The following is a 110,020-nucleotide window of genomic DNA, read 5'->3' as shown; positions in this document are numbered from 1 at the left end:
CGCTCCGCGCGAAATCCTCGAAGTCGCGCGCTTCGGCGAAGTCGCGGTAGACGCTGGCGAAGCGGATATAGGCGACGGGATCGAGCGCCTGGAGCGCATCCATCGCGAGTTCCCCTACGCGGGCAGCCGGCACCTCATTCTCGCCGCTCGTCTCCAGCTGGCGCTGGATGCCCGTGACCAGCCGTTCGATCTTTGCCGGTTCGATCCCGCGCTTGCGGCAGGCGATGCTGATTGCGCGCTCCAGCTTGGCGCGCTCGAACGGCTGGCGCTCGCCATCCTTCTTGAGGACGGTCAATTCGCGCAGCTGGACGCGCTCGAACGTGGTGAAGCGCGCGCCGCAGCCTTCGCACTGGCGGCGGCGGCGGATGGAGGCGCCGTCCTCGGAAGGACGGCTATCCTTCACCTGGCTGTCCTCATGCGCACAGAACGGGCAGCGCATCAGACCTTCTTCTTGTACTTCCCGTAAGCCCAGGCCGCGCCGACGGCGGCCCCGATGATCGGGCCGACAAAGGGCACGGGGATGGCGACCACCGCGCCGATCGCGGCGGCCTTGGCCATCTTGTTGCCGAGTTTGGGATCCTGGTCAGCCATGGCTCAGAGCTCCGGATAGATGGGGAAGCGATCGCACAGCGCCTCGACGCGGGTGCGGACGGCGGCTTCGACCTGCGCATCGCCATGCTCGCCCTTTTCGCGCAGGCCGTCGAGCACGTCGGCGATCATGTCGGCGATGTCGCGGAACTCGGCGGGGCCGAAGCCCCGCGTGGTGCCCGCGGGCGAGCCGACGCGGATGCCGCTGGTCTTGACCGGGGGCAGCGGATCGAAGGGGATGCCGTTCTTGTTGCAGGTGATGCCCGCACGCTCCAGCGCCTCGTCCGCGTCGCGGCCGGTGACGCCGAGCGGGGTGAGGTCGACCAGTGCGAGATGCGTGTCAGTGCCGCCCGAGACGATCTCGGCGCCACGCTCCTTCAGCCGGGCGGCGAGCGCCTTGGCATTCTCGATCACCGCGGCGGCATAGGCCTTGAACTCGGGCTGGAGCGCCTCGCCGAACGCGACCGCCTTCGCCGCGATGACGTGCATCAGCGGACCGCCCTGCAGGCCGGGGAAGACGGCCGAGTTGATCTTCTTCGCGATCGCCTCGTCATCCGTCATCACCATGCCGCCGCGCGGGCCACGCAGTGTCTTGTGCGTCGTCGTGGTGACGACATGCGCATGGCCGAACGGCGTCGGATGAACGCCGCCCGCAACCAGGCCGGCGAAGTGCGCCATGTCGACCATGAACAGCGCACCGACCTTGTCCGCGATGGCGCGGAAGCGGGCGAAATCGATGTGGCGCGGATAGGCCGAGCCACCGGTGATGAGCAGCTTCGGCTTCGTCTCGATCGCCAGCCGTTCGACCTCGTCATAGTCGATCAGGTGGGTGTCACGGGTGACGCCATACTGGACGGCGTTGAACCACTTGCCGCTCATCGCCGCCTTGGCACCGTGGGTGAGATGGCCGCCGGCATCGAGGCTGAGGCCCATGATCGTGTCGCCGGGCTTGGTCAGCGCGAGCATCACGGCGCCGTTCGCCTGCGCGCCCGAATGCGGCTGAACGTTGGCGAAGCCGCAGCCGAACAGCTGCTTGGCACGATCAATGGCGAGCTGCTCGACCTCGTCGGACGGCGCGCAGCCCTGATAGTAGCGCTTGCCGGGATAGCCTTCGGCATATTTGTTGGTGAAGACCGAGCCTTGCGCCTCCAGCACCGCCTTGGAGACGATGTTCTCCGACGCGATCAGTTCGATCTGCTTCTGCTCGCGCGCCAGTTCGTGCCGGACACCGCCGAACACCGCGGGATCGGCATCCGCCAGGCCGCGCGTGAAGAAGCCGTCGGGCTGCACCTCGGAGACGGATTGCGGGTTGCTGCTCATGCGGGCTCCTTTGCGAATGCGGGCGCGCCGAGCTTGTCGACCCGGCCCTGATGGCGGCCGCCGGCGAACTCGCCAGCGAGGAAAGACTGGAGGCACGCCTCGGCCATGTCCGGCCCGATCAGCCGCGCACCCATGGCAATGACGTTCGCGTCGTTATGCTCGCGTGCGAGCGCGGCCGCATAAGGATCGGAGACGAGCGCGCAGCGACAGGCGGGGTGGCGATTGACCGCGATCGAGATGCCGATACCCGAGCCGCAGACAACAACGCCGCGTTCCGCCCGCCCGTCGGCGATCGCCTCGGCCAGGCGGTAGCCGAAATCCGGATAGTCGACGCGTGAATCATCGGCGGGGCCGAGGTCGAGCACGTCGTGCCCCCACCCGCGAAGCGTTTCGGCGAGCCGCTGCTTCAGATCGAAGGCGGCGTGATCGGAAGCGATGGCGATGCGTGTCATGAGGCGCGGCGATCTAGGCTGAGTCGGGATGCGCGCTATCTAGGGGCGAGCCCGGGCGAACGCCACCGGCGTTTGCCGTCGATAGTGAGGAGACGAGGATGCGACCGAACGCGATGCTGCCGCTGCTGGTCCTGGCTGCGTGTTCGGGACCGGCCCCGACGCCGAGCCAGACGGATCCGGCGGCGACGACGATGACGAGCCGCGGCTCAGCCGGCGGGCGCGCGCCAGCCGATGGCACCGCGCAGCCGCTGCCGACGGATGCGTGGATCGGCCGCTGGACCGGGCCCGAAGGCTTGTTCGTCGACATCGCCCAAGGTGGCGAGCGTGGCCGCTATCGCCTGACGATCAAGGGCGATCTCGACAGCAAGGGCGACGCGGTGACCGGCGTAGCGGAAGATGGCACCATCCGCTTCGAGCGGAACGGCGTGGCCGAAACGCTGCGCGCAGGTGAGGGCGCGGCGACCGGGCTGAAGTGGCTTGAGGGCAAGAAGCACTGTCTAGTGGTGAAGCCGGGCGAGGGCTTCTGTCGCGATTGAGCGCTGTGTTGAGTGACGAAGCGTTGCCGCGTCGTGAACGGGTGAGGAACGCTGTTGCCGCGATGCAACACACGCAGTTCGTTCTCCGTGATCATGGATCGGACAGCGTAACGACGTGTTAGGGGCGGGAACCCAATCTAACGAGGAACTGTGTCGATGCGTATCTCTTTCCTGCGCCTGAGCGCTGCCGCCCTGCTTGCTACGACCGTTGCAGCGCCCGCCTTCGCGCAGGATGCCGGCGTCGAGCCGTTCAGCGGGCTCTATGTCGCGGGCACGATCGGCAAGATCGCTCAGTCGAACGACGGCCCGTCCGCGATCAAGTTCGACCGCAATGGCGACGGCACGTTCGGTGATCCGGTGTTTACCGCGACCGGCGGCGACGCCTTCAACAACAGCACCGGCCAGGCCTATTGCGGCGGTCGTGCGCTCGGCGCGACGTTCGGCGCAGGTTGCGCCCGCGACAAGGATGGGTTCGACTATTCGGCGCGTGTCGGCTTCGACCGTCAAATGGGCCCGTTCGTCGTCGGCGTCGTGGGTGAGTTCGGCAAGGCCACGCTGAAGGATTACGTTACCGCTTACTCGACGACCCCCGCCAGCTACACGATGGAGCGTCGCATCGGTTGGGAAGCGTCGGCGCGTCTGCGTGCAGGCTATGCTGCGAACACGACGCTGTTCTACGCGACGGGCGGCGCGGGCTATGCCCAGATCAAGAACCGCTTCTTCACGACCAACACCGCCAACGCCTTCACCGACAACGGCAACAGCAAGGAATGGGGCTTCGTCGTCGGCGGCGGCATCGAGCAGAAGATCACGCAGAACATCTCGCTCGGCGTCGAATATGGCTATCACGACTATAAGGACGACGGTTACCGCGTGCTCGCGACGCGCGGCACCGCGGCTGCGACCAACCCCTTTGTGCTGGCCCCGAACACGGCGGGAACCACGTTCGCCCGCGCCGACGATAACTTCCGTTGGCACAGCGTGAAGGCGGTCGCAGCTTTCCGCTTCTGATCCTTCGACTGCCGGCGCCGCATGGCGCCGGTAGGTTCAGTTGCAAGGCGCCGGTGCCCTATAGGGTGCCGGCGTTTTCGTGTGCAGGCGGTCAGGGACCGAGCAAGGTTTCCAGTGCGGCGCGGATGTCGGCAGCACGATAGGGTTTTTCGAGCACCAGCGCGTTCCGGTCACGTAGCGCCGCGGCGCCATAGCCGGTGGCGAAGAGATGCGGGATGCGGCGCGCGTCGAGCGCCTCCGCGATCGGAAAACTCTCCCGCCCGTTGAGATTGACGTCGAGCACAGCCGCATCGAGTGCACAGGCCGCTGCCGCCGCCAACCCCTGTTCGAGCGTCCCAGCCACCTCGACCTCGCAGCCGAGATCGGCGAGCAGATCCTCGAGCGTCATGGCGACGATCGGCTCATCCTCCACTACCAGCACGCGCAGACCTGCGAGCGAGACGCTCATCAGGCGGGCTCCGGCAGCGGCGCGTCGATGCGGCATTCGACGCCGGCAGGTGCAAAGGTGAGCGTCACGCTGCCGCCCAGTTCGGCGGCGAGCGCGCGCTCGATCAGGCGGCTGCCGAAGCCGCGCCGATCGGGCAGGGCCACGGGCGGGCCGCCGCGCTCGATCCAGCTGAGCTGGAGGCGAGGAGCGGTATCGGCGGCGTCGGACGTGATCTGCCACGCCAGCCGGACGGTGCCGGCAGGCGTCCCGAGGGCACCATGCTTCAATGCGTTGGTCGCCAGTTCGTGCAAGGCGAGGGCAAGCGAGATGGCGGTCTTCGGGGCGATCCGCACTTCGGGGCCGTCGATCGTAATGCGGCTGCGGTCGGGATCGTGTGCGGCCAGCGCCTCCGCGGCCACCGCGTCGATGGTGGTCGCGCCCCAGACTTCGCGGGTGAGCAGATTGTGCGCATCGGACAGCGCCCGCAGGCGATCGGCGAAGGCGGCGCGGGCAGCGGCGGGATCGTCGCTCTTGAACGTCTGCACGGCAATGCCCTGAACGATTGCCAGCGTGTTCTTCACGCGGTGATTGAGTTCGTTGATCAGCAGCTGCTGCATCTCCTGCGCGCGCTGCGCATCGGTGACGTCGCGGGCGATGGCGTGCAGGCCCACAGGCTGGCCATCCGGGCCGGTGTTGAGGCGGGAGCTTACTTCCCACAGCCGGACCTCACCGCTCGATGTGCGGACCCGGATCGTGTGGCGCGTGGTGCCGCCATCCTTCAGCTTGCGGCGCAGCATCTCGTCCGCCTGACCCACGTCGCCGTCAGCAAGGAAATCGGAAAAGGGGCGGCCGACTGCCTCCTCCTCGGTGTAGCCGAGCGCGGCACAGACGGCGGGGTTGCAGGAGGTGACGACCTTGTCGAGGCCGGTCGTGAAGATGAAGTCGTTCGCCTGTTCGAAGATGGTGCGGAACTGCCACTCACTGCGGCGCACCTCATCCTCGATGGCACGGCGGCGGGTGACATCGAAGGAGACGCCGACAAAGCGCGGAGCGCGGCCATCGCTGCGCTCCACCCGGCGGCCATGGCTGTGCAGCCAGCGTTCGCTGCCATCGTCTGCGCGGAGGATGCGATATTCCAGCTCGACCGGCGTACCTTCCTTGAAGCAGCGGCGCATGGCGGCGGCGACCCAGGCGGCATCATCGGGATGGATCACCGCCAGCCAGTCCGCCAGCGTGCCGCGGCCGTTCGGGTCGCGCGGCAGGCCCAGCAGGTCGAAGCGATTATCCGACCACGGACCATCGAACGTGGCGAGATCGATCTCCCACGTCGCCATGCCCGCGCCCTCCGTGGCGAGGCGCAGCCGTTCCTCGCTGCGGCGGAGCGCTGAATCGGCGGCGCGCCGCTCACTCACGTCGAGGCAGGCGGCGAGCACGCCATAGGGCGTGCCATCGGCGCGGCGGATCACCGCGACGGAATTGTTCACCCAGACCGTGGTGCCGTCCGGGCGGACGAAGCGCTTCTCATGCGTGTAGGACGTGCCATCGCGCACTGCCCGTTCGAATTTCTCGACATTGCCCGCAAGATCCTGCGGGTGCGTGATCGCCTGCATCGTCAGGCCGAGCAGGTCCTCACGACTGCGACCCGCAATGGCGCAGAAGCGATCGTTGACAAGCGTGAACCGCCCAGTGAGATCGACCTGCGCGAAGCCGGCGGTGGTCTGGCCGATGAAGGCGGAGAGCTGCGCTTCCTTGTCCGCGATGGCCTGTGCGGCCTCGCGTGCTTCGGTCACGTCGTGGGCGACGCCGATGAAGCCGATATGAGTGCCCGTCACGTCCCAGATCGGCTGGGAGGTGGATTGCAGCCAGCGCCACGCGCCATCGCCGCGGCAGAAGCGCCCTTCCAGCACGAAGCGTTCCAGCCTGGCTTCACCCGCCTCGGATTCGGCCTGGAGGCGGGCACGATCGTCGGGGTGGATCAGCATCCGCCAGTCGAAGGCGAGCGCCTCCTCCCGGCGAAGGCCGACGAAATCGGCATAGAATTGATTGACGTAGAGGCGGGTGCGTGCGGGGCCGGTGACCCACATCGCGACGGGTGCGAAATCCGCGATCTGCGCGAAATCGGACAGCCCCTCCCACGCACGCACGCGTGCCGCCGGCGGCTGAGCCGCGGGGGCCGGCGGGGCAGGGGACAGAACAGGCTCCATGAACGCGACCTCGGCCTAGTGTTGGCAGATTAGGCCGCGTCCGGAAAGAGACGCTTGATCATGGCTCAGAAGGATCCCGGCACTTCGCGCTGCACCGTTGTGGGACGATCGGGCGTCAACAGCATGCGCGGCGCCGGACCCGCGGTGATCGCCGCCTCGGTGCCGGCGGCGGTCCGCGCACTCTGCGCGGTGCCGATCCGCGTGCAGCCGCGGCCGGCGAGGAAATCCAGCGCGCGGGCCAGCGAAGCCTCCTGCGGATCGCCGAGCGGACGGGTGATGTCGTCGTCGGCGGCGCAGGTCGCCTCCATGCGGGTGGCGAGCCCTTCGAAATAATCGCCCTGGCGCGCGCTGTTCTGCGTGGCGAAGGCGACGACGCGCAGGCGATCGTCGCAGCTGCTGCGATCGAGCGCGATCTGGCCCACCGGCTTGCCGAACGTGTTGCTGCCGACCAGCGCCGCGGCGCTGCGCAGATAGGGGATGAAGGTGTTGGCGACGAGCTCGCTGGCGGACGCGGTGCCGCCGGTGCCGATGAACGCCACCCGCGTCGTCGCGACGGATTGCGGCTGGGGCGAGAAGAACCGCGTCTCGTTCTGCGAGGATTTCTCCGGCCGGTAGGCGGTGTAGTCGAGCACGTCCGCGCTGGAGCGGCCGCCGCCGATCAGGTCAGCCAGCAACTCGGCCGTGTCGACCAGCCCGCCGCCATTGTAGCGCAGGTCGATCACCAGCTGGGTGACGCCGGCATCCTTGAACGCCTGGAAGGCGGTGCGCAGCGCCGGATCGGCGGTGGAGATGAAGGTGCGCAGGTTGAGATAGCCGACGCGCCGCCCGCCATCGTCGATGATGCGGTATCCATAGCGGCTGGATACGGGGGTGAGCGTGAAATCCGCCTTGGTCAGGCTGACATCGCGTGAGCCGCCCGTGCCGGCGACGCGAAGGACGCGCGTGGTGCCGACGGTGGAGGGGCCGAGTGCGTCGCTGATCCCGCCCGTACCTTGCGCGGCGATGATGTCCGACACCGAGCGCAGATTCGCCTGCGTTGTCCCGATGGCGAGGATCTCGGTGCCGCGATCGATACCGGCGGCGAGGCCGGGTGCACCCTCGAACGCTTCGCTGACGAACAGGCGGCGGGCGGCGCTGTCGGTGACGAAGCGCAGGCCGAAGCCGGCGCTGGAGCCCGAATTGAAGAAGGCCTCTTCCTCGCGGATCGAGGTGAGGTAGGTGAAGTAGCGATCCCGCCGCTGCGCTCGGGCGGTGGCGGTGAGCGCGTCGATATAGTCGTCGACCGTGGCATAGCCCGCAGGAGCGAGCGAGGCCGGCAGCGTTTCGGGGAACAGATACCATTCGCGGATCTGCGCCGCGGCCCAATTCTGCCGTTCGGTCAGCGAACAGGCGGTGCTGACCGGCGGGGTGGGCGTAGGGCCTCCGTTCAGCGAGGTGCCACCACCGCCGCCACCACCACCGCAGCCGGACAGCAGCAGCGCACTTCCCGAGAGCGCGCCGATGGCGGCACGCCGAACCGAATACAGCTTCATGGCAGCGATCCTCGGCAACGAAGCCACTGGGGGCAAGCGGAAAAACGTGCCGGCGGCGGATCAGCCGCGGCGCGCGGCGTCCGCGGCGGCGCTGGCGAGCCGATCCGCCCGCTCATTATCCGGATGGCCGGCATGGCCCTTGACCCATTGCCACTCGATCCGGTGCGGGGCCGAGGCGGCGAGGAGCGCCTGCCACAACTCCGCATTCTTGACCGGCTTCTTGTCGGCCGTCTTCCAGCCGTTCTTGCGCCAGCCATGGATCCACTTGGTCAGCCCATCCATGACGTAGCGGCTGTCCGTCATCAGCTTGACCCGGCACGGCTTCTTCAATGCCTCAAGCCCCTGGATGGCGGCCATCAGCTCCATGCGATTGTTGGTGGTGTTCGCCTCGCCGCCGGACAGTTCGCGTTCCTTGCCGCCGGAGCGCAGCACCGCGCCCCAGCCGCCGGGCCCGGGATTGCCCTTGCACGCGCCGTCGGTCGCGATCTCGACCAGCGGCAGCTCCGCGGCTTCCGCACTCATGCGAAGGGAGCGGCGCCGGCGGCGCGATAGAAAGCGAGGCGGCGGGTGTAGGCGAGCGGATCCTTGCGCGTGACCAGCGCATTGGCCGGCGTGTTCAGCCAATCCCACGCGCGGGTGAGCGCGAAGCGGAGGCAGGCGCCCATGCACAGGATCGGCAACAGCTGGCGCTCCGCCGGGGACAGGCCGTAGCTGGCGGCATAGCCCTCGAGCAGCGCGGACCCCACGGCGAGGTCGCAGGTGGTGCCGGTGGCATCGAAGCTCCAGCTCGTATGCGTGACGGCAAGGTCGTAGAGCCGGAGATCGGTGCAGGCAAAGTAGAAGTCGATCACGCCCGCCACCGCGTCGCCAAGCATCAGGACATTGTCGGGGAACAGATCGGCGTGGATGGTGCATCGGTCGCCATCCGTGGGCCAAGCGGGCAGCGTGGCGTCGAGCCCTTCGGCCAGCATGTCGTGCAGCGCGGGGTCGATCGCGTCGAGATCGCGGCCGCAGCGGGTGAACAGCGGCGCCCAGCTGTCCGCGCCCAGCGTGTTGGGGCGGGTGGGAGCGAAATCGGCGACCGCCTTGTGCATCTGGCCGAGCGCCAGGCCGGCCGAGCGCGCCTGTGCCGGCGTCGGATGGCTGAGCGAGACGCCCGGCAGATATTCGATCAGGCAGGCCGGGCGGCCCGCCACCTGCTGCACCTGCGTGCCATCCCGCGCGCGCAGAGCCCGTGGCACGGGCAGGCGGCGATCGGCGAGGTGATCGAGCAGGGCAAGGAAGAAGGGCAGATCGCCCGCATCGACGCGCTTTTCATAGAGCGTCAGGATGAAGCGGGCGCGATCCGTGTCGACGAGGTAGTTGGAATTCTCCACCCCCTCGGCAATGCCCTTGGACGAGACGAGATCGCCGACATCGTAGCGCGCGAGCAGTTGGCCGAGCGCCTCGGCCGAGACATGGGTGTAGACGGCCATAGTCAGGCGATCAGGCGGCGACGAGCGCGCGAGGCAGCTTGAAGATCATCCGCTCGACCACGCCGTCCTGCTGGCGCTCCTCGATGGTGAAGCGGGTGGCGAGGCGATCCACCACCTCGCGCACCAGCACCTCGGGTGCGGAAGCGCCGGCGGTGATGCCGAGCGTGTGCAGGCCGCCCGCATCGATCCCGGCAAGCCAGGCGAAATCGATCTCGTCGGCCCGCTGGATGAGGCGGGCCGGCACGCCCTCGCGCTCCGCCACCTCGACCAGCCGCAGCGAGTTGGACGAATTGGGCGCGCCGATCACCAGCATGGCCTGGCATTCGGCCGCGATCGCCTTCACCGCCGCCTGCCGGTTGGACGTGGCGTAGCAGATGTCCTCGCCGCGGGGCGCCTGGATCGCCGGGAAACGGCGCTGCAGCGTGGCGACGATGGCGGCGGTGTCGTCCACCGACAGGGTGGTCTGCGTCAGGAAGGCGAGCGAAGTCGGATCGGCGGGCATCAGCGCCTCGGCCTGCGCCACATCCTCGACCAGGGTCATCGCGCCCTCGGGCACCTGGCCGAACGTGCCGATCACCTCCGGATGGCCGCGGTGGCCGATGAACAGGATGTGCCGCCCGGCCTCGACCAGCCGTTCGGCCTGGCGGTGGACCTTGGAGACGAGCGGGCAGGTGGCGTCGAGATAGTCGAGCCCGCGCGACTCGGCATCGGCCGGCACCGACTTGGGCACGCCGTGCGCGGAGAAGACCACCGGCGCGCCGTCGGGCACCTGATCCAGCTCCTCGACGAACACGGCGCCCTGCGCACGCAGCGTATCCACGACATATTTGTTGTGAACGATCTCATGCCGGACATAGACCGGCGCGCCATGCTTCTGGATCGCCAGCTCGACGATCTGGATGGCGCGGTCGACCCCGGCACAGAAACCGCGCGGGGCGGCGACGAGCAGGGTCAACGGTGGCTTGGGGGCGGCGGCGTCCGGCATGGAGCCGCGCTTACGCGATTGCTTGCCTGACCGGAAGGCGGTTCCTAGAGAGGGGCATGGTCCGGAGGGAGTGCCCGTGCGTTCGATGATCCTGTTGGCCGCGGCGGCGGCGCTGCTCGGCGGCTGCGCACGCAATGGCGATTTCGACGAGACGGGGGGCATCCGCCTGACCCGCTCCGCCTGCCCGGCGGTGGCGATCCCCGCCTTCACCGGCGACGTGACGAGCTTCGATCCGCCGCAGAGCCGCGAGGCACGGGCGATCGACGTGGTCGCCACGATCACCAACCTGCGCAACACGTGCAACAGCGCGACCGACCCGATGACGGTCACCGCCACCTTCGAGGTGCAGGCAAGGCGCGCGGCGGCAGGCCCGGCGCGTGAGGTGGTGCTCCCGTATTTCGCGACGGTGATGCGCGGCGGCACGCAGATCGTCTCCAAGCAGGTCGGCCGCATCGCGGTGCGCTTCGCCGACGGACAGCTGCGCGCCTCGGCGCCCGGTCAGGCGAGCGCGACGGTCAGCCTGGCGGCCGCCACGCTGCCTGCCGACGTGCAGGCGACGCTGAGCCGCAAGCGCAAGGCCGGCGACGAGGATGCGGCGGTCGATCCGATGACCGATCCGGCGGTGCGTGCGGCGGTTCAGAAGGCGTCGTTCGAGCTGCTGGTCGGCTTCCAGCTGACGCAGGATCAGCTCGCCTATAATGCGACGCGCTGATCCGCGATTGACTCAAGGTCCGCGCCGGGCCAAGCCTGCCGTCGTCGCTCCCGGTCCTGCCGGGAGGCGGACGCGCGGGAGAAGGGGAGGTCAGCCTCCCTACCGAAGGAGCAACCGCCCCGGAATCTCTCAGGTGCCCCAGACAAGGGGTGTGGACCGCGCGGGCGCAGCGACGCTCTGGAAAGCGGGCAGCGCCTGTCATGGCACTGCCCCACCGAAGGGGTAATCCCGGGGTCAAGCCCCCGGGGGAAAGCTCTCAGGTTCCGTGACAGAGGGGGCAGCGGATGCGAACGGGGCGGGTGCCCCGGCCGCGTCGCTGTGGACCGACACGGGAGACCTTCGAGTGAGCGAGCAGGACGACGCGCCGATCGAACTGGAGCCGCTGCCGCTGGATGCGTGGCATCGCGCCCGCGGCGGCCGCATGGTGCCGTTCGCCGGATATCACATGCCGGTGCAATATGAGGGCGTGATGGCCGAGCATCTTTGGACGCGTTCGTCCGCAGGGCTGTTCGACGTCAGCCACATGGGCCAGCTTTCGTTGAGCGGGGAGGGCGTGGCGCAGGCGCTTGAGGCGCTGCTGCCGGGCGACATGGCCGGGCTGGCGCCGGGCCGAATGCGCTATTCGCTGCTGCTCGGCGAGGATGGCGGCATCCTCGACGATCTGATGGCGACCAACCGGGGCGAGGATTATTACGTCGTCGTCAACGGCGCGACCAAGTGGGACGACATCGCCCACATCCACGAGCATCTGCCCGAGAGCGTGACGCTCAACCACATGGACGACAAGGCATTGCTGGCGCTGCAGGGGCCGAAGGCGGTGGACGCGCTGGCACGGCTGGTGCCGGGCGTCGAGAGCCTTGTGTTCATGACGGCGGGCGCCTTCACCATCGACGGCGTCGAAGCGTGGATCAGCCGCTCGGGCTATACGGGCGAGGACGGGTTCGAGATCTCGATCCCCGCGGATGCGGCGGAGCGGGTGGCTGAGCTCCTGACGGCACAGCCCGAGGTCAAGCCGATCGGCCTTGGTGCCCGCGATTCGCTGCGGCTGGAGGCGGGCCTGCCGCTCTACGGGCACGATCTCGATCCCGCGACGACGCCGGTCATGGCGGACCTCGGCTTCGCTTTGTCGAAGCGGCGGCGCGAGGAGGGCGGCTTCCCCGGCCATGCGCGGATCATGGCGGAGCGGGCGGACGGCGCGCCGCTGAAGCGCGTCGGCTTGATGGTGGACGGGCGCCAGCCGGTGCGCGAGGGCGCGCGCGTGGTGGACAAGGCGGGGCGCGAGATTGGCCGGGTCACATCGGGCGGCTTTTCGCCGACGCTCGGGCGCAACATCGCGATGGCCTATCTGCCGCCTGCGCAAGGCGATCTCTACGCCGAGGTGAGGCTGGAACAGCGCGGCAAGCCGTTCCAGGCGACTGTCACCGCCATGCCGTTCGTCCCCCATCGCTATGTTCGCAAGGGAGTTTGAGATGCCGACCTACTTCACCAAGGAGCATGAGTGGATCGCGGTGGAGGGTGACACCGCCACCGTCGGCATCACCGATTATGCGCAGGCGCAGCTGGGCGATGTCGTGTTCGTCGAGGTGCCGCCCGCCGGCACGCAGGTGGAGAAAGGCAAGGAAGCCGCCGTCGTCGAGAGCGTGAAGGCGGCATCCGACGTCTATGCGCCCGTCTCCGGTGAGGTGACCGAGCCGAACGGCGCGCTGGAGGGGGATCCGAGCCTTGTCAACACCGCGCCCGAAGGCGAGGGCTGGTTCTTCAAGCTGACGCTGAGCGATCCGACGCAGGTCGACGGCCTGATGGATGCCGCCGCCTACAAGGACTTTGTGGCGGGGCTCTGATCGCCGCGTTCGCGTCCCCGAACGGGAGCATGACATGACGAACGCCTCATCGCTGTGGGACCCGGCGGATTATGCCGCCAATGCCGGCTTCGTGCCGGCGCTGGGCGCGCCGGTGCTGGCGCTGCTCGATCCGAAGGCGGGTGAGCGGGTGCTGGATCTCGGCTGCGGCGACGGGGTGCTGACCCGGCAGATCGCCGAGGCGGGCGCCGCCGTGGTGGGCGTCGATGCGTCGCTGGCGATGGTCGAGGCGGCGGTCGGCCGTGGGCTGGACGCGCGCGTGATCGACGGCGAGCGGCTGGCGTTCGATGCGGAGTTCGATGCCGTCTTCTCCAACGCTGCCCTGCACTGGATGCTCGATCCCGCGGCGGTGGCGGCGGGCGTGTCTCGCGCGCTGAAGCCCGGTGGCCGCTTCGTCGGGGAGATGGGGGGCGACGGCAACATCGCCCGGCTTCGCGCCGGTCTGCGCGAGGAGCTGGTCGCGCGTGGCTATCCGGTGCCGTCGGCCGACCCGCAATGGTATCCGAGCGTCGCGGATTTCACCGCCGTCTACGAGGCGGCCGGCTTCGACGGCATCGAGGCGCAGCTGATCCAGCGGCCGACGCCGCTGCCGACCGGTGTCACTGGCTGGCTGCGGACCTTCCGCTCCGGCTTCCTCGATGCGGCCGGGGTGCCTGCGGCGGAGCAGGAGGCGGTTGCCCGCGCGGTCGAGGAACGGCTGGTGCCGGTGCTGCGCCAGCCCGACGGCGCGTGGGTCGCGGATTATGTGCGGTTGCGCTTTACGATGAGGAAACCCGGCTAGATGCGCTATCTTCCCCTCACCCCCGACGACCGGCAGGCGATGCTCGCCGCGGTGGGCGCGGGCTCGATCGACGAGCTGTTCTGTGACGTGCCCGAAGCGGCGCGGCTGTCCGGCCCGATCGAAGGCCTGCCGAACCATGCCTCCGAACTGTCGGTGGAGCGGCAGCTCGGCCGGCTCGCCTCGCAGAACCTCGTCGCGGGCGAGGGGCCGTTCTTCCTCGGCTGCGGCGCCTATCGCCATCATGTGCCCGCCAGCGTCGATCACCTGATCCAGCGCGGCGAGTTCCTGACCAGCTACACGCCCTACCAGCCCGAGATCGCGCAGGGCACGGTGCAGGCGCTGTTCGAGTTCCAGACGCAGGTGGCGCGGCTCTATGGCTGCGATGTCGCCAATGCGTCGATGTATGACGGATCGACTGCCTGCTGGGAGGCGATCGGCATGGCGCGGCGGATCACGCGGCGCGGCAAGGCGGTGCTCTCCGCCGGGCTGCACCCGCATTATGTGAGCGTCTGCCGCACGATGGCGAAGTTCACGGGCGATGCGCTCGACATCGCCATGCCCGAGCTGACCGACGGGCGTCCCGGTGACGACATGGCGCGGCTGCTGGGTGCGATCGACAAGGACACGTCCTGCGTCGTCGTGCAGAATCCGAACATCCTCGGCCATGTCGCCGACCTCTCCGAACTGGCGGAGGCGTGCCACAAGGCGGGTGCGCTGCTGATCGTCGTCGTGACCGAGCCGGTCAGCCTCGGCCTCGTCCGCTCGCCGGGCGAGATGGGGGCGGACATCGTCGTCGGCGAGGGGCAGTCGCTGGGCGTCGGGCTCAATTTCGGCGGGCCCTATGTGGGCCTGTTCGCGACGCGCGACAAATATGTCCGCCAGATGCCGGGCCGCCTGGCGGGCGAGACGGTGGATGCGGACGGCAAGCGCGGCTTCGTGCTGACGCTCTCCACGCGCGAGCAGCATATCCGGCGCGAGAAGGCGACGAGCAATATCTGCACCAACAGCGGCCTCTGCGCGCTGGCCTTCTCGATCCACCTGACGCTGCTGGGCGAGACGGGGCTGAGGAAGCTGGCGGCGATCAACCATGCCGGTGCCGTCGCGGCGGCGGAGCGGCTGGCCAAGGTGCCGGGCGTCGAGCTGGTCAACGGTGCCTTCTTCAACGAATTCACGCTGCGCCTGCCCAAGGAAGCGCGGCCGGTGGTGCATGCGCTGGCGGAGGACGGGATCCTTGGCGGCGTGTCGCTCGGGCGGCTCTATCCAAGGGCGGCGGACCTCGCCAACGGGCTGGTCGTCGCGGTGACGGAGACGACCTCGACGGACGATGTCGAGGAACTTGCGGACGCGCTTGAGGAGGCGCTGGCATGAGCATCAATTCGAGCGGGTGGAAGCCCGAGATGAGCCAGGGCGGCGCGCCCACGGCAGAGACGTTCACCGGCAATCGCGCGCTGATGCTGGAAGAGCCGTTGCTGTTCGAGATCGGATCGATCGGCAAGACAGGCGTCGATTTCGCCGAGGTGCCCGAGGCGGCGTCGCGGCTGGGTGGACTGACGCGCGAGGCGCCGATCGGTCTGCCGGGCCTGTCCGAGCCGGAAACGGTGCGGCACTATACCCGGCTCAGCCGGCAGAATTATGCGATCGACCTCGGCCTATTCCCGCTGGGCAGCTGCACGATGAAGCATAATCCGCGGCTGAACGAGCGGATGGCGCGGCTGCCGGGCTTTGCCGACGTGCATCCGCTGCAGCCGCAGGAGACGGTGCAGGGCGCCTATGCGGTCATCAACCTTGTCGGCGAGTGGCTGTGCAAGCTGACCGGCATGCCGGCGGTGGCGATGAGCCCCAAGGCGGGCGCGCATGGTGAGCTGTGCGGCCTGCTGGCGATCCGTGCGGCGTTGGAAGCACGCGGCGACGCGCGCGAGGTGATCCTGGTGCCGGAGAGCGCGCACGGGACGAACCCGGCGACGGCGGCCTTCTGCGGCTACCGCGTCGAGGACATTCCGGCGACGAAAGATGGCCGCGTCAACCTGGAGGCGCTGAAGGCGCGGCTGGGGCCGGACGTGGCGGGCGTGATGATCACCAACCCGAACACCTGCGGCCTGTTCGAGCGCGACATGATTGCCATAGGCGAGGCGGTGCATGCGGCGGGCGGGCTCGTCTATTGCGACGGCGCGAACTTCAACGCCATCGTCGGCCGCGTGCGGCCGGGTGACCTCGGCATCGATGCGATGCACATCAACCTGCACAAGACCTTCTCGACCCCGCATGGCGGCGGCGGGCCGGGTGCCGGGCCGGTGGTGTTCTCCGATGCGCTGGCGCCGTTTGCGCCACTGCCCTTCGTCGAGAAGCGTGAGGATGGCAGCTTCCACCTCGTCGAGGAGGAGACGGCGGGCGAGCATCATGCCGACACGTTCGGCCGCATGGTCGCCTTTCACGGGCAGATGGGCATGTTCACGCGGGCGGCCGCCTACATGCTCAGCCACGGCGCGGATGGCTTGCGGCAGGTGTCCGAGGATGCGGTGCTGAACGCGAACTATGTGCTCCGTCAGCTGGAGGACGTGCTGGATGCGCCGTTCGCCGCCAGCGGTCCGTGCATGCACGAGGCCTTGTTCTCGGACGAGGGCTTCCCCGAGGGTTTCACCACGCTGGACGTGGCCAAGGGGCTGATCGACGAGGGCTTCCATCCGATGACGATGTACTTCCCGCTGGTCGTCCACGGCGCGATGCTGATCGAGCCGACCGAGACCGAGGGCAAGGCGGCGCTGGACCAGTTCATCGGCGCGCTGCGGCACGTGGCGGAACGCGCCAAGGCGGGCGATGCCGCGCTGAAGGCGGCGCCGGTGCATGCGCCGCGGCGGCGGCTGGACGAGACGGCGGCGGCGCGCAAGCCCGTGCTGACCTATCGCGAGCTGGTGACGGCGGCCGCGGCGGAGTAAACGGTTCCGTTCGACCACGCTCTGTCAGGTCCTGTCGAGGCGCGCTTCATCCAGCGATGGAACAGAAGTGTGCTTCGACAAGCTCTGTTCGAGTGGAAGCGGAGACGGGAGAGTGAACGTAAGGAAGTGTGAGCCGCGATCTCCTGAACCGCGCGGTAACGATTCCTACAGGCTTGGCTGGCAATCGGAGGCGAACCAATTACCGGGGCGCGGTGCCGATGACCGTTCATTTTCAGTGGAGCTCGGCGGCGGTGGATGCCGCACGCGTGCCGGTGCGTGACGTGCTGCCGCACATCGTCGTGGTGGGCGTCGGCTATGTCGGCCTGCCTGCGGCGGTGATGTGGGCCAAGGCGGGGCTGAGCGTGACGGGGGTCGATATCGACCCGTCGATCGTGGAGGGCATCAATAACGGCCGCCATCATGTGACGGGCGGCGAGCTCGACCGGATGCTGAGCGATCCGGCGGTGCGCGACCATCTCGTCGGATCGGCGACGCCGGTGGCCGGCGACGCCTTCATCGTCGCGGTGCCGACGCCGGTGGATTACCTGACCAAGCGCCCGGATCTCGGCGCGGTCGAGGCAGCGGTGCGATCGATCTGCCCGGTGCTGACGCGCGGCAACCTCGTCGTCATCGAGAGCACGATCCCGCCGCTGACCACCAGCGGGCTGGTGAAGGAGCTGATCGAGCGGGAGACGGGGCTGAAGGTGCCCGAGGACATCCTGCTGGCGCATTGCCCCGAGCGCATCCTGCCCGGCGCGATCGAGCATGAGATCGTGCACAATGATCGCCTGATCGGCGGCATCGACGACGCCAGCACGCAGGCCGCGACCGACCTGTATGCGACGTTCGTCAAGGGCGCGCTGATCCCGACCTCCGCCACCGCGGCGGAGACGGCGAAGATCATGGAGAATGCCTCGCGCGACGTGGGCATCGCCCTGGCCAACGAATGTGCGCTGATCTGCGAGAAGGTGGGCGTGGACGCCTCCGAGGTGATCGCGCTGGCCAATCGCCATCCGCGCGTGAACATCCTGTCGCCCGGCATCGGCGTGGGCGGGCACTGCATCCCGGTCGACCCCTGGTTCCTGGTCGATGTGGCGCCGGCGGAGACGCGGCTGCTGCGGGCGGCGCGGGTGGTGAATGACGAGATGCCGAAGCGTGCGGCGACGCGCGTCAGGACGGCGCTGAACGGCAAGCGCGGCGCGCGCGTGGTGGCGTTGGGTGCGGCCTACAAGCGCGAGTGCGACGATGTGCGGGAAGCCCCGGCGCGCGACGTGGTGCGGCTGTTGCAGGCGACGGGCATCACCGTCGAGCAATATGATCCGCTGGTGCCGGGCATGGGCTATGCCAGCCTGGCCGAGGTGGCGAAGGGCGCCGACCTCGTCATCATCCTGGTGCATCATGCCCGGATCGACGACGACATCGCTGCCGCGGGTGGCGACCTGCCACCGGTGCTGGACCTCGATCCGAGGTAACGATCCAAAGCCGTTCGGGCTGAGCCTGTCGAAGCCCTGTCCTTCTTCAGCGACGCGAGAAGAAGAACGGCGCTTCGACAGGCTCAGGGCGAACGGGGATTTCTGTGGCTGCGCAACGCAAGATCGCGATCATCGTCGGCACCCGGCCGGAGGCGATCAAGCTGGCACCCGTGGCGCTGGCGTTCCGCGGCAAGGCGGAGGCGCATGTCGTTGCCACGGGGCAGCATCGCGACATGGCGGGCGAGGCGCTGGCGACGTTCGGCGTGAGCGCGGACCGGACGCTCGACACGATGGTGGCGGGGCAATCGCTCGGCCAGCTGTTCGGGCGGCTGGTGGCGGCGCTGGACGTGCTGTTCGCCGACGAGGCCTATAGCGACGTGATCGTGCAGGGCGATACGACCAGCGCCATGGCGGCGGCGATCGTCGGCCATTACCGCGGGCTTCGCGTCTCCCACGTCGAGGCGGGCCTGCGATCGTTCAACAAGCAGGCGCCCTTCCCCGAGGAGGTGCATCGCCGCGTGATCGCGCCGGCGGCCGACCTGCATTTTCCGCCGACCGAGCGGGCGCGGGCGAATTTGCTGGCGGAGGGCATTGCCGAGGGACACGTGCTCGTCACCGGCAATACGGTGGTGGACGCAGTGCGGCTGATGCGTGCGCAACTGGCCGGGCGGAGCGAAGTGGCGGAGCGGCTGGGCGTGCCGGCGGAGGCGCGGCTGATCCTGCTGACCAGCCACCGGCGTGAGGCGTTCGGCGGAGGGCTGTCCAACATCTGCGCGGGCGTGCGGGCGGTGGTGGACGCGCATGCGGACGTGCATGTCGTCTATCCGGTGCATCCGAACCCGGTGGTGCGGGAGACCGTCGCGCACGCGCTGGCCGACCATCCGCGCATCCACCTGATCGACCCGCTCGGTTACGTCGAGCTGATGGGGCTGATCGGACGGGCGACGCTGGTGCTGTCCGACTCCGGCGGGCTGCAGGAGGAGGCGCCGAGTTTCGACAAGCCGATCCTGATCCTGCGGGACACGACCGAGCGGCCCGAAGTGCTGGAGGCGGGGTGCGGCGTGCTGGTCGGCACCGATGCGGCACGGATCGCGGCGGAGGCGGCACGGCTGCTGAGAGACGAGGCGGCCTATGCGGCAATGGCGGCGGCGCCGAACCCGTTCGGTGATGGCCATGCCAGCGAGCGGATCGTCGAGCGGCTTCTTCGTGAACCGGATCGGTAAAAAGAGTTTGACAGCGCCACGCTGTTGTGGCACATAACAGGAACGCTGAAGAAATGCGTCGAGGGGCCGGGCACCGGGGGGTGTTTCGGCCCCTCGGCACGTCCGGGGGAAATAGGATGGCGACGGTGAAGAAGCCGGCGGCGCGGTGGACGCTGGACCGGCAGGCGCGCTTCCTGGAAGCGCTGGCGGCCGGATGCAACGTGGCCAAGGCCTGCCGCACGGTGGGGGTGAGCGACACGAGCGTTTATCGCCTGCGGATGAAATCGCCCGCCTTTCGCGAGGCTTGGGCGATCGCGCTGCACGAAGGCTATGTCCGGCTGGAGATGATGATGCTGGAGCGCGCCATCGACGGCGTGGAGAAGCCCGTCTTTCACGGCGGCAAGGAAGTGGCGCGGGTGCGCGAGTTCGACGCGCGGCTGGCGGGGCAGCTGCTGGCGCAGCACCAGCGGGCGGCGGTGCCGCCCGTCGTGGCGGCGGCAGAGCCGGGGGATGCGATCCGCGCCCGGCTGGCGGCACGCTTCGAGGAGATGGCGGAGCGGATGACGGGGGACGATCCGTAACCGCCGAAGAGGGCGGCTGCACTCAGGTCTTCGGGGGATGAATGGGTGGGGAATCGATCGCGGAACGAATGGTTCGCGAGCAGAGCTGGCGCCCGCATATCGAGGCGCTGCGCGGGGCCGAGCTGGCGCGGATGGAGCATGACTGGAGCCTGTGGGCGCGGCCGGCGCAGCTGCCGCCGGAGGGTGACTGGGCGACGTGGCTGATCCTCGCGGGCCGCGGCTTCGGCAAGACGCGGGCTGGGGCGGAGTGGGTGCGCGCACAGGCGGAGGCGCATCCGAGCTTCCGCATCGCACTGGTCGGCGCGACCGCGGGTGAGGCGCGCAGCGTGATGGTGGAGGGGGCGAGCGGGCTGCTCTCGCTGGGGCCGCCGGCGATGCGGCCGCGCTGGGAGCCGAGTCTCGGCCGGCTGCGCTGGCCGAACGGCGCGGTGGCGGAGGTCTATTCGGCGGCCGAGCCGGACAGTTTGCGCGGGCCGCAGTTCAACGCGGCCTGGGCAGACGAGGTGGCCAAGTGGACGCAGCCGAACAAGGCGTGGACCAACTTGCAGCTGGGCCTGCGGATCGGCGCGCGTCCCCGGGCGGTGGCGACGACCACGCCGCGGCCGACGCCGTTTCTGCGCGACCTGGCGGCGAAGGCGGCGGTGACGCGGGGGACGACATGGGACGCCCGCTCCACCCTGCCGCGCGCCTTCCTGGCGGAGATGCGCGCGCAATATGACGGCACGCCGGTCGGCCGGCAGGAGCTGGACGGCCTGCTGGTCGAGGTGGCGGAGGATGCGCTGTGGACGCCCGCTGCGCTGGCCCGCTGCCGGATCGCGGCGGCGCCCGATCTGGTGCGGGTGGTGATCGGCGTCGATCCGCCGGCGGGGGAGCAGGGCGATGCGTGCGGCATCGTCGCGGCCGGGCTGGGGGCGGACGGCAACGGTTATGTGCTGGAAGATGCGAGCGTCTCGGCGGGCAGCCCCGACCGGTGGGCGCGGGCGGTGGCCGATGCCGCAGGCCGCCACGCCGCTGATCGGGTGGTGGCGGAGGCGAACAATGGCGGCGCGATGGTGCGCGCGGTGCTGCATGCGGCGGACGACCGGCTGCCGGTGACTTTGGTCCATGCCGCGCGCGGCAAGGCGGCGCGGGCGGAGCCGGTGGCCACGCTCTATGCGCGGGGCCGGGTGCGCCATGTCGGGCGCATGGCGGAGCTGGAGGAGGAGCTGTCGGGCTTCTCCGCGACCGGCTGGACGGGCGAGGGATCGCCCGACCGCGCGGACGCGCTGGTGTGGGCGCTGAGCGCGCTGATGCTGGAGCGGAGCGCGGCACCGGGGATGCGGCTGTTGTGAGGGGGTGAGGCGGAGCGGCGGTGCGCTTCGTCTCCTGCGAGCCCGACCTGGCGCCGGGATGAACGTGAACTCGAAAGGATGGGCGATGAAGCTGTTCGGCAGGCGGCCGGCGGGCGAGGGCGTGCGCCCGGCGCTCAGCGGCGGCATGAGGATGGGGACGGTCGGCGGCGACACGCCGATCAGCTATGAGACGGAGCTGCGCGAGGCCTATCTGCGCAATCCGGTGGCGCAGCGCGCGGTGCGGATCGTGGCGGAGGGCGTCGCCTCGCTGACGCTGAAGGGCGAGGCGCGGCTGATCGCGCTGGTGCGGACGACGAGCGCGGGCCAATCGCTGTTGGAGGCGGTGGCGGCGCAGCTGGTGCTGCACGGCAACGCTTACGTCCAGGTCGCGGCAGGCGCGGACGGCATGCCGTGCGAGCTCTATGCGCTGCGGCCGGAGCGGGTGACGCCCGAGCTGGACGCGCGGGGCTGGCCGGTCGCCTATCGCTACCGCGCCGGCGAGACGGTGCAGCGTTTCGCGACGGCAGGGCCGGACGGGCAGCCGCAGGCGATCCATATCCGGACGCAGCATCCGCTGGACGATCATCTCGGCATCGGGTGCCTGGGCGCGGCGATGGGGGCGGTGACGCTGCACAATCCGGCGACGCGCTGGAACCGCGCGCTGCTGGACAATGCGGCGCGGCCCTCGGGCGCGCTGGTCTATGATCCCGGCGAGCGCGGTGCGGCGCTGACCCGCGAGCAATATGAGCGCCTGCAGGCGGAGATGGAGCGGACCTTCGCGGGGGCCGCCAATGCCGGGCGGCCGATGCTGCTGGAAGGCGGGCTGAAGTGGCAGGCGCTGAGCCTGTCGCCCGCCGACATGGACTTCGTCGGGTTGAAGGCGGCGGCGGCGCGCGAGATCGCGCTGGCGTTCGGCGTGCCGCCGATGCTGCTCGGCCTGCCGGGCGACGCCACCTACGCCAATTATGCCGAGGCGAACCGCGCTTTGTGGCGCCTGACCATCCTGCCGCTCGCGACCAAGATTCTCGACGGGCTGGTGCAGGCCCTGCGCGGCTGGTGGCCGGAGGCGGCGCTGGCGCCGGACCTCGACGCGGTGCCCGCGCTGGCGGCGGACCGCGAGCTGCTTTGGCGGCAGGTGGCGGCGGCGGACTTCCTGTCGCCGGACGAGAAGCGGGCGATGCTGGGGATCGAGGCGGCAGGCTGAACCGGGTCCGGGAGGAGGATGCGATGTCCACGACGGAGACGATGATGCTGGCGCGGCTGATCGCGCAAGCGGAGGCGGAGGGCGCGGCGCTGGTGACGCTGCGCGCGCTGGTGGAGGAGGCGAGCGCGACGGGCGCGGAGGCGGCGTGCCGGCGGCTGGGGCTGGACGATGCGCGGGCGCGCGGCGACCTCGGCGAACTTCGCGAGCTGCTGGGCGCGTGGCGCGATGCCAAGAGCTCGGCCTGGAAGGCGGCGGCGGCCTGGGTAACGCGGCTGCTGCTGGCGCTGATCCTGGTCGGCGTGGCGGTGAAGACCGGGCTGCTGGGGAAGCTGGCGTGACGCTGCGCTTCGCCGGCTATGCCGCCCTGTTCGATCGGCGCGACCGGGGCGGCGACGTAGTGCGCGCGGGCGCCTTCGCGCGGACGCTGAAGGAGCGGGGGCAGGTGCCGCTCCTCTGGCAGCACGATCCCAAGCGGCCGATCGGCACGATCGAGGCGATGCGCGAGGACGCGCGGGGCCTGCGCGTGATCGGCCGGTTGAGTGCGGGGGCGGGGCCGGCGGCGGCGCTGCTGCGCGAGCGGGCGCTGGACGGCCTGAGCTTCGGATACCGGGTGCGCGGCAAGATCGACGGCGCGACCCGGCAGCTGACCGACCTAGACCTGGTGGAGATCAGCCTAGTGACATTCCCGATGCAGCCGGACGCCCGGGTGCACGCGGTGGTGGAGGAGTAACTCATGGAGACGGCGGGCATGGATTACGAGACGAAGGCGGATACGGGCACGGACGTGCTGGAGGCGAGCTTCGACGCGGTGGCGGCGGAGGCGGCGATCGGCGCGCTGAAGGCGGAGCTGGGGACGCTGCGCCAACAGGTGGAGGCGCGCGTGCGGGCCGACGGGCGGCCGGCGCTGACCGGCGCCAAGAGCGAGGACGGGACGGCGCGCGCATTCGTCGAACGCTATCTGCGGCAGGGCGCGATGGCGGGCGTGGAGCTGAAGAGCTTCGTCGGCACGAGCGACGGGGCGGGCGGCTATGCCGTGCCGGAGGAGATCGACGCGCGGATCGACGCGGTGCTGAAGTCGATCAGCCCGATCCGGTCGCTGGCCAATGTGGTGAAGGTCGGTTCGGCCGGCTACCGCAAGCTGATCACGACGGGTGGTGTCGCCTCGGGCTGGGCGGCGGAGGACGGTGTGCGTCCGCTGGGCGAGACGCCGACCTTCGTCGAGGTGGCGCCGCCCATGGGTGATCTCTACGCCAATCCGGCGGCGAGCCAGGCGATGCTGGACGATGCCGCGTTCGACGTGGAGGACTGGCTGGCGCGCGAGATTGCGGCCGAGTTCGCTCGGGCGGAGGGGGCAGCCTTCGTCAACGGATCGGGGATCAACCGGCCGAAGGGCTTCCTGAACTATCCGATGTCGACCGCGAGCGATGCGACGCGGCCGTTCGGCACGGTGCAGGTGCTGCCAACGGGCGTGGCTGGCGCCTTCCCGGTAGGAGCCGCGGACAAGCTGATCGACCTGGTGCAGGCGCTGCGCGCGCCCTATCGCCAGGGCGCCAGCTTCGTGATGAATGCCGCGACCAGCGCCACCATCCGCAAGTTCAAGACCGCGGACGGCGCCTTCCTGTGGCAGCCGGGCCTCGCCGCCGGCCAGCCGGACAGCCTGCTCGGCTATCCGGTGGTGGAGAGCGAGGACATGCCGGACATCGAGGCGGGCTCGCTGAGCATCGCATTCGGCAACTTCGCCGTCGGTTATCTGATCGCCGAGCGGCGCGAGACGGGGATCCTGCGCGATCCTTACAGCAACAAGCCGTTCGTCCACTTCTACGCCACCAAGCGGATCGGCGGCGGTGTGGCGAACAGCGAGGCGATCAAGCTGATGCGCTTCTCCGCCGCCTGAGCCGTGACCGGGCCCCTCCCCGATCGGGGAGGGGCAGTTGCAAGCGGATACGGGGGACGGCGATGCTTCGAAGCATGAGCCCGCCGGCGATCACGCCGGCGGAGGCGAAGGCCTATGCGCGCGTCGATGGGGCCGACGAGGATGCGCTGTTCGCACGGCTGGTGGATGTCGCGACGGCATTGGCGGAGCGCTTCACCGGACAGGCGCTGGTGGCGCGCGAGGTGACGGAAACGCTGCGTGGTGCAGCCGGCTGGCAGCGGCTGGGGCAGACGCCGGTGATTGCGATCACCGGCGTGGCGGGGGCGGACGGGGTGACACTGCCGGTGGATGCCTATGCGGTGGACATCGACGCAGCGGGCGACGGGTGGGTGCGCGGGGCCGCCGGGCTGCGCGTGACCTATCGCGCCGGGCTGGCGGAGACAGCGGAGGAGGTGCCCGCGCCACTGCGGCAGGGTGTCGCACGGCTGGTGGCGCATTGCCACGCGCACCGTGACGCTGCCGACGAGGGCGCGCCTCCTGCAGCCGTGGCGGCGCTGTGGCGGCCGTGGCGGCGGATCGGCTTCGGCCATGAGGTGCGGCGGTGAGCGGCGGGCTGGCGGGGACGCTGCGCGAGCGGGTGACGGTGCTGCGGCAGGGGGCGGAGCGCGACGCGCTGGGGGGCGCGGCCGGTGACTGGGTGGAGGTGGCGCGCGTCTGGGCGGCGCCGCGGCCGGAGCGGAGTGTCGCCAGCAAGGACGGCGCGGTGCGGGGGGCGCTGCGCTGGACGGTGGCGCTGCGGCCGTGCCCGGTGGCGGTGGGCGACCGGCTGGCGCGCGGCGACGGGCTGCTGGCGGTGACGGCGGTGGAGCGCGATCCGGCGACGCCGGACCGCATTCTCGTCCACGCGGAGGAGGTGGCATGACGCTGGAGCAAGAGGCGGCGCGGATCGGTGCGGTGCGGGCGGGGGCGGTGGCGGCGCGGATCGCGGCTGCGGCCGAGGCCCAGGCCGGCGTGTCGGCGGACGTGACCGGCGCGGAGGTGCGGCTGTCCGCCCGAGGCCTTCACCGGCGGCGGATCGACGAGCCGCTGCTGCGCGTGCCGGGGGCTTTGGCATGAGCGCGGTGGCGGCGGTGCAGGCGGCGATGGTGGCGGCACTGCGCGGTGATGCGACGGTGGCGGCGACGGCGAGCGGCGTGTTCGACGGCCCGCCGGCGCGTGCAGCCTTCCCCTATGTCGCCATCGGCGAGACGCTGGCGCGCGACTGGAGCGCCAAGGGGATGACCGGGCGCGAGCTGAACCTGGCGGTGATCGCGTGGGACGAGGGCGGGCGGGCGGCACGGCTGCATGCGCTGGCGGCAGCGGCGGAAGCCGCGATCGAGGGCATGGCGCGCGAGCTGGATGGCTGGCGGATCGTGAGCCTCGTCTTCGTCCGATCGCGCGTGGTGCGCGACCCGCGGGGACCGTGGGCGGCGATCATCGAATTCCGGGCGCGGGCGGTGGCGGGCTGAGCCCTCGCGCGGACCACAATCATGGAGGGACGGGACATGGCGATCGAGAAGGGTTCGGCCTTTCTGCTGAAGGTGGGGGATGGCGGCACGGTGCCCGTCTTCTCGACCGTGGCGGGGATGCGGACAACGCAGCTGTCGATCAACGGCGAAGCGGTGGTTGTCACCAACAAGGGTTCGGGCGGATGGCGCGAGCTGCTGTCGGGCGCGGGCGTGCGATCCGTGTCGGTGAGCGCGGCGGGCGTGTTCACGGGCTCCGCCGCCGAGGCGCGGGTGAAGGCCAATGCGCTGGCGGGCACGATCGACGATTATCGCCTGAGCTTCGAAAGCGGTGAGACGATGACAGGCCGGTTCCTCGTCACGCGGCTGGATTATGCCGGCGATTTCAATGGTGAGCGCAGCTACACGCTGGCGCTGGAAAGCTCCGGCGCGGTGGCCAATGGCTAACGCCGCACGCGGGGAGGCGAGCTTTCGCGCGGGCGGGCTGGAGCTGACGCTGCGGCCGAGCTTCGCCGCGCTGGTGGCGGCGGAGGCGGAGCTGGGGCCGCTGTTCGCGCTGGTGGAGCGGGCAGCGGCGGGGCAGCTGGCGCTCGGCGACGTGGTCGCGCTGTTCTGGTTCTGCCTGGTCGATCCGCCCGAGGGCTGGGACCGCGCACGGCTGGGCGAGGCGCTGCTGGCAGAGGGGCTGGCGGCGGCGACGCCGGTGCTGGCGGCGCTGATCCGCCAGATCCTGAAAGGGCGGTGACGTTCGCCGAAGGAGCCCGCCGGCTGAGCGGGCTGGCGGGGGCGCTGCTGGGCTGGTCGCCCGACGCCTTCTGGCAGGCAACGCCGGAGGAAGTGGCGGCGGTGCTGGAGGCGCTGGCCGGCGATGCGCCCGAGCGTGCGGACGGCGCGGACCTCGCGCGGCTGATGGAAAGGTTTCCCGATGGATGACGAGGTGGAGACGCTGCTGCTGCGCGTCCGTGCCGACACGCGCGGCTTCGATGGCGAAGTGGCGCGGCTGCGGGGCGGCCTGGCGGACGCAGGACGCGTCGGCGATGCGGCGGGTGAGCGGATCGAGCGCGCGCTGCTGCGCGGCGTGCGGAGCGGCAAGCTGGGCTTCGACGACCTGAAGCGGACGGCGATGTCCGTGTTGGGCGAGATTGCGGCGGCGGCGGTCTCCGCCGGGATCGGGGCGGTGGCGGGCGGCGGGGGCTTGGGCGGGCTGTTCGGCCGAGTGCTCGGCGGAGCGGCGGGGCTGCCCGGGCGGGCGACGGGCGGGCCGGTGGCGCCGGGCCGCGCCTACCTGGTTGGCGAGCGCGGCCCCGAGCTGTTCGTGCCGACCGCCAGCGGGCGGGTGGAGACGGGCGGCAGCGGCGCGGCGCGCGAGGTGCGGGTGAGCATCCGCATTGATGGCGCGGGCGCGAGCGAGCCGCAGGCGCTGGCGAAATCCGGCCGGCAGGTGGCGCGGGCGGTGCGCGCGGCGCTGGAGCGGGCGGGATAGCCGAACGGGTCTTCGTGAACCATGGAGGGGGAACAGCATGGGCTGGCGGCTGGCCACGCGCGACGACGCGTTGGAACAGGGCACGATCAAGCGGTTCGACGCGCGCTTCTGGACGGTGGATTTCCCGCGGCCGATGATGGCGGCGGCGACGACGATCGCGCCCGATGCGCTGCGCGTGGACCTGCAATTCCAGCAAACAGGCGATCTGGCGGGCCTGATCTGGGAGGCGGAGGATCGGTGGGATCATCCGCTGCTGGCCTATGCCACGGACCGCGATTTCTCCGGCTGCGTGCTGCGGTTTCGCTGGCGCTCGGGCGGGCTGATGCCGCTCGACGCGGTGAACGGGCCGACCCTGACTATCGAGGGGCGTGATGGGGGCGGAGCGCCGCGCATCTGGCACGTGCGGCTGTGGAACTATGCCGAGGGCGATCCGGACGACGCGGCGGTGACGCTCGACTTCGATGCGCTGGACGGCGGCTTCCTGCTGCCGGGCGAGGCGGAGCGGGTGTGGCCGGCGGACATCGACCGCCTGTTCATGTCGCTGGTGGCACTGGGACATGTGCCTGGCGGCGCCGAAGCGAGCCCGAGCGAAGCGTGGGTGAGCCTGAGCGAGATCGCCTGCGACGGCGCGAAATCCGTGCTGGCGATCGGCGAGGCGATGGTGCCGGAACATGGCCTGCGCATCGCGACGGGCTATGACGATTGCTACAATCTGACGCCCGCCCGGGTGCTGCGGCAGGTGCTGCAGCTCGGCTATCGCGGCCCGATCAACCATTATGTCGGCATGAGCCATTATCCGCGGCTGGACGCGGACGGACGGGCGACGCTTACGGGCGGCGCGCTGAGCGGGCCGTGTGCGGCATGGCACCGGGACTTTGCGACGCGCGCGAAGGCGCTGGATTACGGGCTGATCGTGTCGCTCTCCTACGAGCTGTTCGATGCCTATGCGCCGGATGCGTGGAAGCAGCGGGCGGCGGATGGCAGCCCGGCGCTGACCGGCTGGGTGCCGCCTTCGACCCTGCTGTCGCCCGCGAACGAGGCGGCGATGTCTTATCTGCAGGCTGTCGCGGTGGCGTTTGTCGGGATTGCGGTGGCGGCGGGGCATGCGCCGCGGTTCCAGATCGGTGAGCCGTGGTGGTGGGTTATGCCGGATGGGCGACCCTGCCTCTATGACGAAGCGGCGCGGGCGGCGTTCGGCGGGAGCCCGCCCGAGATTGCGAGCGTGCGCGCGCCACTGTCGCCCGGCGAGATCGCGTTGCTCGACCAGGCGGGGGAGATGCTGGCGGCGTCCACCGGCGCGCTGCGGGATGCGGTGCGCGCGGCGGCGCCCAGGGCCGAGGTGCTGTTGCTCGTCTATCTGCCGACCGTGCTCGATCGGGCGGCGCCGGAGCTGAGACGCGCGAACGTGCCGGTGGGCTGGGTGCGGCCGGCCTATGACGTGCTTCAGCTGGAGGACTACGACTGGACGGTGGCAGGCGATGCGGCCGGCACCGCGCGGGGCGTGGCCGCGATGGAGGCCCGCCTCGGCTATCCGGTGAGCGAGCAGCATTTGCTCAGCGGCTTCGTGCTGCGCGCCGAGGACCGGCGGCAATGGCGCGCCATCGCCGAGGCGGCGGAGGCGGCGCGTGCCCGCGGTGTGGCGGAAACCTTCGTCTGGGCGCTGCCCCAAGTGGCGCGCGACGGCTTCGTGGCATTCGATCTGAGGGAGGCGGCGGTGGACGCGTTCGATGAGGTGGATTTCCCGCTGGCGCTGGGGCGGGAGGCGAGTGCGGCGCCCGGCTTCTCCACTGCGATCGTGACGAGTGCGGGCGGGCACGAGCAGCGGAACACGGCATGGGCAGATGCGCGGATGCGCTATGACGCAGGCCCCGGCGTGCGGGCGCAGGCCGACATCGAGACGCTGCTGGCCTTCTTTCGCGCGCGGCGGGGTGCGGCCAAGGCTTTCCGTTTCCGCGATCCGTTCGACGACAGTTCGGCGGGCATGACAGGCGCGCCCGCCGCGACCGACCAAGCGATCGGCACGGGCGACGGCGTGGCGACGGGCTTTCCGCTGGTGAAGCGCTATGGTGCGGGGCCCGAGGCGGCCGTGCGCCGGATCACGCGCCCGGTGGCGGGCAGCGTCCGCGTGGCGCTGGATGGCGTGCAGGTGGGCGGCTGGACCTTGGGACCGCTCGGCGAGATTCGGTTCGATGTGCCGCCGGCCGCTGGCGTGGCGGTGACTGCGGGGTATCGCTTCGACGTGCCGGTGCGCTTCGAGGAGGACCGGCTGGAGGTGAACCGCGCCACCTTCCTCGCCGGCGAGGCGCCGAGCGTGCCGCTGGTGGAGGTGCGCGAATGAGCTGGCTGGACCCGGCGCTGACGACCATCGCCTTCCTGTGGCGGCTGGATCGGCGCGACGGCGTGGCGCTGGGCTTTACCGGCCATGACCATGACCTGGAGATAAGCGGGCTCGTCTATCGCGCGAGCCCGGGCATGATGCCGTCCGCGATCCGCCGCACCGATGGGATGGAAGCGGATACGCTGGATGTGGCGGGCGCGCTGACCGGAGAGGGGATGAACGAGGCGGATCTTGCCGCCGGGCGCTGGGATGGGGCGCGGGTGACCCTGTCCGCCTGCGACTGGAGCGATCCGGCCGCCCCGCCGCTGCTGCTGGCGCGAGGCGAACTCGGGGCAGTGGGGCTGGAGGATGCGCGCTTCACCGCCGAACTGATCGGCCCGAGCGCGATCCTGGACCGAGCGGTGGTGGAGCAGACGTCACCCGAATGCCGGGCCGTGCTGGGCGATGCGCGGTGCCGGGTCGACATGGCGGCGCGGGTGCGGATCGCGCGCGTGCTGGACGTGGACGGCACGACGGTGACGCTGGACACGGCCGAGCCTGTGCCGAACGGCTGGGCTTATGGCCGGCTGCGCTGGATCGGTGGGGAGAATAGCGGGCTTGCCGCAGCCATCCTCCGCTCAGACGGCGTGACGGTGACATTGCGCGAGCCGCCCGTCTTTGCGGTGTCGCCCGGAAAGATGGTGGAGCTGCGCGAAGGGTGTGACGGGCGGTTCGAGACGTGCGTGGCGCGCTTTGCCAATGCGGCGAACTTCCGCGGTGAGCCGCACCTGCCGGGCAATGACCTGCTGACCCGGTATCCCGGCGCATGACCGAGGATGCGGTGGCGCGGGCACGCGCGCTGGTGGGCGTGCGCTTTCGCGCGCAGGGGCGCGATCCGGCGCTTGGGCTGGATTGTGTCGGCGTGGCGCTGGCCGTGGCGGGAGTGTCGCGGCGGGGCGACTATCCACGCCGCTTGGGTGATATCGCGGGCGCGGTCGCCGCGCTGGACGCGGCCGGCCTTGAGAGGGTGGCAACGGGCCATGCAGGCGACGTGATGCTGATCGATGCGGGTGCGCGGCAGCTGCATCTGGCGGTGCTGGTGCCGGGTGGCCACGTCCATGCCTGTGCGCGGGCGGGCCGCGTCGTCGAAGTGCCGGGGCCGCCTGCGGGGCAGATCATCGGCTGCTGGAGAATCTGACATGGCGACGCTGGTGCTATCGACCGTCGGCACGCTGGTGGGTGGGCCGATCGGCGGTGCGGTGGGCGCACTGATCGGGCAATCGTTGGATCAGCGGATGCTGGCGCCGTCGCGCCGCGGGCCGCGGCTGGGCGATCTGAGCGTCCAGACATCCAGCTATGGCAGCGCAATCCCGCACATCTTCGGCATGCTGCGGGTGGCGGGCACGGTGATCTGGTCGACCGACCTGATCGAGGATCGATACAAGAGCGGCGGCGGCAAGGGCCAGCCGAAGGTGACGAACTACAGCTACTCCGCCTCGTTCGCAGTGGCGCTGTCGGGCCGGGCGATCCGAGGCGTTGGGCGGATCTGGGCGGACGGCAAGCTGCTGCGCGGAGCGGGCGGTGACTGGAAGAGCGGGATCGCTGCCTTTCGCCTGCATCATGGCGGCGAAGGGCAGCCGGCCGATCCGCTGATCGCATCGCTGGAGGGCGAAGCGCCGGCTTATCGCGGCATTGCTTATGCGGTGTTCGAAGGGCTGGAACTGGCCGACTTCGGCAACCGCATTCCGTCGCTCACCTTCGAGGTGAGGGCGGACGATGGGCCGGTGAGCCTTGGCGCGATCACCGCGGCGCTGAGCGGCGGTGGGCTGGAGGGGCCGGCGACGCCGCTGCTGGCGGGCTTCGCTGCGACCGGTGACAGTCTGCGCGGTGCGATCGAAGCGTTGGCGGATGCGTTGCCTCTGCCGCTGCGGGACACCGGCACCGCGCTGTCGCTCGGGACGGGAGCGCAGATCACGCTCTCTGCCGAGGAGGCGGGCACGGGTGGCGAGGCCCCGGCGGCGCGGTTGGCCCGCTCACGCGATGCTGCTGGGACGCTGCCGGACGAGGTGGCAATCAGCTATTACGAGCCTGCGCGTGACTGGCAGGCGAGCCTCCAGCGCGCGCGGGCGGGTGCCGGGCCGGGGCGCAGGGCGATGCGCGTCGAGCTGCCCGCGGCGCTCGCGGCGGGCGAGGCGAAGGCGATCGCGGAAGCGCGGCTGGCGCTGCACTGGACGGAGCGGCGGCGGGCGACGGTGCGGCTGCCGTTCCAGCGGATGAGCATTGCGCCGGGCGATCTGGTGACCGTGCCCGAACTGCCGGGCCGCTGGCGAGTGGAGAGCGCGGCACTGGACGGCATGATCGTCGAACTGGGGCTGGTGGCGCATGGCGCGGCATCAGCGCTGGTGCTGCCAGCAGCAGCCGGGCGTGTGACCGGAGATGCCGACCTGATTGCAGGTCAGACGGTGTTGGCATTGCTCGACCTGCCGCCGCTGGACGGCGTTCCCGCGGATCGACCGCAGCTGTGGGTGGCGGCAGCGGGAACCGGTGTCGGCTGGCGGCGGGCGGCGTTGCTCGTCAGCCTGGACGAGGGCGCCAGCTGGGCAGAGGCGGGCGGCACGGCGCCCGCCGCGACGATGGGGTGGGCCGATACGGTGCTGCCGGCGGGATCGTCGCTCCAATTTGACATGACTGGGGCGGTGGAGGTGACGCTCGCCAATGATGCGATGTGGCTGGAAAGCCGGGACGATGCCGCGCTCTCTCGCGGGGCCAACCTGGCGATGCTCGGCGGGGAGCTGATCCAGTTCGGCGTGGCGGAACCCTTGGGCGCACGCCGCTTCCGCCTGTCCAGACTGTTGCGTGGGCGGCGCGGGAGCGAGGGGGCTATGACGCATCATGCCGAGGGCGAGAGTTTCGTTCTCGTCGAACGCGAAACCTTGCTGCCCATCGATCTTCCGCTGGCGCAGATTGGCCGCTCGGTTCGCGTGCTGGCCGTCGGCCGTGGCGATACGCGCGACGGCGTGGAGGCGCAGGCGATAGTAGGCGCGCGCGCAGTGCGCCCGCCGGCCCCTGTGGCGCTGACGGCGGAGCGGCTGCCGGACGGGACCGTCGTGGTTCGCTGGACGCGCCGGAGCCGCACCGGCTGGGACTGGCTGGACGGGGCGGATGCGCCATTGGGCGAGGAGCGCGAAGCTTATCGGCTCACCATTGGCGGACGAACGGAAGAGACCGGTTCGCCGGTGTGGCGTTATTCGCCCGCAGCGCAGGCAGCCGACAGGCAGACAGGGCCGATCGCCATCGCCGTGCGCCAGCTGGGCACGATCGCGGTGTCCGATCCAGTCGAGATCGTCTTCGGGGAAGAGGAGGAATCATGATGCAGGATACGGCTCGGCTGGCGCTGCCGCTGATCGCGGCGGGGCAGGCGCAGAAGGACGTGTTCCACAATGAGGCGCTCGTGCGGCTCGATGCCCTCGTGCAGGGCGCTGTCGAGACGATGGGCGCCGAGATACCGCCCGCGAACCCCGCCGAAGGTAAGGCATGGATCTTGGGCGGCACGCCGGGCGGAGCGTGGGCAGACAGAGCGCACGACATCGCATGGTGGAGTACCGGCGGCTGGCGCTTCGCCGAACCGCGAGACGGGATGGTGCTTTGGGTGCGTGATGCGGAGTGCTGGGCGCTGCACACGGCCGCGGGGTGGCAGCTCGGCGCGATTCCGGCGAAATCCTTAACGGTGGGCGGGCAGGCTGTCGTGGGGGCGAGGCGGGGCGCAGTAGCGGACCCAAGTGGCGGTGAGTCGATTGACGTTCAGGCGCGTTCGGCCATCGCCGAGATCCTGGATGCCCTTCGCGGACATGGGTTGATCAGCCGCTAACTTTATTTTTTTCATTTGGGTCGAAACCAGAGCCGCGTCGCCGTGTTTAGGGGGCGTCTTGCCGTGGTGCACCGACGCCGCGCTTTGGCGCGGAGCGGGGCATTTCGGCAACACAACGGGGTGGGGCGAGCTTGCGCCAATTACCCGTTTTGCTTAGTTAGGCTCCGCGGTTCCATTTGGAACGCGAACGAAAGGGGACGAATATGCGTAAGCTCGCCATCATGGCAGCGCTCGCTACGTCGGCGCTGGCATCGCCGGCGCTCGCACGCGACAATGCCTGGTACGTCGGCGTCGAGGGCGGCGCTATGATCGTCGAGGACATGGATTACGATCTGGGCGCGACCAACAACGCGTTCACGGTCGACTCCAAGTACGGCTATGACGTCGACGGCATCATCGGCTACGACTTCGGCGCGTTCCGCCTCGAAGGTGAAGTTGGCTACAAGAGCGCCAACATCGACGAGATGAACGCGGCTGTGCCGATCGTTGGCCCGCCGGCGACCACAACGCTGGTCAGCGGTCCGCTGCCTGATGCGGACGGCCGCACCAGCGCGCTCAGCTTCATGGTCAACGGCCTGCTCGACTTCGGGTCGGATGACGGCCTGTCGGGCTACATCGGCGGTGGTGCGGGCGTCGCCCGCGTGTCGGCGGTGAACTATCAGCCGACCAACCAGACCACGCTGCTCAGCGACCGCGACACCAAGTTCGCTTGGCAGGCGATCGCCGGCATCCGTGCGCCGGTGACGGAGAACATCGATCTCGGCCTGAAGTATCGCTTCTTCAACGTCGACGATCTGAAGATGGTGGCGACGAACGGTGCGGTGACGAACTCGCGCTTCCGCTCGCACTCGCTGCTCGCCAGCCTGATCTTCAACTTCGGCGAGCCGGCTGCTCCGCCGCCTCCGCCGCCGCCCCCGCCGCCCCCGCCCCCGCCGCCGCCGCCGCCGCCGCCTCCGCCGGCTCCGACGCAGCCGGGTCCGTTCATCGTGTTCTTCGACTGGGATAAGTCGGACATCACGCCGGAAGCCGCTGGCATCCTCGACAACGCGGCGCAGGCTTATGCCACGACCGGTCAGGCGAGCGTTATGCTTGCGGGTCACGCCGACAAGTCGGGTTCCGACCAGTATAACGTCGGCCTGTCGCAGCGCCGTGCGGATGCGGTGAAGAGCTACCTTGCCGGCAAGGGCGTGCCTGACACGGCCGTGTCGACCGAAGCGTTCGGCGAGAGCCGCCCGCTGGTCGAGACTGCAGATGGCGTGCGCGAGCCGCAGAACCGCCGCGTGGAGATCACCTTCGGTCCGGGTTCGGGCATGTAAGGCGCCGTGCCGCCTGGCGACGGGCGGAACGGTTCTCCATTGGAGAGAAATGAAGGGGTCGGGGCAGCGATGCGCCGGCCCTTTCCTTGTGGCTGCCAGGCAAGGCGGCGATGAGCTCCAGCTGGCCGAAGTCGAAGCGTGAGCGACTTGGAACCCCGCCGCCTGTGTTTGCGAGCACGCTCAAGCAAGCAGCGAACCCGTGACAAAACCCTTCTGCGCGGCCCGATAGGCGCTTGCTGCAAGGCCGTGGGCTCGACCGAGCCAAGGTGATGATACGGCGAACTACGATGTCGGTTGATGCGGCTGCACGGCGCCTCGGCTGCCCGACTAGTGCATGTGCAGCTTTCGACTGCTACGCCTACAGCCGCGGCTGGAACTAATCCCTTTGCTTGCCTAAAAGACTTCGGCTTCGCATCGTCTAAGCCGCTGTCTGCTGGCGTGGCCGGTCGTGCTTCCGCTCTAAAGTGAAGGGGGCAGACGCGGTCGCCAGCGACTGATGCGGCACAGACTTCCGCCCGGGCTAGGGCGCTCCCATATGATGGGGCGACATAGCAAGGAGATGCGGCACATGGCCGATCAGGTGGCGACCCTCGCCGGTGGGTGTTTCTGGTGCACCGAGGCGGTGTTCAACGATGTAACCGGGGTGAACCGCGTCGAGAGCGGCTATATCGGAGGTGCGACGGTTGATCCCACCTACCGCCAGGTGTGTGGTGGCGATACCGGCCATGCCGAGGCGATCCGTGTGTGGTTCGATCCCGAGGTGATCGACTTCGCGACCCTGCTCGACATCTTCTTCCATACCCATGATCCGACGCAGCTGAACCGGCAGGGCAACGACGTTGGCACGCAATATCGCTCGGCTATTTTCCCCGCAAATGCGGAGCAGGAGCGTGTGGCACATGAGGCCAAGACGCGCGCTCAGGCGGATTTCAACCCGCCGATCGTGACCACCATCGAGCCTGACGCGCCTTGGTATCCTGCGGAGGATTACCATCAGAGTTACTGGGAGAGTGAAGGCCAGCGTAATCCCTATTGTCTCGCGACCATCCCACCCAAGCTTGCGAAGTTGCGCAAAAGCTATGCGGCACGGCTGAAGGCAGGCGCTGCGGCTTAGTTGAACGTCAGACTGCTACGGTGTTCAGGGCGTCGGGCTTCGGCTCGGCGCCTTTTTGCTGGTCTAAACCATAGAAAAACCCCGGCCACCAAACTGGTGACCGGGGCTGAGAAGCTTTCGACTGGCTCGCGTCAGGCGGGCTTCGGAGTGCCGAACCCGCCTGGACGGCGGCTCTTCGGAATGGAGGATCCGCCGGTGCCGAGCTGGGGTGTGCGCCGATCCTCAGGATCACCCCGGTCGAGCGTCTCACCTGCAATGACCTTCTTGATCTCGTCACCCGTCAGCGTCTCATATTCGAGAAGCGCGTTGGCAAGCGCATGCAGCTCCTCGACATGGTCACTGAGCAACTGCCGCGCACGGTCATGCGCGCCCTCGACGATGCGCTTGATCTCGGCATCAATCACCTGCGCGGTCTCGTTCGAGACATTGCGCGGCCGGTTCTGCGAATAGCCTAGGAACGTCTCGCCTTCCGGCTCCGCATATTCGAGCGGCCCGAGCCGATCCGACATGCCCCAGCGCGTCACCATGTCGCGCGCAAGGCCGGTCGCGTAGCTGATGTCCGACGAGGCACCCGAAGACACCTTGTCATAGCCGAAGATGACTTCCTCGGCGACGCGGCCGCCCATCGAGACCGACAGGTTCGCGTACATCTTGTCGCGGTGGTAGCTGTAGCTGTCCCGCTCGGGCAGGCGCATCACCATACCCAGCGCACGACCGCGCGGGATGATCGTCGCCTTGTGGATCGGGTCGGATGCGGGCTCGTGGAGCGCGATGACGGCATGTCCGGCCTCGTGATAGGCGGTCATCTTCTTCTCATCGTCCGTCATTACCATCGATCGGCGCTCGGCGCCCATCATCACCTTGTCCTTGGCAAGCTCGAACTCTGCCATCGCAACGAGGCGCTTGCCGAGCCGGGCTGCCATCAAGGCCGCTTCGTTGACGAGGTTGGCGAGATCGGCACCGGAGAACCCAGGCGTGCCGCGGGCGATGGTGCGTGCATTGACGTCAGGCGCCAAGGGCACCTTCTTCATGTGCACCTGAAGGATCTTCTCACGACCTTCGATGTCCGGACGCGGCACGACGACCTGGCGGTCGAAGCGGCCCGGACGCAGCAGCGCGGGATCGAGCACGTCGGGCCGGTTGGTGGCGGCGACGATGATGATGCCCTCGTTCGCGTCGAAGCCGTCCATCTCGACCAGCAACTGGTTGAGCGTCTGTTCACGCTCGTCATTGCCGTTGCCGAGGCCGGCGCCGCGATGACGCCCAACCGCGTCGATCTCGTCGATGAAGACGATGCACGGCGCATTCTTCTTCGCCTGCTCGAACATGTCGCGCACGCGGCTGGCACCGACGCCGACGAACATCTCGACGAAGTCGGAGCCCGAGATGGTGAAGAAGGGCACGTTCGCCTCACCCGCAATCGCGCGGGCAAGCAACGTCTTGCCGGTGCCGGGCGAGCCGACGAGCAGCGCGCCCTTCGGGATCTTGCCACCGAGGCGGGCGAACTTGGTCGGATCCTTGAGGAACTCGACGATCTCCTGCAGCTCCTCGCGTGCCTCGTCGATGCCGGCAACGTCATCAAACGTGACGCGGCCCTGCTTCTCGGTCAGCAGCTTGGCCCGCGACTTGCCGAAGCCCATCGCGCCGGAACCTGCATTCTTCTGCATCTGGCGGAAGACAAAAAAGCCGATGCCGATCATGAGGAGGAACGGCAGCGATTGATAAAGCAGCAGCATCCAGAAGCTGGGCTGCGCTTCGGGCTTTGCCGCGAAGGCGACATTCTTGTCGGCCAGCCGCTGCACCAGCGTGGGATCCTGCGGCGCATAGGTGCGGAAGCCGCTGCCGTTGGTCAGATGCCCCGATATGACGTTGCCGGCGATCTCGGCATCGCGGACCGCACCCTCGTCGACGCGAGCGAGGAACTCGGAATAGGCGATGCCGCCCGACGAGCTGCTGCGCGCACCCGAGTCGAACACCGAGACGAACAGGACCAGCGCCAGCAGGATGCCCGCCCAAATGGCTAAGCTCTTCATCCAGGGGTTGCCCTGTGGTTCCTTGTCGTCGCTCATGCCTGCTCCTCGGGATCCCACGCAAGATAGGAGCGCGGGTGTTAATGGCAATGGAACAGTGTCGATCAGTGTGAGCGGCGCGGCGGGGCAGCGGCGAAGATCCAGAGGTCGCCGCGGCGATGCACGCGTGTATGGCCGAGGGTTGCGGCCTGCCCGGAGGCGACAGTCTCGATCAGCCGCTGCAATTCGGGGCCGCGCGGGGGTGGGCGGTTTGGATCGAGCGTGGCGATGGCGTCCACATGCGCGATTGCCCGGGCTGCGATGCGGCGGAGCAGCTCGGCCGGCAGTCCCGACAGGTCGTAACCGAAGGCAGACTCGGTGTCGGCCCTGCGGCGCTCTTCCATCAAGCGATCGGCGGCCCACGCTAACGCGACTTCCGACTCAGCCAGATGGTGCGCGGCGGCGGCTAGGCGGAGAGGATCGAGCCATTGCGTCGAGCCCAGCAATATTCGGACGTGCGTTCGGTCGAAACGGGGGTCTTCATTAGACGGGTCGGCCACCGGGGTGATGCCGGCGGCGGCGCAGAAGCCGACCAGTTCGGCCTTCGTGAAACCGAGCAGCGGCCGAATGATCGCGGGGCTCCCCTCACGTCGGGCGCGGACACCGGACAGGCCCGCCAGTCCGGCCCCGCGCGCCAGACGCATGAGCAGCGTCTCCGCCTGATCGTCTGCGTGATGCGCAGTGGCGAGCCACGCAAGCCCGTTGTCGCGGCACCATGCACAGAGCAGGCGAAAGCGCCACGCCCGCGCAGTCGCCTGGAGATTGCCCCCCGCGCGCAGCCTGTCCGCGGCGGCTGCCGGGATGGTCAGCGTAGCATGTGGGACGCTCAGCCCTTCGCAGACCGAAGCGACGAAGCGCGCCTCCGCTTGAGCCTCCGCGCGCAATCCATGGTCGACCGTGGCGGCGTGGATCTGGCCCGGACAAGCGGCGTGCGCGAGAAACAGCAGGGCGAGGCTGTCCGCCCCTCCGGACACCGCGATGCCGATCGGGCCGTGATCGGAACCGACCAATCGCCGCATTGCCGCGCGGAAGCGCTCGACCAGCATAGGATCGGGTGCGGTCGTCACCTCCGCCTAGCCGCTCGCGATGGCCGGCCTGTGACCCGGAACATCAGCGCAGGTCGCAACTCCGCTGACGAACGGATGCCAGCGTCTACGCGCCCACCTTGCACTTGGCATCCGTCTGGCCCTTGGCGACCTTCGCCTTCAGGTCTGCCGAGATGGTGGTGCCATATTCACGCAGCAGCGCATCATAGGCCTCGCACGCCTTGGCCGCATTCGGCTTGTCCAGCTTCATCAGCGACTGACCGAGGAAGTAGAGACTGTCCGGCGCGCGCTCGCCACGCGGGTTGCCGGTGAAGTTCTTGTGGAACGCCACCGCTGCCGCCGCCGGCCGACCGCTGTCGAGGTAAGTCCGGCCGAGCAGGTTCTGCGCGAAGCTTGCACGCTTGTGGTTCGGATATTTGGCGACGAACGCCTTCAGCGCGGTCTCCGCCTCCGGATATTTCTTGTTCGACCAGAGGCGATAGCCCGCGAGATAGGCGTCCTCTCCCGCATCGCCGGACCCGGCCGGGGCCGCCGCCTGTTCGGGCTCGGCCTCGACCGGGGCTGTCGTGCCCGGGCGACCTGAGGCGGGGCGGGAGGGCTCCGCCGCGGGGCGGCTCGGCGTGGCCGCTGGTCCGATCGCCCCCGTGGTCGGCGCCGCCATGCTCGCATCCAGTCGCGCGTCGGAGTCAGCGCGCAGGCGTTGCACCTGCTCCTCGAGTTGGCGCAGCTTGAAGCTGTTCTGCTCCAGCTGCCCCGTCATGCGCGACATTTCCTGCTCCAGCGAGTTCACGCGCGCGGTCAGGTCGGTGATCGGAGCGGAGGCGGGGATGCCCCCGGTCGGTGCGGGAGCGGCTGGCGCGCTGATCTCAGGCTCGAGATAGCCGGGCGCCTTGCTCGATCCGGGGAACACCTTGCGTTGCACCGCGCGCATCTCGCGCTCCAGCCGATCGACACGCTGGGTCACCCCCGGCTGTGCTCCCGATTGCGCATAAGCCGGCGCCATCGCGCTCAGCATCAATGCGGCCACGATCCGCTTCATGCCCGAACTTCCTTTGACCATGACCATGCGCCCCTGCACCCGTCCGCCTGTCGCCAGCCTTTACGGCCTGGTGGAGGGCGGCACCAGCGGCGCGATGGGCTGTGCCGCCGGCGGCGGCAGCGCGGCCGCCTGGCTGAGCGCGTCGCGTTTCAGGCTCGCCTCTCGCACCAGCGTGTCGGGCGGGCCGAGAGACGCCATCACCGCCGTGCCCACCTTCACGTCCAGCGCCTGTGGACGACCCGTCCGCAGCACCGGATCAATCGCGTCGTCGGGCACGGTAAAGCTCTGCCCCGGCGTCATCGTGCCGAGGAACAGCGTCTTGCCCTCCCGTTCGGCGATGCGCAGCCACACCTCTTCGCGCGCCGTCACCGTCACCGGCCCGCCGACCGGACCGGCAGGGGAAGCGCCGGGCTGAACCAGCGGTGCCTGTGGCTGTCCACTTTCGGGCGGCGGATAGACTGCGGGGTCGGTACCGGCTGCCAACTGCTCGCGCTGCTCCGCGCCGCTGCCGAACAGCGCATCGCCGCGCCAGATCGCATATCCGCCGGCAACCAGCAGCGCCAGCACCAGCGCCACGATCACCAGCAGCCGGGTGGGGACGCGGGCGGGATCGGCGGGGGCATAAGGTTCCGGCACGTCGCGGCGGACCGGGCGGCCCATCTCGGCCCGGAATTGCTGCGCCATTGCCTGTCCGTCGAGCCCGAGCGCTGCCGCATAGGAGCGGACGAACCCGGCCGAGTAGGTGAGGGCGGGCAGGCCATCCTTGGCGCCCGCTTCGATCAGCTCCAGGCTTCGCATCGGGATGCGCGTACGCTCGGCGATCTCGTCCAGCGACAGGCCACGCTCCTCGCGTGCCGCCGCCAGTTGCGCGCCGACGCGACCGTCACCGCTCCGGACCGTTTCTTCCATTCCGCCTCCTGCCGCACGCGGGACGGCGCGGCCACCCGCACCTTGTCGCTTCGTGCGCGTCAAAAATCAAACCGGCGGGGCGGGGCGTCCGCCGCGCGTGCGGCTCAGCTGACCTGAACCCCCTCGGCTTCGGCCCATGCGGCGATCTGTGGCCGCAGCGATCGGGCGGTCGGCGCGGCGAGCCATTCCTTCATCGCGTTGCGCAGGCGTCCCGCATCGAGGCTGCGCACCATCGCCTTGACCGGCCCGACCGCGGCGGGCGTGATCGACAGGCGATCGATGCCGAGGCCGATCAGTGCCATCGCCTCCAACGGCCGCCCGCCCATCTCGCCGCAGACGCTGATCGGCACGTCCGCCGCGCGGCCCTGCGCCAGCACGCGCGCCAGGAAGCGGAGGATTGCGGGGGACAGCCAGTCGAACCGTTCCGCCAGCTTCGGGTGCGCGCGGTCTGCGGCAAACAGGAACTGCGTCAGATCGTTGGTGCCGATCGACAGGAAGTCGAGCTGCGGCAGCAGCATGTCGAGCATCTCGGCCAGCGCTGGCACCTCCAGCATCGCGCCGTAGCGGATGGAGAGGGGTAGCATGCGGTTGCGCTCCGCAATCCACGTGCGCTGTGCCTCGAACAGCGCGCGGGCCTCGTGATATTCCCACGGCTCTGACACCATCGGGAACATGACGGCCAGCGTCCGCCCGGCCGATGCCTCGATCAGCGCGCGCGCCTGCGCCTTCATTAGCGCGCTGCGTTCCAGCGCCAGTCGGATGGCGCGCCAGCCCATCGCCGGATTTTCCTCCAGCGCGTCCCCTTCCGTGTTCATGTACGGCAGCGCCTTGTCGCCGCCGATGTCGACGGTGCGGAACACCACCGGCCGATCGCCTGCTGCATCCAGCACGTCGCGGTAGAGGCGCTGCTGTCGCTCGCGCTGCGGCAGCGTGGCGGAGACGAGGAACTGGAACTCGGTGCGGAACAAGCCGATGCCGTCGGCGCCGGTCACGTCCAGCGCCGGGATGTCGTCGCGCAGGCCGGCGTTGATCATGACCGTGATCCGCTGCCCATCGAGGGTGACGGGCGGCAGTTCGCGGAGCGCCTGGAACTGCGCGCGACGCTTCTGACCCAGTGCCAGCTTGGCGTCGAACGCTTCTTCCAGCGGGCCGGAGGGACGGATGATCGCCTGTCCTTCGCCTGTATCCAGCAGCAGCAGGTCGCCTTCGCCGATCTGACGGCGCACGTCGCGGACACGCCCGAGCACCGGCACGCCCATCGCCCGCGCAACGATGGTGACGTGCGCGGTGAGCGAGCCTTCTTCCAGCACTACGCCCTTCAGGCGACGCCGGTCATATTCGAGCAGCTCGGCCGGTCCCAGATTGCGCGCGATCAGGATGGAATCCTGCCGCAGGCCGAGCTGCGCCGCCGTCCCGAGCTGGCCCGAGACGATGCGCAGCAGCCGGTTGGAGAGATCCTCCAGATCGTGCATCCGGTCCGCCAGCAATGGATCGCTGATCTCGCGCATGCGCATGCGGGTGCGCTGCTGTACCCGCTCGATCGCGGCCTCCGCGGTCAGGCCGCTGTCGATCGCCTCGTTGATCCGGCGTGCCCAGCCCTCGTCATAGGCGAACATCTTGTAGGTCGCGAGCACGTCCTGATGCTCGCCCGCCACGCCGAACTCGGCCTGGCTGGTCATCCGGTCGATCTGCTCGCGCATATGGCGGAAGGCGGAGAGAACCCGCTGGCGCTCGGCCTCCGTATCCTCGGCCACCGTCTGCTCGATCTGCACGCGCGGCTGGTGGAAGACGGCGCGGCCGCGGGCCATGCCGTCGACCAGCTTCAGCCCCGTCAGGCGCAGCGTGCCCGTGTCGCGCGCGCCTGTTGCACCTGCCGTTTCATCGACGAGGCCGGCGCCCGCGATCAGCTCCGCCAACACCATCGCGACGGTCTGCAGCGCCTCCACTTCGACATCGTCATATCTGCGGCTCGCCTCGTGCTGCACGCACAGCACACCGATCGAGCGTTCGCGACGCACGATGGGCACGCCGCAGAAGCTGTGGAACAGCTCCTCGCCCGTCTCCGGCCGATAGGCGAAATCGGGATGGCTGGTCGCCTCGTCGAGGTTCAGCGTCTCGACATCCTCGGCGATGGTGCCGACCAGGCCTTCACCCATCGCCAGCTTGGTGACGTGGACAGCGTCCGGCTTCAGTCCGCGCGTGGCGAACAGTTCCAGGCAGCCGTCCCGCAGCAGATAGAGCGAGACCACCTCGCTCGACAGCGCCTCACCGATGATCCGGACGACCTGATCGAGCTTGGCCTGCGCCGGGCTGCGCGCCGCCATCACGTCGTGCAGCCGCGTCAGGATCTCACGGGCGGAGGCGGCGGCGGAAGATAGACCCATGAGGCGACGCTAGCGGCCCGATCGCCGCAAGGCGAAGCATATTATGCTAGGTGGCGGCAGACTCATGCCATGCAGAGGAGATTGCGATGACCGGCCGGCCAACCAGCGGCGTCACGCCCTGCCTGACGATCAAGGATGGCCGCGGCGCGGAGGCGTGTCGCTTCTATGCCGCCGCTTTCGGTGCGGAGGTGGCGGAGCAGAACTTCGCCGAGGATGGCAAAAGGCTGATGTATGCCGGGCTCCTGCTGAACGGCGCGCACCTAATCCTGTTCGATGAGTTCCCCGAATGGCAGCCGCCGGCACCCCCTGCCTCGGGCGTGACGATCCACCTGCAGGTCGAGGATGCCGATGCGCTGTTCGAGCGTGCGGTGGCCGCCGGCGCCGAGGTCACGATGCCGCTGGCCGACGCCTTCTGGGGCGATCGCTATGGCCAGCTGCGCGATCCGTTCGGCCATAGCTGGTCTTTAGGGGCGACAATCCGGGCCTGATCGGCGGTGGATCATGGCACCGACTCGCCAGCCGGTCGTTAGGGGCGCGGTTCAATCAAACCCCAGGAGCACCATCATGGCGACCGACACCTTCTCCGGCACCACCGCGCACACCGCCAACGATTCCGCGAAGCCCGGCCTGCAGGCGCAGGTGCAGCCGCACCTCGACAAGGCCAAGTCGTTCGTGAAGGCGAACAAGTGGGCCAGCTACACCGCAGCGGGCGTGATCGGTCTCGCGCTACTGAACACGCTGCGCGGCCGCTGAGCCACGCTCCACCCGGCCTGAGCCTGCCTACAGGTTCAGGCCGGGTGGCACGGCGCTGTCAGGCCGCCCGCTTTTCCAGCGCGGCGGCGGCTTGCGTCATCAACTCGGCCAGGATCGCCGCCACCGGCTCCTCGCGGCTGACCATGCCCACCGACTGACCGGCCATGACCGACCCGTGCTCGACATCACCGTCGACTACGGCCCGGCGCAGCGCGCCCGCCCAATAATGTTCGATCTGAAGCTGTGCCTCGGCCATCGCGACACGGCCCTCGTCCAGCGATTGGGCCACTTCGCGCTGCTTGGCGGTGAACAGCTCACCCCCTGCATTTTTCAGCGCGCGCACCGGGATGACCGGCAGGCGCGGATCGATCTGCACGCTGGCCACCGCATCACGTGCTGATGCGCGGATGAAGGCGCGTTTGAAGTTCGCATGCGCGATGCTCTCGGTCGCGCAGACGAAGCGCGTGCCGAGCTGCACGCCGGCGGCGCCCATCTCCAGATAGCCCGCAATTGCCTCACCGCGGCCGATGCCGCCTGCCACGAAGACGGGCAGCTTGTCCGCGATCTCGGGCAGCATCTCCTGCGCCAGCACGCTGGTGGAGACGGGGCCGATATGGCCGCCAGCCTCCATGCCTTCGATCACCAGCGCGTCCACGCCCGAGCGGATCAGCTTCTTGGCCAGCGCAAGTGCCGGCGCGAAGCAGATCAGCTTGGCACCCGATCCCTTGATCCGCTCGAGCGACCCCGCCGGTGGCAGGCCGCCCGCCAGCACGACATGGCCGACGCCGTGACGCGCGCACACGTCGATCAGCTCGGACAAGTCCGGGTGCATGGTGATCAGGTTCACGCCGAACGGCTTGTCCGTCAGCGCCTTGGTGCCGGCAATCTCGGCATCGAGCAGTGCCGGCGTCATCGCGCCGCACGCGATCACACCGAAGCCGCCTGCATTGGAGATGGCGGCGACGAGATTGCGCTCGCTCACCCACGACATCGCACCGCCCAGCACCGCCACCTCGCAGCCGAGGAAGGCGGTGCCGCGCGCCATCAGCGCATGAAGCCGATCCTGTCCCAAGCTCAGGCGTCCTGCTTCAGCGACTGCATGTCGATGGAGAAGCGATACTTCACGTCGCTCTTCACCATGCGCGCATAGGCATCCTCGATCTGCTGGATCGGGATCACCTCCACGTCTGCCGTCAGGCCGTGCTGCTGGCAGAAATCGAGCATCTCCTGCGTCTCGGCGATGCCGCCGATCAGCGATCCGGCGAGCGCGCGGCGGCGGAAGATCAGATTGCCGACGCTGGGCGAGGGGTGCGCCGAGTCCGGCACGCCCACCAGCACCATCGTGCCGTCGCGCTTAAGCGCGGCGAGCAGCGGATCGAGATCGTGCGGCGCGGCGACGGTGTTGAGGATGAAGTCGAACGTGCCGGCGGCCGCCGCCATCTGATCGGCATCGCGCGAGACGATCACGTCGGTGGCGCCAAGCCGCAGCGCATCCTCACGCTTGTTCGGCGAAGTGGTGAACACGGTCACCTCCGCACCCAGCGCGGCGGCGATCTTCACGCCCATATGGCCGAGCCCGCCGAGGCCCACCACGCCGACCTTCTGGCCAGGCCCGACCTTCCAGTGCTTCAGCGGCGAATAGGTGGTGATCCCGGCGCACAGCAACGGCGCCACAGCGGCGAGATCCTTCTCGTCATGGCCGATGCGAAGCACGAAGCCCTCGTCGACGACGATATGGTCGGAATAGCCGCCGAACGTGTGCCCGCCCAGCACCGTGTCCGCGCCATTGTAGGTGCCGACGAAGCCGGTGCCGGTGCAATATTGCTCCTCGCCCTCGTGGCAGGACGGGCAGGTGCCGCAGCTGTCCACCATGCAGCCGACGCCCGCAATGTCGCCCACCGCGAACTTCGTCACCTCAGGTCCGACCACGGTCACGCGGCCGACGATCTCGTGGCCGGGCACGCAGGGGTAGAGCGTGCCGTCCCACTCGCTGCGCGCCGTATGCAGATCCGAGTGGCAGATGCCGCAGAACAGGATGTCGATCGCGACATCACGCGGGCCGACATCGCGCCGTTCGAAGGAGAAGGGCGCGAAAGGGGTGTGCGCGTCCTGCACGGCATAGGAGCGGGCGGTGGTCGTCATGGTCGGAAACTCCGAAGAAATCAGGCCGCCTCGTCGGCGTCGAGCCCGTACGTGGTGTGCAGCACACGCACTGCAAGCTCGGTATAATCCTCGTGGATCAGCACCGAGACCTTGATCTCGCTCGTCGTGATGGCGAGGATGTTGATGCCGCGGTCCGCCAGCGCCTTGAACATGGCGGCTGCAACGCCCGCATGGCTGCGCATGCCGACGCCGACCACGCTGATCTTCGCGACCGACGTATCGTGCACTAGGCTTTCATAGCCGATGGTGGGACGCTGCTTTTCCAGCACGTCGAGCGCGCGGGCGAGCTCCGCCTGCGGCACGGTGAAGGTGACGTCCGTCGATCCGGTCGAATGCGCGACATTCTGCACGATCATGTCGACGTTGATCGACGCATCGGCCAGCGGCGAGAAGATCGTCGCCACCGCGCCCGGCCGGTCAGGCACGGCGGTGAGCGTCACCTTCGCCTCGTTCTTGTCGTGCGCGATGCCGGTAATCAGCTGTCGTTCCATCGTCTCGACCTCGTCCTCGCCCACGATCATCGTTCCGGGCAGCGTTGCCGCGTCGGGCGCGTCGTCGAACGACGACAGCACCTGCACGCGCACCTTCTCCTTCATCGCCAGCCCGACCGAGCGGGTCTGGAGCACCTTGGCACCGACGCTCGCCAGCTCCAGCATCTCCTCATAGGTGACGCGGGCGAGCTTGCGGGCCTTGGGAACGATGCGCGGATCGGTCGTGTAGACGCCGTCCACGTCGGTGTAGATGTCGCACCGATCGGCGCCCACCGCCGCTGCCACGGCCACGGCCGACGTATCCGAACCACCCCGGCCGAGCGTGGTGATCCGCTCCCCCGGCGCCACGCCCTGGAAGCCGGGGATCACCGCCACCTCGCCGTCGCGCATCGCGGCGAGCAGGCCGGCCGTCTCGATCTCGCCGATCCGGGCGGAGGCGTGCGCATCCGACGTGCGGATCGGCATCTGCCAGCCGAGCCAGCTGCGCGCGCGCACGCCCATCGCCTGGAGCGCGATGGCGAGCAGCCCGCTCGTCACCTGTTCGCCCGAGGAGACGACCACGTCATATTCGCGCGGATCGTAGAGCGAGGAGGCTTCGCGGCAGAACTGGACGAGCCGGTCCGTCTCGCCCGCCATGGCGGAGACGACGACGGCAACCTCGTTGCCCGCCTCCACCTCGCGGCGCACGCGTCGGGCGACGTTGCGGATGCGCTCGATCCCCGCCATCGAGGTGCCGCCGAACTTCATCACGATGCGCGCCATGGGCCGGGCCTGTATCCTCGGGAAAGGCGTTGAAAAGGGGTGCGGCGCGGCTGATAGGGAGCCGATATGGCGATGGCAACTGTGACGACCACCGTGGATCCGCGCGAAGCGGCGCATTTCGGCGCCATGGCGGCGGAATGGTGGGATCCGCGCGGCTCCTCCGCGATGCTGCACCGGCTCAATCCGGTGCGCCTCGGCTACATCCGCGAACAATGGGATGCGCACGTCCATGGCGACGCACGCGGGCTGAAGCCGCTGGCGGGCGCCCGCGTGCTCGACATGGGCTGCGGCGCGGGGCTGCTCAGTGAGCCGCTGGCACGGCTGGGCGGCGTGGTGACGGGGGTCGATGCCGCGTTCGAGGGCGTGGCGGTGGCGCGGGCGCATGCGGCGGGGCAGGGCCTCACCATCGATTACCGCGTCGGCGATGCGGATGCGGTGGCGGGCGAGACGTTCGACCTCGTCGTCAGCCTCGAGGTGATCGAGCATGCCGCCGATCCCGCCGCCTTCGTCGCGCGCCTGGCGCACCTGCTGGCGCCCGGCGGGCTGATGATCCTCTCCACCCCCAACCGCACGCCGCTCTCCCGTCTGCTGGTGGTGGAGCTGGCGGAGCGCTTCGGCGGCATTCCGCGCGGCACGCATGATTGGTCGCGCTTCGTCGCGCCGGGTGAGCTGGGCGACATGGTGCGCGCGGCCGGGCTGGAGGTGATCGACACGCGCGGCATCATGTTCGATCCGGCGCGTGGCTTCCGGCTGGGGAGCAATCTCGATCTCGACTATCTGATAACGGCGCGGAGGGCGTGATGCGGCGACTGGTCACTTTCGGCGTGGCGCTGGCGGCGCTGGCCAGCGGCGCGGCGGCGCAGCGGCCCCAGGCCAATCCGTTCAGCGCGCAGCTGGCGAAACTGTCGGATCTGCAGCGGCGCGCGGCGATGCGGCGCGCGGTGCTCGACTCCCGGCAATATTGCCGCAAGGTCGAGCTGGTCACGCATCGCGGCCCTTATCGCAATCTCGACATGTGGTCGGTGCGGTGCGATCGCGGAGCCGATTACGGCGCCTTTCTCGGGCTCGACGGCTCGGTGCAGGTGCGCCCCTGCCGCGATCTGGCGCAGCTGAAGCTGCCGCCCTGCAATCTCCCGCCGCGCCGCCGCTGAAACGATCGGAACCCCGGCGCGTCCCGCCCATTGCCGCTCCGTCCCCCAACAAGGAGCCGGCCATGAACGACGAGCGCATCTGGGCTTTCGAGGAAAGCCTGTGGACTGCGGATGCCGAACATTACGAGGAGTCGATCGACGACGAGTGCCTGATGGTGCTGCCGGAGCCGCCTTATGTCTTCACCGGCGAAGCAGCGATCAAGGCAGTCCAGCAGACGCCACGCTGGTCCTCGGTCGAGCTGAGCGAGCGGCAGGTCGCGCGGCCGCAGGAAGGCATGATCGTCGTCGCTTATCATGCGCGCGCGTCCAAGCAGGATGCGCAGCCCTATGAGGCGCATTGCACCTCAACCTATCGCCGCATCGAGCATGAGGTGTGGACGGTGGTGCAGCACCAGCAGACGCCGCCGCTGACGGGCGGAGCGGGCTGATCGCATCTCGTCGCCCCGGCACAGGCCGGGGCGGCGATCGGATCAGAAATCGACCTTGTCGTAATGCGGGGGCGGCGTGACGATCTCCATCCGCTCGGACAGGAGCGGCCGGAAGCTGGGGCGCGATTTCAGCGCCGCATACCATTCCTTGGTCCGCTCATGTCCGCGCCAGTCGATGCCGCCCAAATAATCGGCGACGGAGATCTGTGCCGCGGCGGCCAGATCGGCGAGGCTAAGCACCGCACCCGCCAGCCAGCGACGGTGATCCAGCAGCCAGTCGACATAATCGAGGTGCGTGTTGGCGATCTTCATCGCCTCGCGCAGCGCCTTGGCATCGGGGGAGGTGCGCAGCACGATGCGCTTCAGCATCCGCTCCGACATGAGCGGGGCGACGACCTCGTTATGCACCGTCTCGTCGAACAGCGCGACCAGCCGGCGGATCTCGGCGCGCTCGGTCGCGCTGCCGACGATCATCGGCGGGCGGGGGCAGGTCTCTTCGAAATATTCGCAGATCGCCTGGCTGTGGATCAGCGTGATGCCGCCTTCGCCGGCGACGACCGGTGTCTGGCCGGCCGGGTTCATGTCGAGAAACTCGTCACGTCGCAGCCACGGGGACTCGCGCACGAGATCATAGCCCACGCCCTTCTCACCCAGCAGCAGGCGGACCTTGCGGGAGAAGGGGCAGAGCGGGAACTGAAAAAGCTGCCACATGGCTGGTCTGTTAGGCGCGCCTGCGGTGCAGGGGAAGGGGCCGGCGACGCATCGCCGCCGGCCCCGATCGCAGGCTATTCAGCGGCGACGGCTTCCGCCTCGGCACGGTCGTCGAGCGGGTGGGGCAGGCGGCTCAGCATCTCCTTCGGCACCACCTGCCACAGCTTCAGCCGGGTGCGCTCCCAATCGTCCAGCAGGCTGTGCGCCCACTTGCTGTCGGTCGCCACCGCATGCTCCGCGATCAGCGACTTGGCGCGCGCCTCCCACCGGGCGGAGGCGAGCCGCTGCCAGACGATGCTGTCGGGATTGGCGAGATCGGGGAAGGCGCCGTCCTCGTCCAGCACGAAGGCCATGCCGCCCGTCATGCCCGCACCGAAATTCTCGCCGGTCCGGCCCAGGATCACGGCGACGCCGCCTGTCATATATTCGCAGCCGTTCGCGCCGCAGCCCTCGACGACCACGGTCGCGCCCGAATTACGCACCGCGAAGCGCTCGCCCGCCTGACCGGCCGCGTACAGCTTGCCGCTGGTCGCGCCGTAAAGGACGGTGTTGCCGATGATCGTATTGTCCCGCGTGACGAGCGGGGAGGAGACCATCGGCCGGATCGTGATGACGCCACCGGACAGGCCCTTGCCGACATAGTCGTTGGCGTCGCCGAACACCTCCAGCTTGATGCCCTTGCACAGGAACGCGCCGAGCGACTGGCCGGCCGAGCCGCGCAGGCGGACGGTGACATGCCCGTCCGACAGCGTGTCCTGCCCGTAGAGCTTGGTGATCTCGGCCGACAGGCGCGTCCCGACGGCGCGGTGCGTGTTCCTGACCGTGTAGGTCAGCTGCATCTTCTCCCGCCGCTCGAATACGGGCTTGGCATCCGCGATCATCTGCGCGTCGAGGCTGTCGGGCACTTCGTTGCGGAAGGTGTTGATGGCGAAGCGGCGGTGATGATCCGGCGCGTCCACCTTGGCGAGGATGGGGTTGAGATCGAGGTCGTCGAGGTGCTCGGCCCCGCGGCTGACCTGGCGGAGCAGCTCGGTGCGGCCGATGATCTCGTCGAGCGACTTGACGCCCAGCTTGGCGAGGATCTCGCGCACTTCCTCGGCGATGAAGGTCATCAGGTTGATGACCTTCTCCGGCGTGCCGACGAACTTCTTCCTGAGCGCATCGTCCTGCGTGCAGACGCCGACCGGGCAGGTGTTCGAATGACACTGGCGCACCATGATGCAGCCCATTGCAATGAGGCTGAGCGTGCCGATGCCGAATTCCTCGGCTCCCAGGATCGCGGCGATGACGATGTCACGCCCGGTCTTCAGGCCGCCGTCGGTGCGCAGCTTGATGCGGTGGCGCAGGCCGTTCAGCGTCAGCACCTGATTGGTTTCGCTTAAGCCCATCTCCCACGGCGTACCGGCATATTTGATGCTGGTCTGGGGGGACGCGCCGGTGCCGCCGACATGGCCGGCAACGAGGATCACGTCGGCATGCGCCTTGGCGACGCCCGCCGCGACGGTGCCGATGCCGGCGGAGGAGACGAGCTTCACGCAGACGCGGGCGCGCGGATTGATCTGCTTCAGGTCGTAGATGAGCTGCGCCAGATCCTCGATCGAGTAGATGTCGTGGTGCGGCGGCGGCGAGATGAGCGTGACGCCGGGCGTGGCGTGGCGCAGTCGCGCGATCATCTCCGTCACCTTGAAGCCGGGCAGCTGCCCGCCCTCGCCGGGCTTGGCCCCTTGCGCGACCTTGATCTCCAGCTCCTCCGCAGAGCCGAGATATTCGGCGGTGACGCCAAAGCGGCCGGAGGCGATCTGCTTGATCACCGAATTCGCGTTGTCGCCATTTGCATAGGGCTTGTAGCGCGACTTGTCCTCGCCGCCCTCGCCCGACACCGCCTTGGCGCCGATCCGGTTCATCGCGATCGCCAGCGTCTCATGTGCCTCCGGGCTGAGCGCGCCGAGCGACATGCCGGGCGTGACGAAGCGCTTGCGGATTTCGGTGATCGCCTCGACCGAGTCGATCGGGATGGCTTCGCGCGCCCAGTTGAACTCAAGCAGATCGCGCAGATAGACGGGGGGCAAATCCTTCACCCCGCGCGAGAATTGCAGATAGGTGGAGTAGCTGTCGGTCGCGACCGCGGTCTGCAGCAGGTGCATCAATTGCGCCGAATAGGCATGCGCCTCGCCGCCGCCACGCTGCCGGTAGAAGCCGCCGACGGGCAGGGCGACGACCACGTCGTCGAACGCCGCCTCATGCCGCTCGACCGCGTTGAGCTGGAGCGAGGCATAGCCCTCGCCCGAAATCTTGGCGGGCATGCCGGGGAACATGTCGTTCACCAGCGCGCGGCTGAGGCCGACCGCCTCGAAATTATAGCCGCCGCGATAGGAGGAGATCACCGCGATCCCCATCTTCGACATGATCTTCAGCAGGCCATCGTCGATCGCCTTGCGGTGACGCTTGAGGCATTCCTCGACGCTCAAGCGCCCGAACAGGCCGCGCGCCTGCCGATCGACGATCGCGGCCTCTGCCAGATAGGCGTTCACCGTGGTCGCGCCGACGCCGATCAGCACCGCGAAATAATGCGTGTCGAGGCACTCCGCCGCGCGCACATTGACCGACGCATAGGAACGCAGACCGCGGCGGACCAAGTGGGTGTGGACCGCGGCCGCAGCGAGCACCGCCGGGATGGCGATGCGATCGGGGCCGACATGCTCGTCCGTCAGGAACAGCTCGGTCCGCCCCTCGCGCACCGCCTGCTCGGCCTGTGCGCGCACCGCGGCGATCGCCTGGCGCAATGAATCCGGGCCGACGGGCGCGGCGAAGGTGCAGTCGATATCCGCGGCGCGGTCTCCGAAATGTGCCTTCAGCGTGGTCCACTCGGCACTGCCGAGAACGGGACTGTCGAGCACCAGCACATCCGACTGGACGGGCCCGATATCGAGGATGTTGGCGAGATTGCCGAAGCGCGTCTTCAGCGACATGACCCGCGTCTCGCGCAGCGAGTCGATCGGCGGGTTGGTCACCTGGCTGAAGTTCTGGCGGAAGAAGTGGCTGATCAGCCGCGGCCGGTCCGAGATGACGGCGAGCGGCGTATCGTCGCCCATCGAGCCGATGGCTTCCTTCGCCTCCTCCACCTGTGGGCTGAGGATCAGCTCCATGTCCTCCATCGTCTGCCCGGCCGCCACCTGACGGCGGAGCAGGTCCGCCCGCTCGAACCGGGTCGGCGCGGCATCATCGGGGATCGGCAGGTCGCCAAGCGTGCGGAAGCCCTGCACCCACTCGCCATAAGGATGCTCGCCCGCGATCCGCGCCTTCACCTCGGCGTCGCCGTAGAGGCGCCCCTCATCCAGATCGATCGCCACCATCTGCCCGGGCCCGAGCGCCCCCTTGGCCACGACGGTGGATTCGGGAACGACGACCATGCCGGTTTCCGATCCCACGATCAGCAGATTGTCCGCCGTCCGTGTCGTGCGCAGCGGGCGGAGCGCATTGCGATCGACGCCCGCCACCACCCAGCGCCCGTCCGTCATGGCGAGCGCGGCGGGTCCGTCCCACGGCTCCATCACCGATCCGAAATAGCGATACATGTCCGCGACCGGGGCCGGCAGCGAGGGATCGTTCTGCCACGCCTCCGGCACCAGCATCAGCTTGGCGGTGGGCGCGTCCCTGCCAGAGCGGCAGATCGCCTCGAACACCGCATCCAGCGCGGCGGTGTCGCTGGCACCCGCCGGAATGAGCGGCTTGATCTCCTCCGAATGCTCCCCGAAGGCGAGCGAGGCCATCTTGATCTCGTGGCTCTTCATCCAGTTCTTGTTGCCGCGGATCGTGTTGATCTCGCCGTTATGCGCGAGCGTCCGGAACGGCTGCGCCAGCCACCATTGCGGAAAGGTGTTGGTGGAATAACGCTGGTGGAACACGGCGACGCGGCTGACGAACCGCTCGTCCTGCAGGTCCGGGTAGAAGACGGACAGTTCGGCGGCGAGGAACAGGCCCTTGTAGATGATCGAGCGGGCGGACAGCGAGCAGACGTAGAAGCCCTGGATCTGCGCCTCGATCACCTTGCGCTCGATCCGGCGGCGGACGAGGTAGAGCTTCTTCTCGAACTCCTCGATGCTTTCCTGATCGGGCATGGGGCCGGCGATCATGATCTGCTCAATCTCGGGCCGCGTCATCATCGCCTTGTCGCCGATGACCGACACGTCGACCGGCACCTGCCGCCAGCCATAGATGGTGTAGCCGAAATCGATGATCTCGGATTCGACGATGGTGCGGCACATTTCCTGCGCGCCGAGATCGGTGCGCGGCAGGAAGATCATGCCGACCGCCAGCCGATTGGGCAGGGGGCGATGGCCGCTCAGTTCGATCGCGTCGTCGAAGAAGGCGGCGGGCAGGTCGACATGGATGCCCGCGCCGTCACCCGTCTTGCCGTCCGCATCGACCGCGCCGCGGTGCCACACCGCCTTCAACGCATCGATCGCCGCGGTGACGACACGGCGCGAGGCCTTGCCGTCCGTCGCGGCGACGAGGCCGACACCGCAGGCATCGCCTTCAAATTCGGGGCGATACATGCCTTCGCTGGCAAGGCGGATGCGTTCGGCTTCGGTGGTCATTGGCCGGATGCCTTCTGATCGGTCGTGCGGGTGGATGGGGTTGCGAGCGCGCGGGCGCGGGCAGCGGGAACGGCGGTCTCGAGCCGTTTGGTGACAGCGGTGATATGCCGGTCGCTCACCTCGGCGATGCGGGGCGCCATCGCCCGCGCACGCGCGCTGGCGGGCGTAGCGGCGAACGCCTTGAGAGCGGGCACGTCGGACGGCTCGAGGCTGGCGAGCGCCTTGCGTCGTCCATCGTCGGCAACGCCACGCACCGTCAGGCTGGCGGATTGCGCGACGCCGGCATGCATCTGCGCGACCAGCTTGGCGCCGGTCGGCGTGCGGAAGAAGGCGATCAGCGTGTCCGCATCGGCGGGCGTCAGCTCGGCATAGATTGGCCGCAGCTCGCGGGCCATTACCGGCAGCTCGCCGCCATAAGCGTCGCGCACCTCAGCCAATCCTGCTTCTATAACGCGGGCGCGCAGGCCCGGTGCCGCCTTCTCGCGCGCGACGAGGGCGGGATCGGCGTCGAACGTGGCCGCCAGCTCCTCCTGCCAAGCCGCCAGGTTCAGCTGGAGCAGCCGATCGATCGGGAAAAGGATGCCGAGCAGGGTATCGACCTGCGTCTGGCTCGCGGTCAGGGCAGGGGCAGCGGGCCGCGCGCTGGCGGGCACGGCAAGCAGCAGTGCGGCGGCTGCCACGGGTGCGAGGCGGTGCCGCATCACTTCCTCGCCTTCGGCAGCTTCGCCGTCTCGTTGATGAAATAATCGTAGATTTGCTGGTGGAAGGCGGTGATCAGCGGCTCGTTCGCGACTGCGGCCTCCGCATCCTGCGGCCCACGGCGATAGGCGAGCAGCGCATCGACGAACTTGCGCGCAGCAGGCGTGTCGATCGCGGCGCGAACCTGCTCGATCTCGGCCTCGGTCATGCGTGCCTTGAAACCGTTGGCCAGCCGCTCGGCATGGACCCGCGCCTGAAGCCGCAGGAACTCGGGCGCGGCTTCCTTGCCCAGCGCGTCCGCGGCGGCGATGCAGGCGGCGTTCGCCGGATCGCAGGCGCGCCTGGCCCCTTTCGGCCGGGGGCTGAGCAGATAGCGGGTCAGATAGGCGGCGGCATCCTCCTCGCGCACCAGCGCAGCGCCGACCAGCCGGTGCGGCTCCACCTCCAGCGCCAGCGTCGTCGCCGGGTCGTCGCCCTCGGGCTCGGGCAGCTGTGCCGGCGCGACACCGCCGATCAAAGCGAGCGTGAGGACGAGCGCACGGCGCATCCTACTTCGTCCCGGCGCTGCGCACGAAGTCGCGGGCGGCGGCCTGCGAGGCGGCGAGGATCTGCGGTTGCAGCCCTTCGATCATGGCGTTGGTGCGGGCGGTCACCAGCTCCATCAAGTCGGGCATCAGCGCGCCGAAGCGGCGCCCTGCGGGCGTTGCCATGAACGCGGCGACAGCGGCGCGATCGGCCGGCGTCGCGGCCGCCTCGGCCCCGCGCGCGGCATGATCCACGAGCTCGGCCGCGCTGAAGCTCGGCACCGGCTGCGCCTTGGCCTTGGCGATCATCGCGTCCACCGGCATGGACGTGCCCGCCGCGGCTTGCAGCCGCCGAACTGCGGGCTGCTGGTAGAAGCGCAGCACCGCCGCCAGATCGCCGGCGGAAAGACGCGCCTGCACCAGGTCGGCGATCTGCGACTGCAGCGCCGGCACCTCGCGCATCGCGCCATCCTCCAGCGCCTGCGTGCCGGCGGCAAGCGCGGCATTGCGGATGCCGGGGAAACGCGCTTCCGCCGCAAGGCTTTCGGCCGACGCGTCGAAGCTGGCTGTGAAGGTCCTCGCGAACATCGTGCGTGCCGAAGCGATGGTCACGTCCGTTGGCACGTGGAGCCTGCCGAACGCCTCCGCCTGCGCACGCGTCGATGATCCCGGCTGTGCCGTCGTCGCGGCGGGCGCAGCAGCAGGCGCACCGACCGCGGCGAGGGCGATCAGCAGCGTGATCACGCCGCCACCACCGCCTGCGTCCGCACCGGCGCGCGCGCCTTCAGCCAGGCGTGCATCCGCTCCGCCACGTCGCGGCCGTCGCGGATCGCCCAGACGACCAAGCTGGCGCCGCGCACGATATCGCCCGCGGCGAACACGCCCTCCATGTTCGTCTGCATCGTGCGGTGATCGATCCGCAGCGTGCCCCAGCGCGTCACCGACAGATCGGGCGCGTCGAACAGGCGCGGCAGCTCCTCCGCATCGAAGCCGAGCGCCTTGATGACGAGATCGGCAGGCAGGCTGTGCTCGGAGCCGGGATCCGCCTCCGGCGCGCGCCGACCGGAGGCGTCCGCCGCGCCCAGCCGCATCCGCGTGGCGCGGACGGCGCTGACGTGACCCTCGTCGGCCGCCTCGAACCCCTCAGGCGCAGAGAGCCAGGCGAACTCGACGCCTTCCTCCTCCGCATTGGCGACCTCGCGCTGCGAACCGGGCATGTTCGCCCGGTCGCGGCGGTAGAGGCACTTCACCGATGCCGCGCCCTGCCGGACCGCGGTACGGACGCAGTCCATCGCGGTGTCGCCGCCGCCGATAACGATCACGTTCTTGCCCGCGGCATTGAGGCTGCCATCGTCCCACGCAGGCACGTCGTCGCCAAAGCCCTTGCGGTTGGACGCGATCAGATAGTCGAGCGCCTCGACGACACCGGCGGAGCCGACGCCGGGCGCCTTGATCGCCCGCGGCTTGTAGACGCCCGTGGCGATCAGCAACGCGTCGTGCTTCTCGCGCAGATCCGCCATCGTCGCGTCACGGCCGACGTCGAAGCCGGTGTGGAAGATGATGCCGCCTTCCTCCAGCCGGCGGATGCGGCGCATGACCACTTCCTTCTCCAGCTTGAAGCCGGGGATGCCGTAGGTCAGCAGCCCACCCGCGCGGTCGTGCCGGTCATAGACGTGCACCTCATAGCCGCGCACGCGCAGCAGCTCCGCTGCGGTCAGCCCGGCCGGACCTGCACCGATCACGCCGATCGACTGGCCGCGATCCGCCAGCGGAGCGAGCGGCGCGACCCAGCCCTCGGCCCAAGCGGTATCGCTGATGAACTTCTCGACCGACCCGATCGTCACAGCGCCGTGGCCGGAGAATTCGATCACGCAATTGCCCTCGCACAACCGGTCCTGCGGGCAGATGCGGCCGCAGATTTCGGGCATGGTCGAGGTCGCGTTGGAGAGCTCATAGGCTTCGCGCAGACGGCCTTCGGCAGTCAGGCGGAGCCAATCGGGAATGTGATTGTGTAGCGGGCAGTGCGTCGAGCAATAGGGCACGCCACATTGCGAGCAGCGCGCCGATTGTTCCTCCGCCTTCTCCACTGCGAACCGATCCGCAATCTCGCGGAAATCCTCGCGCCGAACGTCGGCCTCCCGCTTGGACGGGTAGGACTGCTCCACGCGAACGAACTTGAGCATCGGGTTCTCGGCCATACGGCGGCTCCTTCCGCCGCTCGTCTGGCGGCGAAAACGTCCGCTGTCACGTGCAATCTGGCTAATGCATCAGCAATGCTGACCTAAAAACTTGCTGCAGCTTGCCCTCTAAGGACCGGCTCTAATCTCAGTCGAGTAGATGATGCCGATGCGGACCTACCGTCCAGCTAGCCACACCAGAGCGATACCGCCAACGACGATCCGGTAGATCGCGAATGGTGCGAACCCATGCCGCGTGACGATCGCCAGGAAGCCACGGATCACCGCCAGCGCCACCACGAACGAGACGACGAAGCCAAGCCCGATCTGGCCCCATGCGCTGTCGCCCAGCGTGTCGCGCACTTGCCACAATTCCTTGGCGGAGGCGGCCAGCATGACGGGCACCGCGAGGAAGAAGCTATATTCCGCCGCCACGCGCCGCTCGACGCCAAGGCTGAGCGCACCCATGATCGTCGCGCCCGAGCGGCTGACACCCGGAATCATCGACAGGCACTGGATCAGGCCGATCAGCACCGCCTTGGCCGGCGGGATCGTCTCGACCGAGTGGATCGTCAGTCGCTTCACCAGCCGTTCGATCACCAGGATCGCGACACCGCCGATGATCAGCGCCCACGCCACGATCGCCGGCGTCTCCAGCATCGCCTTGATCGCCGAATAAGCGAGCGCGCCCACGATCAGCGTCGGCACGAAGCCCAGCGCCACGTTGCGGCTGAACGCCCATGCCGCCGGATCGCGCCGCGCAAGGCCCGCCAGCACGCCCGTGAAGCGGCGATGGTAATAAACCAGCACCGCCAGGATCGCGCCCAGCTGGATCACGATGTCGAACGTCGCCGACGCGGCACTACGGAAACCGAGCAGCTCGCCGGCGAGAACGAGATGCCCGGTCGAGGAGACGGGGATGAACTCGGTCAGCCCCTCGACGATGCCGAGCAGGACGATGGTCAGCCAGGAGGCATCCATGGCGAGGGCCTTTGCGGGAGAGGGGGGAGGGGCGCCCGGCGGTTAGCGAGCGGCTTGGTTCAGCCCGAAACGGCCGTGGCGGCGGTACTGGACCAGCCAGCCGGGCGCGACCGCGCCGAGCGGCGTCGGCTCGATCCCGAAGGCGGCGAAGCCTTCCGCTCCCGCGGGCACGACATTGTCCTGGCCTAGCGTCTGGAACCGGTCCGCGGTGACCGGCGCACCCGGCAGCCACCCCGTCATCGAGACCAGCCCCTGCGACAGCGCATCGGGCACCTCCCAGACACGCGAATCGCGGCCGATCCAGCCGAGGATCATGCGGTTCAGCTCCGCCATGGTCAGCACCTGCGGGCCGCCGAGCGAATAGGTGTGCCCGCCATGGCGCGCGGGATCGAGCACCGCCTGCGCCGCCGCACGCGCCACATCCGCGACCCACGCCGGCTGCAACTTCGCTTGCGGGCGGATCACCGGCAGGAACGGCGCGACGCGCGCAAGCTTCGCAAACAGGTTCACGAAGCCGTCCTCGGGACCGAACAGCACCGACGGGCGCAGGATCGTGGCGGCGGGGAAGGCGGCGCGCACCGCCGCTTCACCTTCGCCCTTGCTGCGCTGGTATCGCGACGTGCCCGCCGGATCCGCGCCGAGCGCGGAGATCTGCACCAGCGCCTTGACGCCCAGCCGCGCCGCCGCCTCCGCCACGTTGCATGCGCCATCGACATGATAGGCGTCGAAATCGCCCTTCAGCACGCCGACCAGGTTCACCGCCGCATCGGCGCCGAGCAGCGCGCGCTCCACCGTCTCGGGGCGGCGCACGTCGGCCGCGACGAACTGGGTCTGGCCGAGGCCGCCCTGCGGCTTCAGGAACCAGGCCCGCTCCGGACGGCGCGCGGCGAAGCGCACGCGCGTGCCCGTCTTCATCAGTTCGCGCGCCAGATAGCGGCCGAGAAATCCGCCGCCGCCGAACAGCGTCACCAGTTGCGTCATGTCTCGCGATACCCTCGTCGTGCTGCGCCGCAGCCAATGCCGGGCGAAAGGGCCGTTGACAAGGCCGTGCCGCCACCCCTAAAGGCCGCCGCCTACCCCGTGCCCAGATGGCGGAATTGGTAGACGCACCAGCTTCAGGTGCTGGCGATCGCAAGGTCGTGGAGGTTCGAGTCCTCTTCTGGGCACCATTTTCCTACAGCTAAGTCGTTGAGAACGCCGCGAAAGCGGCGCGGCTTTGCTTCGGCGTTCCCTCACCGAAACCCACTTCGCCCTCCGATCGGCCGCGATCCGGGGCGAACGTACGCGGCCACGGCGCCGCAGCTTCAATCGTCGGTCGGCGGCAGAAGGTGCGCGCGGACCTGGCCGGATGTGACCGGGTCGGTCTTGTCGGCCTCGCCGTCGGCCCATGCTCGCCATTCCGCCAGCGCATTGGGCGGCAGATCCAGCGCACCGGCTTCGACTGCCTTGGCCACCTTGGCTATGAGGCTCCGCAGGTTCTCCGCCTCGGCAAGCAGGCGACCGCTCTCCACCAGCGCGGCGACGCGAGCCTCGTTGGCTTTACGCAATCGCTCCTGACGGCGCTTTTCGGCCTCGAGCCGCTGGCGCTCCTCCGCCTCCTCAAGGCGACGGAGTTCAGACCGATACTCGCGCTCGCCCTCGACGATGAGGCCGGCGCATATATCCGCAATCTTCGTCTCGAGCGTCCCATCTTCATCGTCGGCCCAGCGAGCTGTTTCGGCAGTCAGCTCCAGCTTTACCGAGGCTCCGCGCTTCGGGTCCGGGTGCGGCGCATTGTAGCGGTTGTAACTGCCGCTCTTTCTGCCGGTCTCGCCGAGATGCAGCGGAACTCGCGTGTCGCCGATGACCACCGCGAACTCGGTGTGCGTTCCGTCTACGTAGGCGGAGGCACCATGGCCGCGCCTGGCCAGCGTCAGGAATATGGCGTTGAGGATGCGCAGGCGACGCTTCTCATAAGGGCTGTCGAACAGCGGCGTCGGTCGGTGCCAAAGCGTTGTGGATGCCTTGGCCAGATCCTTCTCATCGCGGGCGAGGAGCGACCGAATGGCGGAGTGGGGGACTACGATCTTGCCGGCCGACACCGCTCGCCCGATCGCGCTTCGCTCCTGCACGCGCAGCTGCTCAAGGTCTTCCGGCACCTTCGCCGATGCGAATGGGCCGGCTGAGGAGGGCAGGGGTGCGGTCGGCAGACCGCTGAACCGATTGTCGACAAGGATGTACGGGCGTTCGCCGGGCCGTCGTGCGGGAGCCTTCGGTCGATCGGGCACTGGTCGCCCTGCGTGAACCCTGTTCCAATATCCCTGCGGTGGGCCTGCGACTCCGTGCGCCTTCAAAGCCTTCTTCAGCCCGACGTCGGAGAGGCCCACCTGCTTCGCGAGCTCGCGCATGGGCGCGGACCACGCGAATGCGATCAGGTCGTCTCGGGTGATGCGATGATTGGCCCAGCCGTACATGGCGGCGAGGCTGGCAGATCCAGAATTGCAGAGAAAGAGGCGGTGCAACGCCACTTTGGGGCAAACGGGTTCGTTCCCAGCTTGAGCCAGCACATGGGCTGATGTGACCTGTTGGTGCAGCTGCCGCACGCTGCGGACGCGGAGATCGAACGGCGGGCTGGAAGCGGATCTGCCAGCGCCGTCGTCTGAACACGCGGCATCGTGAAAGACGGGTTACGCGTGCGCTACGCGGCCTTCTTGCCGTCCCAGTAGCGCCGCTCCTCTACGTCGTCCCTGAAGTCGAACAGCATGGGGATCGGTTCGCCCTTCTTCATTCCATTATACGCTTCGACGTCGGTGGCGAGCTGGACGCAATCGCCAACGATCTGTTCGCGTCGCTGGATAAAAGCCTTCTGCATGTGCTCACGAGGCGCGTCCGACATCATCGCCCAAAAGGTGTACTGGACGCCACCACGAGTAACCCGAACCGCGTGGTTCACACGATAGCGTCGCCCCTCCCGATCGGTGGCGTATTCCTCGCGAAGAGCTCGAGACATGTCTTCGGCCAGCTTTGCCAACGGGTCGACAGGCGGCGTTTCGATCATCCGCCGCTCAACACCCCACTGGACCGCATCGCGGGCAGTTGCAGGCACGTGGCCGTGCTCCTTCTCAAAGGAGTGCCAAACCTTCTGAAGCTGCTCATTGTAGGTCATCCGCACGCTCCTTCAGAGTGACGCCGGGGCAACGCTGCCCCAGCCATCGACCACGCTCGCGCCGATCAAGAACTGCCTGATCTTCACCTTGTGGCGCGCGAGCCAGTCGTAGCGGTTCATCCGCCGCTGCAGCTGACCGACGACAATGCCGGGGTGCCGCCCCACACGCCCTGCAAAACCCACGACATCCTTCTCCGCAATGTAAGGGTATTTACGGATGTAGAATGACTCCATCTCATCCGCCGGGACGCACGCGTCTTGAGCTGCGTCGTTCGCCCTCTTCTCGGCTGGCGGCAGGTCATCCCGAGATCCGGATGCTTCGAGATCAACGTCCACCTGGCCGCCATCTAGCTCGCCGCGGCCGTCGCCATTCAGCACGTGCTCGAGCTCGTGCCGGAGAACGAACCAGAAGTTGTCGATGCGGTCATGCCTGACCGTCATCCCCACGACAGGCGACTTATTATCCAACCAAAAACAGGCGCCGTCGATGTTGGCCTTGGGCAGTGTCTCGACAATAACAAAGCGGACACCGCACTCGGACAGCAGCCGGGGAATGTGCCTGATCTCCTCAGGGTCTCGCATATACCGCGGCAGATCCGCAACCATGGCGCGCAGCTTAGAAGCGGAATAGCCAACGGTCGGCATTTCCGCAGCGATCTGACGAACCCTGAATAGCCATGCGAGCTGGACTGGCGATGTCTCTCTGTAATCCGCCTTCTTCGCCGCATGAGCGAGGTGGGGCACGGCGTCGAGGTCGTTCCGGCAGAAGAAGCGCATTACCTGCTGTTCGAGCAGTCCGATATTGGTGTCCGTCAACCAGCCGCGTTTGATCATTTCACGGATCGGGTAAGCGCTCTGCAACCTCGCACGCCGCTCTACCGCAGGGTCAGGTGCACGGGCATTCGACATCTCGAACGCCTGCTGCAAGTTGGCGAAGTAATCTGCGGATACGTCGAAAGCCTTTCCGAGCGCTTTCGCCATCTCGGGACTGATGCCACGCTTGCCCGACAGGATCAGACCCACCGCCTGCTCCGGAACGCCGAGGATGTAAGCCAAGTCGCGCTGCGACCACTCGCGCGCTTCGATCTCTTCACGCACGAACTCGCCGGGATGGGGAACATCATCAAGGCAAGCGGCAATGCTCATACTGTTTCCTTCAATGTGTATCACCAATCTCCAGAATGGTGATCACCGGGGGTTTTAAGCCTTCTGAAATTGTAAACTCGATGCGATATTGACCATTAACCCTCACCGAATGTCTTCCACTTCGGGCTCCTTGGAGCTTTTTAAAGTGCAAGCTCTTCAGGTTTCGGAGGTCGCGCTCGTCGACAGCCGCCTCAAGCTGCAATAGCTTCCGCTGCGCGGCTTTGATGACCGCGAACGGAAGCCCGAGCTTGTGAGCCTCGTCCGTGCATATTCGTTTGAGTGCTTCATCAGCGAACTCGATCCTCATGTGGAATCAGCCTAAAGCCGATCGTCAGGTACGTCAATCACCGACTGAACGCATGGCGTTCAGTCGGGTCCATCAGGCGACCACCATTGCGTCCACCAACGCCCACATCAGCACCGCTCGCGGCACTGGCACGCTGACCGACACGTAGCCGGAGTTCTGCGCGCGGCGCTGGCCATACTCCTTGATCCATGCCCGCCCGTTCATCCGCCATGCGCGCTGGAGCGCTGGGACGGGCAGCAGGTAGCAAACGCCGGTTGGCGCGTAGGCATAACAGATGAAGTCGCAGGCCAGCGGCTTCTGGACCCAGCCTGGCACGCGCCGCTGCTCGTCGCTCCACTGCTCCAGCAGGATGTCCGGCCACTCCTCCGCCCGCACCTTTTCGTCCACGGTGAAGGTCCGCCCGCACGCGAGCGTCAGCACCCGATCCACGCCGGCCCGCTGCGCCCATCCGTCTTGTCGCACCGCTACGGCCGACCGCAGCCGCGGGAAGGCGCGGCGATAGGTGTCCATCCACCAGTCGCTGTCCGCGTGCGCCTCGGACATGGCGAGGCTGTCGTGGAAGCGGTGAACGCGCGGCGAACGCGGCAAACCCGCCGCTCGCTTGTCGCGGGCGACGGGCTGCTGGTGCCGAGGCTGGTATGCTGGGGAGCTAGTCGTGGGCGATCTCCAGCTGTGCGAGAGTTGCGAGCGCCCTCATCGCTGTTTCACCCGGCGACGCCATCCACGGGGATCATCGTCCTCCTCGTCCTCATGGCGCAGGCCGTCACCATGCGCGAGGGAGGCGCCGGCCCAATCGGTCTGGTTGACGCCTTCGATGGCGGTGAAGCCCTCGCCTGTGTCATCCACGTCGCCGCCGGCTGGATCGTCATCCTCGTTGCTGATCCCGTCGTCCTCGGCAGGATCGTCTTCCTCGGCATCATCAAGTGCGGCGAGGCATGCGGCCACGTCGCGGTGTTCGGCGCTGCGGTGGTCGCGGACATAGCCTTCGTTGAAGCCGGCGAGCTCCATGTCCGGATCGCCGTCGAGCTCGTCCATGCGGTCGATCATGCGTTGGGTGAGCTGTGATAGGATCGAGCGCGGGAGCGATGGGATCGCCGACAGCATCGACTCGGGTGATGGAAGGCTGCTCGGCCGGGTCCAACGCCGGTAGCGGAAGCGTCGCCATGGCTGGGCGCGGTTGCGATCGGCGGACGCGACGAAGAAGGGCGTAGCGGCCATCACGCGGCCTCCCCCATGCGCTTGGCTTCGATCGCGGCCTTGATCGCGTCGCGACGCTCCGGCCGGCCGATGATGTGCCGCATAACAGTGGCGAGATCCGCGTCGGTGCAGTTCGACACGAACAGGTAGAGCGTCTGCCCGGCGCCAAGCGCGTAGCTGCCGCCGATCTGCTCGAAGGCGGTGAGCCAGGCGGAGGGGTGGAAGGGAGCGACGGGAGCGGTGTGCTGAGTGGCCATCGCTCATGCCTCCCCTATCAGCGAGTGGAGATCAGCCTTCAGCGCGTTCCAGTGCTCGTCCGGCGTGGTGAAGCCGTCGAAGCGCGATCGCAGCAGGTCGATCTTGAGGCAGGCCGCCGCCGCGTCGGGCGCGCGCGTCTCCACGAGCAGCACGTCCATCGCGTCATGGTAGGCGTCTACCGCCCGATCTACGCTGTCGTCGTCAGCGGTTGCATCGGCGATGCCTCGCAGGCGCTGGTACTCGGCAAGCGCTTTGTCCCAGGCGGCTCGGCTGCTGGTGTTCGGCCACTCCATCAGGCAGCCTCCCCGTTCAGTCGGCGCAGGTCGTCTTCGACGGTGCGGATCGCCTCGATGCTGTAGCTGCTGTTGTTGTTCTTATCCGAGCCAAACAGCCATTCGAGCTTCCACAGGATGGCGGACAGGTCTGGTGCCGGCGTCAGGATCGCCTCCCACGCCGCGTCGGTCCACGCGTCGCAGGCCTCGTCGCTCAGCTCGTGCAGCCGATCATAACCTGTGCGATCCCGGAGAGCGTCATCTGCTGCACGGTGATCACGGATGGCTTGCACATCGGCAATGCGCTTGGCGCGGCTCTCTGGCGTTCCGAAGCCGTCAGTGCGGATGCGCTGCTCGTGGTCATCCAGATCCAGCCCGCGGAGCACGTAATCCTGGTGCGCATAGCTCCAGAACTCGCGCTTGATCGCTTTCTCAGGCACGGGAACCGGGTTCGCCTGATAAGCGGCGGTCGCGTCAGCGGCAGGCTTGGTAGCCGCTTCATACGCGCGCTTGGCGGCGTCCTGGGCGGCCTTCGCCCGATCCCACTCGCTGCGATCGACCGCTGGCGCAGCGACTGGGATTGCGACGGCCGCCGTAGCGATGGGCGCCAGCAAGGCCGAGCCGAGCAGCGCGCGGCGGGTTGGGTTCAGCGCGTCCATCACTGCGCCTCCTGCACGGGGGCGCTAAACGCGTCGGCCACCGTGGCGCGGACTTCAGCCGACCAAGCCGTGGGGCTGCCAGAAAGGCGCCATGCTTCCTCCGCCATGTCCTCGATCATCGCCGGCAATCCGGAAAGCCGTTCGAGGTCGGGGAGCACGGCTTTCGCGCTATGCTCGACGCTGCTGTCAGAAGGGTTCGGTGCCTCGGCGCGCACCGGCCCCATGCAGGAGGCATCCGCAGCTTCGATGATCAGCAGGTAGAGCTTGAGGGCGAGGTCGTGGGAGTTGCCGGGGGCGAGGGTCGCGATCTCTTCGCTAACGACGCTCAACTCGCTGCATAGCTGGTTGCCTTCCTCGTCGGTCGTCATGCCGGACAGTGCCGCAGCGGTGACAGCCCAGCGCATGAACAGGCCAGCAAACGCCGACGACAGCAGGCGCTGCGCCGTGGATGCAATAGCGTCGGCGGAGGCGGTCAGGGATGCCAGCGCGTCCGTCTGGTCGCTATCGATGGCGCGTGTGGGGTTGGCCGGGCGCACGCCCAGCGGTAGAGTCGACATAGCCAATCACCTCTGATCAGGTGTTGCGGTTAGGAGCGGCGCGAGGTGTAGGAGCCTTGCGCCGTTCTGTTGTTCGGGGTATCCCGATTGTATGAGCGCGTCAATAGGGGATACCCCGAAAAAGCGAGGCAGGAAGCCACAGGGTGGCCGGCAGGTAGGCATCATGGTTCGCATGCCGGCTGATGAGCGAGCTGATCTCGACGCGTGGGTTGAGGAGCAACCGGACCCGAAGCCTTCACGCCCGGAAGCCATACGAACGTTGGTGAAGAAGGGGCTGAGCGGCTAACCTAGCCCCTGTCCTTCACTCAGCCAGCGAGGCCAGGAAGCTCTCCTCGATAGCGTCGTCGATCTGCGACCAGTCGATGTAGCGGTCGAACAGCGCGTCGGAGTAAGCTTCGTCACCGACCTTCCGCATGGCGGCCATGAACGCCTCCAGCGTGACGACACCAAACCCCGCTTTACCCTCGGCCGGCTCGGCTAGCTGCGCCGCATACCGCCGGCACGCCGACTGCATCGGCCGGTTCAGCTGGGGGGCAATCACGATGAAACGCCCCTCGGCATAGTCACCACGCGCGATCGTCGCCTGCAACAGCACATGCTCGCGCATCAGCTGCTGGATGGGTGCCCTCCGCAGCTCGGGCGCGGTCGGATCGAGGAACAGCCCGGTGGCCGGCATCAGCTCGGCATAACGGGACCGCAGCTCCTTGACCGGCTCCCAGCCGCTCTCGCTGTATTTGACCTCGATCGCGACGATGCCCCTGGCCCCACCCTCACGCGTATAGGTGATCGCCACGTCCCAGGCGGTGTGATCGCCGGTCAGCTCGGCGACACCGCGGCCGGGCGAGTGCTCGAACAGCACGGCGTCGGCCGTCGCGTCGGCCAGGTCCGGGCAGATCGCACGGAGCATCGCGGTTGCCAGCGTCGGATCGAGCCGCAGCGGGCCGAAGGCGTTGAACACCAGCGGCTGCGAGGACAGGAGGTTCGTCCATAGCCGCTGCTCGTCATAGTTCGACCACGGCTCGCGGTAGGTGTGCTCGCGATAGACCAGCCGCGCGATCTCGGCCGACATGAAGTTGCCGCCGGCACGCCCCGCGGTATTGCTGATGCGGGACCCGAGCAGGCGCTTGGTGCCGTCTGCGGCGGTGTGGCGGCCGATGCGCAGTTCGCGGCCGGTGCGCCAGAAAGCCTGAAGCAGCCGGACGTTGGTGCGGAAGCGGTTGTCGTGATTTTCCAGCACATGGTGCCGGCGAAGGATGGGTTCGGGGATGAGGGGCAGGTGCGTTCGTTCCAACGTCGATCTCCAATGATCCCGCCGAGATGACGGGCATGGAGGATTCACAGCAGGCTAGACGATCTTCACGACATCGCCGTACCTAACCGACATGGACGAGCCCGCCGACAGCGACCGCTTCCGCCACCTGGATGAACGGGAGCAGCGCATAGCCGCCCTGCGTCGCGATGGTCACGACGTGATTGACCGGCAGGGCCGCGCCCGCGCCGTGCTGGGCAAGGGCTCGCAATCGCGGGTGGTGGTGGGGAGCACGCCAATGCGGGCGCCTGCGCCACGCCATAGCTCCGACGTGATCACCGAGGCCGAGTTCCGCCGCATGTACGAAGCGGTGGCGACGGCCAACGTCCAGCGGATGATCCTAAACACCTTCGTGACGGTTTCGTGGTCAGTCGGCGGCGTGCGGCATGCTGGCTATGCCGGCCACCTACATGCCCGCTTTTTGGAGCTGATGCGGACCTGGGCGAACTACGAAGGCGGGCGACCCAAGCTGCCCTATGGCGGCATCTGGGTGAAGGAGGTCGGCAAGGTGCTTGGGTTGCACAGCCACTTCCTCATGCACGTCCCGGGCGAGCACTTTACATCTTTCCGCACCTGGGCACGTCGCGCAGCACACAAGCTTGCGGAAGTGCCAGCACCCGATCGGCGGCGCGTACAGCCTAAGGAGCGGCTGATCCTCTCCACGCCGCTGGGTGACAGCACGCGCGAGCAGTGGAAGGTGTTTAACTATCTGATGAAAGGCGTCGATCCGGAGGGCATCCTCAACCTTCACCAGTATGGCAACACGCATCTCTCGCTGCTTCTGGAAGAGTTCGACCGCCGGGTTGTGCCCCAAGGTGTGATCGAAGGCCCGCGGGTTGGACGAACCCGCTCGCTTGGCCCCCAAGCGCTTGCGGCTGCCGAACGGATCTGGGGCAAGGTCCATCTGTGGCCTGATGCCTACGACCTCGAAGATCTGCGCATGGGCGATCATTTTCTAACCCATGGGGAGCTCTACGCGCAGCTGAAGGTAATTAGGGAAACCGGAGGATTTTAGGCGAACTAGAGGGATCGGGTGCGGAACTGGAGGGTCGGGGCACCTAAGTTCCTCATTCTGAAGAGGGTCGGATGCTCAACTAGGCCCCAGCTGCACCACTGCCTCCGGCGGAATATAGCAGCCGCCAGCGGGGTCATCTTGGTCCGCCATCGGCCCAGCTAGGTCGAGCAGATCGTACCGGCTAACGTAGCACTCACCGCCGCGTACCTCGGCATCCAGCAAGCCAGCGCCGATGGCTTGGCGCACCGCGGCGGCGTAGGAGAACGAGAGCGCGCTCACGCGTACGCTAAAGGCAGACGTCGTAGCACCGGAAGTAAAAGGTTCCTTCTCAAACATTGGTTCTCTCGCAGCCGGAAGGGGTTGTTGCTGAAGGTGACACAGAAGCTGAAGCTCAAGGTGCAGCTGAAGGTGTTGATATAGATAGGCGGGAGGGCAGCCGGGCCGCAGGCGCATCGGCACGCGACTGCCTCAGCGTTCTAGTCGATGGGCGGGAGCGAACGCCCGGTCGCCTGTTCCAGCACGGTGCGAAGCCCAACCAGGCCGCGCTCTGGCAACCGCGCTTGGTTGTCGAAGTTCAGCGTGCCACTCTTGGGGTAGAAGGACAGCGGGCCGATCTTCAGCTGGATAGCGGACGGGCGCGCAAGCGGGATGCCGGCGCGCGTGAGCCAGTTAATCGCCTCCGTGATCCGGTCATCGTCGCCGGTCCAATGCAGATCGACCGGCAGCTGAAACCGGACATCGCGCAGGTCGATGCGTGGAGTCACGCCTCTCATACCGGCATTGCCCATTGAGGATGGTCCCACCAGTCGTAGTTCTTGGGCAGGAAGCGTTCCCATCGTAGAACGTCGATAGTGCTGACGAGAGTCGGCAGTTCTTTGGAGTAATGTTCCCTAAAGGCTTTGGCGCGAATAAGCCGACGGAGATCCATTCGCGTGATCCGCAAATAATTAGCCGCCTCAGCGAGGGTCATGTAGTTAGGGCCGTAAAGGCTGCGCTTGATTACGCGCTTTGGCCGGCTCATCAGGCGCGGCCCACCAAGCGCAGGGCGGGCCGGGCGCACTGGTAACGCGCAAGCCAGTCATGCGCGTCGGCGGTGGCGATCAACCGGCGGCGGCCGACAGTGAACGTCTTCAGCGCGCCGGATGCGATCTCTTCATAGATGCGGGTCTTACCGAGCCGCGCCCACGCGCTGAACTCGGCCACGGACATGACGGCAGGTAATAAGCGGTCGTGCATTGCTCGCCTCCTTTGTTGGCGGCGGCATATAAAGAGGGGCGGTTGCGTCGCTCAGGCGCGGCGACGGGCATGTGCCCCAGCGGTTCGGGGCGGGCACGCGGAGACGGCCCCTCAGGGGTCAGGAGGCTGCTGAGGTGTCGCGCGAGAACAGTAGCAATCACGCGATTCGCGGGATTAGTGACGGAGGGTGCGACGTTGACTCTCGACCGGTAGACTGGCCTTTTGTTCGGCATGACCGGGACCTTTGTCGCATACATCGATGAATCTGGCTGCGAGGGTGGGGATCATGGAAAGGGCGCCAGTGAGTGGTTCGGCCTTACCGCCGTAGTGACCACTCAAGCGCACGTGCCGACGCTTTCCGAGCGAATTACAGCCTTCAGAGCAGAGTATAGGAGGTCGCCCGATTGGTCTTTCAAGTTTACTTCTCTAGATCCAAAGAGGAAGATCCGGATCTGCCAAGCGCTCGCGGAAATGCCGGTTTTAATAACCAGCATCCTGGTTCACAAGCCGTCTCTTACGAATGAGAAGTTGCGCACAGATCACAAACGCCTCTATTTCTATTACGGGAAGTTCCTAGTCGAACGCATTTCTTGGATTTGCCGGGATTCTAAAAGTGCAACAAGTGAGGACAAGCGTTGTCAGCTTGTCTTCTCAAAAAGAAGCAAGTTCCCGTACGAAGAACTAGCGAAGTATATCGAAAGGCTGCCAGAAGCGGATCGCAGCTCACGTGCGGCATGGGAGCATATCGACCCTGCACTGCTGTCAGCTGTGCCTCACCATGAATCTGATGGGTGTCTGTTTGCGGATGCGGCGGCGAGTGCACTTACACTGGCAGTCGAGTCTACGGAGTTCGGCATCACCGATAACCGCCCACAGATAGAGCTCCTGAGCAGGTATTACGCGCCTGCAAAAGTTTACCGGGGAAACAGTCTGAAGCTTTTCCCCAGCGAGGCCGATAGCTTCCCGATGACAGACCCTCGCTTGGCGTGGATGCGATTCTACTTTGGTTTCTGAGTGTCCCGCCGCCCTAAGCTCTGCGCCGTCGGCAGATGCCATCACGGGGCGGCGGTGCCGGCTCTAGGTGTCTACCGACCCCTCTGGCCTGCGCGACGGTTGCAGATATGATTCGAGAAGGCTGGTCCGTCAAGCTTATCGACCATCAAGCCACCGCTATCAGCAGTGACGGGAAGCAAGTCGCCATCTCTGTCGCACGCGCTCTGCATCAGCCACGCAATGTGGTTGGCGTCTAGCGTTGCTTGGATGTAACTTGGGCCGACATGGACCTGAAGCCGATCATCGCCACCTCGGTGGGCATCGCGATCTATCGTGGCATCGTCTCGCCCTTGGTCGACCGCTATTTCCGCTGGCGGAACGGTCCGCGCGTGAGAACCGCTCGCCGAAACTGGCGAGGGATCTACGTGCCCGATCTCTCGGTAAAGCGAGGCGAGCGCATCTTCTGGCTCGCCTACCTCTCGATCATCGTGCTGGGACTCGCGATGGGCTGGACGTTGATGACGTCACCCGTGCCACTTCACCAGTAGTTGAGCAGCGCTGGCGCGGCTTGGCTGCCGGCGCCACGGCCGAACATGCCAAGCAAGCGACGCGGGGTAGTCGCCTCCAGGTAGGCCGAATATGCCTGCTGCCGGGCGAGCACGTCGCTGATCGTCGAAAGCCCGGCACCCGGATCGGGGTTGAGCATGAGGGGCGCCAGATCGTCGGCCTTCCTTACCGCCCGCTTGCCCAGGCCAAGCTTGGTAGCGTCGCGAAGGCCGCGGCCGGCAGCGATGCGCATCATGGTTGCTGCCGGCACGCCGCCGGTTAGCATGCTGGCGCCAACATCGGCCGCACCTTGGACGAGCGGGCTTTCAAGGAAGCTCTGGTCTGCGATCTGATTGCGCGCCGTGCGCGAGTTGCCGAGCACCGCGTGATCGGTCTGCTGGAGCGTGCCTTCCAACTCGCGCGTGCGGAGAAGCCGATCGGTGGCGGGGTTCTCGGGATACATCGCCCCGAGTCGATCGCGGGAGAGTGGCGAGCCGAGAGTGGCTTCCCATGGATTGCTGGCATCGCGAACCCGGCCGGCGTGGTCGACCATGGCCCCGCGGTAGCCGAGCTGCATCTGCGCTAGGTGCTCGGGCGTCTGCGCGCCGACCTGCATGCCGAGCTCGTCCGGGTGAAGCGAATAAGCATCCTGCCCACGGGCGAGCGCGTCGCGGGCCTGCATTGGTCCGGCATAGGCGGCCCGCGCAGCCGCGAAGTCAGGGTTCAGGCGATCCACCTCGTTGACGAGCTGGTTGCGCACGCCGTTCTGTGCTCGCCCTGCCTCGTCGAGCTGCAGGCGGCCGGTAAGCGGATTGCGCCGCTCCTCCAGCACGTCGTCCATGCCCCGCTTCACATAGTCGAGCGTCTGCGTCGTGTAGGCGGGGACATTGGCTGACAGGCTCGGGTCGGGTGCGGCATTGAGGCTTCGCTCGGCATCACGCAAGGCAGCGCGGGCCGCTTCTACTCGCGAGCGAGCCGCCTCCAGGCTCATGCCGGGGGAGTTGCGCGCCGCCCTATAAGCCGCCTGCGCGTCGTCCAGCGCGGCGCGCGCGTCGAGATGACGAGCGACAACCTCGTTGGGGCGCGGGTTCAGGACCGTGTTGCCGGCATCATCGAGAGCGAAGCCAAGCTCGGATGGCGACCGGCGCTCATTCGCTGCGATAGTCCGGGCACGGCCAAGCGCCTGTCGCCCGAAAGGCGTGCCGAGGACTGCGCCTAGCTCCGGCGTGTCGGGCACCGAAGCGGCATAGGCGCGGTCATAGAGCGGCGCGGAGGCGGCGCGAGCGTCGGCCATCAGATCCGCGCTGCGCTGGGGAATATTCGTGGTGGGGCCAAGGTCGCGCTCTACCGCGCCGACGAACCGGTCATATTGCCCGCGATTGCGGGGGATGAGCGAACCTTCAGCATAGGCCGACGCCGTAGGCGAGCGACGGACAGCCGCGCCGGCCAGCTCACGGAAGTTCGAGTTCGTGTCCGCCAGCGTCATGGGCACACCGAGCGCCTGCGCTTCGGTGAGGCTGGAGCGCACGTCCTGCACGCCTGCCCGGTTCAGGCTGGAGGTGAAGACCTGTTCTGCTGGGCTGAGTTGCGGGGCTGGGGAGATAGGCGCGCGACCCGCGAACATGCGGCGGGTGCCGTTCACGGCGGCAAGGCCCGGACGGGTTCGAGCGAGCGCACCGACGCCGCTGGCGACGCCCTGACCCACAAGGTTGCCAGCGCCGGCACCAGCGAGGCCGAGCCCAGCGCCTAAAAAGCGATTGTCGTTGCTCTGACCCGCACCCGACGCAGCCCCGAAAATCAGATCGCCCGTGAACGGAGCCGCCAAGCGACCGGTTAGGCCGATGCCGCGCGTAGCGGCGCCGAGGCCAGCCATGCCACCAATCGTGCCGACCGTTTGCCCGACAAGCGCAGATCCCGGGTTGGCCGCGAAAGCTGCCTGCTTGCGCGCGTTCAGATCGGCAAGGGTGCCGCCACCCAATAGGCTGGTGACTTCGTCGCTCATGCCAGCCATGCTGGCATCCACGCCCGCGATAATTCCGGTGCCCACGGGAGACGCAACAGCCCGGTTCCAGCTGGAGGTGGGAGCCTGCATGCTCTCCAGGTCGACCGAATAGCCGCCCTTGTAGCCGGGGTTCTTGCGGCGAAAGTTCAAAGCGCGATCGGCCACGCCCGGCGCGCCGATCGAGGACAGGAAGGCGCGCACGTCCTGATCGCTGGCGCCCTGCCGCATCATCGCGTTGACGCGAGCGTTCAAGCCCGCCTTCTCCGGGTTCGGAACGACCTTGAATCCACCGTCAGCGATGGTCATGCCAGCGCCGCCAGAACCGCCATCACCGTAGTAAGTCGTCGACCGCTCAACTCCACCCGGGGGGCGGCGGCCGGGGATGCCACCAACCACCGGAGGCGCATCGTTGCGACGCCGCTTGGACGGATCGAGATCGCCTTCTAGGTCGGTGCCGCCAGCGCCTTGATAAGCCCGCGTGTAGAGGTCGATGACGCGCTGGACGTTCGCCTGATATTGGGCGTCGCTCTGACTGGTGTTGAGGTTGGACAGGCTGCTGGCGAGCGCCTGGAAGTCGCTGTTGGAAAGCGGCGTCAGCGGGTTCTTGCCGCCGTTCTGCTTTGCCATGTCCATGATGCGGGTAAGCGCGCCGGCATTCTTCAGCGTCTCGGTGTCCTGGCTCACGTCAAAGGCAGGCGTGCCACCGATAGAGCTTGCGATGCCCGCGCCCACGCCCGTCGTAAACCAGCCGTCACGCGACCGTTGCTGAAGCGAGCGAGCCAGCCGGATCTTGTCCAGCGCCTCCGCGCGAACGCTGTCCATGTCCTGTTCGCCCGGCAGCTTGGCCTTCGCCGCCGCCTCAGCGAGAGCAAGCCGTCTGCGCTCTAGGTCCAAGCGCGCCTCATCATTTCGAGCCACCCGCTCAGCATTGCTGTTCGCTCGGTCCTCGCTGCGCTGCGCCCGAGCGTCGGCGCTATCCTCGCGCCTTACCTGCCGCGGATCGCGCGGGATCGTGATTGTGGAGTAGCCGGGTCCGCCCATCGAAGCCGGAGCCGACTGCTGGGACCAATCCTCTTCCCATGGCATAAGCTGACGCTGCATCATCGTGCTCCCACCGTCCCACGACGGCCGAAATAGGGGGTGCGACCGTAGCCGCGCTGCTCAACGTGGAGGTGGTCGCCTTCGTTGAGGATATAGGCCGCTGGCCCGAAGTATGAGCGAAGGGCGGCTTGGGTCGTACCGGTGTAGTCCGCCGCGTCCCCGTCCAGGTGCCGGCTGTTCGGCACGCCGCCCACAAGCCGGTTTCCCTCGACGGTGCGGCGTCCGCTGGTCATCGTGCCCGGCGCGCCCCGCGGGTCAACGAAAGCCCTGCTGGCCGGAGCCAGCACCTCCAGTCGGCGACCAGTTGTTCTGATCCTTCGGGTCGCCGCCCATGAAGCGATAGCCATTGCGCACAGTGCCGACAGGCGGCCCCACGGGCGCGGGCGGTGTCGGTGCCCCGAACCCCGTGCGCGGCATGAACGTCTTGGTCGGGTTGCCCGCCGCGTCGAAGCCATCGACCGCCATCAGCGGCGGTGCGGCCATGCTCTCCGCGCGCTGGCGGTAGAGTGCCTGGCCCTGTGGGGAGGTGGGATCAATCCCAGCAGCCCTCATATACTGCGTGAACTGGTCGTCCGGATGCTGGAGCTTCCAATTCTCGCGGGCGATCCAATCGCTGTTATCAAGGGTGCGCTTTCGTGCATCGAGATCCAGCAACGCTTTCTGGCGTCGATCCTCAGCCTGCTGTGCAAAACGGTTGCGGATGACAGCCATGGACGCGGGGTTGCCGGCGCTGGCTCCCCACTGGAGGCCGACTTCCGCCAGACCGCGCAGGAGCTTGGAGCCAAGCCCGCCCTTGTCGAAGAACTGCGGTTTGATCTGCGGGGCGGTGCCCACATCAGGGGCGCCGGACACAGGGTTCAGCGGCCCCATGCCTTCGATCGACAGAGGGGTGCGGCGCCCGAACATGCCTTCGGGCAGCCGAGGTGCGGACGGGTTGCCCCAGCGCGATCCAGGGTCGACCGGCGCGAATGTCATGCACCCATCTCCGCAGTGCAGACGACCTCGCTCAAGCCGCAATCCTGAATGTTGGCCGCCAACTCGAAAATCTCGTTAGGGACGCCGAGCAGCTTGGCGTTCGACAGGTGCTCAGTCGCGGGGCCGTGGCCCATATCGGCTGCGCGGTTCACCAGCTCGATGGCCTGCGCCATCAACAGCTCCTCCTCCCGCGGGGAAGTCGCCAGCTTGTTCGCCCGGTGCATCAGGATGCCCGCGAGATAGAGGAAGTCGCTGGGATCGCCGTGTGCGGCAGCCAGCCGGGCGGCAAACTCCGCAACGGCGAACACCTGCTCTTGGGGAAAGCTCGGATCGTTCGCCCAGCCCATCGCCAGCTGAGCAATCGCCCGCTGAGCATCTACGCGGCCAGTCGCCGCCAGCGCGACTAGCTTTGGGTCCAGCCCCTGATCGGCAGGATCTTCCTTCGCCAGCTCCGCTTCAACAGCTTGCCGGAGGAACTCGCTTGCCGCGACACCCCGTCGCCGCGCCTCTGCGTCCACTAAGGCATGCAGCCGCTGATCGGCACGGAAGCCGAGATGAGCCTGTCGGTTGGACTTGCGGTTGTTCTGCTTGCGCATGGGGAGCCTGCCTGTTCCGAAGTGAGTTGGAACGGCTGCGGCGCTAGGGCACGCTGGGCTCGTGAGATTGTTCTACACCCTGTTGGCGTGGACGCAAGTCATTAGACTGCCAGCGCGCAAATAATTCGACGATCTCGATGGACGTTCAGACCTCACAAGCTCGGAGGTAGCGTGCCAGTTCCACCATTTCCGCCGAGCGCGCACCATGCTTTAGCGCGTTGCTATTGCCCTTCGGTGCGCCGCTTCCGCGTGCGCCGCCGTGCATCCGGCACCTCTTCTTTCCCCGCACGATGGGGGATTGGCAGGGGTGCCCCGACCGGGTCTGCGCAAGGCAGCGCGGTGCATTCCGGAGACTTGCCGGCTCCGGCTGCATGGGCTTGTCCGTCATCATTTTCGATCTGCCCCCCTGCGGCGTGATGGTGAAACTCGTCAGCGACAACGGCCTGCCCGCCCTCGTGCACATGGACATGCCGGACGGTTTGCTCGCGCGGCCGATGGATCGCGGCTAGGGCCTCGATCGTCGCCCGGCTCTGTGCCTGTGCCTTCATCGCTAGACGCAGATAGCGATCAACCGCGTCTGGGTGCTTGCCCATATTCACCGACGCCTGGTTCATCAGGTCGGTGAAGGCCGCATCAAGCGTCATCGCCTGCGTTACGAGCAGATCAATTTGCGGACCGAGATTGCCGGCTCGTCCAAGGCTGCACTGCTCGGTAACGATGTCGACGGACGCCTGTATTCCGGGCTGCCCTTCAGGGAACCCCTTACCGGCCCAGCGCCCCATGGCGTACGCGTGCCGAACGTGCGGCAGCAGCGTGGTGTAGGCCATCGTCTGCTCGTCGGTCTTGCCGGGCATCCGCTGCAGCTTCAGGTGCCCAGCGTCCTGCTTCTCGCTCATGGTCAGTGCTCCCATCCTGGCACCGGGTCGTCCTCGCTCTCGCCTGGCGCAAGGATCACTCCTCCGCGGCGTGTCGCTTCTTCCTGCTTGGTATCGGGCGCGGCGGACCCCTGAGGGGCCGCGCCCATATACGTAGTATAGGTATGTGTGTTGGGCACAGTCGGCGCTCTGAAGTCACCCGCAATCGGCTGCACGTCTCCCGCACAGTGTTGACCGCACGCATTGCCGCCATTTTCTGGCGTGTCCCGCACGTCTCCCGCAGTCTCCCGCAGGCCGTGAACAGGCTTGCGATCCTCACCGATCCACAGCGGCGCGCGCTCGATCGCGCCTACCCGGAACAGCCGTTCCATAGCCTGCTCCAGGCGCTGCTTACTGACGCCCCGCGCCTCCGCCATGCTGGAGAAAACCTTGGGCGCGTAGGTCGGAGAGACCTTCTCCGACACGGCTCGCCGCTGCTCGTTGCGCGCACGAAGGCAGTCCAGAAACAGCTGATTGTCGCTCGCTGCGGCGGCGGTGGCGGCCAGTTGCTGCCGCACGTCGGCGGGCAGCTCTGCGTCACGCACCAGCGCGAAGTCGTGCCAGCGGAAGGTGAGCATCGAGTCTTGCCGGGCATAGTTGGCCTTGCCGATCGTCAGCACACGCTTGTCCGCGTCAGGGTCACCTTCCGGCCGTCCAAGCACGATCTGCGAGCGCACCGCGTTCAGCCAGGCGGTTGACCCTGAGTAGCTGTCGCCGGCCTTATTCGGGTGGCCGATCAGCACGACGGTGACGTCGAGGTCACGGCAGAGCTGGTACAGCAGGTTGATGAAGGCGGTGACGTGCGTGCGGTCGTTCTCGTTGCCCGCGAACAGGTGCGCGATATTGTCGAGCACGACGAGCTTGGCGCCCGTCTTCTCGAGCGTCGTCCGGAGCAGCTTGAAGGTGGGCTGCACGAGCAAGCGCCCCTCGTTGTCGAAGGTCGCCAATTCGTTGTTCAGCCGGCCGCGCAGCGACACGATCGCAAGCCGCCCCACGAGACGATCCAGCGTCGTGCCAACACGCGCCGCGATCTTCTTCGCCATCCAGTGATTGCGCGGATCATCGTCCTCGGCGGTAATGTAGAGGGCAGCGCCGGGTTCGACGTCCACCCCGAGCAGCGGCAACCCGGCAGCACGGCTGATGCAGAGCTGGAGCCCAAGCGTCGACTTGTTGGTGCCGCCCGGGCCGGTGAGCAAGGTGACTTCACCATGAGGGATGTAGCCCGCCATCACGAAGGCCTTTGGCGTCGGTTCAGATGCAGCCCACGCGGCCAGGTCGGCAATCGGGAAGGTTTCGGGCGCGCTGGTGTCCGTCTCGCCGGCAAGCGCGGCTTCAGCCATGTTCATCAGGCTGGCGACCGTGCCACCGCTGGCGAGCCAATCTGACACGTCGCTCTTAAGCGACCCTGGCACGCGCACGACGGCGATGGCCGCGGCAACCCCCTCCAGCTTGGCCGCGACGTCAACGGCGTGCTCCTCGCCCGGCTTGTCGTTGTCGGGGATAATCACGACACGCCGGCCAGCGAAGTGCGACACCAGTTCCGCGCCGAACTTGCCTGCGCCGCCGCTGTTGGTAGTAGCCACGACGCCAGCGGCAGCGAGCCGATCGGCATCCTTCTCGCCCTCGACGACGAACACAGGCCGCGACGGATCTGCTGCAAGCAGCTCCGGCAGACGGTAAGGCAGGCGAGGCACGCCCTGCATGCAGCCGCGGGCAGCGTGGAAGCCGCCGCGACCATCGGGTCCATGCTGGAGGAACGGCGGCACGCAGCCTTTGCCCCGACGCTCGACGCGATATGCGACTACGCCGTCAGCATCCGCATAGTCGTAGAACTGAGGTTCGGTCCGGGTGGGCTTCTCGCTGCGCTCCTTCAATCCCTGATCCTCAAGCCAGGACAGGGCGCCATGCATCGAGCAGCCACGCTTGTGCTGGATCAGCTCCAGAACGCCGCCTCGTGCCTTTCCTTCATGATCGTCGAACCAGCCTTCGGCCGTGTCGATCTCGAGGGAGCCGTGCGTGCCGAAGCGCAGGCGCGTCCCCTTGGATAGGTGCTCGTTCGGCTTGCCCAGCAGAAGCGGCGCGACTTTCGGCATGAGCGCGCCGAAGTCGAGAGCGGCTGTCGCCATCAGCGCCTCCCCATCACAGGCTCAGCGTGCGCGAGCAGCAGCCGGTTATGATCGAGGTCGAGGCTTTCGACCCGCCAGCCGTAGAGCGATCCGGCGAGCAGTCCGTCCGTGACAGCCTGCACCCAATTGCCGACGCCGCTCCCCGAGCCATCGGGGCAGCAGGAATGCCACTGGCTGGCATTGAGCTGTTCGACGATTACGGCAGGCATCAGAGCGCCTCCCGCTTGCGGGGAACGATCGCAGGCCAGACGGGCGCCCCGCGATACTGGTAGCAATGCTCGATCGCCTCGCGGACCAGCGCGAGCGCACCGGTCTCGGTCCGCACTTCACTGCGCAGTCGAGAGCAAAGGATGCCGGTGAACGTGCCGTCGCCCTCGTCGACGATCTGCCAGCAGCGGAAGATCCGTGCGGGATGCTTCAGGATCACGGCGGCTCGCTTGCTAGGCGGGCGGGTCATTCGTCACCGCCTTCCAGCGGCGGCAGGCCCGCGTGTTCGAGAAGGCCGGCCAGCCACTTGCTTTGGGCAGCGGTGAGCGGGGCCGGATCGACTGCCGTCTGCCCGAGGAACGAGCCTGCCTTGCGGGTAAGCGTCGCGTCCGAATTGAGCAGCGCCAGTGCGGCATCGCTGGGTAGGGCAAAGGACTCACGCATCGCGCACCTCCTTCACAACCCAGACAATTGCCCTCTTCCGGTTTGGATTGAACCGACGCTGGCCGCTGTCGATGATGCGACCGAGCCGGCGCAGCTCGCTGGTGCGGGGCTGGATTGTCGTGCGCTCCAGGTGGAGCGTCGTCGCCAGCTCGTGCGCGGTAAGGCCACGGCGGCCCGCCCGGCGGATCGCACGAAGCGCCATGCGCTGGAGGCGTGCCGTCACACCCTCCAACGACGCTGCAGCATCGGCCGACGTGTCGGTCCAACCGGGTGCGGGGGCATGGGGGTAGTTGCCAGCATCAGCCATGCACGCCTCCGAAAGCCAGGGAGGCGATGACGCGGGCGCGAGGCTCAGGCAGCCCGAACATAAGGCTGAGCCGTTGCGCGCGGCGGGTGGTGAGAGTATCCTCGTCAGTGCCGTTGTTGACGAAAATCGTGGAGCCCCGTTTGGTCGCGGTGAGAGGCGACCGGCGGGGCTTTCGCGTCTTAGGAGGCGACGTCAGCCTTTTGCTGGAGCGCATGGCGGATCACGCGGCTTCCAACTGATCGACCAGCGCGCGGATGCTGTCGGTGCGGACAAGAGTGCGGCGGCCGAGCTTTACCGTGCGAAGCTTGCCGGCGCTGATCAGTTCGTAGATCTTGGTGGTGCCAATCCCGAGCGCCTTGCGGGCGCCTTCGACGGTGACGGTAACAGGTTCCATATCCGGTCTCCCGGTCTTGACCGCGACGCCGCGGCCTTTCGTGACCGCCCGCCAATGTTCACGGGTCGTCGTGCCGGAGGAGTGGCCGAAATTAAGGGAGATTTTGCCGGCTGGCGCGCTGATGGACGAGTGCTCTGAATTCAGCAAAAAATTCCTGTGCCGCGCGCTCATCGCGCTGACGCTTCCGGAGGCGCTTTAGAAAACGCGGGTCGTTCGCATCGGCCTGAGCGTCGATCGCGTTGGCCAGATCACGGCCGTGCCACCGTTTCACCCCTCGCTTCTTGCTCTTTGCAAGTGCGCAACGCTCACAAAAGGTGCGCACCGTCGCAGGCAAAAACCGGCGCGAACCACCACCGAACATCCCGCCACTTACCTTGGCGGCGAACCACTCTGCATCCTCTCGAAAAAGCACGATCTCCACAGGAGTGAACTGGCCGGTTTTTCGCTTGCGGTTAGCGATGGCCTCAAATTGTTCGACGAGCTCCAGCCGCACACCGTTTGGAAGGCTCGGCACGTTGGGCCGCTCTGCGGCCCAAATTGGCGCCGGCGCCACTCGGAGCCACGCAGCGATGCTACGGGCCTCCAGCGGGCTCGCCTGCACCAAGATTTTGCCAGCCGCGGGCATGCTTAGGCCACGCCAACGACGCTCGCGGAGCAGTGCCGGCCCCACCCCTCCAGCAGCGTCCGCCGCATCTCCAGGAATCCCGTCCGCTTGTACGCGCGCTCCACCTTGTCAGGCACGACGTGCGCCAGCGCGGCCTCCGCAACCGGATCTGGAATGTGCGGCATCTGCTCCGCCGCCCAGTCGCGAAACGACGATCGGAACCCATGCACGGTGAAAGGCAGCTTGGCGTCACGCATGATCTTGGAGAGCGTCATGTCGGACAGCGGCTTGCCCTTGGTGCTGGGGAACACCAGCGCGTCGTCGGCCGACTTCCGGAGCGTCTTGGCTCGATCCAGCACCGCCACAGCGGCGTCGGTCAATGTCACGCTGTGCGGCACCCGCGACTTCATCAGCTCGGCCGGGCGGTTCCACAGCTTGCGCTCGATGTCGATGTGCGACCACTGCGCATGGCGCACCTCGCCCGATCGTGCTGCGGTGTGAATCGTGAATAGAAGCGCCAGCCGGCCCACGGTTTCAGGCTTGCTGGCGAGATCCGCGACGAATGCCGGTACCTCCGCGTAAGGCATGGCCGCCAGATTGCCGCTGGCTGCTCGCCGCGCGAGGCCGACTGTAACCGAGCGGCCGGGCGCCTCTGCCGCGCGCCAGCCTTTTGAGTGCGCGTAGTTCAGGACAGTGCCGACGCGCTGCCGAACCTTGCGAGCCATGTCGGGGATCTCCGCCCAGATCGGCGCCAGAAGGTCGCGGATCTCGGGCGCGTGGATCTGGTCCACCTGGAGCTTGCCGAGGGCAGGGTAGGCGTGTCGCTGAAGCGAGGTCAGGAATGTCTCCTCGTGCCGCTTAGTCCACGAGCTTTTCAGGTCGGCGTGACAGGCGATCGCTGCCGCCTCAAAGGTGGGTACCTTCTGCCGCTCCTTGTCGCGCTCGACGACCGGATCGCGGCCCGCCATCGCCACTTTGCGGAGCAGGGTTGCCTTGTCGCGCGCCTCGGCAAGGCTCAGCACCTTGCGACTGAGCAGGGGTATATCGTCGATAGCCTTGTCGCGGTCAGGCTTGGGAGTAAGGTCGACAGAGCCAAGCCCTATGTCCCGGCGGCGCTTCTCGACCTGCACGCGCAGCAGCCATGAGCGGGCGCCGGTCGGCTTGACGAGCAGGTACAGGCCGTCGCCGTCGGCGTGACGGCCGGGCTTGGCGTTCCTTACTCCTGCAACCGTCAGCTTGCCCATTAACCCCTCGCCTGTTCCCTCACCAAAGCGCGGCTGCTGGCGAAAGTCAACGAATGCTAGCGGACTGGATCAGAAAGGGTACGTGATGCAGAAAACGGAACGAGCGGCGAACAGCGAACGCTAGCGTTCAATCGCGAACAACCAGTTCGAGTCCTCTTCTGGCACCATTTTCTACACGGCTGGGCTGTTGTGTCGCGCTCCAGCGACAGTGCATCACGTGGCTCGATGAACATGCCACAAGCCGCGCCGTCGTTACCTCCGATCGCTGACGAGCATCTTGACGTGCTGGTCGTCGGCGCCGGCCTGTCCGGCATCGATGCGGCCTATCGGATCCAGACGGGAAGCCCCGACCGGCGCTTCGCCGTCTTCGAGGCGCGCGAGGCGATCGGGGGTACGTGGGATCTGTTCCGCTATCCGGGCATCCGCTCGGATTCCGACATGACCACGCTCGGCTTCCCCTTTCATCCGTGGCGGGAGGATCGCGCGATCGCGGCGGGCGGCGACATCAGCAGCTATATCCGCCAGACCGCGCAGCACTACGGGCTGGATCGGCACGTCCGCTTCCGCCACCGCGTCGTTGCGGCCAACTGGTCGAGCGAGGATGCGGCGTGGACGGTCGATTACGAGGTGGAAGGGCGCCCCGGCCGGCTGACCTGCGGCTTTCTGTTCTTCTGCTCGGGCTATTATGATTATGCGGAGGGACATGCGCCCCGTTGGCCCGGCATGGACCGCTTCACCGGTCAGGTCGTCCATCCGCAGTTCTGGCCGGAGGGGCTCGACGTTGCCCGGCGGCGGATCGTGGTGATCGGATCGGGCGCCACCGCGGTTACACTGGTGCCCGCGCTGGTCGCGCAGGGCGCGGCGCATGTCACTATGCTCCAGCGGTCGCCCAGCTATATCGTCTCGGTGCCGGGCATGGACCGGCGGGGCAGGGCGCTGCGCAAGTGGTTGCCGAGGCGGGTGGCCGATGCGGCGATCCGCTGGAAGAATATCGCGACCAGCATCGCTGCCTACACGATCGCGCGGCGGTTCCCCGCACAGTTCAAGCGGATGATCGCGCGCGATCAGCAGCGACTCCTCGGCCCCGATTTCGACATGGCGCACCTGACGCCCCGCTACCAGCCATGGGACCAACGCCTCTGCCTCGTGCCCGACAACGATCTGTTCGAGGCGCTGAAATCGGGCGCGGCCGCCATCGTCACCGATACGGTCGAGCGGTTCACGCCCGACGGGCTTCGCCTCGTCTCCGGTGCGACTCTGCCTGCCGACCTCGTTGTCACCGCGACGGGGCTGAAGCTGCGGATGCTGGGCGGGGCTACGCTGTCCGTCGACGGCGTCGCGGTGCAGCCGGGCGATCGGATGCTCTACAAGGGAGCGCTGCTGGAGGGCGTGCCCAATTTCGCCTTTGCGGTCGGCTACACCAATGCCTCGTGGACGCTGAAATGCGATCTGACTGCGCGGTTCGTCAGCCGCCTGCTCAATCGCATGCGGCGGCGCGGCTATGTGTCGGTGCGCGCGGAGGCAGGGCAGGGGGTGCGCGGTGACGAGCCGATGCTCGACCTGCAATCAGGCTATATCGAGCGTGCCGCCGAGATGCTGCCGCGGCAGGGCCGCAAGGCGCCGTGGCGCGTGCACCAGAATTATGCGCGCGATCTGCTCGCCTTCCGCACCGCGCGGTTGCAGGATGGCGTGCTGCGGTTCGAAACCGCGAGGCAGAAGGGGCGAGCGGCATGAGCAGGCGCTTTGATCTGGCAGGCAAGGTGGCCGTCATCACCGGTGCCGCGAGCGGCATCGGCCGTGCCATCGCTCTCTCGCTGGCTGCACGCGGCTGCCATCTCGCGCTCGCCGACGTGAACGAGGCCGGGCTGGACGAGACCGCCCGGCTGATCGGCAACAGCGTGCGCGTCACGCGCCACCGGCTCGACGTGGCCGATGCCGCCGCCATCGCCGCATTCCCGGCCGAGATCGTGGCGGCGCATGGCGGCATCGATGTGCTGGTCAACAATGCCGGTGTCGCGCTCGGCGGCACGTTCGAGCTGATCAGCGAAGAGGATTTCGACTGGCTGGTGCGGATCAACTTCGAGGGCGTGGTGCGGATGACCCGCGCCTTTCTGCCGCTGCTGAAAGGCCGGCCGCAGGCGCAGCTGGTGAATCTCTCCAGCCTGTTCGGGCTTGTCGCGCCGCCGGGGCAGACGGCTTACTCCGCCGCCAAGTTCGCCGTTCGCGGCTTTTCCGAGGCGCTGCGCAACGAGCTGATCGCCGCGGGATCGACCGTGGGCGTGACATTGGTCCATCCCGGCGGCGTCAAAACCAGCATCGCCACATCCGCCCGCATGGCGGAGGGCATACCGGAGCGGTTGCGGGCGCGGCATCAGGCGCGGTTCGAGAAGGCGCTGAAAATGCCGCCCGAGCGCGCCGGCGAGATCATCGTCCAGGGCATTGAGCGCCGTGCCGCGCGCGTCCTCGTCGGCACGGACGCCAAGCTTGTCTCCCTGATCGAGCGGCTGATGCCCGTCTCCTACTGGCGCCTGCTCGGGCGGCGGCTCTAGCGGCCCCTTACTCGTAGCGCAGCGCGTGGATCGGGTTGGCCCGCGCGACGCGCAGCGCATGGCCGCCGATCGTCGCCACCGCGATCAGCAGCGCCAGCAGCCCCGCCGCGACGAACGGCGCCGGCCCCAGCGCGATCCGCGCGTCGAAGCCGTTCAGCCAGTCGCGCATCAGCCACCAGGCGATCGGCCAGGCGAGCAGGTTGGCCACCAGCACCGGCCGGCTGAACTGCCAGACGAGCAGGCGCACGATATCCTGCGTTCTGGCGCCCAGCACCTTGCGGATGCCGATCTCCTTGGTGCGCCGCTCGGCGGTAAAGGTGGCGAGACCGAACAGGCCGAGGCAGCCGACGATCACCGCCAGCAGCGCGAAGCCGGCGAAGATGCGCGCGCGGGCGTCCTCGGCAGCATAGAGCTCGCCCATGATCTCGTCGGAGAAGCGCGCTTCGAACGGCACATCCGGCGCGATGCGGCGCCACGCCGCCTCCACGTCGGCGCGCACCGCGGCGGGATTGCGGCCGGCGAAGCGCACGATCATCCAGTTCGACCCCACCGTGCGGTTGGTGAACAAGGTGGGCTCCAGCGGCGTGCGAACCGAGCGGAAACGCGCATCGCGGACCACGCCGACGATGGTGACCGGCACGAGGCCATAGGCCTGATCGGCTAGGCTAGCGCGGATCTGCTTGCCGACCGCATCGGCGGGCCGCGTGAAGCCGAGCCGGCGGGCGGCCAGCTCGTTCACCACCGCATTGACGCCGCGCGCGGCAAAGGCGCGCTCCGCCTCCGGCTGGGGCGGGAAGGCGCGCTCGGCGCTGTCCAGCGGACGATTGCGGTCGAGCAGCCGCCCGGCGACCAGATCGACGCCCATCGCCGGGAAGAAGTCGTAATCGACCGTGTAATTGCCCAGCTGCGCCGGCTCGGCCACGTTCGGCAGCTGCACCAGCATGTTGGACGTATTGTCGGTCGCGAGACCGATCGAGGTGATGCCGACCGCGCTGACGCCGGCGACCTTGCCGACCTCCCGGATGATCGTTTCGACCTGCGGGTAGAGCTGGCGGCGGCCGATGCCGTCGATCTGGAGAATGCCCTCACGGCGGAACCCCGGATCGACGCTGCGCGCATAGACGGTCTGCGCGTAGATCACGACGGTGCAGATGATCAGGCCGATCGACACGGCGAACTGGCCGATCACCAGCGCATTGCGCAGCGTGCCCGATCCGTGCGCGTCCGCGGCCGACTTGTTGGCCTTGAGCACGCTGGCCGGCTGGAAGCGCGACAGGACGAGCGCGGGATAGAGCCCGCCGGCGATGCCGACCACCAGCACCAGCACCAGCGCCGGCAGCGCGATGCCGCCAATGCCGAACCAGGCGACGCGCATGTCCGCCTCGAGAAAGGCGGCGACGGGCGGCAGCAGCAGCTCGACCAATGCGAGGGCGAGCAGCATCGCGACCGCGGCGACGAGCGTGGATTCGGCGAGGAACTGGACGATCAGCTGCCGCCGGTCCGCACCCAGAACCTTGCGCAGCGCCACCTCTCTTGCGCGCTGGCTGGCGCGGGCGGTGGAGAGGTTGACGAAATTGACGCAGGCCATGCCGAGGATCAGCAGGCCGACCACCGCAAAGGTGAGGATCGAGCGGCGATCATTGCCCGGCGTGATCTGCCCCTGCTGCGCAGCGCCCAGATGCACGTCGCGCACGTTGACCAGCGCGAAGTCAGAGATGTCGCCCTGGTTGGTCCGCGTGCCGCCGAAATCCTCATCGGGGATGTTGCGCTTCTCGAACGCGGCGAAGCCGGCGCGGATCGCATCCGCATCGGCACCGGGCCGCAGCCTGGCATAGACCCAGCCCGACTGGTTGCCCCAATGCGTCAGGAAGTCCGGCTGCTCCGCGAAATAACTGTGCAGGTTCAGCCGCGCGATCACCGCGATGCGCAGGTGCGAGTTGCGGGGGATGTCGCGGAATACGCCCGTCACCTTGAAGTCCATCGAGGTGCCGCGCGCGACGACGGTCAGCGTCTTGCCGATCGGATCCTCGCCCGGGAAGAGCCGGGCCGCCTCCCGCTCGGAGAGGACGAGGCTGTTCTGCTGGGACAGCGCGCCTGCGCGACTGCCCTTGGCCATCGGCAGGCGTAGCACGTCGAGCAGGTTGGCGTCGGTCAGGAAGAAATCCTTGACCGGCTCGGGCTGGCCGTTCCGCAGCAGGATCGGGGCGGAGCGGGTGGCGTAGGCCCAGCTCTCGACCTGGGGGAACTCCTTCTTGAAGGCGGGGCCTGAGGCATAGCTGCTCATCTGCAGCAGCACGGGCGGGCCTTCGGTGGGCTTGGTATAATGCTGCTGAAGCTGGAAGGTGCGCTCCGCATCCGGCATCCACGCATCGTAGCTCAGCTCGTAGCGGACGAAGATCAGCAGCAGCAGGCACGCCGCCATGCCGATGGCGAGGCCGAGGATGTTGATCAGCGCGAAGGTGCGGTTCTTGGCCAGCGAGCGGATGCCGACGATCAGGTAGTTGCGCCACATCGTCCGTCTCCCGTCAGGCGGCCTGCCGCCGCTCGATCAGCACGCGGCCGTCGAGCATGTCGACGACGCGCGAGGCGTAATCGGCATGCGCGGGCGAGTGGGTGACCATGATGATCGTCGCACCCTCGCCGTTCAGCGCCTGGAGCATCCGCATCACCTCCTCGCCATGTGCGGTGTCGAGGTTGCCGGTCGGCTCGTCCGCCAGGATCAGCTTCGGCTCGCCGACCACCGCGCGGGCGACGGCGACGCGCTGCTGCTGCCCGCCCGACAGCTGCGAGGGGCGGTGCGCGGCGCGGTGGGCGATGCCGACCTTGTCCATGACCCGGTCCACCCGCGCACGCCGCTCGGCCGCGGGGATGCCGTGATAGAGCAGCGCCAGCTCGACATTCTCGCGCACGCTGAGTTCGTCGACGAGGTTGAAGCTCTGGAAGATGAAGCCGATGTGCCGCTTGCGGATGGCGGACAGCTTCGCCTCGGGCAGGCCCGCCACCTCGGTGCCGGCGAAATCGTAGGACCCGCTGGTCGGGCTGTCGAGCAGGCCGAGGATGTTGAGCAGGGTCGATTTGCCGCAGCCCGACGGCCCCATGATCGCGACGAACTCGCCATCTGCGATATCGAGATCGATCGCGTCGAGCGCGGTCGTCTCCACCGTGTCGGTGCGATAGGCCCGGCTGAGATTGCGCAGGGAAAGCATCGGGTCAGGCTCCTTGATCGGCGGAGAGGTCGAGCCGGTCCTTGTCGGTCAGGCCGGTATAGGGAGAGGTGATCACGCGCTCGCCGGGATCGAGCCCGTCGAGCACCTCGATCGCATCGGCATTGCGGCGGCCGAGGCGCACCGCGCGCTTCACTGCGCTCCGCCCATCCGGCGCCACGACGAACACCCAGGCGCCGCCCGTATCGGTGTAGAAGGCGCCATTGGGGATCAGCCGCGCGCGGCTGGGATCGGACAAAGTGAGCTTGGCCGCCAGCGTCTGCCCGCGCTGGATGCCGGCGGGCTCGCCATCCGTGAAGAACAGGTCCACCTCGAACTCGCCGTTGCGCACCTGTGGGTAGATCTTCGCGATCTTCAGCCGGTAGCGCTTGCCGCCATGCTCCAGCGTCGCAGCCTGGCCGGGGCGGACGCGGCCGAGGTAGAATTCGTCCACCCCGGCGACCAGCTTGTTGCGGCCGGGGCTGTCGATCTGGCCGAGCCGCTCGCCGCGGTTCATCGACTGGCCGACCTGGATGGAGAAAGCGGTGAGCTGGCCCGCGACGGGCGCGCGCAGGTTGAGCGAATCGAGATTGGCGCGGGCGAGCGCGAGGCTGGAATCGAGCGAGGCGGCGGAGGCGCGCAGCTGGGCCAGCTGGCTCGACTGCAAGCGCTCCTCAGTGCCCTGGCCGTTCCGCAGCACCGCGACGCGGCGGCGCTGATAGGCGAGATCGTCGCGCGTGTCGGAGAAGGTCTTGCCCGCGACGAAGCCGCGCGCGGCGAGCGGCGCTTCGCGTTCATATTGCCGCTGCGCCTTGGTGAGCGCGAGATCCGCCTCGATCACCGCGCGCTCATTGGCAAGGCGGCTCTGCGCCAGCGCCAGTTCCTGGCTGCGCATCGAGTTGACCTGCTGCGTCACCTCCGTCTGCCGGGCAAGCACGGAGAGCTGAAGCTCGGCATTGGAGAGGCGCGCGAGGAGCTGACCCTTGGCGACGGTCGCGCCGTCCTCGACCAGCACCTCCTCGACGCGGCCGCCCTCCACCGCATCGAGGAAGACGGTGACGAGCGGAGTGACGCGTGCGCGGAGCGGCAGGAAGTCCTCGAACACGCCCTGGCGGACCGGCGCGATGGTCAGCTGCGTCGCGGCGACCGTCTGGCTCGAGCCGCTCGGCATCGCCCACCAGCCGAGCGGCAGCGCCAGCGCGAGGGCGCCGCCGGCGATCGCCAGCTTGGCGCGCTGGCCAAGCCCCCTGCGCACGACGACCCGGTCCATGCCGCCGCCGCTGGCCGGCCGGTCGGCCGCGGGCGCATCCGGCTTGAGCGTGACGACGCTCATCGCCTGCTCCTCAGGTGTCCGGTTCCGGACATCCACTGTCCGCACATGGACATTCACGACGGCCGGAAGCCGGCAGCGCGGAGCGTCGCGCCCTGGCACAGCGCGCCCGTGGCGAGCTGGACGCGGCGCTTCAGCATGGCGCGCCCGGCGGGCGTCGAGAGGTCGAGATCGGCGTAGGAGACGATCACGGGGGGCGGCGGATCGGAGCGGGCCGGTGCTGCGGGCACGGCGATCGTCGGGATCAGCGCCGCCAGCACAGCAAGACGGAGAAAGGGAGACATGACGTGACCTCCTGGTTCGACAGGAGGCTTTGCAGGGACCGTGCCAAGGCGCGTCCTCAGCCTCGCCGCGCCTTGCGGCCGCAGCGCCGTCCGCATCCGGACAGCGGCGTTCGCCCGCGGACAGTCTGGCACGCGACTTGATTGGCGGGGCCGGGGCGGCCATTCCGGCGGCGGGGAGGAGTGCGGGTGGCGGGCAAACCCTTTCAGCGCTGCGTGGTGATCGACGACGATCCCGACATCCTGCTCGCCGCGCGGCTGCTGCTGCGGCAGCTGTTCGACGAGGTGCTGACCTTCGCGGCGCCGTCCGAGGCGCTCACCGCCATTGCCGCCGATCCGCCCGACGTCGTCCTGCTCGACGCCAATTTCGAGCGAGGCGCCACCGACGGGCATGAGGGCTTTCAGTGGCTGACGCGCATCCTGGAGGTGGACGGCGATGCGGTGATCGTGCTGATCACCGCCCATAGCGGCGTGAAGCTGGCGGTGGAGGCGATGAAGCTCGGCGCGACCGACTTCGTCTCCAAGCCGTGGGCTAACGAGCGGCTGCTCGCCACCGTCCGCACCGCCGCTGCGCTGCGCGCGTCGCGGCGCGAGGCGGGAACCGAGCGCCGTCGGGCGGCTGCGGTGGCGAGCCCGAGCGAGACGCCCTTGCTCGGCCGCAGCCCGGCCATGGCGCACGTCCACCGCCTGATCGAGCGCGCCGCGCCGACCGACGCCAACGTCCTGATCCTCGGCGAGAACGGCACGGGTAAGGAACTGGTCGCGCGCGAGATCCACCGCCGCTCACGCCGGAGCGGCGGCGTGCTCGTTTCGGTCGATCTCGGCGCGGTGGCGGAAAATCTGTTCGACAGCGAGCTGTTCGGCCACGTCCGCGGCGCCTTCACCGACGCGCGCAGCGACCGCATCGGCCGGCTGCAGGCGGCAGACGGCGGGACGTTGTTCCTCGACGAGGTGGGCAATCTCCCGCTCCATCTCCAGCCCAAGCTGCTGACCGCGCTGGAGCAGCGCTGTGTGACGCCGGTCGGCGCGAACAAGCCCGTCGCCATCGACGTGCGGATCGTCTCTGCCACCAATCTCGCGCCCGAGCGGCTGGGTGACGAGGCATCGTTCCGGCAGGATCTGCTGTTCCGGCTGAACACGGTCGAGATCGCGCTGCCCCCCTTGCGTGAGCGGCGCGAGGATGTGCCGCTGCTGCTCGACCATTTTCTCGGCCTGTACGGCCGCAAATATGGCAAGCCCGCGCGCGAGATGCCGGCGGCGGTGCTGGAGGCGCTGGTCGGCTATGACTGGCCGGGCAACGTCCGCGCGCTGCGCCACGCGGCCGAGCGCGCGGTGATCCTGGCGGAGGGCGATGCCTTCCGCATCGACGACTTCCCGCTGCCGCGCGCCGCCCGCCCCGCGGCGACCGTCGCCGAGCCGCCGCCTGTCGACTTCAATCTCGAGCGGGCGGAGAAGCAGATGATCACGCGCGCGCTGCAGAAGCACGCCTGGAACATCTCCGCCGCCGCGGGCGAACTGGGGCTGACGCGCGGATCGCTTTACCGGCGCATGGAAAAACATGGTCTTTGACCGCAGCTTCCTCGCCGGGCTGGTGCTGCGCGTGGTCGCGGTCGGGCTGGCGGCGGCGGCGCTGGTGTGGAGCGTCGCCACGCCGGGGCTTGCGGCGACGCGGCTGCTGGCGGCTGCCGCGCTGGTCGCGGCGATGGCGTGGCTGTGGAGCCATGTCGGCCGCACCAATCGAGAGGTCGCCCGTTTCGTCGAGGCGATCGGCCATGGCGATCTTTCACAGGGCTTCAGCGCGCGCGGCGGCAGCGGATTCGACGCGCTGGGCGGGGCACTGGACGGCGCGATGCGGCGGCTGCGCGCCGAACGGGCGGCGCTGACTGCGGAATCGGGCTTTGCCCGCGCGGTGCTGGAGGAGGTGCCGACCGCGCTGCTGCTGGTCGACGGCGACGGCGTTGTCGAACTCGCCAACAAGGCGGCGCGGCGGCTGTTCGCGCGCGTCGGCGGCGTGCGCATCGACGATTTCGCCGCCGCCGATACAGGGCTGGGGGAGGCGCTGCGGCTGCCGGCCCGCGCGGCGCCGCGGGTGATCGACGTCATTATCGCCGGCCTGCCGCGCCGCTCGCTCGTCCGCGTGGCCGAGGCGGTGCGGCAGGGGCGGGTGACGAAGGTCGTCACCGTGGAGCCGATCCAGAGCGAGATCGACGCCGCGACCCTCGCCGCGCAGAGCGATCTGGTGCGCGTCCTGACGCACGAGATCATGAATTCGATGACGCCGGTCACCTCGCTCGCGCAGACCGCCGCGGGCCTGATGGCGGAGGTGGCGGAAGATGGCGATCCGCTGCTCGACGAGGCGCGGCTGGCGGTGGAGACGCTCGCCCGGCGGGCGCAGGGCATCATGTATTTCGTCGACAGCTACCGCGAGATCAGCCGTGTGCCGGAGCCGCGCCTGCGATCGTTCGAGGTGCAGCCCTGGGCGGAGGAGATCGTCCGCGTGGCGGCGACGAACAGCGCGGTGCCGATCCGGCTGGAAAGCGCGCAGCCGCGGCTGATGCTCTCCGCCGATCCCGACCTGCTGGCGCAGGTGATCATCAACCTCGTCAAGAATGGCGGCGAGGCGGCGCAGGGCAGTGCCGCAGCGCCGCAGGTGACAATCACCGTCGAGGCGGCGGGCGGCGGGCGCATCCGTATTCAGGTGGAGGATAATGGCCCGGGCGTGCCCGAGGCGTTGCGCGGCGACGTCTTCCTGCCCTTCTTCACCACCAAGCCGGCGGGCACGGGCGTCGGGCTCAGCCTCGCGCGGCAGGTGGTCGTGGCGCATGGCGGCACGCTGACGCTGGCCAGCGGGGCCTCAGGCGGCGCCCGCTTCGACGTGGTGATCTGAGGCTTTACTCCTCGTCGTCCTCGGCCATTTCGGCGTCGGCCATGTCCATGAAGTCGCGCGCCGCCTCGCGATCTTCCTCATCCTCGAACGCCTCGTCCACGTCGGGTGCGGCGCCCAGCATGTACATCAGGCACCAGAGGGCGAAACGGCGATCCTCGTCCTTTTCCAGGCCGAACTGGAGGCGGATCGCCTCCAGCCCGTCGACGATGCGCTGCGGTGGCAGGGTGGAGATGTCGTCCGTGCCGAAGAAGCGGACGAGGAGCTGGTCGAAATCCATGCGCGATCCTAGCCCTTGCCGGCAGCGCCGCCAAGCGGCCGAGGGTGAAGCGGCCGATCCCGCTCGCCCAGCAGGCGGACGATGGTGTCGATCCGGCCGTGTGCGATCCGGATCTCGTTGAACGAGGGCGGGCTGCGGCGGACGCGTTCCGAGAGCGTGCCGGCGCCGATCAGCCGGATGGTGCGGCCCTCCACCGGGTGCGCGATGTCGAACGGATCGTGGACATGGCCCGTCAGCACCGCGGCCACGCCCGCCCGGGCCAGCGCGGCCAGCGCCTCGACGCCGCCGTGCGTGTGCGCGCTCGACTTCGTTCCCGCCTCGATCAGCGGATGGTGCGCGGCGACCAACACCATATCCCCCGCCGGAACCGCGCCGACCAGCTTCAGCGAGCGGGCGAGCGCGCCGCCGCTGACGCGGCCCTTGGACCAGTTGAGGCGCCACTGGAACCGCGCCGTCGTGCGCAGCGGCACCACGGCCACGCCCTCGATCTCCAGCGGCGTCTCAATCGCGCGCTCCACCGCTTCGTAGCGGCGATAGGGTGCGGCGAAGCGGGCGAGCGGATTGAAATAGGGCAGATCGTGATTGCCGACCTCCACCGTCACCGGCCGCTCCAGCGTGCGCAGCCATTCCCCCGCCGCGGCGAATTCGCGCGACCGGGCGCGCATCGTCAGATCGCCCGTGACGATCACCGCATCGGGCCGCTCCGCGCGCGTCTGGCGGGCGAACCAGTCGAGCGCCTCACGATCCTCCGCGCCGAAATGGATGTCGCTGACGTGGAATAGGCGGATCATGCCCGCACCTCCGGGCAGAAGGCCAAGGCTTGCCCGGGCACAGCCGTAACGATCTTGCCCGCGGCCATATTGCTGACGGCGCTGAGACGCTGCATGCTGCTGTAACGCACGAGGCGTAACGCGGCCCCATCCGGCTGCGGCGGCGCCGATCCGTGCCCCGGCCGAGAAGGAGGCTCCATGCGATTCATCGTCAATGGCGCGAGCATGGAGGCGCAGGTGGATCTGCGCACCTCGCTGCTCGATCTGCTGCGCGACCATCTCGGCCTGACCGGCAGCAAGAAGGGGTGCAATCAGGGCGCGTGCGGCGCCTGCACCGTGCTGGTCGATGGCACGCGGATCAATTCCTGCCTCGCGCTGGCGGTGCAATATCAGAATCGCGAGATCGTGACGGTGGAGGGGCTGGCGGAGGGCGCCGCGCTGCACCCGCTGCAGGCGGCCTTCGTCGAGCATGACGGTTTCCAGTGCGGCTATTGCACGCCGGGTCAGCTCTGTTCGGCCATCGGCATGGCGGACGAGATCGCGCGCGGCGTGCCGAGCATCGTCACCGCCGATCTTTCGGCCGAGACGATCCCGCTCGACCATGACGAGCTGCGCGAGCGGATGAGCGGCAATCTGTGCCGCTGCGGCGCCTATAACGGCATCGTCGCCGCGATTGCGGAAACCTTCGCGAAGGAGCCGGCATGACCCCCTTCACCTATGCCCGCGCGACCGGGCCTGCCGATGCGATCCGCATGGGGCAGGGAGACGGCGCCAAATATCTGGGCGGCGGCACCAATCTGGTCGACCTGATGCGCGAGACGATCGAGCATCCCGCGACGCTGGTGGACGTGACCGGCCTGTCGACCGCGATCGAGCCGCTGGACGGCGGCGGCCTGCGCATCGGGGCTGCGGCCAGCAACACCTCGCTTGCGGCGCACCCGCAGGTGCGCGAGGCCTATCCGGTGCTGGCGCGCGCAATCCTGGCGGGCGCCAGCGGCCAGATCCGCAACATGGCGACAGTGGGCGGCAACATCCTTCAGCGCACCCGCTGCACCTATTTCTATGACGATGCCGCGCGCTGCAACAAGCGCGCGCCCGGCGCTGGCTGCGACGCGATCGACGGGTTCAACCGCATCCACGCCATCCTCGGCGCCTCGCCCGCCTGCGTCGCGACGCACCCGTCGGACATGTGCGTGGCCCTTGCCGCGCTGGATGCGACGGTGCGGCTGGACGGGCCGGAGGGGGCGCGCGAGCTGCCGCTGGCTGCGCTGCACCGGCTGCCGGGCGCGCGACCGGACGTGGAGACGGAGCTGCGCCCGGGCGAGCTGATCGTCGCGGTCGATCTGCCGGCGCTGCCCTTCGCCGCCCGCTCCACCTACCGCAAGGTGCGTGACCGGGCGAGCTACGCCTTCGCGCTCGTTTCCGTCGCGGCGGCTCTCGACCTCGAGGGGAACATCGTGCGCGACGTGCGGCTGGCGCTCGGCGGCGTCGCGCACAAGCCGTGGCGTGCGGAGGCGGCCGAGGCGGCGTTGCGCGGCAAGCCCGCCACCGCGGAGAATTTCCGTGCAGCCGCGGAGGCGGAGCTGAGCGCCGCCGTCGGCCTGCGGGACAATGCGTTCAAGATCGAGCTTGCCCGCCGCACGATCGTCGCGGTGCTGGGCGAACTGGCGGAGGTGCAGGCATGAGCGTGATCCAGGATGCCGCGCAGAGCGTTATGCGCACCGCCATCGCCTATGTGCCCGACCGTTGGGTCGGCACGGCGGGCGGCGATCCGCTGCGCACCAAGCATGGGCTGCTCGGCGCACCGGTCTCCCGCCTCGACGGGCCGGACAAGGTGCGCGGCGCGGCGCGCTTCGCCGCCGAAGTGACGCTGCCCGGCATGGTCTATGCCGCGCTTCATTACAGCCGCATCGCCCGCGGGCGGATCGCCAGCATCGACACCGCCGCGGCGGAGGCGGCACCCGGCGTGACGCTGGTGATGACGCACCTCAACGCGCCGCGCATGAACAAGCCGCCGATCATGATGACCGCGCCCAAGGCCGCCGCGCCCAGCGACCTGCCGGTGATGCAGGACGCCGAGATCCACTGGAACGGCCAGCCGGTCGCGCTGGTGCTGGCGGACACGCAGGAGCAGGCGGACCATGCCGCCGCGCTGATCGAGGTGACGTATGAAGGCGCGCCGGCCGTCACCTCCTTCGAGGTGGCGAAGGCGCATGCGCACCATCCGCCGACCATCCTCGGCGAGCCGCCCGAGCTGAAGATCGGCGATGCCGAGGCCGCGCTGAAAGGCGCCGCCGTGTCGGTCGATCACGTCTATCGCACGCCGCGGCACAACCATAATGCGATCGAGCTGCACGCCTGCACCGTCGCCTGGGACGGCGACGCGCTGACCGTCCACGACGCGTCGCAGCTGGTCAATGCGACCGCCTGGACGCTGGCGCAGATCTTCGGCGTCGACGAGAAGCAGGTCCGCGTCACTTCGCCCTATGTCGGCGGTGGCTTCGGCGGGAAATGTCTGTGGTGGCACCAGATCCTTGCCGCGGCGGCATCGCGGCTGGCGGGGCGTCCCGTGCGCATCGTGCTGTCGCGCGAAGGCGTGTTCCGCATGATCGGCGGGCGCACGGTGACCGAGCAGCGCGTCGCGCTCGGCGCGAAGGCGGACGGCACGCTGGCGGCGCTGATCCACACCGGCGTGGTCGCGATGACGACGCACAATAACTGCCCGGAACAGTTCACCTTCCCGGCGCGCCACCTCTATGCCGCGGACGCCATCCATCTCGAGCAGGAGGTGGCGGACATGGACATGCTGGCCAACACCTTCATGCGCGCGCCCGGCGAAGCCGTGGGCACCTTCGCGCTGGAGTCCGCGCTTGATGAGCTAGCCGAGGCGATGCAGCTCGACCCGATCGAGCTCAGGCGCCGGATCGAGCCCGCCAAGGATCCCACCAGCGGGCATGACTTCTCCTCGCGCCACCTGCTCGACGCCTATGCCAAGGGGGCGGAGAAGTTCGGCTGGGACAAGCGCGCGGCGCAGCCCGGCGCACGGCGCGAGGGCGAGTGGCTGATCGGCATGGGCGTCGCCACCGCCACATATCCCTATATGCGCTTCCCCGGCTGCGCCGCGCGCATCCGGCTGGGGGCGGACGGGCAGGCGGTGGTCTCCATCGCCACGCACGAAATGGGCATGGGCACCGCCACCGTGCAGACGCAGCATGCCGCCGCCAGGCTCGGCCTGCCGCTCGACCGCGTGCGCTTCGACTATGGCGATACCACGTTGCCCGAAGGCACGCTGGCCGGCGGATCGAACCAGACCGCATCCAATGCCGGCGCGATCATCGCCGCACACGAGGCGCTCGTCACCGAGCTGCTGAAGCTTGCCGGCAACGATTCGCCGCTCGCCGGCCTTAAGGTGGACGAGGTGGAGGGGTTTGACGGCGGGCTGGCCAGCATCGCCGACCCGACACGCCACGAAAGCTACGCCTCGATCCTTGCGCGCGCGCAGCGGGACGAGGTGGTCGTCGAGGCGGAAGGGGCGATGCCGCTCGAGGGCCAGAAATATTCGATGCACTCGACCGGCGCGCAATTCGCCGAGGTGCGGGTGAATGCGGTGACGGGCGAGGTGCGCGTCAGCCGGTTCCTCGGCTCGTTCGACTGCGGGCGCATCCTGAATGCCAAGACGGCGACCAGCCAGTTCCGCGGCGGGATCATCATGGGCCTCGGCCTCGCGCTGACCGAGGAGACGTTGTTCGACGAGCGGAGCGGGCGGATCATGAACCCCAGCCTCGCCGAATATCATGTTCCCGTGCACATGGACGTGCCCGAGATCGACGTGATCTGGACGGACGCGCCCGATCCGCACAGCCCCCTGGGCGCGCGCGGCATCGGCGAGATCGGCATCACCGGCGTCGCCGCGGCGGTGGCGAACGCCATCTACAATGCGACGGGCAAGCGCATCCGCGATCTGCCGATCACGCTCGACAAGCTGATGTGAGAGCGGCCTAGCTTTTCTACGCGGGGGGCAAGCCGGGTGGCGGCGGCCGGCGCGGCTCCCTAGCTTGGGGACAAGCCATCGGAGTGCCGCTCATGCCTGCCTTGTCCCTGCTCGATCTCGCCCGCATCCGCGAAGGCAGCGGCGCGAAACAGGCGCTGGACGAGGCGCGGGCGCTGGCCGGCCATGCCGAGGCGCTCGGCTACAGCCGCTACTGGCTGGCCGAGCATCACAACATGGCGGGGATCGCCAGCGCGGCGACCTCGCTCGCCATCCAGCATGTCGCCGCGGGCACGCGCACCATCCGCATCGGCGCGGGCGGCGTGATGCTGCCGAACCATGCGCCGATCGTCATCGCCGAACAGTTCGGCACGCTGGCGGCGCTGTTCCCCGGCCGCATCGATCTCGGCCTGGGCCGCGCGCCGGGGACGGACGGCTACACGATGCGCGCGCTGCGGCGCTCGCTCCAGTCGGACGACGATTTCCCGCGCGACGTGCAGGAGCTGCAATATTTCTTCTCCGCGGAGGCTGCCGAGGGGCGCGTCCAGGCAGTGCCGGCCGCGGGGACGAACGTGCCGATCTGGATTCTCGGCTCGTCCACCTATGGCGCGCGGCTGGCAGCGGAGCTGGGCCTGCCCTACGGCTTTGCCTCGCATTTCGCGCCCGATCTGCTGCTGCCCGCGCTCGACACCTATCGCCGCAACTTCAAGCCCTCGGCGACGCTGGCGAAGCCCTATGCGCTGATCGGCGTGAACGTGATCGCGGCGGAGAGCGATGCGGAGGCGCGCCGGTTGGCCACGTCGCAGCAGATGAGCTTCGTCAATCTCGTCCGCGGCACGCGCGGGCTGACGCAGCCGCCGATCGACGACATCGAGACCTACTGGACGCCGGCGGAAAAGGCGCAGGCGGGCCGCTTCCTCGAACGTGCCATCTACGGCTCGGTCGCGACGGTGCGCGAGCGGCTGGACGCGCTGGTGGCGGAGACGGGCGTGGACGAGTTGATGATCGTCAGCGACACCTATGATTTCGAGGCGCGCAAGCGTTCGGTGGCGCTGATCGCGGAGGCGGCGGGGCTGGTCGGCGAGGCGCGCGCGGCCGCCTGAACCTCACCTTCGTCATGCCGGACCAAGTCCGGCATGACGAAGAAGCTTATTGCGACAGCCGCATGTCCAGATAGCGGTCCACGCTGCCCATCAGCTGCGGCATCTCGTGCTCGAAGAAGTGGTTCGCGCCCGGGATCGTATCGTGGTGGATCGTGATGTGGCGCTGGGTCCGCAGCTTGTCGACCAGCTTCTGCACCGCGCCCGGCGTGACCACTTCATCCGCCTCGCCCTGGATGATGATGCCCGAGGAGGGGCAGGGCGCGAGGAAGGTGAAGTCGTACATGTTCGCGGGCGGGGCGATCGAGATGAAGCCCTTGATCTCCGGCCGGCGCATCAGGAGCTGCATCCCGATCCACGCGCCGAAGGAGAAGCCGGCGATCCACGTCGTCTGCGCCTCGGGGTGGATCGACTGGACCCAGTCGAGCGCGGACGCCGCATCGGACAGCTCGCCGACGCCATTGTCGAACACGCCCTGCGATTTGCCGACGCCGCGGAAGTTGAAGCGGAGCGTGGCGAAACCGCGCTTGGCAAAGGTCTGGTAAAGCGCCTGCACGATGCGGTTGTTCATCGTGCCCCCGCCCTGCGGGTGCGGGTGGAGGATCATCGCGACGGGCGCGCGGGGGCGGGGGCCGGGCTGGAAGCGCCCTTCGAGGCGGCCTTCCGGCCCGGGAAAGATGACTTCGGGCATTGTCGCTGCCTCTGGGGTTCGTTGGTGTTGCAGCCTCCTATATGGGGGGGCGTTGATTATCCACCACCATGACGAGGAACGGCTTGGCCGCACGCATCTATCTCGATCACGCCGCCGCGACGCCCGTCCGGCCTGAGGCGGCGGCCGCGATGGCGGATGGGATGCGGCGGTGGGCCAACCCGTCGAGCCCGCACGCCGAGGGGCGGGCGGCGCGGGCTGCGCTGGAGGAGGCGCGTGCGCGGATCAAGGGGGCGCTCGGGTGGGACGGGCACCTGATCTTCACCTCCGGGGCGAGCGAGGCGGCGGCGCTGGCGCTGGCGGGGCGCGGTGACGTGGCGGCGAGCGCGGTGGAGCATGATGCGATCCTGCGCCACGCCGCCGGACGCTTGCCGGTCGATGCCGCGGGGCAAGTGATGTGGCCGGAGGCGGCAGGGCCGCTGGCAGTGCAGCAGGTGAATAGCGAGACGGGCGTGGTGCAGGCGCTGGACGGGCGCGGCGTGCTGCTGGCCGACTGCGCGCAAGGCGCGGGGCGACTGGCGCTGCCCGAGGCGGACATGCTAATCGTCTCCGCGCACAAGCTGGGCGGGCCGCCCGGCATCGGCGCGCTGCTGGTGCGCGATCTGGAGCTGCTGCGGCCGACGGGCGGGCAGGAGCGAGGATACCGGCCGGGTACCGAGAATCTGCCGGCCGCACTCGGCTTCGCTGCGGCGCTGGAGGCGCCGCGCGACTGGTTCGAGGCGGTGGCGCCGCTGCGGGCGCAGCTCGACGCGGCGGTCGAGGCGGCGGGGGGCGAGGTGATCGGCCGCGATGCGCCGCGCATCGCCACCATCGCCAGCTATCGCATGCCGGGGACGGCGGCGGCCGCGCAGCTGATCCGCTTCGATCTGGCGGGCTTTGCCGTGTCGGCGGGCAGCGCCTGCTCGTCGGGCACGCTCAAGGCCAGCCATGTGCTGACCGCGATGGGCTATGACGAGCAGGCGGCAGGCGAGGTGATCCGCGTCAGCTTCGGCTGGACGACGGCGCCCGAGGATGTGGAGTGCTTCGCCGAGGCGTGGACGCGAATGGCGCGGGGGCGCGCGGCGGCATGATCTACCTCGACTATCAGGCGACGACGCCGCTCGCGCCCGAGGCGAAGGCGGCGATGCTGCCGTGGCTCGACAAGCCGGGCAACCCGCACTCGCCCCACCGGGCCGGCCGCGAGGCGAAGGCGGCGGTGGAGGCGGCGCGGGAGCGGGTGACGACGCTGCTGCCGCCGGGCGGGCGCGTGGTTTTCACGAGCGGCGCGACCGAGTCGCTCAACTGGGCGATCAAGGGCGCGCCGCCGGGCGACATCGTCACGGTCGCGACCGAACATGCCGCGGTGCTCGACACGGTGGAGGCGCTGGCATGGGGCGGGCGGCGCGTCACCGTGCTGCCGGTGGGGCCGGACGGGCTGGTGGATCGCGGCGCGGCGCTGGGTGCGATCGTGCCGGGGGTGGCGCTGGTCGCGGTGATGCTGGTCAATAACGAGATCGGTGTGATCCAGCCAGTCGAGTGGCTGGCTGAGCTGGCGCATGCCGCGGGCGCGCTGCTGCTGTGCGATGCGGTGCAGGGCTATGGCCGCGTGCCGATCCCGAAAGCGTGCGATCTGGTCGCCATCTCGGCGCACAAGATCCATGGGCCGAAGGGCATCGGCGCGCTGTGGCTGTGCGACGGCGCACTACCGGCACCTTTGCTGCATGGCGGCGGGCAGGAGGGCGGGCGTTCGGGCACGCTCTCGCCGATGCTGTGCGCGGGATTCGGCGCGGCGGCGGCGGCGGTGCGGATCGACGCGGACCGCGCGCATGTCGAGCGGCTGGCCGGCATTGCGCGCGCGGCCGTGGCGGCGGGCGGCTGGGTGCTGAACGGCGCCGCCGATCCGCGCTGGCCGGGCAATCTCAACATTCGCCGCGAGGGGGTGGACGCCGCACGCCTGATCTCGGAGGTGCGAGAGGTGGCCTTTTCCGCCGGCTCCGCCTGTGCCAGCGGGTCCGGGCGGCCGAGCCATGTGCTGAAGGCGATCGGCCTGAGCGATGCGGAGGCCCGATCCAGCATCCGCCTCGGCTTCGGCCGCTATACCACGGAGGACGACCTGACCGCGCGATCACGCTCATCACCGAGGCGGCGGACCGCCAGCGGGCACGGCCATGAAGGTCCGCTTCGTCTCGCCCGACGGGCAGGAGGTGCGCGAGGTGGACGCGCCCGCGGGCGAGCGCCTGCTGGATGTCGCGCAAGCGGCGGGTGAGCCGCTGGAGGGCACGTGCGAGGGGCAGATGGCCTGTTCCACCTGCCACGTCATCGTCGCGGCGGAGGATTTCGCGCGCCTGCCGCCTGCCAGCGAGGAGGAGGAGGACCTGCTCGACCTTGCCGCGCATGCGACGCGCACCTCGCGCCTGGCCTGCCAGATCTGGCTGACGGATGCGCTGGACGGGCTGACGGTGCGGTTGCCGACGGATGCGCACGATATGCAGGGGCGGTAGGGGGGCGATCCCGTCGTCACTCCCCGTTCGTGCTGAGCTTGTCGAAGCATCGTTTTGCGTTTCTCGGCGCGCGGAGAAAAGCAGCCGTTCGACAGGCTCAGGGCGAACGGGATGAGGTTCGGAGCGATGCTGCCTGCGAGCGATCCCGTCGCCTGCTCTCGCAGGCTCGGCCACCGGAAAGGCGCAGCCGCAGCGCGGCTGCGACTCATTCCGGTGGGAGCCGGAACGACCCGGCGCGAAATCGTTGTGGCTGCTTCCTTCCGGACCTGACCAGGTTGGCGACGACGCCGTCCGCCCGACTCCCGCGGCGCATATGGGGCAAGCCGCGGTCGGCCGCAAGCCGGTGACGAAGCGCGCGCGAGCCATTAGCTAGGGGCCCGATCATGGCCGATTCCCAGCCCTACCGCGTCCTCGCGCGCAAATATCGCCCGCAGACCTTTGCCGAGCTGATCGGCCAGGATGCGATGGTGCAGACGCTGGGCAATGCCATCCGCCGTGGCCGGCTGGCGCATGCCTTCCTGCTGACGGGCGTTCGCGGTGTCGGCAAGACATCCACCGCGCGGCTGATCGCCAAGGCGCTGAACTGCGTCGGCCCGGACGGCACGGGCGGCCCGACGATCGATCCGTGCGGTGTGTGCGAGCCGTGCAAGGCGATCGCGGAAGGCCGCCACATCGACGTGGTGGAGATGGACGCCGCCAGCCACACCGGCATCGACGACATTCGCGAGATCATCGAGGCGGTGCGCTACGCCGCCGTCTCCGCGCGCTTCAAGATCTACATCGTGGACGAGGTCCACATGCTGTCCAAGGCTGCGTTCAACGGCCTGTTGAAGACGCTGGAGGAGCCGCCGGCGCACGTGAAGTTCCTGTTCGCCACGACCGAGGTGAACAAGGTGCCGGTGACGGTGCTGTCGCGTTGCCAGCGATTCGACCTACGGCGCATTCCGGCAGAGACGCTCAGCCAGCATTTCGCCCGCGTGATCAACGCCGAGGATGTCGAGGCGGAGCCGGAGGCACTGGCGCTGATCGCGCGCGCGGCGGAGGGCTCGGCGCGTGACGGGCTGTCGATCCTCGACCAGGCGATCGCGCACGGATCGGGCGCGGTCACCGCCGCTCAGGTGCGCGACATGCTCGGCCTGTCGGATCGCGGCGCGGTGCGCGGGCTGTTCGGCCGGCTGCTGGGCGGCGATGCGCCCGGCGTGCTGGCGGCGGTGGCCGAGCAGCATGCGCTCGGCGTCGACCCGGCGGGGCTGCTGCGCGGCCTGCTGGAGGTGGCGCACGGTGTCACCCGCACCAAGGTGGGCGGCGGCAACGATCCAGCCTTGTCGGAGGAGGAGCGCGCGGCCTATGCCGAATGGGCCAGCCGGCTCGGCTTCGCGCAGCTCCACCGCATCTGGCAGCTGCTGCTGAAGGGCCATGCCGAGGTGCAGACCGCGGCGCTGCCGAACGAGGCGGCGGAAATGGCGCTGCTCCGCATCGTCCACGCCTCCACCTTGCCCGATCCGAGCGAACTGGCGCGTCGCATCATCGAAGGCGGCCCGCCCGCGCCCGCGGCGGCGCCCGGCCTGCCTTCTCCCCCGCCGCCGCCGCCCGCGCCCGAGCAGCGTTTGCCTGCTGATTTCGCCGCTCTGGTGGAGGCGGTGAACGGTCAGCGCGCGCACCTGGCGCAGCGGCTGCACGATTATACCGGGCTGATCCGCTACGCGCCGCCGCTGCTCGAGCTGAAGCCGCTCAAGCCGATCGAGCCGGAGTTCGTCCGCGATGTCGGCGCGGTGCTGAAGACGCTGACCGGCACCGCCTGGACGGTGAGCTTAGGCGACGGCGCGGCGGAGCCGAGCCTGCTGGAGCAGGAACGCGCGGCGGAGGCGGCAGAGCGCGAGGCGGTGCTCGCCTCCCCGGTCGTCCGCGCCGCGTTCGAGAATTTTCCCGACGCCGAACTGACCGGCTACACGCTGAAGAAGGCTTGAACGCATGGACCTCGAGAAGATGATGAAGGCGGCGCAGGAAGCCGCCGAGACGATCCAGCGCCAGATGGGCGATGCGCAGGCCGCGCTCGACAAGATCGAGGTGGAGGGCGCATCCGGCGGCGGGCTGGTGAAGATCAAGGCGACCGCCAAGGGCCGCATCCTGGGCGTGCAGATCGACGATTCGCTGCTGAACGTCGCGGAGAAGCAGATGCTCGAGGATCTCGTCGCCGCGGCGATCAACGACGCGCGCACCAAGGCGGATGCCGCGGGCAATGCCGAGATGAGCAAGATGAGCGCGGGCCTGCCGCTGCCGCCGGGCTTCAAGATGCCGTTCTGAGGGCCAGCGCATCTCACCTTTTGGCCCTGAGCCTGTCGAAAGGCTGTCCTGTTCCGAGGTGAGAAGGACAGTGCTTCGACAAGCTCAGCACGAACGGAGGGGTGAAGCTCAGCACGAACGGGTTGGCCGTCGGGTGACCGCGTGATCGATCTTGCCGCGTTCGTAGCGCGATACGGCGTCGCCGCCGTCGCACTCGGTGCCGGGCTGGAGGGCGAGGCGGCGGTGCTGACGGGCGGCGTGTTGGCCGCGACGGGGCTGTTCCAGCCGCTTGCCGTGGGCATCGCCGCCTTCGCCGGTTCGGCCACCGCCGATCAGCTGCTGTTTCTCGGCGGGCGTCGCGGGCGTTCCACCCGGTTCGTCGAGGCCGTCCGGGCCAAGCCTGCTTTCGCGCGCGTGCTCGGCTGGATCGAGGCGCGGCCGCTCGCCTTCGTCATCGCCTTCCGCTTTATCTATGGCTGCCGCGTCGCCGGCCCCGTCGCGCTCGGCGTCAGTGCGGTGCCGGCGCGGCTGTTCGTGCCGCTCAACCTGCTGTCGGCGGCGCTCTGGGCGGCGCTGTTCACCTTTCTCGGCTGGCGCTTCGGCCCGCTGGTCGAGCCGTTCCTCAAGCGGCTGTTCGGCCATGCGCCGCTGGCGCTGGCGGTCCTCGCCGGCGCGGTGCTGATCGGTGGCGGCGCGCTGCTGCTACGCCGTCACTTCAAGCAGTCATAATAGCCGGCCCGCTGCATCTTCGGCACGCGCCGGGCGATGGCATTGCCGTAGCGGCGGGTGGCGCCCGAGGGTGAGATCGCCTCGCGCTTCTTGGGCAGCGGCAGCACCACGGCGATGCGCGCCGCCTCCTGGATCGACAGGCGCGAGGCATCGTGCCGGAAGTAACGCTGCGCCCCCGCATTGGCGCCGTAGGTGCCGAGCCCCGTCTCCGCGATGTTGAGATAGACCTCGACGATCCGCCGCTTCGGCCACAGTCCTTCGATCAGCAGGGTGAACCACGCCTCCAGCCCCTTGCGGAAGAAACCGCCGCCCTGCCACAGGAAGGCGTTCTTCGCGGTTTGCTGGCTGATCGTCGAGCCGCCGCGGATGCGCCCGCCGCGCGCGTTGAAGCGGATCGCCTTGGCGATCGCCTCCCGATCGAAGCCGTGGTGGCGGCAGAAATTGCCGTCCTCCGCCGCGATCGCCGCGCGCGGCATGTCCGGATCCATGACGCTGAGACTCATCCAGTCCTTGGACAAGCGGCTGCCCGCTTCGGGATCGAGCAGCATCGTCGCGGTGATGGGCGGCGGCACGAAGCGATAGGCCAGCACCCACAGCACGGAGGCCGCGACGAACCAGACGATCGCGCGGCCGATCCACCAGCCGATGCGATAGGTGCGGCTGCGCTCGGCGCGCGGTTTGCGTGGGGCCTTCGCCTTTGCCATGACGTGTGCGTGTGCCGCAGGGGGAAGGCGGCGAAAAGGGGGAAGCGATGGGAATTGCGTTGCTGGCGCTCGCCGCCCAGATCTCGCTGCGCGATTATTGCCCCGAGCGGCCGGGCCTCGATACGCCGGCCTGCATCGTCGATCGCGGCCATGTCTCGGTCGAGACGGGGCTGGTCGACTGGACGCGCGATGGCGGCACGAACAGCTGGACGCTGGGCGACACGCTGGTGCGCGTCGGCGTGACCGACGGGAGCGAGGTGCAGCTCGGCTGGACGCCGCTGGGCATCGAGGAGGGGCAGGCGCGCGTCGGCGACGTGTTCGTCGGCCTGAAAACCAGCCTGGTTCATGCGGATGGCGAGGGGTTCGCCGTCGCGCTCAATCCGTTCGCGACATTGCCGGTCGGCCGCCAGCCGGCGGGGGCGGGCGATTGGGGCGGGGGCGTGCGCGTCGCCGCGAGCTTCGCATTGTCGGAGGGGATCAAGCTCGACCTCACGCCCGAGATCGACGCCGCGGTGGACGAGGATGGCGACGGCCGGCACCTAGCCTATGGCAGCGCCGGCGGCATCGAGTTCGCGCTTTCCGATGCGGTGACGCTGGCAGTGGAGGCGGCGGTGCTGCGGGATCGCGATCCGGGCGGCCATGTCACGCAGACGTTCGGCTCGGGCGCGCTCGCCTGGGGGGTGTCGGACGATCTCCAGCTCGATGCCGGCGCCGTCGCCGGGCTTAATCACAACAGCCCCGATATCGAGCTCTACATGGGCATTTCCCGCCGCTTCTGAACCTCCTAGCCGCTCGCCGGTTCTGCCCATCGAGCGGGCGGGATCGCGAGGAGCGTGACGGATGAACGACGAACAGGGCACTTCGAGGCGCGGCGTGCTGGGCGGCGCGGCGCTGGGCTTGGCCGCCGCCGCCGCCCCCGGCATGGCGCAGCAAGGCGGCGCGGCTGCCGCCCCCGCGGCGACGCTGCGCGATCCCCGCACCAAATATACCACGACGCCGTTCCCTGAGCAGCGCCAGCCCTGGCCCGCGCTCCAATTCAAGATGACGCCGCGGCCCGACTGCGGCGAGACGAGCTACAAGGGATCGGGCAAGCTGGCCGGGCGCAAGGCGCTGCTGACCGGCGGCGACAGCGGCATCGGCCGGGCCGCGGCCATCGCTTTTGCGCGCGAGGGCGCGGACGTGGCGATCAACTATTATCCGAGCGAGGAGCCGGATGCGCAGGAGGTGAAGGCGCTGATCCAGCAGGCGGGCCGCAAGGCCGTGCTGCTGCCCGCCGACATCCGCAGCGAGCGCGCCTGCCAGAAGCTGGTGACGGACGCGCACAAGGCGCTGGGCGGGCTCGACATCCTGGTCAACAACGCCGCCTATCAGCAGAGCAAGGAAGACATTTCGCAGATCACCGACGAGCAGTTCGTCCGCACGTTCGAGACGAACATCTTCGCCACGTTCCGCATCAGCAAGGCGGCGATCCCGCTGATGCCGGCAGGCTCGGTCATCATCAACACCGGCTCGGTCAACAGCTACGATCCGGGCGAGGAGCTGCTCGATTACGCCTCCACCAAGGGCGCGATCCTGATCTTCACCAAGGGGCTGGCCAAGCAGCTGGTGAAGAAGGGCATCCGCGTGAACATGGTGGCGCCGGGGCCGTTCTGGACGCCGCTCCAGGTTGCGGGCGGGCAGCTGCCCGGCAAGCTCGGCGAGTTCGGCCAGGAGACCCCGCTCGGCCGCGCGGGTCAGCCGGCGGAACTGGCGGCGCATTATGTGCTGCTGGCGTCGGAGGATTCGAGCTTCACGACAGGCGGCGTCGTCGGCGCGCATGGCGGGAAGGGCAATCCGTAAGCGTGTAGGACGCGCAGGCACGCCGCTGCGCCCTGTACGGGGATGAGAGGCCGACCGGCGCGATCTGGTCGCGCGCATCCGGGAGGGGGTCGCCCGGACGGAAGTCCGGGCCGCCCGCCTCGGCGGTTGTGCCGCGCCTGCCATGAGGCGCCGGCGTTCGGATGCGGGATGGCGGCGGGGAAGGGCGACCATGCCCCGCGACTGCCCGCACCCCGGACCGCGGATCGCTCCGCCGTCCGTGTCGAGGTTGGTCTGCGAAGCTTCGGCTGAGCCGGATGACTTCGCGCCGGTCGGTGCCCGAAGGCTGCCCCTTGCCCGCCGCCGCGATCACTGGTGGCAGGCGGGCGAGGCGATAACCGATATGGTTCTATTTGTCAAGTCGCGGCACGTCGGGTGAGCGGCGGATCAATAGCCCGCCTGCCGGCACATGGCGGTGAGTTTGCGCATCTTCTCGGGCGTGGCGCGCGGCCGTTTGGCGTACCAGCCGAGATTGGTGCAGATGGAGCGCACCTGCCGGCGATCGGCGGCCGAGACGCCGGCGCGCGACGATCCGCCGGAGCGCTGCCTGGCATATTCGCCCGCCGCGACCACGCCGGCATGGCCGACCATCGTCGTCGGATCGAGCGCCATGACCGGATCCTGTGCGGAGGCGGCGGCAGGCCAGAGCGACAAAGCGGCAGCAGCGGCGACGATACGGATCATGGCGGGCTCCTCACGGTCGAGGAGCAGAACGGATGTGGGAGCGTGCCGGTTGCGTGCGCGGCGCCGGGGAGGGCGGCGCCGCGCCGCGTGCGTCAGGTCAGCGAGGGCAGCAGCCTTTTCTCGCCGGCGATGCGCATCATCGCCTTCTGCAGCTTGTCGAAGGCGCGGACCTCGATCTGGCGGACCCGCTCGCGGCTGACGCCATAGACCTGGCTGAGTTCCTCAAGCGTCTTGGGGTCCTCGGCCAGCCGCCGCTCGGCCAGGATGTGCTTCTCCCGGTCGTTGAGCGCATCCATCGCCTCGACGAGCATGTTGTGGCGCACGTCCTTTTCCTCGGACTCGGCCAGCCGCTCATCCTGCAGGGGATCGGTGTCGACCAGCCAATCCTGCCACTGGCCCTCGCCATCCTCGCGCATGGAGACGTTGAGCGAAGTATCCCCGCCCATCGCCATGCGGCGGTTCATGGAGGTGACCTCATCCTCGGTGACGCCGAGATCGGTGGCGATCTTGGTCAGATCCTCGGGCTTAAGGTCGCCATCCTCGAACGCGTCGAGCTGGCTCTTCATCCGGCGAAGGTTGAAGAACAGCTTCTTCTGCGCCGCGGTGGTGCCCATCTTCACGAGGCTCCACGACCGCAGGATATATTCCTGGATCGAGGCGCGGATCCACCACATCGCATAGGTGGCGAGGCGGAAGCCGCGATCCGGCTCGAACTTCTTCACGCCCTGCATCAGGCCGATATTGCCCTCCGAGATCAGCTCGGACGTGGGCAGGCCATAGCCGCGATAGCCCATCGCGATCTTCGCGACGAGCCGCAGGTGCGAGGTGACGAGGCGCGCCGCCGCGTCCGGATCGCCATGCTCCTGAAAGCGCTTGGCGAGCATATACTCCTCCTCCGGCGCGAGGAGCGGAAACTTGCGGATTTCCGACAGATAGCGGTTGAGGCTGGCCTCGCCGCCGAGTGCCGGGATGGTGGCGGGCGTGTTGCTGCCGCTGGCCATGATGGTGAAACTCCCTTCCTCCGCGAGCGCCCGAGTCGTGTCGTCCCTCGCACTTGAATTCAGTCTATATCGCAAGCGCGCTGAACAGGTCCTGCATGTCCGGCGGCATTTCGCTATCGAATGCCAAAGCCTCGCTTGTCACAGGGTGGACGAAGCCAAGCCGCGCCGCATGCAGCGCCTGCCGCCTGAACCCCAAACGCGCGAGGATCGCGCTATGCTCCGCGCGCGTGCGGCCATAGGCCGGATCGCCGAGCAGCGGATGCCCGCGGGACGCCATGTGCACGCGCACCTGATGCGTCCGCCCCGTCTCCAGCCGGCACTCCACGAGCGTGGCGCCCAACAGCGGCTGGAGCGTCGCATAATGCGTCACCGCGCGCTTGCCCCGACCCTCGGGCACGATGCCCATCTTCTGCCGGTTTGCGGTGGACCGTGCGAGGGCTGCGTCCACCGTGCCGGCCGGCGGCAGCGGCCGCCCGCCGACGATCGCCTTGTAGCGCCGGTCGATGCTGTGCTTCGCGAACTGCGCCGCCAGCCCCTCATGCGCGCGGTCGGTCTTGGCGGCCACGATCAGCCCCGACGTATCCTTGTCGATGCGGTGGACGATGCCCGGCCGCTCGACCCCGCCGATGCCCGACAGGCTGCCCGCGCAGTGATGCAGCAGCGCATTC

General features: G+C 68.5%; 118 protein-coding genes, 1 tRNA gene, 1 other RNA gene, 1 pseudogene and 2 riboswitches (2 of these 123 only partly in view). Of the genes and pseudogenes, 56 read left to right on the top strand and 65 right to left on the bottom strand.

All coding sequences use genetic code 11. The annotated features are described in order from the left end of the window. The 4 genes in view from nrdR to rpiB are tightly spaced (at most 3 nt apart) and all read right to left on the bottom strand, a layout consistent with a single transcriptional unit that may run on beyond the window. Window positions 1–439, bottom strand: the 5' portion of a protein-coding gene (gene nrdR / locus BM360_RS11095; protein ID WP_093314626.1) for a transcriptional regulator NrdR. 14 nt of this gene lie to the left of the window's left edge; 439 of the gene's 453 nt are visible here — the first part of the coding sequence; it begins with the start codon at window positions 437–439; the stop codon falls past the left edge of the window. Continuing rightward, complete coding sequence (locus BM360_RS19575; protein ID WP_165611282.1) at window positions 439–591, bottom strand: hypothetical protein; 153 nt, start codon at window positions 589–591, stop codon at window positions 439–441. The genes nrdR and BM360_RS19575 overlap by 1 nt, the downstream gene beginning before the upstream one ends. A 3-nt stretch (window positions 592–594) precedes the next feature. Further along, complete coding sequence (gene glyA / locus BM360_RS11090; protein WP_093314624.1) at window positions 595–1,908, bottom strand: serine hydroxymethyltransferase; 1,314 nt, start codon at window positions 1,906–1,908, stop codon at window positions 595–597. Next, the gene (rpiB, locus tag BM360_RS11085) at window positions 1,905–2,360 is read right to left on the bottom strand and encodes a ribose 5-phosphate isomerase B (protein WP_093314622.1); all 456 of its coding nucleotides are present in this window, start codon (window positions 2,358–2,360) and stop codon (window positions 1,905–1,907) included. The genes glyA and rpiB overlap by 4 nt, the downstream gene beginning before the upstream one ends. A gap of 98 nt (window positions 2,361–2,458) precedes the next feature. Here rpiB and BM360_RS11080 point away from each other — a divergent pair, with 98 nt between their 5' ends. Then, the gene (locus BM360_RS11080) at window positions 2,459–2,896 is read left to right on the top strand and encodes a hypothetical protein (RefSeq protein WP_093314620.1); all 438 of its coding nucleotides are present in this window, start codon (window positions 2,459–2,461) and stop codon (window positions 2,894–2,896) included. A 156-nt stretch (window positions 2,897–3,052) separates the two neighbouring features. Then, the gene (locus BM360_RS11075; RefSeq protein ID WP_093314618.1) at window positions 3,053–3,907 is read left to right on the top strand and encodes an outer membrane protein; all 855 of its coding nucleotides are present in this window, start codon (window positions 3,053–3,055) and stop codon (window positions 3,905–3,907) included. 91 nt (window positions 3,908–3,998) lie between these two features. Here BM360_RS11075 and BM360_RS11070 read toward each other — a convergent pair whose 3' ends face one another. From BM360_RS11070 to ispH, 6 genes are all read right to left on the bottom strand, one after another. Continuing rightward, window positions 3,999–4,355: a response regulator gene (locus tag BM360_RS11070; protein ID WP_093314616.1), complete on the bottom strand. Its 357-nt coding sequence runs from the start codon at window positions 4,353–4,355 to the stop codon at window positions 3,999–4,001. Continuing rightward, complete coding sequence (locus BM360_RS11065; RefSeq protein ID WP_093314614.1) at window positions 4,355–6,538, bottom strand: PAS domain S-box protein; 2,184 nt, start codon at window positions 6,536–6,538, stop codon at window positions 4,355–4,357. Before BM360_RS11065 ends, BM360_RS11070 begins: the two co-directional genes overlap by 1 nt. A gap of 65 nt (window positions 6,539–6,603) precedes the next feature. Next, window positions 6,604–8,070, bottom strand: a complete 1,467-nt coding sequence (locus BM360_RS11060) for a S41 family peptidase (protein WP_093314612.1) — start codon at window positions 8,068–8,070, stop codon at window positions 6,604–6,606. 60 nt (window positions 8,071–8,130) lie between these two features. Beyond that, window positions 8,131–8,592 (bottom strand): ribonuclease HI, encoded by a 462-nt coding sequence (gene rnhA / locus BM360_RS11055; protein ID WP_093314610.1) that lies wholly within the window; start codon window positions 8,590–8,592, stop codon window positions 8,131–8,133. Next, entirely contained in the window at window positions 8,589–9,545 is a 957-nt protein-coding gene (gene thrB / locus BM360_RS11050) for a homoserine kinase (RefSeq protein WP_093314608.1), read from the bottom strand. Before thrB ends, rnhA begins: the two co-directional genes overlap by 4 nt. A gap of 10 nt (window positions 9,546–9,555) precedes the next feature. Next, a complete protein-coding gene (ispH, locus tag BM360_RS11045; protein WP_093314606.1) occupies window positions 9,556–10,530 on the bottom strand; it encodes a 4-hydroxy-3-methylbut-2-enyl diphosphate reductase in 975 nt (324 codons plus the stop codon). An 85-nt stretch (window positions 10,531–10,615) separates the two neighbouring features. Between ispH and BM360_RS11040 the strand changes: the two genes are divergently transcribed. The 29 genes from BM360_RS11040 to msrA all read left to right on the top strand — a co-directional run bounded on the left by BM360_RS11040 (window position 10,616) and on the right by msrA (window position 36,081). Then, on the top strand, window positions 10,616–11,242 hold the full coding sequence (locus BM360_RS11040; RefSeq protein ID WP_093314604.1) for a hypothetical protein: 627 nt from the start codon (window positions 10,616–10,618) through the stop codon (window positions 11,240–11,242). A gap of 65 nt (window positions 11,243–11,307) precedes the next feature. Continuing rightward, a riboswitch (glycine riboswitch) is annotated at window positions 11,308–11,398 on the top strand. Window positions 11,399–11,409: 11 nt separating this feature from the next. After that, a riboswitch (glycine riboswitch) is annotated at window positions 11,410–11,524 on the top strand. A gap of 61 nt (window positions 11,525–11,585) precedes the next feature. Continuing rightward, complete coding sequence (gene gcvT, locus BM360_RS11035; protein ID WP_093314602.1) at window positions 11,586–12,710, top strand: glycine cleavage system aminomethyltransferase GcvT; 1,125 nt, start codon at window positions 11,586–11,588, stop codon at window positions 12,708–12,710. A gap of 1 nt (window position 12,711) precedes the next feature. Beyond that, window positions 12,712–13,083: a glycine cleavage system protein GcvH gene (gcvH, locus tag BM360_RS11030; RefSeq protein ID WP_093314600.1), complete on the top strand. Its 372-nt coding sequence runs from the start codon at window positions 12,712–12,714 to the stop codon at window positions 13,081–13,083. A gap of 34 nt (window positions 13,084–13,117) precedes the next feature. Next, the gene (locus tag BM360_RS11025) at window positions 13,118–13,882 is read left to right on the top strand and encodes a class I SAM-dependent methyltransferase (RefSeq protein WP_093314598.1); all 765 of its coding nucleotides are present in this window, start codon (window positions 13,118–13,120) and stop codon (window positions 13,880–13,882) included. Beyond that, window positions 13,883–15,250, top strand: coding sequence for an aminomethyl-transferring glycine dehydrogenase subunit GcvPA (gene gcvPA / locus BM360_RS11020; RefSeq protein ID WP_093314596.1), 1,368 nt, complete (start codon window positions 13,883–13,885; stop codon window positions 15,248–15,250). Then, a complete protein-coding gene (gene gcvPB / locus BM360_RS11015) occupies window positions 15,247–16,815 on the top strand; it encodes an aminomethyl-transferring glycine dehydrogenase subunit GcvPB (RefSeq protein WP_093314594.1) in 1,569 nt (522 codons plus the stop codon). The genes gcvPA and gcvPB overlap by 4 nt, the downstream gene beginning before the upstream one ends. A 218-nt stretch (window positions 16,816–17,033) precedes the next feature. Continuing rightward, window positions 17,034–18,287 carry a nucleotide sugar dehydrogenase gene (locus BM360_RS11010; protein WP_093314592.1) on the top strand — a complete coding sequence of 418 codons (1,254 nt, stop codon included), beginning with the start codon at window positions 17,034–17,036 and terminating at the stop codon, window positions 18,285–18,287. Window positions 18,288–18,391: 104 nt separating this feature from the next. Further along, the gene (gene wecB, locus BM360_RS11005; RefSeq protein WP_207544584.1) at window positions 18,392–19,510 is read left to right on the top strand and encodes a non-hydrolyzing UDP-N-acetylglucosamine 2-epimerase; all 1,119 of its coding nucleotides are present in this window, start codon (window positions 18,392–18,394) and stop codon (window positions 19,508–19,510) included. A 125-nt stretch (window positions 19,511–19,635) separates the two neighbouring features. Then, window positions 19,636–20,070: a hypothetical protein gene (locus tag BM360_RS11000; RefSeq protein WP_165611281.1), complete on the top strand. Its 435-nt coding sequence runs from the start codon at window positions 19,636–19,638 to the stop codon at window positions 20,068–20,070. Window positions 20,071–20,138: 68 nt separating this feature from the next. Then, on the top strand, window positions 20,139–21,401 hold the full coding sequence (locus BM360_RS10995) for a DNA-packaging protein (protein ID WP_242653450.1): 1,263 nt from the start codon (window positions 20,139–20,141) through the stop codon (window positions 21,399–21,401). An 85-nt stretch (window positions 21,402–21,486) separates the two neighbouring features. Then, window positions 21,487–22,605, top strand: a complete 1,119-nt coding sequence (locus BM360_RS10990; protein WP_093315990.1) for a phage portal protein — start codon at window positions 21,487–21,489, stop codon at window positions 22,603–22,605. Between the two features lie 23 nt (window positions 22,606–22,628). Next, window positions 22,629–22,943, top strand: coding sequence for a DUF6127 family protein (locus BM360_RS10985; RefSeq protein ID WP_165611280.1), 315 nt, complete (start codon window positions 22,629–22,631; stop codon window positions 22,941–22,943). Between the two features lie 2 nt (window positions 22,944–22,945). Then, complete coding sequence (locus tag BM360_RS10980; RefSeq protein WP_093315991.1) at window positions 22,946–23,335, top strand: HK97 family phage prohead protease; 390 nt, start codon at window positions 22,946–22,948, stop codon at window positions 23,333–23,335. Between the two features lie 3 nt (window positions 23,336–23,338). Then, complete coding sequence (locus BM360_RS10975) at window positions 23,339–24,499, top strand: phage major capsid protein (protein ID WP_242653449.1); 1,161 nt, start codon at window positions 23,339–23,341, stop codon at window positions 24,497–24,499. A 74-nt stretch (window positions 24,500–24,573) separates the two neighbouring features. Next, the gene (locus tag BM360_RS10970; protein WP_242653448.1) at window positions 24,574–25,083 is read left to right on the top strand and encodes a head-tail connector protein; all 510 of its coding nucleotides are present in this window, start codon (window positions 24,574–24,576) and stop codon (window positions 25,081–25,083) included. Next, window positions 25,080–25,400: a phage head completion protein gene (locus BM360_RS10965; RefSeq protein WP_093314582.1), complete on the top strand. Its 321-nt coding sequence runs from the start codon at window positions 25,080–25,082 to the stop codon at window positions 25,398–25,400. The genes BM360_RS10970 and BM360_RS10965 overlap by 4 nt, the downstream gene beginning before the upstream one ends. After that, the gene (locus tag BM360_RS10960) at window positions 25,397–25,594 is read left to right on the top strand and encodes a hypothetical protein (protein ID WP_093314580.1); all 198 of its coding nucleotides are present in this window, start codon (window positions 25,397–25,399) and stop codon (window positions 25,592–25,594) included. The genes BM360_RS10965 and BM360_RS10960 overlap by 4 nt, the downstream gene beginning before the upstream one ends. Further along, window positions 25,591–25,986 carry a DUF3168 domain-containing protein gene (locus BM360_RS10955; RefSeq protein ID WP_093314578.1) on the top strand — a complete coding sequence of 132 codons (396 nt, stop codon included), beginning with the start codon at window positions 25,591–25,593 and terminating at the stop codon, window positions 25,984–25,986. The genes BM360_RS10960 and BM360_RS10955 overlap by 4 nt, the downstream gene beginning before the upstream one ends. 36 nt (window positions 25,987–26,022) lie before the next feature. Further along, window positions 26,023–26,430, top strand: coding sequence for a phage tail tube protein (locus BM360_RS10950; protein ID WP_093314576.1), 408 nt, complete (start codon window positions 26,023–26,025; stop codon window positions 26,428–26,430). Further along, the gene (locus BM360_RS10945) at window positions 26,423–26,728 is read left to right on the top strand and encodes a GTA-gp10 family protein (protein ID WP_093314574.1); all 306 of its coding nucleotides are present in this window, start codon (window positions 26,423–26,425) and stop codon (window positions 26,726–26,728) included. Before BM360_RS10950 ends, BM360_RS10945 begins: the two co-directional genes overlap by 8 nt. Further along, window positions 26,725–26,916 (top strand): phage tail assembly chaperone, encoded by a 192-nt coding sequence (locus BM360_RS10940; RefSeq protein WP_093314572.1) that lies wholly within the window; start codon window positions 26,725–26,727, stop codon window positions 26,914–26,916. Before BM360_RS10945 ends, BM360_RS10940 begins: the two co-directional genes overlap by 4 nt. After that, window positions 26,909–27,466 carry a tail tape measure protein gene (locus tag BM360_RS10935; RefSeq protein WP_093314570.1) on the top strand — a complete coding sequence of 186 codons (558 nt, stop codon included), beginning with the start codon at window positions 26,909–26,911 and terminating at the stop codon, window positions 27,464–27,466. Before BM360_RS10940 ends, BM360_RS10935 begins: the two co-directional genes overlap by 8 nt. A 37-nt stretch (window positions 27,467–27,503) precedes the next feature. After that, window positions 27,504–29,804, top strand: a complete 2,301-nt coding sequence (locus BM360_RS10930) for a DUF2460 domain-containing protein (protein ID WP_093314568.1) — start codon at window positions 27,504–27,506, stop codon at window positions 29,802–29,804. Next, complete coding sequence (locus BM360_RS10925; protein ID WP_093314566.1) at window positions 29,801–30,613, top strand: DUF2163 domain-containing protein; 813 nt, start codon at window positions 29,801–29,803, stop codon at window positions 30,611–30,613. The genes BM360_RS10930 and BM360_RS10925 overlap by 4 nt, the downstream gene beginning before the upstream one ends. Further along, a complete protein-coding gene (locus BM360_RS10920) occupies window positions 30,610–30,981 on the top strand; it encodes a hypothetical protein (protein WP_093314564.1) in 372 nt (123 codons plus the stop codon). Before BM360_RS10925 ends, BM360_RS10920 begins: the two co-directional genes overlap by 4 nt. A 1-nt stretch (window position 30,982) precedes the next feature. Continuing rightward, the gene (locus tag BM360_RS10915) at window positions 30,983–33,154 is read left to right on the top strand and encodes a phage tail protein (RefSeq protein ID WP_093314562.1); all 2,172 of its coding nucleotides are present in this window, start codon (window positions 30,983–30,985) and stop codon (window positions 33,152–33,154) included. Next, entirely contained in the window at window positions 33,151–33,651 is a 501-nt protein-coding gene (locus tag BM360_RS10910; protein WP_242653447.1) for a DUF2793 domain-containing protein, read from the top strand. The genes BM360_RS10915 and BM360_RS10910 overlap by 4 nt, the downstream gene beginning before the upstream one ends. A 203-nt stretch (window positions 33,652–33,854) precedes the next feature. Next, entirely contained in the window at window positions 33,855–34,967 is a 1,113-nt protein-coding gene (locus BM360_RS10905; RefSeq protein ID WP_093314560.1) for an OmpA family protein, read from the top strand. Between the two features lie 568 nt (window positions 34,968–35,535). Continuing rightward, window positions 35,536–36,081, top strand: coding sequence for a peptide-methionine (S)-S-oxide reductase MsrA (gene msrA, locus BM360_RS10900; RefSeq protein ID WP_093315988.1), 546 nt, complete (start codon window positions 35,536–35,538; stop codon window positions 36,079–36,081). 131 nt (window positions 36,082–36,212) lie between these two features. Here the strand turns inward: msrA and ftsH are convergent, their stop codons facing one another. The 5 genes from ftsH to ptsP form a co-directional block, all read right to left on the bottom strand. Further along, entirely contained in the window at window positions 36,213–38,150 is a 1,938-nt protein-coding gene (gene ftsH / locus BM360_RS10895; RefSeq protein WP_093314558.1) for an ATP-dependent zinc metalloprotease FtsH, read from the bottom strand. A gap of 65 nt (window positions 38,151–38,215) precedes the next feature. Then, the gene (tilS, locus tag BM360_RS10890; protein WP_093314556.1) at window positions 38,216–39,196 is read right to left on the bottom strand and encodes a tRNA lysidine(34) synthetase TilS; all 981 of its coding nucleotides are present in this window, start codon (window positions 39,194–39,196) and stop codon (window positions 38,216–38,218) included. Between the two features lie 106 nt (window positions 39,197–39,302). Continuing rightward, entirely contained in the window at window positions 39,303–40,235 is a 933-nt protein-coding gene (locus BM360_RS10885) for a YbgF trimerization domain-containing protein (RefSeq protein ID WP_093314554.1), read from the bottom strand. A 60-nt stretch (window positions 40,236–40,295) separates the two neighbouring features. After that, a complete protein-coding gene (locus BM360_RS10880) occupies window positions 40,296–41,144 on the bottom strand; it encodes a helix-turn-helix domain-containing protein (RefSeq protein ID WP_093314552.1) in 849 nt (282 codons plus the stop codon). Window positions 41,145–41,248: 104 nt separating this feature from the next. Beyond that, complete coding sequence (gene ptsP / locus BM360_RS10875; RefSeq protein WP_093314550.1) at window positions 41,249–43,528, bottom strand: phosphoenolpyruvate--protein phosphotransferase; 2,280 nt, start codon at window positions 43,526–43,528, stop codon at window positions 41,249–41,251. Between the two features lie 86 nt (window positions 43,529–43,614). Here ptsP and BM360_RS10870 point away from each other — a divergent pair, with 86 nt between their 5' ends. Next, window positions 43,615–44,016 (top strand): VOC family protein, encoded by a 402-nt coding sequence (locus tag BM360_RS10870; RefSeq protein WP_093314548.1) that lies wholly within the window; start codon window positions 43,615–43,617, stop codon window positions 44,014–44,016. A gap of 76 nt (window positions 44,017–44,092) precedes the next feature. Further along, window positions 44,093–44,281: a hypothetical protein gene (locus BM360_RS10865; protein WP_093314546.1), complete on the top strand. Its 189-nt coding sequence runs from the start codon at window positions 44,093–44,095 to the stop codon at window positions 44,279–44,281. 58 nt (window positions 44,282–44,339) lie between these two features. Here the strand turns inward: BM360_RS10865 and BM360_RS10860 are convergent, their stop codons facing one another. The 3 genes from BM360_RS10860 to BM360_RS10850 are packed head-to-tail and all read right to left on the bottom strand — an operon-like array spanning window position 44,340 to window position 47,697. Further along, window positions 44,340–45,326 carry an NAD(P)H-dependent flavin oxidoreductase gene (locus BM360_RS10860; protein WP_093315987.1) on the bottom strand — a complete coding sequence of 329 codons (987 nt, stop codon included), beginning with the start codon at window positions 45,324–45,326 and terminating at the stop codon, window positions 44,340–44,342. A 29-nt stretch (window positions 45,327–45,355) separates the two neighbouring features. Continuing rightward, entirely contained in the window at window positions 45,356–46,423 is a 1,068-nt protein-coding gene (locus BM360_RS10855) for an NAD(P)-dependent alcohol dehydrogenase (RefSeq protein WP_093314544.1), read from the bottom strand. Window positions 46,424–46,443: 20 nt separating this feature from the next. Further along, on the bottom strand, window positions 46,444–47,697 hold the full coding sequence (locus tag BM360_RS10850) for an aspartate kinase (RefSeq protein WP_093314542.1): 1,254 nt from the start codon (window positions 47,695–47,697) through the stop codon (window positions 46,444–46,446). 66 nt (window positions 47,698–47,763) lie between these two features. On the opposite strand from BM360_RS10850, the gene ubiG reads away from it, so the two are divergent. From ubiG to BM360_RS10835, 3 genes are all read left to right on the top strand, one after another. After that, entirely contained in the window at window positions 47,764–48,498 is a 735-nt protein-coding gene (ubiG, locus tag BM360_RS10845) for a bifunctional 2-polyprenyl-6-hydroxyphenol methylase/3-demethylubiquinol 3-O-methyltransferase UbiG (protein WP_423228902.1), read from the top strand. Then, window positions 48,498–48,848, top strand: a complete 351-nt coding sequence (locus BM360_RS10840; RefSeq protein ID WP_093314540.1) for a hypothetical protein — start codon at window positions 48,498–48,500, stop codon at window positions 48,846–48,848. The genes ubiG and BM360_RS10840 overlap by 1 nt, the downstream gene beginning before the upstream one ends. A 62-nt stretch (window positions 48,849–48,910) precedes the next feature. Further along, window positions 48,911–49,276, top strand: coding sequence for a DUF4440 domain-containing protein (locus BM360_RS10835; protein WP_093314538.1), 366 nt, complete (start codon window positions 48,911–48,913; stop codon window positions 49,274–49,276). A gap of 42 nt (window positions 49,277–49,318) precedes the next feature. Here BM360_RS10835 and BM360_RS10830 read toward each other — a convergent pair whose 3' ends face one another. The 8 genes from BM360_RS10830 to BM360_RS10795 all read right to left on the bottom strand — a co-directional run bounded on the left by BM360_RS10830 (window position 49,319) and on the right by BM360_RS10795 (window position 59,947). Further along, entirely contained in the window at window positions 49,319–49,987 is a 669-nt protein-coding gene (locus tag BM360_RS10830) for a glutathione S-transferase family protein (RefSeq protein ID WP_093314536.1), read from the bottom strand. Between the two features lie 74 nt (window positions 49,988–50,061). Continuing rightward, entirely contained in the window at window positions 50,062–54,585 is a 4,524-nt protein-coding gene (gene gltB, locus BM360_RS10825) for a glutamate synthase large subunit (protein WP_093314534.1), read from the bottom strand. After that, window positions 54,582–55,286, bottom strand: coding sequence for a DUF2059 domain-containing protein (locus BM360_RS10820; RefSeq protein ID WP_093314532.1), 705 nt, complete (start codon window positions 55,284–55,286; stop codon window positions 54,582–54,584). The genes gltB and BM360_RS10820 overlap by 4 nt, the downstream gene beginning before the upstream one ends. Next, the gene (locus tag BM360_RS10815; RefSeq protein ID WP_093314530.1) at window positions 55,286–55,831 is read right to left on the bottom strand and encodes a hypothetical protein; all 546 of its coding nucleotides are present in this window, start codon (window positions 55,829–55,831) and stop codon (window positions 55,286–55,288) included. Before BM360_RS10815 ends, BM360_RS10820 begins: the two co-directional genes overlap by 1 nt. Window position 55,832: 1 nt before the next feature. Next, on the bottom strand, window positions 55,833–56,552 hold the full coding sequence (locus BM360_RS10810; protein WP_093314528.1) for a DUF2059 domain-containing protein: 720 nt from the start codon (window positions 56,550–56,552) through the stop codon (window positions 55,833–55,835). Beyond that, complete coding sequence (locus tag BM360_RS10805; protein WP_093314526.1) at window positions 56,549–58,006, bottom strand: NAD(P)-dependent oxidoreductase; 1,458 nt, start codon at window positions 58,004–58,006, stop codon at window positions 56,549–56,551. The genes BM360_RS10810 and BM360_RS10805 overlap by 4 nt, the downstream gene beginning before the upstream one ends. Window positions 58,007–58,162: 156 nt before the next feature. Next, a complete protein-coding gene (locus BM360_RS10800) occupies window positions 58,163–58,966 on the bottom strand; it encodes an undecaprenyl-diphosphate phosphatase (RefSeq protein ID WP_093314524.1) in 804 nt (267 codons plus the stop codon). Window positions 58,967–59,008: 42 nt separating this feature from the next. Next, the gene (locus BM360_RS10795) at window positions 59,009–59,947 is read right to left on the bottom strand and encodes a complex I NDUFA9 subunit family protein (protein ID WP_093314522.1); all 939 of its coding nucleotides are present in this window, start codon (window positions 59,945–59,947) and stop codon (window positions 59,009–59,011) included. A gap of 101 nt (window positions 59,948–60,048) precedes the next feature. On the opposite strand from BM360_RS10795, the gene BM360_RS10790 reads away from it, so the two are divergent. Continuing rightward, a tRNA-Leu gene (locus BM360_RS10790) sits at window positions 60,049–60,135 on the top strand. A 135-nt stretch (window positions 60,136–60,270) separates the two neighbouring features. On the opposite strand, the gene BM360_RS10785 is transcribed toward BM360_RS10790, so the two are convergent. The 11 genes from BM360_RS10785 to BM360_RS10735 form a co-directional block, all read right to left on the bottom strand. Then, window positions 60,271–61,419, bottom strand: coding sequence for a hypothetical protein (locus BM360_RS10785; protein WP_093314520.1), 1,149 nt, complete (start codon window positions 61,417–61,419; stop codon window positions 60,271–60,273). 224 nt (window positions 61,420–61,643) lie between these two features. Continuing rightward, window positions 61,644–62,111: a hypothetical protein gene (locus tag BM360_RS10780; protein WP_093314518.1), complete on the bottom strand. Its 468-nt coding sequence runs from the start codon at window positions 62,109–62,111 to the stop codon at window positions 61,644–61,646. A 12-nt stretch (window positions 62,112–62,123) separates the two neighbouring features. Further along, entirely contained in the window at window positions 62,124–63,257 is a 1,134-nt protein-coding gene (locus tag BM360_RS10775) for a HigA family addiction module antitoxin (protein WP_093314516.1), read from the bottom strand. 10 nt (window positions 63,258–63,267) lie between these two features. Continuing rightward, complete coding sequence (locus BM360_RS10770; RefSeq protein ID WP_093314514.1) at window positions 63,268–63,564, bottom strand: type II toxin-antitoxin system RelE/ParE family toxin; 297 nt, start codon at window positions 63,562–63,564, stop codon at window positions 63,268–63,270. 72 nt (window positions 63,565–63,636) lie between these two features. After that, entirely contained in the window at window positions 63,637–64,107 is a 471-nt protein-coding gene (locus BM360_RS10765; protein WP_242653446.1) for a hypothetical protein, read from the bottom strand. Window positions 64,108–64,257: 150 nt separating this feature from the next. Continuing rightward, the gene (locus BM360_RS10760) at window positions 64,258–64,599 is read right to left on the bottom strand and encodes a hypothetical protein (protein WP_131819250.1); all 342 of its coding nucleotides are present in this window, start codon (window positions 64,597–64,599) and stop codon (window positions 64,258–64,260) included. A gap of 182 nt (window positions 64,600–64,781) precedes the next feature. Beyond that, window positions 64,782–65,018 carry a hypothetical protein gene (locus BM360_RS10755; protein ID WP_093314510.1) on the bottom strand — a complete coding sequence of 79 codons (237 nt, stop codon included), beginning with the start codon at window positions 65,016–65,018 and terminating at the stop codon, window positions 64,782–64,784. A 3-nt stretch (window positions 65,019–65,021) separates the two neighbouring features. Further along, a complete protein-coding gene (locus BM360_RS10750; RefSeq protein WP_093314508.1) occupies window positions 65,022–65,312 on the bottom strand; it encodes a hypothetical protein in 291 nt (96 codons plus the stop codon). Next, window positions 65,312–65,950 (bottom strand): hypothetical protein, encoded by a 639-nt coding sequence (locus tag BM360_RS10745; RefSeq protein WP_093314506.1) that lies wholly within the window; start codon window positions 65,948–65,950, stop codon window positions 65,312–65,314. Before BM360_RS10745 ends, BM360_RS10750 begins: the two co-directional genes overlap by 1 nt. Further along, window positions 65,950–66,507, bottom strand: a complete 558-nt coding sequence (locus BM360_RS10740; protein WP_093314504.1) for a hypothetical protein — start codon at window positions 66,505–66,507, stop codon at window positions 65,950–65,952. Before BM360_RS10740 ends, BM360_RS10745 begins: the two co-directional genes overlap by 1 nt. Window positions 66,508–66,808: 301 nt before the next feature. Beyond that, complete coding sequence (locus tag BM360_RS10735; RefSeq protein WP_131819249.1) at window positions 66,809–67,798, bottom strand: PGN_0703 family putative restriction endonuclease; 990 nt, start codon at window positions 67,796–67,798, stop codon at window positions 66,809–66,811. 91 nt (window positions 67,799–67,889) lie between these two features. On the opposite strand from BM360_RS10735, the gene BM360_RS10730 reads away from it, so the two are divergent. Further along, entirely contained in the window at window positions 67,890–68,831 is a 942-nt protein-coding gene (locus BM360_RS10730; protein WP_093314500.1) for a hypothetical protein, read from the top strand. Window positions 68,832–69,307: 476 nt separating this feature from the next. Here BM360_RS10730 and BM360_RS10720 read toward each other — a convergent pair whose 3' ends face one another. Both BM360_RS10720 and BM360_RS10715 read right to left on the bottom strand, forming a co-directional pair. Then, window positions 69,308–69,595: a hypothetical protein gene (locus BM360_RS10720; protein WP_131819248.1), complete on the bottom strand. Its 288-nt coding sequence runs from the start codon at window positions 69,593–69,595 to the stop codon at window positions 69,308–69,310. 256 nt (window positions 69,596–69,851) lie between these two features. Then, the gene (locus tag BM360_RS10715; protein ID WP_207544583.1) at window positions 69,852–70,067 is read right to left on the bottom strand and encodes a MerR family transcriptional regulator; all 216 of its coding nucleotides are present in this window, start codon (window positions 70,065–70,067) and stop codon (window positions 69,852–69,854) included. 231 nt (window positions 70,068–70,298) lie between these two features. Between BM360_RS10715 and BM360_RS10710 the strand changes: the two genes are divergently transcribed. Beyond that, on the top strand, window positions 70,299–71,081 hold the full coding sequence (locus tag BM360_RS10710) for a DUF3800 domain-containing protein (protein ID WP_093314492.1): 783 nt from the start codon (window positions 70,299–70,301) through the stop codon (window positions 71,079–71,081). A 263-nt stretch (window positions 71,082–71,344) separates the two neighbouring features. Further along, on the top strand, window positions 71,345–71,608 hold the full coding sequence (locus tag BM360_RS10705; RefSeq protein ID WP_093314490.1) for a hypothetical protein: 264 nt from the start codon (window positions 71,345–71,347) through the stop codon (window positions 71,606–71,608). On the opposite strand, the gene BM360_RS10700 is transcribed toward BM360_RS10705, so the two are convergent. The 14 genes from BM360_RS10700 to BM360_RS10650 form a co-directional block, all read right to left on the bottom strand. Next, on the bottom strand, window positions 71,599–74,712 hold the full coding sequence (locus BM360_RS10700; protein WP_131819245.1) for a hypothetical protein: 3,114 nt from the start codon (window positions 74,710–74,712) through the stop codon (window positions 71,599–71,601). The genes BM360_RS10705 and BM360_RS10700 overlap by 10 nt on opposite strands. Beyond that, entirely contained in the window at window positions 74,709–75,056 is a 348-nt protein-coding gene (locus BM360_RS20120) for a D-Ala-D-Ala carboxypeptidase family metallohydrolase (RefSeq protein ID WP_423228901.1), read from the bottom strand. The genes BM360_RS10700 and BM360_RS20120 overlap by 4 nt, the downstream gene beginning before the upstream one ends. Beyond that, window positions 74,965–75,684: a hypothetical protein gene (locus BM360_RS19775; protein ID WP_207544581.1), complete on the bottom strand. Its 720-nt coding sequence runs from the start codon at window positions 75,682–75,684 to the stop codon at window positions 74,965–74,967. Before BM360_RS19775 ends, BM360_RS20120 begins: the two co-directional genes overlap by 92 nt. Next, window positions 75,681–76,280, bottom strand: coding sequence for a hypothetical protein (locus tag BM360_RS10690; protein WP_093314484.1), 600 nt, complete (start codon window positions 76,278–76,280; stop codon window positions 75,681–75,683). The genes BM360_RS19775 and BM360_RS10690 overlap by 4 nt, the downstream gene beginning before the upstream one ends. Window positions 76,281–76,425: 145 nt before the next feature. After that, complete coding sequence (locus BM360_RS20115; protein ID WP_423228900.1) at window positions 76,426–76,569, bottom strand: hypothetical protein; 144 nt, start codon at window positions 76,567–76,569, stop codon at window positions 76,426–76,428. Beyond that, window positions 76,502–77,176, bottom strand: coding sequence for a hypothetical protein (locus BM360_RS19570; RefSeq protein WP_165611278.1), 675 nt, complete (start codon window positions 77,174–77,176; stop codon window positions 76,502–76,504). Before BM360_RS19570 ends, BM360_RS20115 begins: the two co-directional genes overlap by 68 nt. Window positions 77,177–77,178: 2 nt before the next feature. Continuing rightward, entirely contained in the window at window positions 77,179–79,320 is a 2,142-nt protein-coding gene (locus tag BM360_RS10680; protein ID WP_093314480.1) for an AAA family ATPase, read from the bottom strand. Continuing rightward, the gene (locus tag BM360_RS10675; RefSeq protein WP_093314478.1) at window positions 79,320–79,529 is read right to left on the bottom strand and encodes a hypothetical protein; all 210 of its coding nucleotides are present in this window, start codon (window positions 79,527–79,529) and stop codon (window positions 79,320–79,322) included. Before BM360_RS10675 ends, BM360_RS10680 begins: the two co-directional genes overlap by 1 nt. Continuing rightward, a complete protein-coding gene (locus BM360_RS10670) occupies window positions 79,529–79,777 on the bottom strand; it encodes a hypothetical protein (protein ID WP_131819244.1) in 249 nt (82 codons plus the stop codon). Before BM360_RS10670 ends, BM360_RS10675 begins: the two co-directional genes overlap by 1 nt. Beyond that, the gene (locus tag BM360_RS10665) at window positions 79,774–79,971 is read right to left on the bottom strand and encodes a hypothetical protein (RefSeq protein WP_093314474.1); all 198 of its coding nucleotides are present in this window, start codon (window positions 79,969–79,971) and stop codon (window positions 79,774–79,776) included. Before BM360_RS10665 ends, BM360_RS10670 begins: the two co-directional genes overlap by 4 nt. Further along, complete coding sequence (locus BM360_RS10660) at window positions 79,964–80,278, bottom strand: hypothetical protein (protein WP_093314472.1); 315 nt, start codon at window positions 80,276–80,278, stop codon at window positions 79,964–79,966. The genes BM360_RS10665 and BM360_RS10660 overlap by 8 nt, the downstream gene beginning before the upstream one ends. 220 nt (window positions 80,279–80,498) lie before the next feature. Further along, a complete protein-coding gene (locus BM360_RS10655; RefSeq protein WP_093314470.1) occupies window positions 80,499–80,672 on the bottom strand; it encodes a helix-turn-helix domain-containing protein in 174 nt (57 codons plus the stop codon). 91 nt (window positions 80,673–80,763) lie between these two features. Beyond that, a complete protein-coding gene (locus tag BM360_RS19345) occupies window positions 80,764–81,186 on the bottom strand; it encodes a hypothetical protein (RefSeq protein ID WP_131819243.1) in 423 nt (140 codons plus the stop codon). A gap of 113 nt (window positions 81,187–81,299) precedes the next feature. Then, window positions 81,300–82,520, bottom strand: a complete 1,221-nt coding sequence (locus BM360_RS10650; protein ID WP_093314468.1) for a tyrosine-type recombinase/integrase — start codon at window positions 82,518–82,520, stop codon at window positions 81,300–81,302. Between the two features lie 282 nt (window positions 82,521–82,802). Here BM360_RS10650 and BM360_RS10645 point away from each other — a divergent pair, with 282 nt between their 5' ends. Then, a complete protein-coding gene (locus tag BM360_RS10645; RefSeq protein WP_242653445.1) occupies window positions 82,803–84,254 on the top strand; it encodes a flavin-containing monooxygenase in 1,452 nt (483 codons plus the stop codon). Further along, entirely contained in the window at window positions 84,251–85,069 is an 819-nt protein-coding gene (locus tag BM360_RS10640) for an SDR family NAD(P)-dependent oxidoreductase (protein ID WP_093314466.1), read from the top strand. Before BM360_RS10645 ends, BM360_RS10640 begins: the two co-directional genes overlap by 4 nt. Before the next feature lie 7 nt (window positions 85,070–85,076). On the opposite strand, the gene BM360_RS10635 is transcribed toward BM360_RS10640, so the two are convergent. From BM360_RS10635 to BM360_RS10620, 4 genes are read right to left on the bottom strand one after another with little or no spacing between them, the layout of a single operon-like run. After that, a complete protein-coding gene (locus BM360_RS10635; RefSeq protein WP_093314464.1) occupies window positions 85,077–87,581 on the bottom strand; it encodes an ABC transporter permease in 2,505 nt (834 codons plus the stop codon). A gap of 13 nt (window positions 87,582–87,594) precedes the next feature. Then, entirely contained in the window at window positions 87,595–88,275 is a 681-nt protein-coding gene (locus tag BM360_RS10630; protein ID WP_093314462.1) for an ABC transporter ATP-binding protein, read from the bottom strand. A gap of 4 nt (window positions 88,276–88,279) precedes the next feature. Continuing rightward, window positions 88,280–89,605, bottom strand: a complete 1,326-nt coding sequence (locus tag BM360_RS10625) for an efflux RND transporter periplasmic adaptor subunit (protein WP_093314460.1) — start codon at window positions 89,603–89,605, stop codon at window positions 88,280–88,282. 53 nt (window positions 89,606–89,658) lie between these two features. Further along, window positions 89,659–89,886 (bottom strand): UrcA family protein, encoded by a 228-nt coding sequence (locus tag BM360_RS10620; protein WP_165611277.1) that lies wholly within the window; start codon window positions 89,884–89,886, stop codon window positions 89,659–89,661. 186 nt (window positions 89,887–90,072) lie between these two features. Between BM360_RS10620 and BM360_RS10615 the strand changes: the two genes are divergently transcribed. Further along, complete coding sequence (locus BM360_RS10615; protein WP_093314456.1) at window positions 90,073–91,452, top strand: sigma-54-dependent transcriptional regulator; 1,380 nt, start codon at window positions 90,073–90,075, stop codon at window positions 91,450–91,452. Continuing rightward, a complete protein-coding gene (locus BM360_RS10610) occupies window positions 91,442–92,770 on the top strand; it encodes a sensor histidine kinase (protein ID WP_093314454.1) in 1,329 nt (442 codons plus the stop codon). The genes BM360_RS10615 and BM360_RS10610 overlap by 11 nt, the downstream gene beginning before the upstream one ends. Before the next feature lie 4 nt (window positions 92,771–92,774). Here BM360_RS10610 and BM360_RS10605 read toward each other — a convergent pair whose 3' ends face one another. Both BM360_RS10605 and BM360_RS10600 read right to left on the bottom strand, forming a co-directional pair. Continuing rightward, a complete protein-coding gene (locus tag BM360_RS10605; protein WP_093314452.1) occupies window positions 92,775–93,047 on the bottom strand; it encodes a hypothetical protein in 273 nt (90 codons plus the stop codon). A gap of 8 nt (window positions 93,048–93,055) precedes the next feature. After that, window positions 93,056–93,838, bottom strand: coding sequence for a metallophosphoesterase family protein (locus BM360_RS10600; RefSeq protein ID WP_093314450.1), 783 nt, complete (start codon window positions 93,836–93,838; stop codon window positions 93,056–93,058). Between the two features lie 177 nt (window positions 93,839–94,015). Here BM360_RS10600 and BM360_RS10595 point away from each other — a divergent pair, with 177 nt between their 5' ends. The 4 genes from BM360_RS10595 to BM360_RS10580 all read left to right on the top strand — a co-directional run bounded on the left by BM360_RS10595 (window position 94,016) and on the right by BM360_RS10580 (window position 98,908). Then, a complete protein-coding gene (locus tag BM360_RS10595; protein ID WP_093314448.1) occupies window positions 94,016–94,522 on the top strand; it encodes a 2Fe-2S iron-sulfur cluster-binding protein in 507 nt (168 codons plus the stop codon). Then, window positions 94,519–95,502 carry an FAD binding domain-containing protein gene (locus tag BM360_RS10590; RefSeq protein ID WP_093314446.1) on the top strand — a complete coding sequence of 328 codons (984 nt, stop codon included), beginning with the start codon at window positions 94,519–94,521 and terminating at the stop codon, window positions 95,500–95,502. Before BM360_RS10595 ends, BM360_RS10590 begins: the two co-directional genes overlap by 4 nt. Next, complete coding sequence (locus BM360_RS10585; RefSeq protein ID WP_093314445.1) at window positions 95,499–97,808, top strand: xanthine dehydrogenase family protein molybdopterin-binding subunit; 2,310 nt, start codon at window positions 95,499–95,501, stop codon at window positions 97,806–97,808. The genes BM360_RS10590 and BM360_RS10585 overlap by 4 nt, the downstream gene beginning before the upstream one ends. Before the next feature lie 92 nt (window positions 97,809–97,900). Then, complete coding sequence (locus tag BM360_RS10580; RefSeq protein WP_093314443.1) at window positions 97,901–98,908, top strand: LLM class flavin-dependent oxidoreductase; 1,008 nt, start codon at window positions 97,901–97,903, stop codon at window positions 98,906–98,908. 46 nt (window positions 98,909–98,954) lie between these two features. Here BM360_RS10580 and BM360_RS10575 read toward each other — a convergent pair whose 3' ends face one another. Next, a complete protein-coding gene (locus BM360_RS10575; RefSeq protein ID WP_242653509.1) occupies window positions 98,955–99,629 on the bottom strand; it encodes an alpha/beta hydrolase in 675 nt (224 codons plus the stop codon). Window positions 99,630–99,679: 50 nt separating this feature from the next. Here BM360_RS10575 and BM360_RS10570 point away from each other — a divergent pair, with 50 nt between their 5' ends. The 3 genes and pseudogenes from BM360_RS10570 (at window position 99,680) to BM360_RS10560 (ending at window position 102,094) form a co-directional block, all read left to right on the top strand. Beyond that, a complete protein-coding gene (locus BM360_RS10570; RefSeq protein ID WP_242653444.1) occupies window positions 99,680–100,684 on the top strand; it encodes a cysteine desulfurase family protein in 1,005 nt (334 codons plus the stop codon). After that, window positions 100,681–101,765, top strand: a pseudogene (locus BM360_RS10565) (cysteine desulfurase family protein). The gene BM360_RS10570 and the pseudogene BM360_RS10565 overlap by 4 nt, the downstream one beginning before the upstream one ends. Beyond that, window positions 101,762–102,094 (top strand): 2Fe-2S iron-sulfur cluster-binding protein, encoded by a 333-nt coding sequence (locus BM360_RS10560; RefSeq protein WP_093314439.1) that lies wholly within the window; start codon window positions 101,762–101,764, stop codon window positions 102,092–102,094. The pseudogene BM360_RS10565 and the gene BM360_RS10560 overlap by 4 nt, the downstream one beginning before the upstream one ends. Before the next feature lie 209 nt (window positions 102,095–102,303). Here BM360_RS10560 and ffs read toward each other — a convergent pair. Next, window positions 102,304–102,401, bottom strand: an RNA gene (ffs, locus tag BM360_RS10555) — signal recognition particle sRNA small type. 76 nt (window positions 102,402–102,477) lie between these two features. Here ffs and BM360_RS10550 point away from each other — a divergent pair. The 3 genes from BM360_RS10550 (at window position 102,478) to BM360_RS10540 (ending at window position 105,106) form a co-directional block, all read left to right on the top strand. Further along, complete coding sequence (locus BM360_RS10550; RefSeq protein WP_093314437.1) at window positions 102,478–104,061, top strand: DNA polymerase III subunit gamma/tau; 1,584 nt, start codon at window positions 102,478–102,480, stop codon at window positions 104,059–104,061. Window positions 104,062–104,065: 4 nt separating this feature from the next. Continuing rightward, complete coding sequence (locus BM360_RS10545; protein ID WP_093314435.1) at window positions 104,066–104,398, top strand: YbaB/EbfC family nucleoid-associated protein; 333 nt, start codon at window positions 104,066–104,068, stop codon at window positions 104,396–104,398. A 141-nt stretch (window positions 104,399–104,539) separates the two neighbouring features. Continuing rightward, window positions 104,540–105,106, top strand: coding sequence for a DedA family protein (locus BM360_RS10540; RefSeq protein WP_093314433.1), 567 nt, complete (start codon window positions 104,540–104,542; stop codon window positions 105,104–105,106). Here the strand turns inward: BM360_RS10540 and mtgA are convergent. After that, a complete protein-coding gene (mtgA, locus tag BM360_RS10535) occupies window positions 105,088–105,810 on the bottom strand; it encodes a monofunctional biosynthetic peptidoglycan transglycosylase (protein WP_093314431.1) in 723 nt (240 codons plus the stop codon). The genes BM360_RS10540 and mtgA overlap by 19 nt on opposite strands. A 47-nt stretch (window positions 105,811–105,857) precedes the next feature. Here mtgA and BM360_RS10530 point away from each other — a divergent pair, with 47 nt between their 5' ends. Continuing rightward, window positions 105,858–106,589 (top strand): transporter, encoded by a 732-nt coding sequence (locus tag BM360_RS10530; RefSeq protein WP_093315981.1) that lies wholly within the window; start codon window positions 105,858–105,860, stop codon window positions 106,587–106,589. A gap of 61 nt (window positions 106,590–106,650) precedes the next feature. After that, window positions 106,651–107,649 carry an SDR family oxidoreductase gene (locus tag BM360_RS10525; protein ID WP_093314429.1) on the top strand — a complete coding sequence of 333 codons (999 nt, stop codon included), beginning with the start codon at window positions 106,651–106,653 and terminating at the stop codon, window positions 107,647–107,649. 405 nt (window positions 107,650–108,054) lie between these two features. Here BM360_RS10525 and BM360_RS10520 read toward each other — a convergent pair whose 3' ends face one another. The 3 genes from BM360_RS10520 to BM360_RS10510 all read right to left on the bottom strand — a co-directional run. After that, window positions 108,055–108,351, bottom strand: a complete 297-nt coding sequence (locus BM360_RS10520; RefSeq protein ID WP_093314427.1) for a hypothetical protein — start codon at window positions 108,349–108,351, stop codon at window positions 108,055–108,057. A 92-nt stretch (window positions 108,352–108,443) separates the two neighbouring features. Then, window positions 108,444–109,352: an RNA polymerase sigma factor RpoH gene (rpoH, locus tag BM360_RS10515; protein WP_093314425.1), complete on the bottom strand. Its 909-nt coding sequence runs from the start codon at window positions 109,350–109,352 to the stop codon at window positions 108,444–108,446. Between the two features lie 64 nt (window positions 109,353–109,416). After that, window positions 109,417–110,020, bottom strand: partial view of an RluA family pseudouridine synthase gene (locus BM360_RS10510; RefSeq protein WP_093314423.1) — the 3' portion only. Its footprint extends 350 nt past the window's final position; only the last 604 of its 954 coding nucleotides appear in the window; its start codon lies off the right edge, out of view — the gene reads right to left on this strand; it ends in the stop codon at window positions 109,417–109,419.

The sequence above is a fragment of the Sphingomonas jatrophae genome (assembly GCF_900113315.1).
In the GTDB taxonomy this organism is placed as follows: domain Bacteria; phylum Pseudomonadota; class Alphaproteobacteria; order Sphingomonadales; family Sphingomonadaceae; genus Sphingomonas_P; species Sphingomonas_P jatrophae.
This window is presented reverse-complemented; position numbering and strand designations above follow the sequence as displayed.

Coding starts and splice junctions, on each gene's coding strand:
- BM360_RS10640 (WP_093314466.1), top strand. CDS start 84,251: ATGAGCAGGCGCTTTGATCTGGCAGGCAAGGTGGCCGTCATCACCGGT.
- msrA (WP_093315988.1), top strand. CDS start 35,536: ATGGCCGATCAGGTGGCGACCCTCGCCGGTGGGTGTTTCTGGTGCACC.
- BM360_RS10760 (WP_131819250.1), bottom strand. CDS start 64,599: ATGGACGAGCTCGACGGCGATCCGGACATGGAGCTCGCCGGCTTCAAC.
- BM360_RS10745 (WP_093314506.1), bottom strand. CDS start 65,950: ATGGACGCGCTGAACCCAACCCGCCGCGCGCTGCTCGGCTCGGCCTTG.
- BM360_RS11025 (WP_093314598.1), top strand. CDS start 13,118: ATGACGAACGCCTCATCGCTGTGGGACCCGGCGGATTATGCCGCCAAT.
- BM360_RS10915 (WP_093314562.1), top strand. CDS start 30,983: ATGGCGACGCTGGTGCTATCGACCGTCGGCACGCTGGTGGGTGGGCCG.
- BM360_RS19575 (WP_165611282.1), bottom strand. CDS start 591: ATGGCTGACCAGGATCCCAAACTCGGCAACAAGATGGCCAAGGCCGCC.
- BM360_RS11080 (WP_093314620.1), top strand. CDS start 2,459: ATGCGACCGAACGCGATGCTGCCGCTGCTGGTCCTGGCTGCGTGTTCG.
- BM360_RS10595 (WP_093314448.1), top strand. CDS start 94,016: ATGCGATTCATCGTCAATGGCGCGAGCATGGAGGCGCAGGTGGATCTG.
- BM360_RS11065 (WP_093314614.1), bottom strand. CDS start 6,538: ATGGAGCCTGTTCTGTCCCCTGCCCCGCCGGCCCCCGCGGCTCAGCCG.
- BM360_RS10905 (WP_093314560.1), top strand. CDS start 33,855: ATGCGTAAGCTCGCCATCATGGCAGCGCTCGCTACGTCGGCGCTGGCA.
- BM360_RS11040 (WP_093314604.1), top strand. CDS start 10,616: ATGATCCTGTTGGCCGCGGCGGCGGCGCTGCTCGGCGGCTGCGCACGC.
- BM360_RS10990 (WP_093315990.1), top strand. CDS start 21,487: ATGAAGCTGTTCGGCAGGCGGCCGGCGGGCGAGGGCGTGCGCCCGGCG.
- rpiB (WP_093314622.1), bottom strand. CDS start 2,360: ATGACACGCATCGCCATCGCTTCCGATCACGCCGCCTTCGATCTGAAG.
- BM360_RS10785 (WP_093314520.1), bottom strand. CDS start 61,419: ATGTACGGCTGGGCCAATCATCGCATCACCCGAGACGACCTGATCGCA.
- mtgA (WP_093314431.1), bottom strand. CDS start 105,810: ATGGCAAAGGCGAAGGCCCCACGCAAACCGCGCGCCGAGCGCAGCCGC.
- BM360_RS10815 (WP_093314530.1), bottom strand. CDS start 55,831: ATGCGCCGTGCGCTCGTCCTCACGCTCGCTTTGATCGGCGGTGTCGCG.
- BM360_RS10870 (WP_093314548.1), top strand. CDS start 43,615: ATGACCGGCCGGCCAACCAGCGGCGTCACGCCCTGCCTGACGATCAAG.
- BM360_RS10975 (WP_242653449.1), top strand. CDS start 23,339: ATGGAGACGGCGGGCATGGATTACGAGACGAAGGCGGATACGGGCACG.
- BM360_RS19570 (WP_165611278.1), bottom strand. CDS start 77,176: ATGAGCGAGAAGCAGGACGCTGGGCACCTGAAGCTGCAGCGGATGCCC.
- BM360_RS11075 (WP_093314618.1), top strand. CDS start 3,053: ATGCGTATCTCTTTCCTGCGCCTGAGCGCTGCCGCCCTGCTTGCTACG.
- ptsP (WP_093314550.1), bottom strand. CDS start 43,528: ATGGGTCTATCTTCCGCCGCCGCCTCCGCCCGTGAGATCCTGACGCGG.
- tilS (WP_093314556.1), bottom strand. CDS start 39,196: ATGCTGGTCGAGCGCTTCCGCGCGGCAATGCGGCGATTGGTCGGTTCC.
- BM360_RS10970 (WP_242653448.1), top strand. CDS start 24,574: ATGAGCCCGCCGGCGATCACGCCGGCGGAGGCGAAGGCCTATGCGCGC.
- gcvPA (WP_093314596.1), top strand. CDS start 13,883: ATGCGCTATCTTCCCCTCACCCCCGACGACCGGCAGGCGATGCTCGCC.
- BM360_RS10610 (WP_093314454.1), top strand. CDS start 91,442: ATGGTCTTTGACCGCAGCTTCCTCGCCGGGCTGGTGCTGCGCGTGGTC.
- BM360_RS10775 (WP_093314516.1), bottom strand. CDS start 63,257: ATGAGCATTGCCGCTTGCCTTGATGATGTTCCCCATCCCGGCGAGTTC.
- BM360_RS10550 (WP_093314437.1), top strand. CDS start 102,478: ATGGCCGATTCCCAGCCCTACCGCGTCCTCGCGCGCAAATATCGCCCG.
- BM360_RS10660 (WP_093314472.1), bottom strand. CDS start 80,278: ATGGCTGATGCTGGCAACTACCCCCATGCCCCCGCACCCGGTTGGACC.
- BM360_RS10715 (WP_207544583.1), bottom strand. CDS start 70,067: ATGCACGACCGCTTATTACCTGCCGTCATGTCCGTGGCCGAGTTCAGC.
- BM360_RS10920 (WP_093314564.1), top strand. CDS start 30,610: ATGACCGAGGATGCGGTGGCGCGGGCACGCGCGCTGGTGGGCGTGCGC.
- BM360_RS10985 (WP_165611280.1), top strand. CDS start 22,629: ATGTCCACGACGGAGACGATGATGCTGGCGCGGCTGATCGCGCAAGCG.
- BM360_RS10910 (WP_242653447.1), top strand. CDS start 33,151: ATGATGCAGGATACGGCTCGGCTGGCGCTGCCGCTGATCGCGGCGGGG.
- BM360_RS10880 (WP_093314552.1), bottom strand. CDS start 41,144: ATGGAAGAAACGGTCCGGAGCGGTGACGGTCGCGTCGGCGCGCAACTG.
- BM360_RS10600 (WP_093314450.1), bottom strand. CDS start 93,838: ATGATCCGCCTATTCCACGTCAGCGACATCCATTTCGGCGCGGAGGAT.
- BM360_RS10795 (WP_093314522.1), bottom strand. CDS start 59,947: ATGACGCAACTGGTGACGCTGTTCGGCGGCGGCGGATTTCTCGGCCGC.
- gcvPB (WP_093314594.1), top strand. CDS start 15,247: ATGAGCATCAATTCGAGCGGGTGGAAGCCCGAGATGAGCCAGGGCGGC.
- BM360_RS10935 (WP_093314570.1), top strand. CDS start 26,909: ATGGATGACGAGGTGGAGACGCTGCTGCTGCGCGTCCGTGCCGACACG.
- ubiG (WP_423228902.1), top strand. CDS start 47,764: ATGGCGATGGCAACTGTGACGACCACCGTGGATCCGCGCGAAGCGGCG.
- ispH (WP_093314606.1), bottom strand. CDS start 10,530: ATGCCGGACGCCGCCGCCCCCAAGCCACCGTTGACCCTGCTCGTCGCC.
- BM360_RS10545 (WP_093314435.1), top strand. CDS start 104,066: ATGGACCTCGAGAAGATGATGAAGGCGGCGCAGGAAGCCGCCGAGACG.
- BM360_RS10690 (WP_093314484.1), bottom strand. CDS start 76,280: ATGCGCAAGCAGAACAACCGCAAGTCCAACCGACAGGCTCATCTCGGC.
- BM360_RS11010 (WP_093314592.1), top strand. CDS start 17,034: ATGACCGTTCATTTTCAGTGGAGCTCGGCGGCGGTGGATGCCGCACGC.
- BM360_RS11060 (WP_093314612.1), bottom strand. CDS start 8,070: ATGAAGCTGTATTCGGTTCGGCGTGCCGCCATCGGCGCGCTCTCGGGA.
- BM360_RS10930 (WP_093314568.1), top strand. CDS start 27,504: ATGGGCTGGCGGCTGGCCACGCGCGACGACGCGTTGGAACAGGGCACG.
- BM360_RS10925 (WP_093314566.1), top strand. CDS start 29,801: ATGAGCTGGCTGGACCCGGCGCTGACGACCATCGCCTTCCTGTGGCGG.
- BM360_RS10630 (WP_093314462.1), bottom strand. CDS start 88,275: ATGCTTTCCCTGCGCAATCTCAGCCGGGCCTATCGCACCGACACGGTG.
- BM360_RS10605 (WP_093314452.1), bottom strand. CDS start 93,047: ATGGATTTCGACCAGCTCCTCGTCCGCTTCTTCGGCACGGACGACATC.
- BM360_RS10650 (WP_093314468.1), bottom strand. CDS start 82,520: ATGGGCAAGCTGACGGTTGCAGGAGTAAGGAACGCCAAGCCCGGCCGT.
- BM360_RS10765 (WP_242653446.1), bottom strand. CDS start 64,107: ATGTCCGAGGCGCACGCGGACAGCGACTGGTGGATGGACACCTATCGC.
- BM360_RS10840 (WP_093314540.1), top strand. CDS start 48,498: ATGCGGCGACTGGTCACTTTCGGCGTGGCGCTGGCGGCGCTGGCCAGC.
- BM360_RS10750 (WP_093314508.1), bottom strand. CDS start 65,312: ATGGAGTGGCCGAACACCAGCAGCCGAGCCGCCTGGGACAAAGCGCTT.
- BM360_RS10585 (WP_093314445.1), top strand. CDS start 95,499: ATGAGCGTGATCCAGGATGCCGCGCAGAGCGTTATGCGCACCGCCATC.
- BM360_RS10655 (WP_093314470.1), bottom strand. CDS start 80,672: ATGGAACCTGTTACCGTCACCGTCGAAGGCGCCCGCAAGGCGCTCGGG.
- BM360_RS10955 (WP_093314578.1), top strand. CDS start 25,591: ATGAGCGCGGTGGCGGCGGTGCAGGCGGCGATGGTGGCGGCACTGCGC.
- thrB (WP_093314608.1), bottom strand. CDS start 9,545: ATGGCCGTCTACACCCATGTCTCGGCCGAGGCGCTCGGCCAACTGCTC.
- glyA (WP_093314624.1), bottom strand. CDS start 1,908: ATGAGCAGCAACCCGCAATCCGTCTCCGAGGTGCAGCCCGACGGCTTC.
- BM360_RS10995 (WP_242653450.1), top strand. CDS start 20,139: ATGGTTCGCGAGCAGAGCTGGCGCCCGCATATCGAGGCGCTGCGCGGG.
- BM360_RS10950 (WP_093314576.1), top strand. CDS start 26,023: ATGGCGATCGAGAAGGGTTCGGCCTTTCTGCTGAAGGTGGGGGATGGC.
- BM360_RS10945 (WP_093314574.1), top strand. CDS start 26,423: ATGGCTAACGCCGCACGCGGGGAGGCGAGCTTTCGCGCGGGCGGGCTG.
- BM360_RS10530 (WP_093315981.1), top strand. CDS start 105,858: ATGGGAATTGCGTTGCTGGCGCTCGCCGCCCAGATCTCGCTGCGCGAT.
- BM360_RS19775 (WP_207544581.1), bottom strand. CDS start 75,684: ATGACATTCGCGCCGGTCGACCCTGGATCGCGCTGGGGCAACCCGTCC.
- BM360_RS10675 (WP_093314478.1), bottom strand. CDS start 79,529: ATGCCTGCCGTAATCGTCGAACAGCTCAATGCCAGCCAGTGGCATTCC.
- BM360_RS10700 (WP_131819245.1), bottom strand. CDS start 74,712: ATGATGCAGCGTCAGCTTATGCCATGGGAAGAGGATTGGTCCCAGCAG.
- BM360_RS10665 (WP_093314474.1), bottom strand. CDS start 79,971: ATGCGTGAGTCCTTTGCCCTACCCAGCGATGCCGCACTGGCGCTGCTC.
- BM360_RS10850 (WP_093314542.1), bottom strand. CDS start 47,697: ATGGCGCGCATCGTGATGAAGTTCGGCGGCACCTCGATGGCGGGGATC.
- rpoH (WP_093314425.1), bottom strand. CDS start 109,352: ATGGCCAGCGGCAGCAACACGCCCGCCACCATCCCGGCACTCGGCGGC.
- BM360_RS11070 (WP_093314616.1), bottom strand. CDS start 4,355: ATGAGCGTCTCGCTCGCAGGTCTGCGCGTGCTGGTAGTGGAGGATGAG.
- BM360_RS10830 (WP_093314536.1), bottom strand. CDS start 49,987: ATGTGGCAGCTTTTTCAGTTCCCGCTCTGCCCCTTCTCCCGCAAGGTC.
- BM360_RS10885 (WP_093314554.1), bottom strand. CDS start 40,235: ATGAAGCGGATCGTGGCCGCATTGATGCTGAGCGCGATGGCGCCGGCT.
- gltB (WP_093314534.1), bottom strand. CDS start 54,585: ATGACCACCGAAGCCGAACGCATCCGCCTTGCCAGCGAAGGCATGTAT.
- BM360_RS10860 (WP_093315987.1), bottom strand. CDS start 45,326: ATGGCGCGCGGCACCGCCTTCCTCGGCTGCGAGGTGGCGGTGCTGGGC.
- gcvH (WP_093314600.1), top strand. CDS start 12,712: ATGCCGACCTACTTCACCAAGGAGCATGAGTGGATCGCGGTGGAGGGT.
- BM360_RS10835 (WP_093314538.1), top strand. CDS start 48,911: ATGAACGACGAGCGCATCTGGGCTTTCGAGGAAAGCCTGTGGACTGCG.
- BM360_RS10855 (WP_093314544.1), bottom strand. CDS start 46,423: ATGACGACCACCGCCCGCTCCTATGCCGTGCAGGACGCGCACACCCCT.
- BM360_RS10780 (WP_093314518.1), bottom strand. CDS start 62,111: ATGACCTACAATGAGCAGCTTCAGAAGGTTTGGCACTCCTTTGAGAAG.
- BM360_RS10670 (WP_131819244.1), bottom strand. CDS start 79,777: ATGACCCGCCCGCCTAGCAAGCGAGCCGCCGTGATCCTGAAGCATCCC.
- BM360_RS10590 (WP_093314446.1), top strand. CDS start 94,519: ATGACCCCCTTCACCTATGCCCGCGCGACCGGGCCTGCCGATGCGATC.
- BM360_RS10560 (WP_093314439.1), top strand. CDS start 101,762: ATGAAGGTCCGCTTCGTCTCGCCCGACGGGCAGGAGGTGCGCGAGGTG.
- BM360_RS10730 (WP_093314500.1), top strand. CDS start 67,890: ATGGACGAGCCCGCCGACAGCGACCGCTTCCGCCACCTGGATGAACGG.
- BM360_RS10625 (WP_093314460.1), bottom strand. CDS start 89,605: ATGAGCGTCGTCACGCTCAAGCCGGATGCGCCCGCGGCCGACCGGCCG.
- BM360_RS20120 (WP_423228901.1), bottom strand. CDS start 75,056: ATGGCTATCGCTTCATGGGCGGCGACCCGAAGGATCAGAACAACTGGT.
- BM360_RS10635 (WP_093314464.1), bottom strand. CDS start 87,581: ATGTGGCGCAACTACCTGATCGTCGGCATCCGCTCGCTGGCCAAGAAC.
- BM360_RS10820 (WP_093314532.1), bottom strand. CDS start 55,286: ATGCGGCACCGCCTCGCACCCGTGGCAGCCGCCGCACTGCTGCTTGCC.
- BM360_RS10740 (WP_093314504.1), bottom strand. CDS start 66,507: ATGTCGACTCTACCGCTGGGCGTGCGCCCGGCCAACCCCACACGCGCC.
- BM360_RS10960 (WP_093314580.1), top strand. CDS start 25,397: ATGACGCTGGAGCAAGAGGCGGCGCGGATCGGTGCGGTGCGGGCGGGG.
- BM360_RS10680 (WP_093314480.1), bottom strand. CDS start 79,320: ATGGCGACAGCCGCTCTCGACTTCGGCGCGCTCATGCCGAAAGTCGCG.
- BM360_RS10710 (WP_093314492.1), top strand. CDS start 70,299: ATGACCGGGACCTTTGTCGCATACATCGATGAATCTGGCTGCGAGGGT.
- BM360_RS10770 (WP_093314514.1), bottom strand. CDS start 63,564: ATGAGGATCGAGTTCGCTGATGAAGCACTCAAACGAATATGCACGGAC.
- BM360_RS10580 (WP_093314443.1), top strand. CDS start 97,901: ATGCCTGCCTTGTCCCTGCTCGATCTCGCCCGCATCCGCGAAGGCAGC.
- BM360_RS10620 (WP_165611277.1), bottom strand. CDS start 89,886: ATGTCTCCCTTTCTCCGTCTTGCTGTGCTGGCGGCGCTGATCCCGACG.
- BM360_RS10865 (WP_093314546.1), top strand. CDS start 44,093: ATGGCGACCGACACCTTCTCCGGCACCACCGCGCACACCGCCAACGAT.
- BM360_RS10705 (WP_093314490.1), top strand. CDS start 71,345: ATGGACCTGAAGCCGATCATCGCCACCTCGGTGGGCATCGCGATCTAT.
- BM360_RS10805 (WP_093314526.1), bottom strand. CDS start 58,006: ATGGCCGAGAACCCGATGCTCAAGTTCGTTCGCGTGGAGCAGTCCTAC.
- BM360_RS10520 (WP_093314427.1), bottom strand. CDS start 108,351: ATGATCCGTATCGTCGCCGCTGCTGCCGCTTTGTCGCTCTGGCCTGCC.
- rnhA (WP_093314610.1), bottom strand. CDS start 8,592: ATGAGTGCGGAAGCCGCGGAGCTGCCGCTGGTCGAGATCGCGACCGAC.
- BM360_RS10755 (WP_093314510.1), bottom strand. CDS start 65,018: ATGGCCACTCAGCACACCGCTCCCGTCGCTCCCTTCCACCCCTCCGCC.
- BM360_RS10525 (WP_093314429.1), top strand. CDS start 106,651: ATGAACGACGAACAGGGCACTTCGAGGCGCGGCGTGCTGGGCGGCGCG.
- ftsH (WP_093314558.1), bottom strand. CDS start 38,150: ATGAGCGACGACAAGGAACCACAGGGCAACCCCTGGATGAAGAGCTTA.
- BM360_RS10800 (WP_093314524.1), bottom strand. CDS start 58,966: ATGGATGCCTCCTGGCTGACCATCGTCCTGCTCGGCATCGTCGAGGGG.